115 protein-coding genes, 2 pseudogenes and 2 riboswitches (2 of these 119 cut by a window edge) are annotated in these 115,343 nt (G+C 42.2%); of the genes and pseudogenes, 21 read left to right on the top strand and 96 right to left on the bottom strand.

Going from position 1 to position 115,343, the window contains the following annotated elements:
• The 8 genes from hisF to ACYQ03_RS08185 all read right to left on the bottom strand — a co-directional run.
• Positions 1-571, bottom strand: the 5' portion of a protein-coding gene (hisF, locus tag ACYQ03_RS08220) for an imidazole glycerol phosphate synthase subunit HisF (protein ID WP_459909125.1). 188 nt of this gene lie to the left of the window's left edge; the window shows 571 of its 759 coding nt (coding positions 1-571); the start codon lies at positions 569-571; its stop codon lies off the left edge, out of view.
• Between the two features lie 2 nt (positions 572-573).
• Positions 574-1,305: a 1-(5-phosphoribosyl)-5-[(5-phosphoribosylamino)methylideneamino]imidazole-4-carboxamide isomerase gene (gene hisA, locus ACYQ03_RS08215; RefSeq protein ID WP_459909123.1), complete on the bottom strand. Its 732-nt coding sequence runs from the start codon at positions 1,303-1,305 to the stop codon at positions 574-576.
• Entirely contained in the window at positions 1,302-1,913 is a 612-nt protein-coding gene (gene hisH / locus ACYQ03_RS08210; RefSeq protein ID WP_459909122.1) for an imidazole glycerol phosphate synthase subunit HisH, read from the bottom strand. Before hisH ends, hisA begins: the two co-directional genes overlap by 4 nt.
• A 1-nt stretch (position 1,914) precedes the next feature.
• On the bottom strand, positions 1,915-2,505 hold the full coding sequence (gene hisB, locus ACYQ03_RS08205; RefSeq protein WP_459909121.1) for an imidazoleglycerol-phosphate dehydratase HisB: 591 nt from the start codon (positions 2,503-2,505) through the stop codon (positions 1,915-1,917).
• Entirely contained in the window at positions 2,495-3,595 is a 1,101-nt protein-coding gene (gene hisC / locus ACYQ03_RS08200; RefSeq protein ID WP_459909119.1) for a histidinol-phosphate transaminase, read from the bottom strand. The genes hisB and hisC overlap by 11 nt, the downstream gene beginning before the upstream one ends.
• Positions 3,596-3,622: 27 nt before the next feature.
• Positions 3,623-4,918: a histidinol dehydrogenase gene (gene hisD / locus ACYQ03_RS08195; RefSeq protein WP_459909117.1), complete on the bottom strand. Its 1,296-nt coding sequence runs from the start codon at positions 4,916-4,918 to the stop codon at positions 3,623-3,625.
• Complete coding sequence (gene hisG / locus ACYQ03_RS08190; protein ID WP_459909115.1) at positions 4,905-5,573, bottom strand: ATP phosphoribosyltransferase; 669 nt, start codon at positions 5,571-5,573, stop codon at positions 4,905-4,907. The genes hisD and hisG overlap by 14 nt, the downstream gene beginning before the upstream one ends.
• 230 nt (positions 5,574-5,803) lie before the next feature.
• A complete protein-coding gene (locus tag ACYQ03_RS08185) occupies positions 5,804-9,118 on the bottom strand; it encodes an S-layer homology domain-containing protein (RefSeq protein WP_459909113.1) in 3,315 nt (1,104 codons plus the stop codon).
• 726 nt (positions 9,119-9,844) lie between these two features.
• On the opposite strand from ACYQ03_RS08185, the gene ACYQ03_RS08180 reads away from it, so the two are divergent.
• Positions 9,845-10,864 (top strand): LuxR C-terminal-related transcriptional regulator, encoded by a 1,020-nt coding sequence (locus tag ACYQ03_RS08180; RefSeq protein WP_459909112.1) that lies wholly within the window; start codon positions 9,845-9,847, stop codon positions 10,862-10,864.
• Positions 10,865-11,029: 165 nt separating this feature from the next.
• On the opposite strand, the gene hisZ is transcribed toward ACYQ03_RS08180, so the two are convergent.
• Positions 11,030-12,235 carry an ATP phosphoribosyltransferase regulatory subunit gene (gene hisZ, locus ACYQ03_RS08175; protein ID WP_459909110.1) on the bottom strand — a complete coding sequence of 402 codons (1,206 nt, stop codon included), beginning with the start codon at positions 12,233-12,235 and terminating at the stop codon, positions 11,030-11,032.
• A 16-nt stretch (positions 12,236-12,251) separates the two neighbouring features.
• Positions 12,252-12,578 carry a YerC/YecD family TrpR-related protein gene (locus ACYQ03_RS08170; protein WP_459909109.1) on the bottom strand — a complete coding sequence of 109 codons (327 nt, stop codon included), beginning with the start codon at positions 12,576-12,578 and terminating at the stop codon, positions 12,252-12,254.
• Between the two features lie 270 nt (positions 12,579-12,848).
• On the opposite strand from ACYQ03_RS08170, the gene ACYQ03_RS08165 reads away from it, so the two are divergent.
• Positions 12,849-13,949, top strand: a complete 1,101-nt coding sequence (locus tag ACYQ03_RS08165; protein WP_459909107.1) for a mechanosensitive ion channel family protein — start codon at positions 12,849-12,851, stop codon at positions 13,947-13,949.
• Positions 13,950-14,131: 182 nt separating this feature from the next.
• Here the strand turns inward: ACYQ03_RS08165 and purD are convergent, their stop codons facing one another.
• The 14 genes from purD to ACYQ03_RS08095 form a co-directional block, all read right to left on the bottom strand.
• Positions 14,132-15,400, bottom strand: coding sequence for a phosphoribosylamine--glycine ligase (purD, locus tag ACYQ03_RS08160; protein WP_459909105.1), 1,269 nt, complete (start codon positions 15,398-15,400; stop codon positions 14,132-14,134).
• Between the two features lie 44 nt (positions 15,401-15,444).
• Positions 15,445-16,986 (bottom strand): bifunctional phosphoribosylaminoimidazolecarboxamide formyltransferase/IMP cyclohydrolase, encoded by a 1,542-nt coding sequence (gene purH, locus ACYQ03_RS08155; protein ID WP_459909103.1) that lies wholly within the window; start codon positions 16,984-16,986, stop codon positions 15,445-15,447.
• Between the two features lie 223 nt (positions 16,987-17,209).
• Positions 17,210-17,818 (bottom strand): phosphoribosylglycinamide formyltransferase, encoded by a 609-nt coding sequence (gene purN / locus ACYQ03_RS08150; RefSeq protein ID WP_459909101.1) that lies wholly within the window; start codon positions 17,816-17,818, stop codon positions 17,210-17,212.
• A 3-nt stretch (positions 17,819-17,821) separates the two neighbouring features.
• Positions 17,822-18,892, bottom strand: a complete 1,071-nt coding sequence (gene purM / locus ACYQ03_RS08145) for a phosphoribosylformylglycinamidine cyclo-ligase (RefSeq protein WP_459909099.1) — start codon at positions 18,890-18,892, stop codon at positions 17,822-17,824.
• A gap of 11 nt (positions 18,893-18,903) precedes the next feature.
• On the bottom strand, positions 18,904-20,328 hold the full coding sequence (gene purF, locus ACYQ03_RS08140) for an amidophosphoribosyltransferase (protein ID WP_459909097.1): 1,425 nt from the start codon (positions 20,326-20,328) through the stop codon (positions 18,904-18,906).
• Positions 20,313-22,538 (bottom strand): phosphoribosylformylglycinamidine synthase subunit PurL, encoded by a 2,226-nt coding sequence (gene purL / locus ACYQ03_RS08135; protein ID WP_459909095.1) that lies wholly within the window; start codon positions 22,536-22,538, stop codon positions 20,313-20,315. The genes purF and purL overlap by 16 nt, the downstream gene beginning before the upstream one ends.
• On the bottom strand, positions 22,538-23,239 hold the full coding sequence (purQ, locus tag ACYQ03_RS08130) for a phosphoribosylformylglycinamidine synthase subunit PurQ (protein WP_459909093.1): 702 nt from the start codon (positions 23,237-23,239) through the stop codon (positions 22,538-22,540). The genes purL and purQ overlap by 1 nt, the downstream gene beginning before the upstream one ends.
• A gap of 3 nt (positions 23,240-23,242) precedes the next feature.
• Positions 23,243-23,491, bottom strand: a complete 249-nt coding sequence (gene purS, locus ACYQ03_RS08125) for a phosphoribosylformylglycinamidine synthase subunit PurS (RefSeq protein WP_459909091.1) — start codon at positions 23,489-23,491, stop codon at positions 23,243-23,245.
• A 188-nt stretch (positions 23,492-23,679) separates the two neighbouring features.
• Complete coding sequence (gene purC / locus ACYQ03_RS08120; RefSeq protein ID WP_459909089.1) at positions 23,680-24,390, bottom strand: phosphoribosylaminoimidazolesuccinocarboxamide synthase; 711 nt, start codon at positions 24,388-24,390, stop codon at positions 23,680-23,682.
• Positions 24,391-24,552: 162 nt separating this feature from the next.
• A complete protein-coding gene (gene purB / locus ACYQ03_RS08115; RefSeq protein WP_459909087.1) occupies positions 24,553-25,845 on the bottom strand; it encodes an adenylosuccinate lyase in 1,293 nt (430 codons plus the stop codon).
• A 27-nt stretch (positions 25,846-25,872) separates the two neighbouring features.
• Entirely contained in the window at positions 25,873-26,388 is a 516-nt protein-coding gene (gene purE, locus ACYQ03_RS08110) for a 5-(carboxyamino)imidazole ribonucleotide mutase (RefSeq protein WP_459909086.1), read from the bottom strand.
• Between the two features lie 19 nt (positions 26,389-26,407).
• Positions 26,408-27,781 carry an NCS2 family permease gene (locus ACYQ03_RS08105; RefSeq protein WP_459909084.1) on the bottom strand — a complete coding sequence of 458 codons (1,374 nt, stop codon included), beginning with the start codon at positions 27,779-27,781 and terminating at the stop codon, positions 26,408-26,410.
• Positions 27,782-28,021: 240 nt separating this feature from the next.
• A riboswitch (purine riboswitch) is annotated at positions 28,022-28,121 on the bottom strand.
• Positions 28,122-28,445: 324 nt separating this feature from the next.
• The gene (ade, locus tag ACYQ03_RS08100; protein WP_459910779.1) at positions 28,446-30,194 is read right to left on the bottom strand and encodes an adenine deaminase; all 1,749 of its coding nucleotides are present in this window, start codon (positions 30,192-30,194) and stop codon (positions 28,446-28,448) included.
• Between the two features lie 233 nt (positions 30,195-30,427).
• Positions 30,428-30,529: riboswitch (purine riboswitch) on the bottom strand.
• 66 nt (positions 30,530-30,595) lie between these two features.
• Positions 30,596-31,192: a PilZ domain-containing protein gene (locus tag ACYQ03_RS08095; RefSeq protein ID WP_459909082.1), complete on the bottom strand. Its 597-nt coding sequence runs from the start codon at positions 31,190-31,192 to the stop codon at positions 30,596-30,598.
• 209 nt (positions 31,193-31,401) lie between these two features.
• On the opposite strand from ACYQ03_RS08095, the gene ACYQ03_RS08090 reads away from it, so the two are divergent.
• On the top strand, positions 31,402-31,710 hold the full coding sequence (locus ACYQ03_RS08090; protein ID WP_459909080.1) for a carbohydrate-binding protein: 309 nt from the start codon (positions 31,402-31,404) through the stop codon (positions 31,708-31,710).
• 40 nt (positions 31,711-31,750) lie between these two features.
• Here ACYQ03_RS08090 and ACYQ03_RS08085 read toward each other — a convergent pair whose 3' ends face one another.
• The 4 genes from ACYQ03_RS08085 to ACYQ03_RS08070 all read right to left on the bottom strand — a co-directional run bounded on the left by ACYQ03_RS08085 (position 31,751) and on the right by ACYQ03_RS08070 (position 35,354).
• Entirely contained in the window at positions 31,751-31,999 is a 249-nt protein-coding gene (locus tag ACYQ03_RS08085) for a hypothetical protein (RefSeq protein WP_459909078.1), read from the bottom strand.
• 43 nt (positions 32,000-32,042) lie between these two features.
• Positions 32,043-33,584, bottom strand: coding sequence for a glutamine-hydrolyzing GMP synthase (gene guaA / locus ACYQ03_RS08080; protein WP_459909076.1), 1,542 nt, complete (start codon positions 33,582-33,584; stop codon positions 32,043-32,045).
• A gap of 128 nt (positions 33,585-33,712) precedes the next feature.
• Positions 33,713-34,258, bottom strand: a complete 546-nt coding sequence (gene hpt, locus ACYQ03_RS08075; protein WP_459909075.1) for a hypoxanthine phosphoribosyltransferase — start codon at positions 34,256-34,258, stop codon at positions 33,713-33,715.
• A gap of 391 nt (positions 34,259-34,649) precedes the next feature.
• On the bottom strand, positions 34,650-35,354 hold the full coding sequence (locus ACYQ03_RS08070) for a hypothetical protein (RefSeq protein WP_459909073.1): 705 nt from the start codon (positions 35,352-35,354) through the stop codon (positions 34,650-34,652).
• 154 nt (positions 35,355-35,508) lie between these two features.
• Here ACYQ03_RS08070 and ACYQ03_RS08065 point away from each other — a divergent pair, with 154 nt between their 5' ends.
• Together ACYQ03_RS08065 and ACYQ03_RS08060 are read left to right on the top strand one after the other, a co-directional pair.
• Positions 35,509-35,838 (top strand): nucleotide pyrophosphohydrolase, encoded by a 330-nt coding sequence (locus tag ACYQ03_RS08065; RefSeq protein WP_459909072.1) that lies wholly within the window; start codon positions 35,509-35,511, stop codon positions 35,836-35,838.
• 140 nt (positions 35,839-35,978) lie between these two features.
• On the top strand, positions 35,979-36,401 hold the full coding sequence (locus ACYQ03_RS08060; protein WP_459909071.1) for a hypothetical protein: 423 nt from the start codon (positions 35,979-35,981) through the stop codon (positions 36,399-36,401).
• 220 nt (positions 36,402-36,621) lie between these two features.
• On the opposite strand, the gene fliY is transcribed toward ACYQ03_RS08060, so the two are convergent.
• The 36 genes from fliY to fliS all read right to left on the bottom strand — a co-directional run bounded on the left by fliY (position 36,622) and on the right by fliS (position 67,284).
• Positions 36,622-37,917: a flagellar motor switch phosphatase FliY gene (gene fliY, locus ACYQ03_RS08055; protein ID WP_459909069.1), complete on the bottom strand. Its 1,296-nt coding sequence runs from the start codon at positions 37,915-37,917 to the stop codon at positions 36,622-36,624.
• The gene (gene fliM, locus ACYQ03_RS08050; protein WP_459909067.1) at positions 37,910-38,902 is read right to left on the bottom strand and encodes a flagellar motor switch protein FliM; all 993 of its coding nucleotides are present in this window, start codon (positions 38,900-38,902) and stop codon (positions 37,910-37,912) included. Before fliM ends, fliY begins: the two co-directional genes overlap by 8 nt.
• 30 nt (positions 38,903-38,932) lie before the next feature.
• On the bottom strand, positions 38,933-39,301 hold the full coding sequence (locus tag ACYQ03_RS08045; protein ID WP_459909065.1) for a response regulator: 369 nt from the start codon (positions 39,299-39,301) through the stop codon (positions 38,933-38,935).
• A gap of 19 nt (positions 39,302-39,320) precedes the next feature.
• The gene (locus tag ACYQ03_RS08040; protein WP_459909064.1) at positions 39,321-39,938 is read right to left on the bottom strand and encodes a chemotaxis protein CheC; all 618 of its coding nucleotides are present in this window, start codon (positions 39,936-39,938) and stop codon (positions 39,321-39,323) included.
• A 33-nt stretch (positions 39,939-39,971) separates the two neighbouring features.
• Positions 39,972-40,742: a CheR family methyltransferase gene (locus tag ACYQ03_RS08035; protein WP_459909062.1), complete on the bottom strand. Its 771-nt coding sequence runs from the start codon at positions 40,740-40,742 to the stop codon at positions 39,972-39,974.
• Entirely contained in the window at positions 40,743-41,243 is a 501-nt protein-coding gene (locus ACYQ03_RS08030) for a chemotaxis protein CheD (RefSeq protein WP_459909060.1), read from the bottom strand.
• A gap of 24 nt (positions 41,244-41,267) precedes the next feature.
• Positions 41,268-42,065 (bottom strand): flagellar hook-basal body protein, encoded by a 798-nt coding sequence (locus ACYQ03_RS08025; RefSeq protein ID WP_459909059.1) that lies wholly within the window; start codon positions 42,063-42,065, stop codon positions 41,268-41,270.
• Between the two features lie 44 nt (positions 42,066-42,109).
• On the bottom strand, positions 42,110-42,883 hold the full coding sequence (flgF, locus tag ACYQ03_RS08020) for a flagellar basal-body rod protein FlgF (protein ID WP_459909058.1): 774 nt from the start codon (positions 42,881-42,883) through the stop codon (positions 42,110-42,112).
• A gap of 14 nt (positions 42,884-42,897) precedes the next feature.
• Positions 42,898-43,653 carry a sigma-70 family RNA polymerase sigma factor gene (locus ACYQ03_RS08015; RefSeq protein WP_459909056.1) on the bottom strand — a complete coding sequence of 252 codons (756 nt, stop codon included), beginning with the start codon at positions 43,651-43,653 and terminating at the stop codon, positions 42,898-42,900.
• Positions 43,654-43,668: 15 nt separating this feature from the next.
• Positions 43,669-44,334, bottom strand: a complete 666-nt coding sequence (locus tag ACYQ03_RS08010; RefSeq protein ID WP_459909054.1) for a flagellar brake protein — start codon at positions 44,332-44,334, stop codon at positions 43,669-43,671.
• Between the two features lie 13 nt (positions 44,335-44,347).
• Entirely contained in the window at positions 44,348-45,169 is an 822-nt protein-coding gene (locus tag ACYQ03_RS08005; RefSeq protein WP_459909053.1) for a MinD/ParA family protein, read from the bottom strand.
• Positions 45,156-46,370, bottom strand: a complete 1,215-nt coding sequence (flhF, locus tag ACYQ03_RS08000) for a flagellar biosynthesis GTPase FlhF (protein WP_459909051.1) — start codon at positions 46,368-46,370, stop codon at positions 45,156-45,158. The genes ACYQ03_RS08005 and flhF overlap by 14 nt, the downstream gene beginning before the upstream one ends.
• A complete protein-coding gene (gene flhA, locus ACYQ03_RS07995; protein WP_459910778.1) occupies positions 46,367-48,424 on the bottom strand; it encodes a flagellar biosynthesis protein FlhA in 2,058 nt (685 codons plus the stop codon). The genes flhF and flhA overlap by 4 nt, the downstream gene beginning before the upstream one ends.
• A 43-nt stretch (positions 48,425-48,467) precedes the next feature.
• Entirely contained in the window at positions 48,468-49,532 is a 1,065-nt protein-coding gene (gene flhB, locus ACYQ03_RS07990; RefSeq protein WP_459909049.1) for a flagellar biosynthesis protein FlhB, read from the bottom strand.
• Positions 49,532-50,299: a flagellar biosynthetic protein FliR gene (gene fliR, locus ACYQ03_RS07985; protein ID WP_459909047.1), complete on the bottom strand. Its 768-nt coding sequence runs from the start codon at positions 50,297-50,299 to the stop codon at positions 49,532-49,534. Before fliR ends, flhB begins: the two co-directional genes overlap by 1 nt.
• A gap of 11 nt (positions 50,300-50,310) precedes the next feature.
• On the bottom strand, positions 50,311-50,580 hold the full coding sequence (gene fliQ / locus ACYQ03_RS07980; RefSeq protein WP_459909045.1) for a flagellar biosynthesis protein FliQ: 270 nt from the start codon (positions 50,578-50,580) through the stop codon (positions 50,311-50,313).
• 12 nt (positions 50,581-50,592) lie between these two features.
• Positions 50,593-51,366: a flagellar type III secretion system pore protein FliP gene (gene fliP / locus ACYQ03_RS07975; RefSeq protein ID WP_459909044.1), complete on the bottom strand. Its 774-nt coding sequence runs from the start codon at positions 51,364-51,366 to the stop codon at positions 50,593-50,595.
• The gene (gene fliO / locus ACYQ03_RS07970; RefSeq protein WP_459909042.1) at positions 51,344-51,766 is read right to left on the bottom strand and encodes a flagellar biosynthetic protein FliO; all 423 of its coding nucleotides are present in this window, start codon (positions 51,764-51,766) and stop codon (positions 51,344-51,346) included. Before fliO ends, fliP begins: the two co-directional genes overlap by 23 nt.
• A complete protein-coding gene (locus ACYQ03_RS07965; protein WP_459909041.1) occupies positions 51,766-52,152 on the bottom strand; it encodes a FliM/FliN family flagellar motor switch protein in 387 nt (128 codons plus the stop codon). The genes fliO and ACYQ03_RS07965 overlap by 1 nt, the downstream gene beginning before the upstream one ends.
• 12 nt (positions 52,153-52,164) lie before the next feature.
• Positions 52,165-52,644, bottom strand: a complete 480-nt coding sequence (locus ACYQ03_RS07960) for a flagellar basal body-associated FliL family protein (protein WP_459909040.1) — start codon at positions 52,642-52,644, stop codon at positions 52,165-52,167.
• Between the two features lie 42 nt (positions 52,645-52,686).
• Entirely contained in the window at positions 52,687-54,744 is a 2,058-nt protein-coding gene (locus ACYQ03_RS07955) for a flagellar hook-basal body complex protein (protein ID WP_459909039.1), read from the bottom strand.
• A gap of 71 nt (positions 54,745-54,815) precedes the next feature.
• On the bottom strand, positions 54,816-55,187 hold the full coding sequence (locus tag ACYQ03_RS07950; protein WP_459909037.1) for a TIGR02530 family flagellar biosynthesis protein: 372 nt from the start codon (positions 55,185-55,187) through the stop codon (positions 54,816-54,818).
• On the bottom strand, positions 55,117-55,656 hold the full coding sequence (locus ACYQ03_RS07945) for a flagellar hook capping FlgD N-terminal domain-containing protein (protein WP_459909035.1): 540 nt from the start codon (positions 55,654-55,656) through the stop codon (positions 55,117-55,119). The genes ACYQ03_RS07950 and ACYQ03_RS07945 overlap by 71 nt, the downstream gene beginning before the upstream one ends.
• A gap of 12 nt (positions 55,657-55,668) precedes the next feature.
• Positions 55,669-58,152 (bottom strand): flagellar hook-length control protein FliK, encoded by a 2,484-nt coding sequence (locus tag ACYQ03_RS07940; protein ID WP_459909034.1) that lies wholly within the window; start codon positions 58,150-58,152, stop codon positions 55,669-55,671.
• Positions 58,153-58,266: 114 nt separating this feature from the next.
• Complete coding sequence (gene fliJ, locus ACYQ03_RS07935; protein ID WP_459909032.1) at positions 58,267-58,701, bottom strand: flagellar export protein FliJ; 435 nt, start codon at positions 58,699-58,701, stop codon at positions 58,267-58,269.
• 1 nt (position 58,702) lies between these two features.
• Entirely contained in the window at positions 58,703-60,031 is a 1,329-nt protein-coding gene (gene fliI / locus ACYQ03_RS07930) for a flagellar protein export ATPase FliI (protein ID WP_459909030.1), read from the bottom strand.
• 4 nt (positions 60,032-60,035) lie between these two features.
• On the bottom strand, positions 60,036-60,755 hold the full coding sequence (locus ACYQ03_RS07925) for a FliH/SctL family protein (RefSeq protein WP_459909029.1): 720 nt from the start codon (positions 60,753-60,755) through the stop codon (positions 60,036-60,038).
• Positions 60,739-61,752, bottom strand: a complete 1,014-nt coding sequence (fliG, locus tag ACYQ03_RS07920; protein WP_459909027.1) for a flagellar motor switch protein FliG — start codon at positions 61,750-61,752, stop codon at positions 60,739-60,741. Before fliG ends, ACYQ03_RS07925 begins: the two co-directional genes overlap by 17 nt.
• Before the next feature lie 13 nt (positions 61,753-61,765).
• A complete protein-coding gene (fliF, locus tag ACYQ03_RS07915; protein WP_459909025.1) occupies positions 61,766-63,331 on the bottom strand; it encodes a flagellar basal-body MS-ring/collar protein FliF in 1,566 nt (521 codons plus the stop codon).
• Between the two features lie 11 nt (positions 63,332-63,342).
• The gene (gene fliE / locus ACYQ03_RS07910) at positions 63,343-63,633 is read right to left on the bottom strand and encodes a flagellar hook-basal body complex protein FliE (protein WP_459909024.1); all 291 of its coding nucleotides are present in this window, start codon (positions 63,631-63,633) and stop codon (positions 63,343-63,345) included.
• A gap of 15 nt (positions 63,634-63,648) precedes the next feature.
• On the bottom strand, positions 63,649-64,086 hold the full coding sequence (flgC, locus tag ACYQ03_RS07905) for a flagellar basal body rod protein FlgC (RefSeq protein ID WP_459909023.1): 438 nt from the start codon (positions 64,084-64,086) through the stop codon (positions 63,649-63,651).
• 5 nt (positions 64,087-64,091) lie between these two features.
• A complete protein-coding gene (gene flgB / locus ACYQ03_RS07900) occupies positions 64,092-64,490 on the bottom strand; it encodes a flagellar basal body rod protein FlgB (protein WP_459909021.1) in 399 nt (132 codons plus the stop codon).
• A gap of 412 nt (positions 64,491-64,902) precedes the next feature.
• The gene (locus tag ACYQ03_RS07895; RefSeq protein ID WP_459910777.1) at positions 64,903-66,012 is read right to left on the bottom strand and encodes a DegT/DnrJ/EryC1/StrS family aminotransferase; all 1,110 of its coding nucleotides are present in this window, start codon (positions 66,010-66,012) and stop codon (positions 64,903-64,905) included.
• Positions 66,013-66,080: 68 nt separating this feature from the next.
• Positions 66,081-66,464: a flagellar protein FlaG gene (locus ACYQ03_RS07890; RefSeq protein WP_459909020.1), complete on the bottom strand. Its 384-nt coding sequence runs from the start codon at positions 66,462-66,464 to the stop codon at positions 66,081-66,083.
• Positions 66,465-66,485: 21 nt separating this feature from the next.
• The gene (locus ACYQ03_RS07885) at positions 66,486-66,902 is read right to left on the bottom strand and encodes a flagellar protein FliT (protein ID WP_459909019.1); all 417 of its coding nucleotides are present in this window, start codon (positions 66,900-66,902) and stop codon (positions 66,486-66,488) included.
• Positions 66,895-67,284 carry a flagellar export chaperone FliS gene (gene fliS / locus ACYQ03_RS07880; RefSeq protein WP_459909018.1) on the bottom strand — a complete coding sequence of 130 codons (390 nt, stop codon included), beginning with the start codon at positions 67,282-67,284 and terminating at the stop codon, positions 66,895-66,897. Before fliS ends, ACYQ03_RS07885 begins: the two co-directional genes overlap by 8 nt.
• 158 nt (positions 67,285-67,442) lie before the next feature.
• On the opposite strand from fliS, the gene ACYQ03_RS07875 reads away from it, so the two are divergent.
• Both ACYQ03_RS07875 and csrA read left to right on the top strand, forming a co-directional pair.
• Entirely contained in the window at positions 67,443-67,853 is a 411-nt protein-coding gene (locus tag ACYQ03_RS07875) for a flagellar assembly protein FliW (RefSeq protein ID WP_459909017.1), read from the top strand.
• The gene (gene csrA, locus ACYQ03_RS07870; RefSeq protein WP_459909016.1) at positions 67,853-68,080 is read left to right on the top strand and encodes a carbon storage regulator CsrA; all 228 of its coding nucleotides are present in this window, start codon (positions 67,853-67,855) and stop codon (positions 68,078-68,080) included. The genes ACYQ03_RS07875 and csrA overlap by 1 nt, the downstream gene beginning before the upstream one ends.
• A 131-nt stretch (positions 68,081-68,211) precedes the next feature.
• Here csrA and fliD read toward each other — a convergent pair whose 3' ends face one another.
• From fliD to ACYQ03_RS07855, 3 genes are read right to left on the bottom strand one after another with little or no spacing between them, the layout of a single operon-like run.
• Positions 68,212-70,098 (bottom strand): flagellar filament capping protein FliD, encoded by a 1,887-nt coding sequence (fliD, locus tag ACYQ03_RS07865; RefSeq protein ID WP_459909014.1) that lies wholly within the window; start codon positions 70,096-70,098, stop codon positions 68,212-68,214.
• A 57-nt stretch (positions 70,099-70,155) separates the two neighbouring features.
• A complete protein-coding gene (locus ACYQ03_RS07860) occupies positions 70,156-70,353 on the bottom strand; it encodes a YjfB family protein (protein WP_459909012.1) in 198 nt (65 codons plus the stop codon).
• Positions 70,354-70,389: 36 nt separating this feature from the next.
• Entirely contained in the window at positions 70,390-70,620 is a 231-nt protein-coding gene (locus tag ACYQ03_RS07855) for a hypothetical protein (RefSeq protein WP_459909010.1), read from the bottom strand.
• A gap of 191 nt (positions 70,621-70,811) precedes the next feature.
• On the opposite strand from ACYQ03_RS07855, the gene ACYQ03_RS07850 reads away from it, so the two are divergent.
• From ACYQ03_RS07850 to ACYQ03_RS07820, 7 genes are all read left to right on the top strand, one after another.
• Complete coding sequence (locus tag ACYQ03_RS07850) at positions 70,812-71,258, top strand: C-GCAxxG-C-C family protein (protein ID WP_459909008.1); 447 nt, start codon at positions 70,812-70,814, stop codon at positions 71,256-71,258.
• Between the two features lie 1,316 nt (positions 71,259-72,574).
• Complete coding sequence (locus ACYQ03_RS07845; protein ID WP_459909007.1) at positions 72,575-73,213, top strand: GGDEF domain-containing protein; 639 nt, start codon at positions 72,575-72,577, stop codon at positions 73,211-73,213.
• A gap of 752 nt (positions 73,214-73,965) precedes the next feature.
• Positions 73,966-74,931, top strand: a complete 966-nt coding sequence (locus ACYQ03_RS07840; protein WP_459910776.1) for an MBL fold metallo-hydrolase — start codon at positions 73,966-73,968, stop codon at positions 74,929-74,931.
• A gap of 222 nt (positions 74,932-75,153) precedes the next feature.
• Positions 75,154-75,555, top strand: coding sequence for a type VII toxin-antitoxin system MntA family adenylyltransferase antitoxin (mntA, locus tag ACYQ03_RS07835; protein WP_459909005.1), 402 nt, complete (start codon positions 75,154-75,156; stop codon positions 75,553-75,555).
• The gene (hepT, locus tag ACYQ03_RS07830) at positions 75,552-75,977 is read left to right on the top strand and encodes a type VII toxin-antitoxin system HepT family RNase toxin (protein WP_459909003.1); all 426 of its coding nucleotides are present in this window, start codon (positions 75,552-75,554) and stop codon (positions 75,975-75,977) included. Before mntA ends, hepT begins: the two co-directional genes overlap by 4 nt.
• The gene (locus ACYQ03_RS07825) at positions 75,952-76,305 is read left to right on the top strand and encodes a nucleotidyltransferase domain-containing protein (protein ID WP_459909002.1); all 354 of its coding nucleotides are present in this window, start codon (positions 75,952-75,954) and stop codon (positions 76,303-76,305) included. The genes hepT and ACYQ03_RS07825 overlap by 26 nt, the downstream gene beginning before the upstream one ends.
• Entirely contained in the window at positions 76,302-76,691 is a 390-nt protein-coding gene (locus tag ACYQ03_RS07820; RefSeq protein ID WP_459909001.1) for a HEPN domain-containing protein, read from the top strand. Before ACYQ03_RS07825 ends, ACYQ03_RS07820 begins: the two co-directional genes overlap by 4 nt.
• A gap of 376 nt (positions 76,692-77,067) precedes the next feature.
• On the opposite strand, the gene ACYQ03_RS07815 is transcribed toward ACYQ03_RS07820, so the two are convergent.
• The 4 genes from ACYQ03_RS07815 to ACYQ03_RS07800 all read right to left on the bottom strand — a co-directional run bounded on the left by ACYQ03_RS07815 (position 77,068) and on the right by ACYQ03_RS07800 (position 80,518).
• On the bottom strand, positions 77,068-77,628 hold the full coding sequence (locus tag ACYQ03_RS07815) for a transposase (RefSeq protein WP_459908999.1): 561 nt from the start codon (positions 77,626-77,628) through the stop codon (positions 77,068-77,070).
• 229 nt (positions 77,629-77,857) lie between these two features.
• A complete protein-coding gene (locus ACYQ03_RS07810; RefSeq protein ID WP_459908997.1) occupies positions 77,858-79,960 on the bottom strand; it encodes a virulence-associated E family protein in 2,103 nt (700 codons plus the stop codon).
• Between the two features lie 77 nt (positions 79,961-80,037).
• Positions 80,038-80,292 carry a hypothetical protein gene (locus ACYQ03_RS07805; RefSeq protein ID WP_459908995.1) on the bottom strand — a complete coding sequence of 85 codons (255 nt, stop codon included), beginning with the start codon at positions 80,290-80,292 and terminating at the stop codon, positions 80,038-80,040.
• Between the two features lie 19 nt (positions 80,293-80,311).
• Positions 80,312-80,518, bottom strand: coding sequence for a helix-turn-helix transcriptional regulator (locus ACYQ03_RS07800; RefSeq protein WP_459908993.1), 207 nt, complete (start codon positions 80,516-80,518; stop codon positions 80,312-80,314).
• 186 nt (positions 80,519-80,704) lie between these two features.
• Here ACYQ03_RS07800 and ACYQ03_RS07795 point away from each other — a divergent pair, with 186 nt between their 5' ends.
• The 3 genes from ACYQ03_RS07795 (at position 80,705) to ACYQ03_RS07785 (ending at position 84,553) form a co-directional block, all read left to right on the top strand.
• Positions 80,705-81,289 (top strand): helix-turn-helix domain-containing protein, encoded by a 585-nt coding sequence (locus tag ACYQ03_RS07795; protein WP_459908992.1) that lies wholly within the window; start codon positions 80,705-80,707, stop codon positions 81,287-81,289.
• A gap of 172 nt (positions 81,290-81,461) precedes the next feature.
• Positions 81,462-83,300, top strand: coding sequence for a hypothetical protein (locus ACYQ03_RS07790; RefSeq protein WP_459908990.1), 1,839 nt, complete (start codon positions 81,462-81,464; stop codon positions 83,298-83,300).
• 83 nt (positions 83,301-83,383) lie between these two features.
• Positions 83,384-84,553 (top strand): competence protein CoiA family protein, encoded by a 1,170-nt coding sequence (locus tag ACYQ03_RS07785; protein ID WP_459908988.1) that lies wholly within the window; start codon positions 83,384-83,386, stop codon positions 84,551-84,553.
• A gap of 668 nt (positions 84,554-85,221) precedes the next feature.
• Here ACYQ03_RS07785 and ACYQ03_RS07780 read toward each other — a convergent pair.
• Positions 85,222-85,833 carry a hypothetical protein gene (locus ACYQ03_RS07780; protein ID WP_459908987.1) on the bottom strand — a complete coding sequence of 204 codons (612 nt, stop codon included), beginning with the start codon at positions 85,831-85,833 and terminating at the stop codon, positions 85,222-85,224.
• Between the two features lie 202 nt (positions 85,834-86,035).
• On the opposite strand from ACYQ03_RS07780, the gene istA reads away from it, so the two are divergent.
• The gene (gene istA, locus ACYQ03_RS07775; RefSeq protein ID WP_459908985.1) at positions 86,036-87,505 is read left to right on the top strand and encodes an IS21 family transposase; all 1,470 of its coding nucleotides are present in this window, start codon (positions 86,036-86,038) and stop codon (positions 87,503-87,505) included.
• Positions 87,502-88,275 (top strand): IS21-like element helper ATPase IstB, encoded by a 774-nt coding sequence (gene istB, locus ACYQ03_RS07770; RefSeq protein WP_459908983.1) that lies wholly within the window; start codon positions 87,502-87,504, stop codon positions 88,273-88,275. The genes istA and istB overlap by 4 nt, the downstream gene beginning before the upstream one ends.
• Here istB and ACYQ03_RS07765 read toward each other — a convergent pair.
• From ACYQ03_RS07765 to ACYQ03_RS07690, 16 genes and pseudogenes are all read right to left on the bottom strand, one after another.
• Positions 88,252-90,132 carry a P-loop NTPase family protein gene (locus tag ACYQ03_RS07765; RefSeq protein WP_459908981.1) on the bottom strand — a complete coding sequence of 627 codons (1,881 nt, stop codon included), beginning with the start codon at positions 90,130-90,132 and terminating at the stop codon, positions 88,252-88,254. The genes istB and ACYQ03_RS07765 overlap by 24 nt on opposite strands.
• An 843-nt stretch (positions 90,133-90,975) precedes the next feature.
• Positions 90,976-91,134 (bottom strand): hypothetical protein, encoded by a 159-nt coding sequence (locus ACYQ03_RS07760; RefSeq protein WP_459908979.1) that lies wholly within the window; start codon positions 91,132-91,134, stop codon positions 90,976-90,978.
• Positions 91,135-91,335: 201 nt separating this feature from the next.
• The gene (locus tag ACYQ03_RS07755; RefSeq protein WP_459908977.1) at positions 91,336-91,539 is read right to left on the bottom strand and encodes a hypothetical protein; all 204 of its coding nucleotides are present in this window, start codon (positions 91,537-91,539) and stop codon (positions 91,336-91,338) included.
• Between the two features lie 764 nt (positions 91,540-92,303).
• The gene (locus ACYQ03_RS07750) at positions 92,304-92,939 is read right to left on the bottom strand and encodes a restriction endonuclease PLD domain-containing protein (RefSeq protein WP_459908975.1); all 636 of its coding nucleotides are present in this window, start codon (positions 92,937-92,939) and stop codon (positions 92,304-92,306) included.
• A gap of 218 nt (positions 92,940-93,157) precedes the next feature.
• Positions 93,158-93,433: pseudogene (locus ACYQ03_RS07745) on the bottom strand (flagellin); the annotation flags it as partial.
• A gap of 1,776 nt (positions 93,434-95,209) precedes the next feature.
• Positions 95,210-95,623: pseudogene (locus tag ACYQ03_RS07740) on the bottom strand (flagellin N-terminal helical domain-containing protein); the annotation flags it as partial.
• 220 nt (positions 95,624-95,843) lie between these two features.
• Positions 95,844-96,197, bottom strand: coding sequence for a flagellar protein FlaG (locus ACYQ03_RS07735; RefSeq protein ID WP_459908974.1), 354 nt, complete (start codon positions 96,195-96,197; stop codon positions 95,844-95,846).
• Positions 96,198-96,329: 132 nt separating this feature from the next.
• On the bottom strand, positions 96,330-97,691 hold the full coding sequence (flgL, locus tag ACYQ03_RS07730; RefSeq protein ID WP_459908973.1) for a flagellar hook-associated protein FlgL: 1,362 nt from the start codon (positions 97,689-97,691) through the stop codon (positions 96,330-96,332).
• Positions 97,692-97,706: 15 nt separating this feature from the next.
• A complete protein-coding gene (gene flgK, locus ACYQ03_RS07725) occupies positions 97,707-99,497 on the bottom strand; it encodes a flagellar hook-associated protein FlgK (protein ID WP_459908971.1) in 1,791 nt (596 codons plus the stop codon).
• A gap of 113 nt (positions 99,498-99,610) precedes the next feature.
• Entirely contained in the window at positions 99,611-100,102 is a 492-nt protein-coding gene (locus ACYQ03_RS07720; RefSeq protein WP_459908970.1) for a flagellar protein FlgN, read from the bottom strand.
• A gap of 12 nt (positions 100,103-100,114) precedes the next feature.
• Complete coding sequence (flgM, locus tag ACYQ03_RS07715; protein ID WP_459908968.1) at positions 100,115-100,417, bottom strand: flagellar biosynthesis anti-sigma factor FlgM; 303 nt, start codon at positions 100,415-100,417, stop codon at positions 100,115-100,117.
• A gap of 68 nt (positions 100,418-100,485) precedes the next feature.
• Entirely contained in the window at positions 100,486-101,565 is a 1,080-nt protein-coding gene (locus ACYQ03_RS07710) for a protein-glutamate methylesterase/protein-glutamine glutaminase (protein ID WP_459908966.1), read from the bottom strand.
• Complete coding sequence (locus ACYQ03_RS07705) at positions 101,552-103,648, bottom strand: chemotaxis protein CheW (RefSeq protein WP_459908965.1); 2,097 nt, start codon at positions 103,646-103,648, stop codon at positions 101,552-101,554. The genes ACYQ03_RS07710 and ACYQ03_RS07705 overlap by 14 nt, the downstream gene beginning before the upstream one ends.
• A gap of 11 nt (positions 103,649-103,659) precedes the next feature.
• Positions 103,660-104,151, bottom strand: coding sequence for a chemotaxis protein CheW (locus ACYQ03_RS07700; protein ID WP_459908963.1), 492 nt, complete (start codon positions 104,149-104,151; stop codon positions 103,660-103,662).
• A 5-nt stretch (positions 104,152-104,156) separates the two neighbouring features.
• Positions 104,157-104,942, bottom strand: coding sequence for a flagellar motor protein MotB (locus ACYQ03_RS07695; RefSeq protein ID WP_459908961.1), 786 nt, complete (start codon positions 104,940-104,942; stop codon positions 104,157-104,159).
• Positions 104,942-105,721: a flagellar motor protein gene (locus ACYQ03_RS07690; protein WP_459908960.1), complete on the bottom strand. Its 780-nt coding sequence runs from the start codon at positions 105,719-105,721 to the stop codon at positions 104,942-104,944. The genes ACYQ03_RS07695 and ACYQ03_RS07690 overlap by 1 nt, the downstream gene beginning before the upstream one ends.
• Positions 105,722-106,142: 421 nt before the next feature.
• Between ACYQ03_RS07690 and ACYQ03_RS07685 the strand changes: the two genes are divergently transcribed.
• Together ACYQ03_RS07685 and ACYQ03_RS07680 are read left to right on the top strand one after the other, a co-directional pair.
• Positions 106,143-106,958 carry a 2-phosphosulfolactate phosphatase gene (locus tag ACYQ03_RS07685; RefSeq protein WP_459908959.1) on the top strand — a complete coding sequence of 272 codons (816 nt, stop codon included), beginning with the start codon at positions 106,143-106,145 and terminating at the stop codon, positions 106,956-106,958.
• A gap of 426 nt (positions 106,959-107,384) precedes the next feature.
• The gene (locus ACYQ03_RS07680; RefSeq protein WP_459908958.1) at positions 107,385-108,245 is read left to right on the top strand and encodes a hypothetical protein; all 861 of its coding nucleotides are present in this window, start codon (positions 107,385-107,387) and stop codon (positions 108,243-108,245) included.
• A 240-nt stretch (positions 108,246-108,485) separates the two neighbouring features.
• Here ACYQ03_RS07680 and ACYQ03_RS07675 read toward each other — a convergent pair whose 3' ends face one another.
• The 8 genes from ACYQ03_RS07675 to nikC all read right to left on the bottom strand — a co-directional run.
• Positions 108,486-108,989, bottom strand: a complete 504-nt coding sequence (locus tag ACYQ03_RS07675) for a hypothetical protein (RefSeq protein ID WP_459908956.1) — start codon at positions 108,987-108,989, stop codon at positions 108,486-108,488.
• A 229-nt stretch (positions 108,990-109,218) separates the two neighbouring features.
• Positions 109,219-109,611 (bottom strand): 8-oxo-dGTP diphosphatase MutT, encoded by a 393-nt coding sequence (gene mutT / locus ACYQ03_RS07670; RefSeq protein WP_459908955.1) that lies wholly within the window; start codon positions 109,609-109,611, stop codon positions 109,219-109,221.
• Between the two features lie 739 nt (positions 109,612-110,350).
• Positions 110,351-111,109, bottom strand: coding sequence for a hypothetical protein (locus ACYQ03_RS07665; RefSeq protein WP_459908954.1), 759 nt, complete (start codon positions 111,107-111,109; stop codon positions 110,351-110,353).
• Between the two features lie 116 nt (positions 111,110-111,225).
• Entirely contained in the window at positions 111,226-111,876 is a 651-nt protein-coding gene (locus ACYQ03_RS07660) for a YczE/YyaS/YitT family protein (protein WP_459908953.1), read from the bottom strand.
• A 171-nt stretch (positions 111,877-112,047) separates the two neighbouring features.
• A complete protein-coding gene (locus ACYQ03_RS07655) occupies positions 112,048-112,692 on the bottom strand; it encodes an HAD-IA family hydrolase (RefSeq protein WP_459908951.1) in 645 nt (214 codons plus the stop codon).
• A 381-nt stretch (positions 112,693-113,073) separates the two neighbouring features.
• Complete coding sequence (locus ACYQ03_RS07650) at positions 113,074-114,051, bottom strand: ABC transporter ATP-binding protein (RefSeq protein ID WP_459908950.1); 978 nt, start codon at positions 114,049-114,051, stop codon at positions 113,074-113,076.
• On the bottom strand, positions 114,051-115,031 hold the full coding sequence (locus ACYQ03_RS07645; protein ID WP_459908949.1) for an ABC transporter ATP-binding protein: 981 nt from the start codon (positions 115,029-115,031) through the stop codon (positions 114,051-114,053). Before ACYQ03_RS07645 ends, ACYQ03_RS07650 begins: the two co-directional genes overlap by 1 nt.
• A gap of 12 nt (positions 115,032-115,043) precedes the next feature.
• Positions 115,044-115,343, bottom strand: the 3' portion of a protein-coding gene (gene nikC, locus ACYQ03_RS07640) for a nickel transporter permease (RefSeq protein ID WP_459908948.1). The gene runs 591 nt beyond the window's last position; only the last 300 of its 891 coding nucleotides appear in the window; the start codon falls outside the window, past its right edge; it ends in the stop codon at positions 115,044-115,046.

The raw sequence follows: 115,343 nt of genomic DNA, 5'->3' as shown, positions 1-115,343 counted from the left end.
TGGTTCGGGTCAGGGCCAAATCAAAGCCCTCCTTGGTGCCATCCCGGTCCATACTGGTTAGTAGAATTTCCCCAGCACCCAATTTCTCCGCCTGAACTGCCCACTCCACCGCATCTAAACCAGTGGATGTGCGTCCACCGTGAATAAAAACTTCCCATTTTTCCGGTGCCACTTGGCGGGCATCGATGGCCACAACGATACACTGGCTGCCGAATTTAATGGCCCCCTCAGAAATTAGCTGGGGATTTTTTATGGCAGCAGTATTGATCCCAATCTTATCAGCTCCGGCCTTTAGCATCAGCCGCATATCTTCCACAGTCCTTATCCCACCACCCACCGTAAATGGGATAAAAACTTCCTCTGCGGTACGGCGAACCACATCCACCATGGTGGCACGTCCATCCGAGGAAGCTGTAATATCCAGAAACACCAGTTCATCAGCACCTGCCTGATCATATAAGGCCGCCAATTCCACCGGATCTCCGGCATCCCTTAAATTAACAAAGTTAGTACCCTTCACCACCCTGCCAGCGGTGACATCCAGACAGGGAATAATTCTTTTCATCAACATGCTTATCCCTCCCCCCGGGCAATGGCTAGGGCCTCTGGAAGTTTAATTGCTCCTGTGTAGAGGGCCTTTCCCATTATGGCCCCCTCCACTCCCTGTGGCTCCAGTTTTTTCAACTGTCGAATATCTTCCAGAGAAGAAACACCACCTGAGGCAATTACTCTTAGACCGCTGTCCCTGGCCAATTCGCCGGTGGCTGCCAGATTTGGTCCGGTAAGTTTTCCGTCACGCCTGATATCCGTAAAGACAATTCTCTGTATACCCACTTCTTTCATCTCTAAGGCCAGTTCTAAGGCTGTTTTCTCTACGGTTTCCCCCCAACCTTGGATGGCTACTAAACCATCCTTGGCATCAATACCCACCAGTACCCTCTCGCCATATTTTTGACAGGCTTTTGCGATTAGACTTGGGTTTAAAATGGCTGCACTGCCAAGGATTACTCGGTTGACTCCCAGAGATAATAAATCTGTAATGGTATCCAGATCGCGGATACCGCCTCCCACTTGAACCGGCACCTGAACACTTTGCACAATCTGTATAATGGATTGTCTATTACGGGGTTGCCCGGCAAAGGCACCGTCTAAGTCCACCACATGGATAAATTGTGCCCCTTGATCCTGCCACAGCTTAGCCATACTGCCAGGATCATTGGAATAGACAGTGGCACTGTCCATACGCCCTTCTATGAGACGCACACATTGTCCATCCTTTAGATCGATGGCTGGAAATAGTATCATGCCTTCACCAGCTTTCCAAAGTTCTCTAAGATACGAATACCAAGATTACTGCTTTTTTCTGGATGAAATTGAATGCCAAAAACATTGTCCCGTCCAACAACCGATGAAAATTTGATCCCGTATTCTGTCAGGCATAGGGTCAGTTGCTCCTCTTTGGGTTCCACATAATAGGAATGCACGAAATAAAAAGCATCCCCTTGAGAAATCCCCTCTAACAATGGACTTTCGCTTTTTATCTCCACCTGATTCCAACCCATATGCGGTACTTTTAAGGAACCAGCAGGAAAACGCTTTACCGTTCCCGGAAAAATACCCAGCCCTTTGGTGCTACCAAATTCCTCGCTGGATTCAAACAATAATTGCTGTCCCAAACAAATACCTAAAAAGGGCTTATGGGCTTGTAACGCTCCGTAAATGGCGTCTACCATGCCGCTGCTTTTTAGATTATCCATTGCATCAGCAAAGGCACCCACACCGGGTAAAACCACCGCCGCTGCTGCAGCTATTTGTTCAGGTCTTTGCACTATTTCTGCCTGGTAACCGGCTTGGGCAAAGCCCCTTTGCACACTGCGCAGGTTTCCCATACCGTAATCGATAATGGCAATCATATTACAACACTCCCTTGGTAGAAGGAATCCCGGTCAAACGTTGGTCCCTGGCTATAGCCTGGCGCAAAGCCCGGCCCAGGGCCTTAAAGGCCCCTTCGATAATATGATGGGTATTGCGGCCACTAAACATCCGTACATGTAGTGTCAGGCCACAGTTGAGGGCAAAGGCCCTAAAAAATTCTTCTACCAACTCCGTATCAAAACTTCCTACTTTGGCTGTTGGTAAAGATAAATCAAATTCCAGGTGACCCCTGCCGCTGATGTCCAAAGCCACCAGTACTAATGCCTCATCCATTGGTACCAGAGCATGACCATAGCGGGCAATACCCATTTTATCTCCCAAGGCCTGCTTTATGGTCTGACCCAGAACAATGCCTACATCTTCAACGGTATGGTGATCATCAATAAAAGTATCACCTGCTGCTTTAACTGTCAGGTTTAGTGCTCCATGTTTAGCAAATAAACAAAGCATATGATCAAAAAAACCCACTCCAGTGGCAATTTGATATTGACCGTTACCATCCAGGGACATTTCTACGATGATGTTTGTTTCAGAGGTTATCCGTTCAATTTTGGCCTCTCTATTTTGCATCCTGACCCGACCTCCTGAGCTGCTCAAGAACGGTTGTCAGAGCTTCCGTAAAGGTTTTATTTTCCTCCTGGGTTCCCACGGACACACGTAGGAATCCGGGCAGTTCTGGTCCGCCTAGCTTACGGATCAAGACACCCTTTTCTAAAAGTTCCTTGTAAATAACTTTACTGCTGTAATTAGTTCTGAACAGAATATAGTTGGTTACTGAGGGGTAGGGTGTTACACCTTCAATCTCCAGTAACTGTCGGTAAACTTGATCCCTTTGTCTTTTGATTTCTTTAATTTGTTCCTCAAAAAGCCCTCTATTTTTTAGTACTACTCTTGCCGCTGCCTGGGAGAAAGAATTTAAATTAAAGGGTTGTTTCACCTTTTTAATCTGGCGCAATACGTCTGGATGTGCCAACATATATCCCACTCTCAATCCTGCCAGAGCAAAGGCCTTGGAGAAGGTCCGAAGGATAATCAGATTAGGGTACTTATTTAACAAAGGCGTACAATCTGCTCCGCCAAATTCTAGATAGGCCTGATCCACCACCACTAAGGAGTTCACTTGATGTAAAACACTCTCTATTTCTTCCAGGGTGGAACTGTTGCCTGTAGGGTTATTGGGAGAACAAATAAATATCACCCTGGTTTCAGGTTTATTAGCGTAACTTACCAATGCTGGTACATCTATGGAAAAATCACTGCGCCTAGGTGATGGAATGGGTCTAGCACCAGCGATCATGGCATGGATTCTATACATCGAAAAGGTTGGATTGGTAATAATCACCCGTCCACCAGTACCAAAGGTTAACAAAATATTAAGTATAAGTTCATCGGACCCATTGCCTGCCATAACCTGTTCAGGGGAAACCCCACAATATTGAGCGATGGCTTGACGCAATTCCTTGGCGTCGCTATCTGGATATCGGGTCACCAATTCACCAGCCGCAAGATTTCCTATTTCTCTTGCTATCTCCTCTGGAAAGTTAAATGGGTTTTCATTGGCATCTAGTCTGATTGCTCCTGGATATAAGTAAGCATCATAGGGGATCAATTTTTCTAAATCAGAGCGAATCAGATTGGCAACGTTAAAAATATCACTCATCTTTTCACATCCTTCACGAACTGGTGTTTATTTCTTACCTAAACGTACCTTGACTGCATTGGCGTGGGCCTGCAACCCCTCCACCTCAGCCAGACGAATAATATCAGTTCCCAGCCTTTGCAAGCTTTCCTCGGTAAAGGCAATGACACTGGATTTTTTCATAAAGGTATCAACATTTAGTGGCGAGTAAAAACGAGCCGTACCGCTGGTGGGCAGCACATGGTTTGGACCCGCCAGATAATCACCCACTGGCTCAGGAGAATAGTGTCCCAAGAAAATTGCACCGGCGTGTTTTACTTTTCCCAGGTATTTAAATGGGTCATCCACTAAGACTTCCAAATGTTCGGGAGCAAAGCGATTGGCCCACTGCAAAGATTCTTCAATGCTTTCAGTCAGAATAATGGCACTATGCTTGGCCAGTGCTTGGCGGGCAATTTCCTGACGTGGCAGTTCCGCTAACTGCCTTTCCAACTCAAGGCTTACTGACTCAGCCAAGGAAACATCATGGGTTAATAAAATGGCCGAAGCCATAGCATCGTGTTCCGCTTGAGAAAGCATGTCGGCAGCTGCACAGACTGGTTTAGCAGTGGCATCAGCTACCAGTAAAACCTCACTGGGACCGGCCAGCATATCAATTCCAACCATTCCATAAACCAACCGTTTAGCCAAGGTTACGTAGATATTACCAGGGCCTGTAATTTTGTCCACCGGGGCAATTGTTTCTGTGCCATAGGCCAGAGCTGCCACAGCCTGAGCACCACCCACCTTATAGATTTCATCCACTCCCGCTTCCGCCGCAGCCACCAGAGTGTAAGGATTGATTTTGCCATCAGACATGGGTGGCGTAACCATTACAATTTGTGATACCCCAGCTACTTTAGCAGGAACTGCATTCATTAACACAGATGAAGGATAAGAGGCAGTACCACCGGGAACGTAAATACCAACCCGCTCCAAGGGTATAATTAACTGACCCAGGACCGTACCCTCAGGATCCGGCTGAAACCAGGACCGTGAAAGCTGTTTTTGATGGAAGCTTTCAATCCTTTGTTTGGCCAATCGAAGGGAGGCCAAGACCTCAGGGTCCACCAGTTGGTAGGCATCTTCGATTTCCTCGGGACAGATTTTTAAGTCCTTTGGTTCTAAGTTGGCTTTATCAAAACGTCGAGCAAAAAAGCATAGAGCTTGATCACCCTGTTCCCTGACTTCCTGGATAATGGAAGCAACTCGCTGGGCAATTTCCCCCTGATCATTAGTTCGATTACTTAATAAGCCATTAATCTCTGATGGATCGGTTGATTTTATGATTCTAATGACCCCCATTAAGCTTCCCCCCCTCCACCACTTGTCTCATTCTTTCTACCAATGGATTAATTCTTTCACTCTTCAAACGATGGCTAACCCGGTTGGCAATCAAACGAGTAGTGGAACTCAATACATCTGCCACCGGTACCAAGTTGTTCTCACGCAGAGTTCTTCCTGTGGATACTAAATCTACGATCACTTCTGCCAAACCTACAATAGGAGCCAGTTCAATGTTGCCGTGCAGCTTAACAAATTCCATTTGCATGCCCTGCTGGCGGAAAAACTCCTCTGCAATGCGGGGAAATTTAGTGGCTACCCGGGTTTGATTCCAAAACTGAAGTTCTTGCTCTTTTCCTTTGGGAACTGCTACCACAAAGCCACAGCCGCCATATTTTAGGTCTAATAGCTCGTATACATCCTTATGTTGTTCCACAATGGTATCCTTTCCCACCAGACCCAGATCCGCTGCACCGTATTCAACATAGGTGGGAATATCCGTGGGACGACAGATAATAAAACGTACCGCTTCCTGTTCGGATTGAAGCAGCAATTGACGCCCGGGATCCTTCATAAACTCTATATCTAAACCAGCCAACCCCAGGAGTTTTACGGTTTCCTTGTACAAAGTCCCCTTGGGTATAGCAATGGTCAATAAATCCTTTGCTGCAACCACAGGATCACCCCTTTAACTTGTTAAATTATTAATATAATAGTATGTTAAATGCATAATCAGTGGGTGTCAAGATAAAGTTTTTCTATGTAGAATAATTAATTGCAATTTATACTATTCCTTTTAATTTGTAAATTAATCCTCTTAACAAAGGAGGAGACCCCTTTGCATCTCTGCCTAGGGACCTCCACCTTTCAGATATTAGTTTTATAAAAGATTCAGCGGTAACAAGATCAAAAATTACCCTCTATTGTTGTGTCAATTACATCTAGGTTATCTGGAGTAGTTTCACCATTAGTATTTTCTAGAGGTTCTGTTATATCTGCATCGGCATCTTCTAGTGTTAAAGAATTTGTAAGATCATCCGAAACAGGATCAGCTATAGGTACATCTGTTATTGTATTGATTTCCTCTACCTCTAGATCATTGGTCATAGTTTCATCATCGGTATTCTCTAAGGTCATTAATAAATCTGCATTGTTTTCTTCCAAGGGAAAAGAAAAATCAAGACTTGTGATAACATACCCTGTTTTGTTCAAAGTTAATTTGTACTCACCCTGCATTGGTCTATAATCATCTGTAGGGTAGATGACATAGTGTCCTTCATTTTCTTCATCATTTGCTTCATTATGAAAGACCATTCGTAGAGGAATATCTATACCACCCTTTTCCAAATAAAAATTAAACACTAGATTGGGGTTCTCTTCCAGATCCCCAGCAACAAGATTTGTTATTGGAGCACCAGTCGCTGCATTCTTTACCATCACACCTAGATGATATGGACAAGACATTTCCGTACTCTCTAAGGTAACTGCTATATCTGCAGCAGGATCCGTTGGTACTCCACGGGTAATCCTCAAACCTTCCATCATGTGACCATGTTGTCCGCCTTGTACCGACACAAGTCTCCAAAAATCTGAAGTGTTATGAAGATACAGTTCAGACACACCCTGGGGAATAGCTGCAGCAATCTCAAATACTGCATTATTGTCATGGGGTGTAATGGAGTCGATGGGTACAATTACTTCGTTATTATCAGCATCATAATAGGAAAGTTTTATATCTTCGGTTCCGAGCTCTGCTACGCTTTTGTGCAGATTGAGTGTAAATCCATCATTAGTAACATTATTTACATAGGCTTTATTAGCAATGATAGGTGACCAATGAGACAAGATCTGGATAAATCCACCCACATTGGTACCATCGCCAGTGGCACGGCATAGAATCAAGTATCCTGCATCGGCTTCAGTTGTTGTATAGGTCAGATCTGTTGCTCCTTCTATGGCTGTCATGGCAAAGGTAGCTGGATTTACCCTATACCACTGGTACGTTAGATATTGATTCAGATCAGTTCCATCATGATCTGGAAGCTTTTCTACGTTAAAGGAGGCTTCCTTACCACTACCAACATAGGGTGCAATAACACCAGTAATTGACATACTTTCATCCAATCCCCAGCCGGTAAATACTGTAGTAATAGCAGATAGAGGGACCTCCACCTCGTTGGAGGTATAGCCGTTCTTAGCACCACCATTAACCAACAGACGGTAATTATAACTTCCGGCAGGGCTGTTTAGGCTGAAATTATCCTGTTCATTATTTGAGGTCGTAAGATCCTCACCGTAATGCTGATAATTCCTCCATGTGGAGCCATCATCAGAATACTGCAAAGTATAACTATTGGCACCATATTTTGAGGGTGGGTCAAATTCAAGGTCTACTACAGCATAGTTACCCACTTCTCCTCCTCCGAAGACAAAGCCCTGATTTACCCTATGGGTTCTATCTACATACAGTCCACCAATTTTTCCTGGTTCACTGCTAAAGGGTATAAAATCAGGTAGAGACCCTCCCTCTCCCGGTGTAAAGGGACTCGGTTCAACGGGATCTGTTGGTATAAAATTAGCCACCAGTATTCTGGCTGCTGTACCCATAGTGAAGGAGTAGTTAGCGCTGGTACTTATCTGTGATCCATTCTCTGTCCAGTCGACAAATTTGTAGCCTGCCTTTGCTGTTGCTATTACTGTTACTGCAGCTCCCTGAGTATAGCTACCCCCGCCAAGTACGGTTCCTCCTGCTTCGGGATTAGTCGATACTGCTACTTCATATTTTGGTGTAGTGCTGCTGCCACCACCACCGCCACCGGAGGATGAAGTTCCGCCAGAAACAGTCTGCCCTCCAATATTGGAAGTTACACCGCTGGCCACCTCTCGTTTAGTGGGTGTTTGGGCAATACTCACATTAGCTGCATTTACTTTGGCTGTTTCAATTTTACCATCTCCAGTAACCCGGGCCGCTGCATTTGCCGTTAGAGTATTTACCGTTGCATCCTTGGCCACATTAACCGTGGCACCAACTGCTTCCTTGGCCACTTCTAAGGTTTCGATTTGACCAGACATAACTTCAACTTTTACTTCTTTGGCTGCCACTGTGACAGCTGCAAAATTACCTGTCAGACTGACCTTAGCAGTTGCGGGAATAACCTCTGATAGGGTTACAGTTTCAAAGCCTGGGCCCATTGTGGTGGTTTCAACCAGTGTGGCTCCGGACTCCAGTTGCACAACCTTAACTGTTGTATTACCCGAGGCAACTACCCTTACCCCTTCTTTAGTTACCGTTATACTGGGCAATGAGCAATCCTCTAGGGTAATGCTATTTGCCCCACCACCTTTGATTATTGTTTTACCACTAACCTTTACGTTCTTAAGTTTGACATCACCATCTCCGACACCCTCAGCTAACAACAAATCTCCGGTAATGGTAGTGTTTTGTAAAGTTACATCTGCTACACTAATTATTACATTGCCCTTAATGGTTTCAGTACCTGTGGCAGGTCCATAGATGCCGGGTTGTGTATAGGATATGGTTTTCCCTGCGGCAGTTGCTTTCTCTCCTGTGACCCGATCCAGTGAAACTATGGCTTCAGCCCGTGTAATAGGCTTTATAGGTTTAAAGGTTTGGTCTGCATAACCACCCATATAACCATTTGCAGTCACTGCTCCTATGGCATTCCTACTCCATTGGGGCATATCCTTGGCATCCTTGAAGTTATTGATATTTATGTTTGTACTAGCGTCCAGCTGTAAAAGTCTGGCTATTATTGAGGCAACTTCTTGTCTAGTTATCTGATTATTTGGCTTCATTGTTCCATCTTGATATCCACCAATATACCCCGCAGCCATTGCTTTTGCGATATCACCAGCAAACCAATCATTTGCATTAACATCTAAAAAATTAACTTCTATTGCTTTTGTAAAACCAAATGATCTGTTAACAAGTGCCATAAATTCAGCCCTTGTGATATTGTTTTCTGGTTTAAATTTGCCATCCTCATAACCTTTGGCCAAACCACTTTGCACCCAATCACTTATTTGTTTTTCGGCCCAGTGTCCTTTAATATCTGAGTCTTGCGCAATGGCGGATACTGGGAAAAAGGTTAACATCAAAAAAATCATAAGTAAGTTAATAAAAAAAATATTTTTTATTGTTCTAAAACCCACACTTTTACCTCCCTTTTCATAAATTAATACTTTGGTTTTATCACCCACCTTTCTTCTCCTCATTGAACCGTCCAATATGAGGTAAGTCTATTTTTTATTAGCCGTTCCAATACGAAAAGAACTGTTAAGTAAGCTTAACAGTTAAGGAACAACTTTATTGTGCTATTTTTTTTTACTGTAGACTACTACCCTTAAAGGCTGTTTATTGATATTTCTACCCCCAAATGATATCCTACCCCTAAACCTACCCCGACTTATGTAAATTTGGTCAAACAAAAACCACCCTTTCAGGCGGTTGAAATCTTAAGAAAATTATGTTTTTGGGGTAGGAGAAATTTTAAATAAAAAGAATCTATTTAAATTATGATAAATAAATTAATAGCAAATTTATATATACCGCCCTGGGCGGGTCAATCTTCCGCCCTTATCTTAATATTTGGCTGGATTTTAATTTACCCAATGCACGGTCTTTTGTTGCATTTTATATTTGGACCCAAAGCTTACGTTTTAGGTCATATTTTTACTGCAAGTCACGGCCTAGGACTGGTGGTATTAGGGCTACTACCCACCTGTGTGTTCCAAAATACCCTATCCGTAAAACTTGCAGGTTTTGTTGTTTTCATTTTTACATTTATTTGGTCTATATTTCCAGTTCATAGTTATATACAGTATGGGATATGTGCTTTACTGGGATTTATCTCTGCCTACCTAGTACTGATCTGGGCTGGTGGCTTCAGGTTTAATAAATCCCCCGAGCTTACTGTAGGTTTTGCAATGGCATTTACTAATATATTACTGGGCTTGATGTTATTCGATTATCCTAAACTGGAAACATTGTATAAGGTTACCGCCTCAATAACAGGACTGGGACCTCTGTTAGGTGCATATTATTTAACCCGCACCAAACCATTAATTGAAACACAGCAAAGCAAGGCAGAACCAGAAAATAATAAAAATATTATGTACACTTTTTTAGGAATAGCAATGTTATCATCTTTTGCCTACTTTTCTGGAGGTTTATGGTATCGAGCGGTACTACCCCTTTTCTACTCAAAAATACCTGGCTTAATGGGTATTGAGTTGTTCGTATATGCATTGACCGTTCTAATTCTAGCGTTTTTTTCCAAAAAATACTCCTTCTACTGGGTAGGAACCATCAGCCTTAGTATGCTCGGGATTGGCCTGGCTACTTCAATATCGGGGCTAGAAAATTTGCTCGAGGTTACAATAACTTTCTCCTTTTTGGCCATAGGCCTTGCAGCTATGGACTTGTTTTACTGGCTTATACTTGGTAAACTGTCAATTTTTTTAGGATACCAGAAGGCCTTTGGACTGGGTTTGGGGTTATCTTTGTTATTTATAACAGCCCCTGGCATAGCTATAGATTCAGGTATCCTTGAAAACCCACTTTTAAACCCAGCCTTATCTGTAATAGGTGCCTGCCTTTTATTACTGATTAACCCCCTGCTGGTATTTTTGCTTCGATCATCGACACTATCTTCAACCAAAATAATAACAACCATTCCCACTGCCACTAATGAGCTGGTCGCCACCAAGGATGATCAATTGTCTGCCATTAATTTACCAGAGTATTATCACAACTTAACCAACGCAGAGAAAAAAGTTTACGAGCTTATCTGCAAAGGTCATACTGATGCGGAAATTGCAATCACTCTATGTATATCACGTCACACGGTAAAGTTTCATGCAAGAAACATTTTAAGAAAGGCCGGTTTCTCCAACCGTAAGGAGCTACTGGCTAACCTATCTGGAAACAGAGATAAAGATAAATAATATCAAAGGTTAACCAAATTTGCTTGCAATAATTAAACTCTTGCCATTGCTATACCAGAATGGAGAGTTAGAACCTATCATAACATTCTATTAAATAACCCCTCCGGAAAAGCGTTAATACTTCTGCTTTTTCGGAGGGGTATCTTTTTTCAAAAAATAAACAGATTAAAGGCTTATCTCCTCACTATTACCTTCTTTATCAACGTAAATCACCTTGGCAACTCCCAGACTTCTGGCTTCTGCCTTGGCTTTGGCTGGTTGGTATTCGAAGAGAGCTGTAACTACATTTTGGCCTTGGGACCTTAACTCTCTGGCCACCTGCAAGGCCTCAGCCAAACTGTCATTATCCCAGGCCACCAATACATCCGGTGCTGGTTCTCTGGGGGGACCCTGGAGGCGCTCCAAGGCTACTAATACACGCTCTAGGTTTACTGCAAAGCCAGTGGCAGGCATAGGATAGCCGAAGTTGGCCAGCAGTTGGTTGTAGCGTCCACCACCACAAATTGGGAAGCCCATGGCAACGGTATAGCCTTCAAAGACCAGACCGGTATAATAATCCAGACCCCTTAGAAGACCTAGGTCCAGTGTAATATTTCTTTCTACACCATAACAAGTGAGACCCCGATATAACTTTCGAAGATTATCGATGGCATCCGTAGCTGGTCCTGGTTGAGCCAACTCAATGGCTTGGTCTAAAATTTCCGGTCCACCCCGCAATTCAATAAGATCCAAGGCTCGGCGTGCTTCCTCGGGAGTGGCAGCATGGCATGCCAGGATTTCCTCCACTTTAACATAGTCCTTATTGCCCAGAGCTTCTTTAAGGTCCTGAGCCACTTCCCTGGGTAATCCTAGTTGTTTTACCAATCCATGAAATATCCCGACATTACCAATACTAATTTGAAAATCGCCTAACCCTGTCTGCCTAAGATACTCTGCCACTAAGGCGACAACTTCGGCATCAGACTCAGGGGAAGAGGGACCCATAAGTTCTACCCCAGCCTGATAAAATTCTCTTTGGCGCCCTACCTGGGGCAGTTCATAGTTAAAAACATTGGCCAAATAAAATAATCGCAAAGGCGGTGTAATGCCTTTCATGCGAGTGGCAACTAGACGAGCCATCGGTCTGGTCATATCTGGACGCAAGGCCATGAGATGTCCTTGACGATCTAAAAATTTAAAAAACTTTTCTTCCTGCAGTTCCTCGGAGGAAAGATTCTCCATATATTCAAAAGTTGGAGTTACAACTTCTTTATAACCCCAGGTTTCAACCAACTTTGTGAATTTTTCCTTCAAACCGCGCATTAAGTGAGCTTCTGCAGGTAGCACATCCCGGACACCAGGTGCCAGGCGACCAAATCTGCTTGATGTCATAAAGTCACACCCTTTTTTATTCTTTTGTTTTGTCATTTTGCATTGGGCTTTGTTCCGCTAGCCGTCTTAACACTAGCTTATAACCGTCGGCCCCATAATTTAAACAGCGTTTTACCCTACTGATGGTGGCAGTACTAGCCCCTGTTTTTGTGGCAATATCCCCGTAGGTTCGGTTTGCTTCTAGCATTTTAGCCACTTCCAGTCTTTGGGCCAAGGAGCGAAGTTCTGAAACAGTACATATATCTTCAAAAAAATGATAGCATTCATCAATATTCCTCAGCGACAAAATCGCTTCAAAAAGGCTGTCATTGAGTTTATCCTTTAACTTACCCTGATACTTCAAGGAAATCCCTCCCGTGCTATCTATTATTATGGCCAAGATAAGTTTTTCCCATCTGTTCCCTTTAACCCTTTTCGACGTTAGAGAATTAAATCCTTTATGATTTTATTAATTTAAAGTAACAAATTATTTTTTCAAGCCCAAGTCCCATGGATGATGGCTGAAAGCAAAGATTAGAAAAAGGGAGTCAAGCTTGAATAATTGAATAATGCAAGCCTGACACCTGTATGTTATGATTATTAAATGACAATAAATAAGAAAGGAGTACTAAAAATGTTAGCAGGACTCACTATTCCCTATGATACCCTTGAAAACTTAGGAATTTCAATTGGCATTTTGTTGCTCTTCCTTATATTTAGAAAACTTTTTACCAAATATGTTTTCCGCCTTATTCTATTAATTAGTAAAAAATCACCTACTGAATTTTTTTCTTATCTATGTCTCTCATTCGAACATCCTGTTCGCTGGCTCTTTCTAATTATTGGTATTTATGTTGCTGCGGGTTATTTCCCTTATATCGAACAAACAAATCCTGTATTTTTAAAAGTCATCCGATCCTCTGTCATCGTTATAATTGCCTGGGGATTATATAATCTCTCTTCTCATTCTTCACTTTTATTTCATAAAATAAATGAAAGAATGAATATAGAAATAGACCAAATACTAATCCCTTTTATTTCAAAGGCTATCCGCTTTATTATTGTGGCTATCAGCTTTAGCATCATTGCTCAAGAGTTTGAATATGATGTAAATGGCTTTGTAGCTGGACTTGGTTTAGGCGGTCTGGCCTTTGCATTGGCAGCAAAGGATGCTATTGGTAATTTATTCGGTGGAGTAGTGATTATTACTGAAAAACCCTTTTCCATCGGTGATTGGATTATGACCCCTAGTGTTGAGGGTACCGTCGAGGATATTACTTTTCGTAGTACAAAGATACGAACCTTTGCCCAAGCAGTAGTAACAGTACCTAATGCAACCTTGGCTAACGAAAGTATTACAAATTGGAGTAAAATGGGTAAAAGACGTATTACGTTCAATTTAGGACTTACCTATGATACACCAAAGACAAAAATAGAAAGTACAGTAAATAAACTAAAGGATATGTTGAAAAACCACCCGGATATTCACCCGGATACAATCTTTGTAACCTTTGATCGTTTTAATGAAAATAGCTTAGATATTTTCCTCTATTTCTTTACCAAGACAACTGTTTGGGAACAATTTTTGAAAGTAAAAGAGGAAATTAATTTTAGTATTATGCAAATAATTGAAGAAGAAGGGGTCTCCATTGCCTTCCCCAGTAGAACCATCTACCTTAGTCCCCAAGAAGAAACTCTTTCTAGAGTTGAAGTGGAATTTGAACGTGGGAGATAAACAACTGGCCCTTGGCCTTGAGCCATGGGCCATGAGCTATATTTGATTGTTGTCCTTTTGGATCTTTTCTATAAGTAAAAACTCTCCGCTAAAATTACCAAAGGCCAAACCGTCAGATTATGTTTGACGGTTTGGCCTTTTTCAATATCATAGCCTATGGCCATTTTACTTAAGACTAATGTCTAATCTCTATTCAACGCCCTATGGGCAATATCTGTTCTATAATGCGCTCCATCAAAATGGATAACCTTTACTCCCTGGTAAGCCCGCTCAATGGCTGTCTGGATATTTGGTCCAATGGCTGTTACTCCCAGTACACGGCCACCAGACACCACAACCTTGCCGTCCTTCAGGCTTGTGCCGGCATGAAACACTTCGACCCCTGCTGGGGTTTGATCGCAACCTGATATGGCCATGCCCTTTTCATATTTTCCTGGATAGCCTTGGGCAGACATCACCACACAGACAGCAGCCTGCTCCTTCCACTGCACTGGCTGTTGGGCCAAGCGTCCTAGCAAAATAGCTTCCATAATATCTACCAGATCAGTTTCCAGCAAGCACAGAACAGGTTGAGTTTCCGGGTCTCCAAAGCGGGCATTAAATTCTAACACCTTAGGTCCCTCAGAGGTAACCATTAACCCAGCATATAGTACACCCCGGTAAGGCCGTCCCTCTGCAGCTAGGGCCTTAACGGTGGGGTAGAGTATGTCTTGTTCTACAATTTTAGCCAGTTCCGAAGTATAGACTGGTGCCGGGGCATAGGCACCCATTCCCCCGGTATTGGGACCACTATCCTGATCGCCCACCCTCTTATGATCCTGGGAAGCCACCATAGGTACAATTGTATCCCCATCCACAAAGGCAAGGATACTTACTTCTTCTCCCTGTAAAAATTCTTCAATCACCACGCGATCCCCGGCTGTGCCAAAGGCTCGTTCGGCCATAATAATATCCACTGCCGCCAAAGCTGTTTCATCGTCCATGGCCACGATTACACCTTTACCTGCAGCTAACCCATCTGCCTTGATTACACAGGGTGCTCCGTATTTCTTGACATAGGCTCTGGCTTCCTCTGCGTCCTCGAAAGTGGCATAACGGGCTGTGGGAATATTGTATTTGGCCATAATATCCTTAGCCAAAGCTTTGCTGCCCTCAATTTCTGCTGCTGCTTTGGAAGGACCAAAGATTTTAAGTCCTTCTTGCTGGAACAAATCTACGATACCATTGGTTAAAGGAATTTCCGGCCCAACCACGGTGAGATCAATTTGTTCTCTTTTCGCAAAGTTCAGCAGTCCTTGATTGTCTTCTGCAGCAATCTGAATACAGGTGGCAATCTGATTGATACCTGCATTACCCGGAGCACAGTAGATTTGCTTTACCCGGGGACTTTGCTTGAGTTTCCATACCAGGGCATGTTCACGTCCGCCACCGCCAACCACTAAAATTTTCATTAAAAGACCACTCCTGCTAAGCTATTTTATCCATGATAAAACTCTTAATGTTTAAAATGCCTCATACCGGTAAAGACCATGGCTATGCCGTGTTCATTGCAGGCTTGAATGGACTCTTCATCCCTGATGGAACCACCTGGCTGAATAATCGCCCTAATCCCCATCTTAGCTGCTTCATCCACTGTATCCCTGAACGGAAAGAAAGCATCACTGGCTAAAACAGCTCCCCTGGCCTTTTCCCCAGCTTGTTCAAAAGCAATGCGAGCAGAACCGACCCGGTTCATTTGACCTGCACCAACACCTATTATTTGTCCAGCTTTGCCTAATACAATGGCGTTGGACTTTACATGCTTAACCACTGTCATGGCAAAGATTAGTTCCTTTAATTCTTCCTGAGAAGGCTGTCTTTCGGTGACAACTTTCACCTCGTCCATATTTAGAACTAATCGATCAGCCTGCTGCACCAGCAAGCCACCATTTACCTTACGAACCTCTAAAACATCCTTGGTTTGCTCAGTAAGTTCCCCTGTGGCCAACAGTCGGAGATTTGCTTTCTTAGTCAAAATTTCTAAGGCCTCGGACGTAAAATCTGGTGCAATAATGGCTTCCAGGAAAATCTTAGACATTTGAGCAGCAGTTTCTCCATCTAATATTCGGTTTACTGCCACAATTCCCCCATAGGCCGAAACAGCATCGGCCTCAAGGGCACACTGATAAGCCACTACTAAATTGTCAGCGGTGGCTGTACCACAGGGATTGTTGTGTTTGATAATTACCACACTGGGCGTAGTGAATTCCCGTACCAGTTCTAGGGCACTGTTGGCATCTAATATATTATTATAGGAAAGCTCTTTACCATGCAGTTGTCGGGCATTGGCAATGCATGGCCCGCTAACCGAGGGGTCTCTATAAAAGGCGGCCTTTTGATGGGGGTTTTCACCATAGCGCAGATCCTGGGCCTTGACCAAGGAAAGGTTAAATTCCGGGCGGAATATTTCATCATCGGTTACCTGCCCTAAGTAATTGGCAATGGCTGTATCGTAACTTGCGGTATGGGCAAAGGCTTCACGAGCTAAAGCCAACCGCAGTTTGTCTGGTAATTCTCCCTGCTCCTGCAGGACAGCCAACACATCCCCATACCTTTGAGGATTGACCACGATGCCCACGTAGGCATGGTTTTTAGCCGCTGACCGTACCATCGTAGGCCCACCAATGTCGATATTCTCGATGGCTTCTTCTAGGGTAACATTGGGCTTAGCAATTGTCTCACGGAAGGGATAAAGATTGACTACTACCAAATCAATGGGTGTAATATTGTGTTCCTGAAGTTGGTTTAGATGTTCCTCGGTACGCATGGCCAGAATGCCGCCGTGCACATTGGGGTGTAGAGTCTTAACCCGGCCATCTAATATTTCCGGAAAACCAGTAACATCCGATATATAAACCACTGGTACACCAGCCCCCCGCAGGGTTTTTGCTGTACCTCCAGTGGAGACAATCTCTACACCCAGTTCTGCCAAGCCCCGGGCAAAATCCACCAGACCAGTTTTATTCGAAACACTGATTAAAGCGCGTTTTACTTTCATCAAACCTCACGCCTTTCTTCATTTGTTGGGGGCGATTCGTCAGGTTAAAGCTGATAATTTAAACCCTCACGCCCCAGCTTAGTATCTTTGGAAAGGGCCTTGGGCCGTGAGCCATGGACCTTGGGCTTTTTGTGCATGATTTTACTTAAAGGTCTTTAGCTCATGGCCCACGGCACATGGCCCAGTATATTATTCGGCAGACAACAGAACCGTTCCCTTGTCATTACTTTATATATACACGTCTGCCCTTGACTTCTAAGCGTCCCTCAGCATAGAGTTGGATGGCCTCGGGGTACAATCGGTGTTCCTGCTCTAAAATACGGGCAGATAGACTCTCTTCGGTGTCTTCGGATAATACAGGCACCGCCGCCTGTAAAATGATTGGTCCAGTGTCCATGCCTTCGTCAATAAAATGAACGGTACAACCGGATATTTTAACCCCGTACTGTAATGCATCCCTTTGTCCATGCAGACCAGGGAAGGACGGCAGCAGTGCTGGGTGGATATTCATTATTTTATTGGGGAAAGCCTGTAATAATGCTTCCCCCACCAGTCTCATATAGCCAGCCAGGCATACCAGTTCCACATCAGCCTGCTGCAAAAGCTTAACTACGGCCTGTTCATACTCCCCTTTGCTAGGAAAGGCTGCTATCTCTAGGCCAAAGGCCGCAATGCCTGCTTGCCGAGCCCGCTCCAAGGCATAGGCTGACGGTTTGTCACTGATCACCACAACTACTTCAGCTGCAAGGGAGCCCCTTTGACAGCAATCCATAATAGATTGCAAATTAGATCCCCGACCCGAAGCCAGTACACCTAATCGTAATTTTTTCATAAATTATCTCCCTAAAGACTCTTTAACTGATTCATACTTAACCTGTGGGGAACCATCCTCTACTCGACCGATAAGATATGCCCTCTCATTGCACTTAACCAAATCTTGCATTACAGTTGCTGCTTCGGCTGCAGGTACTATTAAGACCATACCAATCCCCATATTAAAGGTCCGAAGCATTTCCTCCTGTGCCACTTGACCTATCTGTTGAATCAAATTAAACACCGGCAACACCGGCCAAGATGAAGGTTCCAGCACCACCTGAACCCCTGGGGGCAGGATACGTGGTATGTTTTCTGTTAAGCCACCACCAGTGATATGGGCCATCCCCTTGATAGTATATTTATCTAACATGGCTTGTACAGTTTTAACATAGATCCGGGTGGGCATGAGTAGTTCTTCCCCCACTGTCCGACCTAGCTCTGGAACAAAATCAGATACACTGTAACCTGCCACTTCTAACAAAGCCTTGCGGGCCAGAGAGTAACCATTACTGTGCAAACCAGAGGAGCCAAGACCTATGACCACATCCCCCGCTGCAATATGTGCTCCATTAATTAATCGGCTGCGATCCACCACCCCAACAGCAAAACCAGCTATATCATATTCCTCTTCCGCATAAAAACCTGGCATTTCTGCAGTTTCTCCACCAATCAGGGCACAGCCAGCTTGGCGGCAACCTTCGGCCACCCCTTCCACGATCTCGGCCACCCTTTCTGGTTGGAGCTTGCCCACAGCTAAATAATCCAAGAAAAACAATGGTTCTGCCCCTTGGACTAAAATATCATTGACACACATGGCCACAGCATCAATACCAATGGTATGGTGAACACCAGTCAGTTGAGCCAAACGAAGTTTGGTGCCCACACCATCGGTTCCGGAAACCAATACAGGCTCTTTGTATTTATCTGTGTTGAGGGCAAAAAGCCCACCGAAACCACCAATCTCAGTTAGAACTTCCGGTCGAAGGGTGCTGCGTACAGCTTTTTTCATCAAGCCAACGGCACGGTTTCCTGCTTCGATATCAACCCCGGCACCAGCATAGGTAAGGGGCCTTGCTTTCTGCTCGGTCATAGATACACTCCTTATTCCAGACTGAACTTAGCGTTTTTATTTGACTTAGGTATTTCCACCGGATAATTCCCATTAAAACATGCCGTACAAAATTGCTCTTCTTTGGGTGTGAAAATCTGTAGTAGTCCCTCTAGGCTCAGGTAATGTAAACCATCGGCTTCGATACACTTACGAATCTCTTCCTGGGGCATTTTAGCGGCAATTAATTCATTTTCATCAGAGGTATCAATTCCGTAATAACAGGACCGCAAAACCGGAGGTGAACTGATAACCATGTGAACTTCTTTGGCTCCGGCCTCCCTAAGCATGGATACTAGCTTTTGACTGGTGGTGCCCCGGACAATGGAATCATCGACCATCACCACACGTTTGCCCTCCAACACCTCCCGGATGGGGTTTAATTTGATTTGTACTCCCAGTTCACGCATTTGTTGGGTAGGTTGGATAAAGGTCCGGCCAATGTAGCGATTTTTCATAAGTCCCTCTTCAAAGGGAATGCCAGCTTCTTCAGCATAGCCCCTGGCCGCTGCCGTACCAGAATCTGGTACTGGAATGACGATATCAGCATCTACCAGGTATTCCCTGGCCAACTGGCGTCCCATCTCTCGGCGCACCTTGTTAACATTATAGCCATCCATTGTGCTATCGGGTCGGGCAAAGTAAATATATTCAAAAATACAGTGGGCCGGGCAAGGCGCTTTAAAACCTGGGGTGGAGGTTACCCCACTACGGTCAATGCGAAGAATTTCGCCCGGTTCCAAATCCCGGATAAAGGTGGCACCCACTGTTGTCAAGGCACAGGATTCCGAAGCCACCACATATCCTTCACCCAAGCGACCTAGACAGAGAGGGCGAAAACCGTGGGGATCCCGGGCTGCATAAAGGGTATCCTCGCTCATGATCAGTAAAGAATAAGCTCCTTTAACATCAATCATGCACTTCATTAAAGCATCTTCTACACTATTGGCATTGTAACGGGCAATTATATTTACTAAGACTTCACTGTCTGTAGAAGACTGAAAAACTGACCCAGTGGAAGCCAATTGCATACTTAGCTCCGTTACATTGGTAAGATTTCCGTTGTGAGCCAAACCTAGCATGCCTTTAGCATATCTAAAGACTAATGGCTGAGCATTAAGTGGATGACTGGACCCGGTGGTACCATAACGTACATGACCAATGGCAGCAAAACCGGAAAACTTGTCCAGACTGTGACCAGCGAAAACTTCTGGTACCAAACCCATTCCCTTATGCAGCTCAATACTACTTCCATCAGCCACTGCTATCCCCGCACTCTCTTGACCACGATGCTGCAAGGCATATAGACCGTAATAAGTTATTCGGGCCACATCCAAGCCTGGTGCATATATACCAAAAACACCACACTCTTCCACTGGCTTATCCGGGTAAAGAATGGGATCTATTTCATTAAACATTCGATCGCCCCCCGCCAGGTTTCTTCTAGCTTACTTAGAGGTAGATTGATCAAGTTGCCACCACAGCCGCTGCAGCCAGGGTTGACAATATTGATTAGCAATGATGAGCCAGCCACGTTGCCCAGCTGAGTATAGGGTAGATCAGCTTCCACCAGTTTTTTCACCAATTCTACACTTTTGTTACGGGGAATGGTGATAATAATTCTAGATTGACTTTCGCCAAAGAGCAGAGCATCCCCCCGGAACCGACGTACCATTGTAATATCCGCTCCCAGACCACCGGTGATGCAACACTCAGCCAAGGCCACTGCTAGACCACCTTCAGAACAATCATGGGCAGATTTAATCAGACCACTTTTTATTTCATTCAGCACAAATTGCTGTACATTTTTCTCTAAGGTTAAATTTAGCAGAGGTGCCTTGCCTTTTTCCAAGCCAAAATGCACCTTTAGGTATTCACTGCCACCCAGTTCAGGCAGGTTTTCACCGATGAGGAAGATAGCATCCCCTTCCTCCTTAAATCCCTGGGTACATACTTTATCAAGATCCTCCACCAGACCCACCATACCTATGGTGGGAGTAGGATAAACTGCACTACCCTTGGTTTCGTTATATAAGCTTACATTACCACCAGTCACCGGAGTTTCTAAAGCCCGGCAAGCCTCTCCCATACCCTCAATACAACGCCAGAAGGTCCACATAACCTCTGGTTTTTCTGGGTTACCGAAGTTTAGGCAATTAGTCACAGCTAAGGGTTTGGCCCCGGAACATACGAGGTTGCGAGCTGCCTCAGCCACTGCAATGGCTGCCCCAGTCTTGGGATCCAAATAGCAAAAACGTCCATTACAGTCTGTAGTCATAGCTATACCTTTACTAGTACCCTTGACCCTCAACACAGCGGCATCAGAACCAGGCAGTACCACTGTATTAAGTCCTACCATATGGTCATACTGCCGGTAAACATATTCCTTACTGGCAATGTTGGGGGAAGCCAGTAATTTTAGCAGCACTTCATTATAATCATCGGGCATGTTTAGTTGATCCAGCGGGTAATTTTGTACCTCAGCCAGGTAGGCAGGAACCTCTGTGGGCCGCTGGTACAAGGGGGCTTCATCGGTGAGAGCTTTGGCGGGCATTTCTGCCACCACCGTTTCTCCTTCCTTAAGTCGGAGCAGTCCATCAGCGGTCACTTGTCCCACCACAACACAATCAAGATCCCACTTGGCAAATATTTCCTTTACTTTGTCCTCACTGCCTTTTTTCACAACCAACAGCATGCGTTCCTGGGATTCTGAAAGCATTAATTCATAAGGGGTCATGCCCGCTTCCCGTCTGGGTACTAAAGCTAAATCCATTTCTAAACCAGTACCAGCACGGCTGGCCATTTCACAGGAGGAACTGGTCAGTCCTGCAGCACCCATATCCTGAATACCCACTACATAGTCGGTTTTTATAACCTCCAGACAGGCCTCCAGCAGTAGTTTTTCCATAAAGGGGTCTCCAACCTGCACTGCAGGACGCCTTTCTGCGGCTTCTTCGGACAGTTCCTCCGAGGCAAAGGTAGCCCCATGGATACCATCTCGACCGGTTTTGGCACCTACCACCATCACCGGGTTACCTATACCAGAAGCAATACCCTTTTTAATATCCTTTTGCTCAATTAAACCTACACACATTACATTAACCAGACAGTTTTCTTCATAACTGTCTGAAAAATAAACTTCGCCGCCCACTGTAGGTACACCGATACAGTTACCGTAACCACTGATACCAGCCACTACACCATCAAAAAGATAACGTACCCGGGGATCCTTGAGTTCTCCAAAACGCAAGCTATCTAAAACAGCTATGGGTCTGGCCCCCATGGTAAAGATATCCCGTAAGATACCCCCCACCCCAGTAGCCGCACCCTGATAGGGTTCAATGGCCGAAGGGTGGTTATGACTTTCGATCTTAAATACCACAGCCTGTCCATCACCAATGTCAACAATTCCAGCATTTTCACCGGGTCCTTGTAATATAGCTGGACCCTCAGTGGGCAATGTTTTTAGGGCCGGCTTGGAAGTTTTGTAGCTGCAGTGTTCTGACCACATCACAGCAAAGATACCAATCTCTACATAATTAGGCTGACGACCTAAAATTTCTACAATGCGCCCGTACTCCACATCCGTCAGACCCATGTCACGCCAAACCTTTGCTTCTACTGTCATTAGCCACACCTCCTCTGCCAGGTATCCAGCAGGGACTTAAATATCATTTGTCCATCAGTATTACCCAGTATTTCCTCGGCGCAGCGTTCTGGATGGGGCATCATGCCAAGGACATTACCCTGCTTATTGCAAATCCCGGCAATGTTGTTAACGGAACCATTGGGATTGGCCTCCGGAGTAATTTCGCCATCTTTGGTACAATAACGGAAAACCACTTGGTTATTTTCCTCTAATTGCTGAAGGGTATCAGAATTGACATAATAGTTTCCTTCTCCATGGGCAATGGGAACCTTTATAACACTGCCTAGATTTCCAGATGTTGTAAAGGGAGAAGTATTGTTCTCAAGTCTTAAAAAAGTATCGTGACATAAAAAGGACAAATTTTTATTTCGATGCAAGGCGCCAGGCAACAACCCTGCCTCAGTCAAAACTTGAAATCCATTGCAAATTCCCAGCACCAGCCCACCCTTTTGGGCAAATTCAACCACCGGTGCCATTACCGGTGAGAACCTGGCAATGGCACCACAGCGTAAATAATCTCCGTAGGAAAAGCCCCCTGGTAACACAATGCAGTCATAGCCCTCTACGCTGCCGGATTTGTGCCAAATGTATTCCGCCGGCTGTCCGGTTACAACTTTGATCGCATGCAGGCAGTCGGCGTCACAATTGGAGCCGGGGAATACCACCACTCCAAATTTCACGCGTTACACCTCCACCAATTCAAATGTATAGTCTTCAATTACCGGGTTGACCAGCAGCTTATCACACATATCACGAACTTGTTTTTCTGCTGCAGCCCTATCGACGGCTTCAATATCAACAACCATATAACGTCCAATGCGAACTTCAGGAACATTGTCATAGCCTAGGGCAAATAGAGACTTACGAACCACACTGCCCTGCGGATCTAATACACTTTTCCTAAGGGTAACGTAAATCTTAGCTTGAAACACGCTAATCCCCCTCTATTTTATTATTATCAAAAAAATATCTTGATTTTTTTATGCATGATTTATTATGATATGATAGGATAATTGTCAAACCTTAGCCATAAACCGCCAGCTCCCAACTTTTAGCTTAATGACGGCTAATATATAATAACTTGTTGCTCAGAGCTAATGACTAATGGCTAACGGCTAGACTACTCCTCACCAGTTAATCTACGCAGTACTTCTTGATAAGCTCCTTCCACATTGCCAAGGTCTCTGCGGAAGCGATCTTTATCTAATTTTTCGCCGGTGGTTTTATCCCAGAAACGGCAGGTGTCTGGGGATATCTCATCACCTAAGATAACTTGACCCTTATGAAGACCAAATTCCAGTTTGAAATCTATAAGGTCAATATTTACTGGGGCTAAAAATTCACGCATAATATCATTTACCTTAAGGGCTATATCTTTGATGTAGTTCATTTGCTCAGGGGTGGCTAGTTCTAGTGCGGCAATGTGTGAAGCATTAATTAAGGGGTCACCCAAATCGTCATCTTTATAATAATATTCAAGAACTGTTTTCGGCAGAATGGTTCCTTCTGGCAGTCCGACTCTTTTTGCCAGCGTTCCAGCCACAATATTGCGAACCACCACTTCTACTTTAATAATTTGCAAAGCCTTGACGATCATTTCCCGATCATTAACCAACTCAACAAAGTGGGTTGGGATGCCTTTACTTTCCATAAGTTTAAAGAAAACAGAGGAAACTTTGTTGTTTACGATGCCTTTATTATCAATAGTACCTTTTTTTTGCCCATTAAAGGCAGTGGCATCATCTTTGTATTCTACCCAGTAACAGTCAGGGCTATCTGTTTTATAAACCTTTTTGGCCTTACCTTCATACATCATTTCCAACTTTTCCAATTGATTCTTCCCCCTCTTCTTTTAACTAGCTTGTAAGCTTAACAGGGTAGAAGTGTCACAAAACTACCTATTTGTAGGCAGTAACACTTCTTTCTTCATTCAATTGTAGGGACGACATGGGGGTCGTTCCCTACAATATGTCTGCAACAATTTCCTTTAGTCTTATAGACCAAACCGAGCGTAAATATCGTCGATATGGGATAAATGATAGCTGTAATCGAATAGTCCGGTTAATTCTTCGGAAGTTAAATGGGCTTTGATATCCGCATCTGCATCCAAAAGCTCAATAAACTTAGTACCAGTGCGCCAAGCTTCCATGGCGTTGCGCTGTACCAGTTCATAGGCCATTTCCCTGGTTAAACCCTTATCCACAAGGGCCAGCAATACCCGCTGGGAAAATACTAGACCCAGAGTTTTTTCCAGGTTCTTTTTCATGTTTTCTGGGTAAACCAGTAGTTTTTCCATAATGCCGGTAAACCGATATAATATAAAGTCCAAAGCTGTGGTACTGTCAGGTATTATTACCCGCTCTGCGGAGGAATGGGTAATATCCCGTTCATGCCATAGGGTAACATTATCTAAAGCAGCCATGGCATTGGACTTAACAACCCGAGATAGACCAGATACATTTTCAGCTGTAATAGGGTTCCGCTTATGAGGCATTGCCGAGGAGCCCTTTTGACCCTTGTTAAAGAACTCTTCCACTTCCAGTATATCGGTACGTTGCAGATTGCGAATCTCCGTCGCAAACTTATCTAGGGAAGCAGCGACGATAGCCATTGTGCAAAGGTATTCAGCATGACGGTCACGCTGTAAAATCTGGGTAGATACCCGGGCTGGCTTTAGTCCCAGCTTGTTGCAGACATAGGCTTCGATTTTTGGATCAATATTTGCATAGGTTCCCACAGCACCTGATATGGCTCCTACACTTACGATCTTAATTGCCTTCTGCAATCTTTCAATATTGCGCTCAGTTTCAGCTACCCATAGCAACATCTTCAGACCAAAGGTCATGGGTTCAGCATGAATACCATGGGTTCTGCCAATCATCAGGGTTTGCCGATGTTCTTTGGCCTTCTCCAGCAGTACCAAACGCAGTTTTTCTAATTTTTTTAGAATTACTTCACCAGCCTCTTTCATGCGTACACATTGGGCCGTATCAACCACATCCGAGGATGTTAAACCCATATGGATATATTTAGAATCTTCACCCACATTTTCGGCAACACAAGTTAAGAAGGCAATCACATCATGACGGGTAATCTCTTCTATTTCCAGAACCCGTTCTACAGAAAAACTTGCCCGAGCTCTAATGTTTTCCAGAGCTTCCACAGGAATCTGTCCCAGTTCAGCCATCGCCTCGCAGGCAGCAATTTCTACATCTAGCCATTTTTGAAATTTATTTTCATCGGACCAGATCTGCTTCATTTCAGGCAAGGTATAACGTTCAATCATAGATTCGGTTCCTCCGTTTCCTTTAGGTTACTTATTATTAAGGTAACCCTCTACACCCAGCTCTTTCAGTTTACTGTCCTTGGCCTCCACTTCCCTGGCCAACTCTTCCTTCATCCGGTACAACTTTTTACTCAGTGTGTCATCAGCCAAGGCAATCATTTGGGCTGCCAAGATGGCAGCATTCTTAGCACCATTGATGGCCACCGAGGCCACTGGAATCCCCGGCGGCATTTGTGCGATGGAATAAAGGGCATCTACCCCATCCAAAGCACCTGATTTTACCGGTACACCAATTACAGGTAATACAGTATGTGCTGCGATGACACCTGGTAGGTGGGCTGCCAAGCCGGCTGCAGCTATAATAACTTTTAATCCTCTGACCTCAGCCATACGGGCATACTCAGCAGTTTTGTCCGGGGCTCGATGGGCCGAGGAAATAGTTAACTCATAGGGAATTTTCAGTTGTTCTAGTATTTTTACTGCATCCTTCATTAGCGGCAGATCCGAATCGCTGCCTAAAACTATTCCAACCAAAGCTGTCATCACAGTACCTCCTTTAGGTTTACTCACCGCCCAGGAACATGTAGCGGGCAACAATAATTGCGAACAGTAGGTACATCATCCAATGAACCTCTTTGATGCGGCCGGATGCTACCTTTAAGGCAGTGTAGAAAACAATACCGGCAGCGATACCATTGGCGATGTTATAGGTAAAGGGCATTAAGACAATGGTCAAGAAGGCGGGAAAGCCCTCTGTAAAATCATTAAAGTCAATTTCACCAATGGCGGAAACCATCAATAAACCTACAATAATTAAAGCAGGTGCAGTGGCTGCGTTGGGAATCAGACCAGCCAACGGAGCAATAACCAGTGCCAGCAGGAACATAACACCTGTAGTCACTGCAGTTAAGCCGGTTCGTCCACCTTCACCAACACCAGCGGCACTTTCTACATAGGCGGTTACGGTACTGGTGCCCATGAAGGAACCAAAGGAAACACCCAAGGCATCCACCAGCATGGCTTTACCAATTTTGGGGGACTGGCCTTTTTCGTCCAACAAACCAGCCTTACCAGCAGTTCCCACCAGGGTACCGAAGGTATCAAAAAGTTCCACGAAGGTGAAGGTAAAGACTACGGTCCAGATACCCATCTCAAGGGCACCCATGATATCCATTTTACCCACGTATACATTACTCAGATCAGGTAAAGCAAAGGGACTAAAATTTTCTGGAATTACGGTAACACCCAGAGGTATACCAATAATGGTAGATAAGATAATACCTATTAATAGAGAACCCTTAACCCGTCTGGCCATTAAGATACCGGTAATAACAAGACCAATAACAGTAACGATCACAGATGGATTATGGAAGGATCCCATGAATGAATTCCATTCAAAAAACTTTAGGGTAGCTACACCGCCCTTTTCCAGTTCTTCTAAGGTAGGGGGTATCACGGGACCTGCCTTAATAATGGCGACTTCCGAAAGTTTTAAACCAATGATGGTGATGAATAAACCAATACCAACTGTAATGGCCCGCTTCATGGAGGCAGGGATAGCAACCATCAGGATTTGACGAATCTGAGTTACGGTTAGAATAAGAAAAATAATACCGGAAATAAAAACAGCACCCAGAGCGGTTTCCCAAGGCATTCCTTGTCCTTGGGCAGCAATGGTAGCGAAGTAAGCATTCAGTCCCATACCAGGGGCCAGTGCAATGGGGAAGTTGACATAGAGACCCATCGCAATGGTAACTACAGCAGCTGCCATGGCAGTGCCAAAAAATACAGCATTCTTATCCATGCCAGCTCCGGCCAGGATATTGGGGTTTAGGAACAGGATATAAGCCATTGTCATAAACGTTGTTAGACCGGCTACCACCTCTGTTCTAACGGTGGTTTTATTCTCCTTGAGCCTGAATAACTGTTCCAGCACTTTGAATTTCCTCCCTTAGTTGTCTGTTCCGAGAGTATTGACCTTAGCTATGTTTCTTAGGTATTATTTACTACGGAAAAATAATCATACAGAGAGAGACCCCAACCAAAGCAAAAAAAGCCCAGCACGATAGGTCTCCTCACATAGAGTGAAACCTACCGCCTGGGCTTTTATCCCTATCGGTGTAGCGCGCTAACGCCTGTACCGCTCGGTCCGAACCAACCAAAGGTTGTGGAACCCTAGGTACACTTTCCCTCCCGTAGTCGGGCAATTACGGTCGCCCGGTAGAAACACTTGAGCCAATTCCCAAGCATATACGGAACACTTAATTTGTACAACCTCATAGTAACAAGAGCTAGCTTCTTTGTCAACGAGCTAAGGACAAATTTATACAAAAAAATATATTAGCCATCAGCCTTCACAGCCAGGGGATGTCGCACAATGACTAATCGTTCTTATATAGATATAGTTACTATGTATCATCATAGCTAGATGTATTTAAGACGCTGTAATTTACATTGCGGTAAATTTAAAATAACCCCGTTGTAATGTGGTGTGGAACAACACAAGGGTCGTTCCCTACACTCTGGGTGACTCAAGAGAACCGTCCCCTTGAGTCATGGGTGACTCAAGAGAACCGTCCCCTTGAGTCATGGGCTAATAGCTATGCTTCCTCGCCAACAATCAAGTCCACAAACTTAAAATTCACCGTATCTACTAAGCCCCTGTTGGTTAGGCGCAGTTCAGGGAGCACTGCCAGGGCCAGTAAGGCCATGGTCATAAAGGGTGATACCATATGGCAGCCTAATTCTTGCCAAGCTTCATCCAGTTTCTCCACTGCTTCGGCCACTGCTTCCACTGGTTGGTCGGACATAAGACCAGCGATGGGCAGGGGTAATAATGCAATGACCTTGCCATCCTTAACAGCAATCATACCACCACCAACCTCGGCCAGTTTATTACCGGCCAGTGCCATATCGGCATCGTTAGTTCCCACAATTAATAAGTTATGGCTATCATGGGCCACGGTTGAGGCCACCGCACCAGCTTGCAGGCTGAGTCCCTTGACAAAGCCTTTACCCATGGTACCACTGGCCCGATGTCGCTCGATAACCACCACTTTAATTATATCCTGCTCAGGATCATTTTGTACCAAACCAGCTCGGACAGGAAGTATACATTGTCGGGCCAGGGTTCCAACCTTGGCTTCAATCACTTCCATAACACGGACAGTGGCCTGGGTGGCCTGCGGGTTTGCTGTGGCTATGGCAAAGTCCTCTTCTCTTAAGGGCGTCGCTAGGTGCACAGAGTTCCGGGCAAATTCAGGATAGGTTACAGCTCCAATATCCACCAGCATTTGACCTTGCTCAGCCACCAGTTCCCCATTGACTAAAACTTTTTCCACAGTGACTTTGGTGAGGTCAGTGATTAATAAAATATCTGCCCAGCGACCTGGTGCAATACTACCTAGATCTTTGTCCATAGCAAAACATTGAGCTACGTTGATGGTGACCATTTGAATAGCTGTAATAGGCTTAACCCCTTCTTCTATGGCCCGCTTAACAATATGATCCAAATGCCCTAGGGTTAACAGAGTGTTGGGGTGGGTATCATCACTGATCAAGGTAGCATAACGGGTATCTATATTATGTTCAGTAATGCTTTTAATGGTCTCCTTAACATCATGCCAGGCGGAACCTTCCCTCAGTTGAGCATACATACCTAAGCGCATCTTAGCCAAGGCATCTTCGGCCCGAACCGACTCATGGCAGCAGCGAACCCCTGTAGAAATGTAGGCATTAAGTCCCTGCCCTGTTTCCGGTATGGAATAGTGGCCTGTTATAGTTTTGCCTGCCTCCAAGGTAGCATGCAATTCCGCATGAATACTGGGATCTCCATAAATTACACCGGGGAAATTCATCATTTCACCTAGACCAGCCACTTCTTCCCAGGCCATGGCCTGCTGAATCTCCTTAGGTCCTAATATAGCCCCTGCATCCTCAAAATCTGGTGTGGCTGGTACGCAGGATGGCATGGCCACATAGACCCGCAGTGGTACTTCTTTACTGTCATCAATCATCAGACGAATCCCATCCATGCCCAGGACATTGGCAATTTCATGGGGATCCATATAAATGGTGGTTGTCCCACGGGGCAAAACAGTTTTTGCGTATTCCCGGACAGACAGCATGCTGCTTTCCACATGAATATGGCCATCCATAAAACCAGGCGTTATATAATAACCCTGACAATCAATAACCTGAGTACCTTCACCAATGGTATGGGAAGCATCACCCACTAAGGCAATTCGTCCATGGGTAATGGCTACATCCATGTTTGGCAAAATCTCTCCAGTATTTACATTAACCAATTTACCACCCTTGAGCACAATTTCAGCAGGCTTTCTGCCCATGGCAACGGCCACTAATTCCTGGCTAACTTCAGAAATTTTGTACCTTTTGTTCAAGAAAGCTCCCCCTTTGATGAATATTTAGCTATAAAAACAAAAAGCCCAAGCGGTAGATTTCTCCCTTAGAATAGTCCTAGAAGTGAAACCTACCGCCTGGGCTTTTAACCCTTCGGTGTAGTGCAAAGCAGCACCAGTACCACTCGGACCAAACCAGCCTTCCACAGGCTGTGGAACCCTAGGTACACTTTCCCTTCCGTAGTCGGGCAATTCACTGTCGCCCGGTAGAGACACTTAAGCCTAATTCCTAAGCATATACGGAATATATTTTTTTATAAACCCATACTAGCAGGATATTTAAATCTCTGTCAACGACAAAGGTTTACATAACTATCTTACCATTATTATTAAGGTGTTTCTTCTTCGATACGTTTCAGTAAAGATTGACGATATAAATAGGCAGCCAATAAATGTATCTTTTCCATCTCCTCATGAAACTCCACGCTGGCGGCATTTTGCATGGTACGAAGAACCCTGGCACCAATGGTGATGGTATTCTCTGGTAGAAATAAATCCAGTTCGATATCTTGACCTGAAACAAGACTCCTCGGGGTAAAAAAATACATGCCTCCGGCAGATATATTAATGGTTTTTGTACAGATTTCTTGTCCATCAATCCGATAAACCATTGTCAGCTCAATAGCTAAACGTAAATATTTACGTTTCTTTTTTTGATCAAGGTTTGAAGGAACATAGATACAAAATTGCTTATTTAATTTCTGATCCTGAAAGCAAATATAACTATCAAAAACCAAGGGCTTATTAGACTGGATTATACCTACAGTAACTTGCTGACCAGGATTTATGTGAGTATATTGCTCCGGATTTATAACTAGATAGGTGCCATAATTTGCTACAATTTCTCCCTTATGCTCCTGCTCGGAAGAAATATCTTTGATAGTAACTAAACTGCCCTCTGCAAAGTAACATTGGTTGCTATTCATTGATTTCTCTCCTTAGGTTTCAACACGTAGATACTATTTATTTCGGTTTTTTCTAACCAATTCTTAAATATTCTATTGATTTTCTTTCCTAATGGGAGTAATGCATGTAAATAAACAACCTTACAACACTGCATACTATATTAAACAAAACTTTGACTAATAATTCAAATACTAAAGCTGAGGCTAAATATTAAATCTGGAGGGATATCATGATACAGCAATGGACTGATACCTATACAGGAGTTTCCGTAAAAAGAACTGATTTCGTTAATGAAGTGACAATATATTATAACGGGTTACTGTCCCAGGCAGGGGCAACACAAATTTATTTACACTGTGGCTTCGGTGACCCCAATCAGTGGGACAGGGTCAGCACAGAAAAAATGAATCCTTCCCCCATCGGCGGTTGGCAATCCACCATAAGGATGAAGGAAAGCAATTGTCACTTTTGTTTCCGAGACTCTGCTGACAACTGGGATAATAACAGCGGCTTAAACTGGAATGTCCGTTATGAATAGACATATAAAGACCACCTTTGACAAGGCGGTCTTTATATTCTTATATGAATGTTAAATGCTTGCGATAATTATCTGCTTCATCATAGTCCTTAAACAGAGGTGTATTTTTTAACTCAAGCAAGCCGTATTCTTCTGTTTCCATAACTATGCTATTATCCTTTTGTTCAGCAACTGTTCCTTTAAGTACTTCATAGTTACTCAGGTTAAATTCTCCCCCTGGAAACTTTGGACTGGGGCAATAATAAATAAAATATGCTACTTTGCCTATTGCTACATCTTTGCTGTTCAAGATCTATCTCCTTATTTCGACAAATATTACTGGGGTCTGACCCCTATTCCCACTCGATGGTGCCTGGGGGCTTGGAGGTAATGTCATAGACAACACGATTAATCTCTTTTACTTCATTCACCAAGCGGGTGGAGATATTACCTAATACATCATGGGGTATCTTCGCCCAGTCAGCTGTCATGCCATCATGGCTATAAACAGCCCTAACCACAATGGCGTAGGCATAGGTACGACCATCACCCATAACACCCACACTGCGCATGTCTGGTAACACTGCAAAGTATTGCCAAATTTCTCTATGTAAACCTGCATTTCTTATCTCATCCGTAACCACAAAATCAGCTTCCCGTAGAATATCCAGCTTTGCTTTGGTAATCTCCCCCAGAATGCGTACAGCTAATCCAGGGCCTGGGAAGGGCTGGCGCCAAACAATCTCTTCGGGTATGCCCAATTCCTCCCCTAAACGTCGAACTTCGTCTTTAAAGAGCCAACGCAGAGGTTCCACCAACTCAAACTTCATATCTTCCGGCAAACCACCTACATTGTGATGGGACTTGATCACCTCTGCGGTGGCAGTACCACTTTCCACAACGTCGGGATACAGGGTTCCCTGCACCAGAAAATCAATTTCACCAAGTTTTCTAGCTTCTTCTTCAAAGACCCGAATAAACTCCGTACCAATGATTTTACGCTTTTGTTCTGGGTCCGTTATGCCCTTAAGTTTACCTAGAAAACGTTCTGAAGCATCCACATGGATGAGCTTAATATTAAACTCATCCCGGAAGGTTTTGACCACTTGTTCTGCTTCATTCTTCCGCATTAGACCGTGATCAACAAATACGCAGGTTAAATTATCCCCCACAGCACGGTGTACCAGAACCGCAGCCACTGAGGAATCTACACCGCCACTGAGGGCGCAGAGAACCTGACGATCACCAACCCTTTGTTTGATCTCCTGCACGGCTTCATCTAAGAAGGAACCCATGCTCCAAGAACCACTGCAACTGCAGATATCAAAAAGGAAACTCTTTAATATTTCCATGCCCTTGGGGGTATGCACCACCTCTGGATGGAATTGAACGGCAAAGAGTTTCTTCTCTAAGTTTGCCATGGCAGCAACCGGTGCTTTTTCAGTATGAGCAATAACCTGAAAACCCGGGGGTACTTCCTCAACCCTATCCCCATGACTCATCCAACATTCCTCATCGGCAGTGAGGTTCTTCATAAGATTATCACACTGCATCACTTTAAGGCTGGTCCTGCCGTATTCATGCATCTCTGCAGGCACCACTTTCCCTTTTAGCTGGTGGGTCATCAGCTGCATACCATAACAAATGCCCAGTACCGGAATACCTAATTTATATACTGTCGGGTCAATGGCAGGAGCCTTTTCCCCGTAAACACTGGAGGGACCACCGGAGAAAATAATGCCCTTAGGGTTTTTAGCCTTTATTTTTTCAATAGCTATGTTGTAAGGTTCAATTTCACAGTACACATTACAGTCACGAATGCGACGGGCAATAAGTTGCGTATATTGGCCACCAAAATCAAGAACCAGAATTAATTCCTGTTCAGCCAGAGACATGAACAAACCTCCGTTCGATCTATATATTTACGTTTTTTGTAATTGAAAAAGTTATAGAGAAAAGGTAAAGGGAACATAATCAGTCAGGCGGCAGCTTTTAGCTTTTAGCTTTAGTCTTCGACTAAAGGCTAATGGCTAACACTGTAAATCTCCGGTTTTAACACTGCAATGTAAGGTAAATTGCGATAACGCTCATTATAATCCAAGCCAAAACCTACTACAAATTCATCTGGAATCTGGAACCCGTTATAATCTATGGGAACTTCAACTTTACGTCGATCGGGCTTGTCCAATAAGGTGCAGACCTTTACACTGGCAGGTCCCCGGGATTTTATATTTTCTACCATATATTGTAGAGTAAGCCCGGTATCGACAATGTCTTCAACAATAATCACATGTTTGCCCTCAATGCTTTTATCCAGATCCTTTAAGATCCTGACTACCCCGGATGAAACAGTGCCAGCTCCATAACTGGATACAGCCATGAAATCAAAATATGTAGGTACCTCTATGTTTCTCACTAAATCAGCCAGGAAAATTGTGGCACCTTTAAGGATCCCTACCATTAAGATACTTTTCCCTTCATAATCCTGGGTAATTTGTTGTCCTAACTGTTGAATTCGTTCTTTAATTTGGCTCTCGTCCAATAGTATCTTTTCCACGTGGGGATGCATAATTTTCACTCCTTACCAGTCATTACCTACCAAATGAGCATAACAAATATAGTCAATTTTCGTCAATAGCCCAATGAGAAGATTATATGAGTAGATTTTCCTTTTAACGCATAAAAAATGCTGTCTTCGAAAAAACAGCAGTAATTTATTTAGCCATCAGCTTTTTAATTTTTCTGTTGTTTTAATAGCTGACAGGTACTGCTAAACCTAAAGGATCGACAGGATCAGACCTCGTAGTTTTTCAATACTGCCAAAAAAGCTGAGGGCTGACGTCTAAATTCACCGGGGAGTCAGGTCCCTCAAGACGGTCGGGCTTTGGGGGCGGAGTCAGACCCCCCTAGGTTAGCTTTCCACTTTTCAACTATCCAGCCTTCTAACTTTCCTCTAACAGCTAACTAACTGGTGTATCAATTTGCAACTCACGGTCATAATCCCAAAACCTTATTTTTATATCTAGACCGTTATTATCATTTTCTGGTTGGTTAGCCTTAATAATAGCTTGACGAATATTCACGTCATTTTTATCAACCCAAACTTTATAGTGAAAGTCTGTAAACTGCTCTTCCAGAAATACATTCTCAATATTAGGCTTTAATTCATAGACAAAACAATCATCACCATCCAGACTCTCTTCTCCTATCATCTCAATTTCTGGAATATCTTTGAAGTTGAAATTCGCCAAAGGGTTCAACTCTGTTATAAAAAGTTCAGATTGTGATAGTTTAATATCCTTTAAAGTAAGCCACTTGCCAGAGAAGGGATCTTTCATATAGGTATTATCACTGACTTGAGTAAACTCCACTGGTGTTTTTAATACAGTTCCCTTAATATGTACCTTATCCGGCATAACCCGTTCACCCTCCACCTTGCTGTAAAATCCATTTTCCCCTAATAGTTTAGATTCTACATCAAAGCGAAAACTTTTACTGACAAAGGTGTTTTGTAAAGCAGTCTCAAAGGTTTTTTGGTTATCTAACTGACTTGGCCCTGAAAATAAAGTTTGAAGCAAAATACCCCCCAACACAATAACTATAGCCACTGCAATTATGGGACCCAATTTTCGCTTATTTAATAATATCCATCTTGGTGTAAGCACAAAAATCCCCCCAGGCTTTTTCTTCCTAAGTATTAATACTGTGGATTGTGCTACTTTATTCCATCAACACATGAAAAATACACCAGGGGTAACAATAATCGGTAGTGGGTGGTATAATATACCTGTGAATTTTTTCAAATGCGGGAGTGATAATGTGAGCCTGAAAGACATGCAAAAGGATGTACATGCTTGGATCAGTCAATTTGAAGAGGGTTATTGGCATCCTCTGTCTATGCTTGCTCGTTTAACCGAGGAAGTAGGTGAATTGGCCCGGGAGGTTAATCACCTTTATGGTCAAAAACCGAAAAAAGAAGGAGAACCGGAAAACAACCTGGAACTTGAATTGGCAGATATATTATTTATTATTGGGTGTTTTGCTAACTCCATGAATATTGATTTAGACAAAGCCTTTGCTAATATGATGGAAAAGTACCGGCAGCGAGACAGTGATCGCTGGACCCGTATTGATACAAAACAACAATAGTCTTTAGTATTTAGCTTTTAGCCATTAGCTTATTGAAAATAACTCCCCCGGGTGCCGGACTTGGGGGGTGGGGATCAGACCCCCTAGGTTTTGTGTGCTAACGGCTAATAGCTAACGGCTAATCTAAGGGAGGTATATACATGTCAAAGGTATTATTAATAAAAAAAGCTACTTTACATCCCCTTTCCCTGCTGGATCGTTTAACTCGGGACTTTATTCAGGAAGATTATATCCTCACCCAGGAGGTTAATAACCTGGATATCTTATTAAACCGGATGACCACCCTAAGCCAACAAGGTGGGATTTATAGACCTGTTTTCACCATCTACCCAGGTGGAGACTGTTCCTTTATTAATACCATGAAAGAAAACAGTGCATTTATGAACTCGGACAAAACACATTCTGCTGATCATATTCTTACTTTTCTGCTGGAGAATATATTAGAACCTCTTCTAGGCTTAAAGCAGGAGGAACAAAATGATAATGTTAGTTTAATGAAGGATATACCCACTGCCCTCAAGTCAGTTGATGAAGGAGAATATGCCTTGGGGTTTATTTTTTAGACATAAGCCATCAGCTTTCGGATTTAGTATCTAGTCGTTCGCTTAGTAATAAACAATAATTAGTTAAGGCCAATGGACCTAAACCATTGGCCTTAATGTATTACTTAAGTTACTACTTCCCATCTTTTTTATGCCCAAGGCAAGTTGTTGCCTTTAATTCACCGGGGAGTCAGACCCCTCAGGCTTTGTGAGCTAACGGCTAACAGCTAACGACTAACAGCTAGTTATACTTCCCCAGCCGTTTAACCCTTTCCATCGGACTGATGATGTTAGTGATGCGGACACCAAAGTTTTCGTTAACTACCACCACTTCCCCAGTAGCCACTAAGGTTCCATTGACCAGGATATCTACTGGTTCATCGGCCAGGGAATCTAGTTCAACCACAGAGCCTGGGGCTATTTTCAAAACATCCTTAATGGGTCGTTTGGTTCTGCCTAAAATGACACTGACCTTCAGCGGAATATCCAAGATTAAGTCTAGGTTTCTCTGCTCCAGGGAACCTAATGATAAGTTCGGTAATGCCTCCGTTTCTGCAGCGGGTACTTCAGGTGGATGGATCGGTAAAGTATCCCCGTTAAAGGTAGCTGACAACTGATCTGAACCAGTTTCGGTGGGTAGGTTAGCATCTGTTGAAGGCGTAGTTTTAGTCTGGTCCTGCGGCTCTTCAATGGTCATTCCCATGATATCTTTTAGAAGAAGATTGGCTTCTTCCTTGGCTGTCTGTACAGACATGATCTGCATGATCTCTGTATCCACTAGTTCCCCAATTTTCATATCGAAAGAGACCACGACAATAGTGTCTTCTATATCATTTGGCGGTTGGGTCAATGGATCTCCCTTTGTTTGTAGCAAATTAGTTATCGGTGGGGATATATTAATGGTCCGCTGAAACATTTGAGACAGGGATGTTGCTGCGGTACCGATCATCATATTCATGGCCTCTGATGCTGCACTAATTTCCATTTCCGAAATTTCTTCGTACATTGGGGTACCGTCTCCCCCCATCATCAAGCTTGCCATGATTGCGGCATCGTTCAACTTAATTATCAGTACGTTATAACCGTTTAATCCTTCATTAAAGTCAACCTTAATGACTAAATAAGGTACTTCAAAGGAATTAAATAATTCATCCTTTGATATTATTCTGACCTTTGGGCTGGTTATGTTTACCTTTTGGTTTAATATCTCGGACAAGGTTGTTGAAGCTGAGCCCATCGAGATATTCCCTATCTCCCCCAGTGCATCTAACTCTTCCGGCGTTATCAGGCTGCTATAATCTGAATTTTTATCCGGTGCAGCCGAGCCTTGATTATCCGGCATTTGCCCACGCAGCATGGCATCAATGGCTGCTTGATCCAATAGTCCAGAACTCTCTGTTGACCCCTGTTGTTCATCCGAGCCCATATCAGCATTGGTATTTCCGGTATTTTGCTCTGGAGTCTCCGTTTCATCATCGCTTAACATTTGCCCTCGCATTAAGGCATCAATTTCTTCCTGAGTCAATAGTTTAGACATTTTCCCACGCCTCCTCGGCCAGTGAAGTCACCTGAACTGCCAAACTCTGGCCGACCGTACCCACTTGTACCTTATACTTTAATTCATCATCAATTAGCATATCTAAATCTTGGGTAAATCCCCTGTTTAGAGGCAAAACATCTCCTACCTGCAGCTGCAGAAAATCTTTAACTGAAATATCTGCATCTCCTGCAATAACGCTGATAGCCACATCCGATTCACCTAACCAAAATTCCAAGGCAGTCAATTCTGATTGTTCCTGTTCTGTTGGTTTAATAAACTGGTTCGCCATCGAAAACTTAGATAATATCGGATCTAACAAACTATAGGGTAGGCATAAATTTATTAAGCCCCTCACTTCTCCACCAACCCCAGTGGAAAAAGTAATCACTACAACAATATCATTGGGGGACATAAGTTGATGCAAATGGGGATTGGCATCAATAGATTCCACCTTCGGCGTTACTGACATGGTATCTTTCCAACTGATAGTTAGATGATCCAACAATTGTTTAATGATCTTGTTGGAAACTGACAACTCAATATCCGTAAGTTCTCTTATTTTTAATGGCATTTCCCCAGGACCCCCAAATTGGAGGTCAATAATAGGAAAAAGGAACTGTAGATTCGTCTCTAACAAGGCAGATCCTTTAAGGGGAGCCAAGCTAAAAATGGTTATAACCGTGGGGCTGGGCACAGAATTAATGAATTCCTCATAGGTAAATTGACCGATGGAAGCAATTTCTATGGTAATGGGTGTCCTTAAATAGCCAGATAAAAAATTAGAAAGCAGCCGGGCATAACCCTCATGTAACACTTGAAGGGTGCGAAGCTGTTCCTTGGTAAATTTATTGGGCCGTCGGAAATCGTAATGCTTATATTTCTTTTCTTCCTTATATTCAATGGCCTCCTGGGCTACTTCACCAGATAACATTGCTGCCAAAAGTGAATCAATTTCCCCCTGGCTTAAAACTTCCTTGGACAACCTTTCACCCCCTCACTGAAAAAGTTGAAGTTAGGCACGGGAAAGAACACGTTCAATTGCTTGTAAAATACGATCTTGCTGAAAGGGTTTAACAATAAAATCCTTAGCTCCAGCTTGAATAGCTTCCATAACCATGGCTTGCTGTCCCATAGCACTGCACATAATAATGTTAGCACTGGCATCAAGGGCACGAATAGCCTTAACTCCCTGGATACCGTCCATCTCTGGCATAGTAATATCCATCGTCACTAAATCGGGTTGCAACTCTTTATACATTTGCAGGGCTATGGCACCATTCTCTGCCTCTCCCACAACTTCATAACCATTCTTAATTAATATATTTTTAATCATCATACGCATAAATGCTGCATCATCAACAATAAGAATACGTTTACTCATGTTCCTTACTCCTCCTATATTATATTGATAACCCTAATGAGGTAAATAATTTTTGCAAGGAACCTTGCTCGGTTATCAAAAAGAAATGTCCCTTAATCTGTTCATGATCTTCAAATAGCACTGTCTCGATCATTAAAATGTGATCCTCAACGTATCCGCCGGCAATCATTGATGTACTTATTACAGCACCTAGCATATCCGTCGCAAACATGGGGACAGTAGGAGTCATGTTTAAGCCAGTTAAGGTAGAAATGGCACTTAAAAAAGAACCTGTCAAAACGTTACCGATTTCCTTTACTACCGACTCTCCCATCTCATCTAATGCTTGGATGGTGCCTTGTTCCATCCCCATCAACATATCTACAAGCTTAAAGGTACTCTCTAAGTTAAAAAGAAAAAGAATCTGCCCTGGAACATCCCCTTCTAACCGTAGGCTAACACAACAAACAACTTCTTCCAGGCCGCCCATTAATGTCATAAGATCATCCAGCATCAGAAATTTGCTCTGGGGTACGGCCATATCAATACGTTTATTTACCATCGTAGCCAGAGCAGTAGCTGCATTACCTAGCCCTATATTCCCTATTTCTTTTAAAACGTCCAGATGACTATCTGATAAAGTCTGCCTTTCAGTCATTTTATCCCATCCCTTCAGCCATCCGCTAGTTTGTTATTTTTTTCGATAAAAGCAGGGGGAAACCTTCTCAAAACCCAATTCCGCATAATTAAAAATGGTTTCACTGCCACCAATAAACAAATAACCCCCGGTGTTTAGAGATTGAGCAAAACGTGCATTTACTTTATCCTGGGCTTCCCGAGTAAAATAGATCGTAACATTCCGACAAGCGATTAAATCATAGCCCTTGGGATAAGGGTCCGCCAAAAGATTATGTTGTTTAAAGGTTACCTTTGCTTTTATTTTACTAACTAGCAAATATTTACCCTGCTCATTTGTAAAATACTTGGCTAACCGGTTCGTTGGAACATTTCTTACCGAATCTGCTGCATAACTACCGATAGCAGCGGCCTGTAAAATAGTATTATCAATGTCTGTACCATCAATTTGGTACCGATTACCGTTGGCTATCTCTTCTAAAATAATAGCAATGGTATAAGGTTCACAACCATTGGAACAGGCTGCACTCCAAATCTTTAGGTTCGCTCTTCTTTGCAGCAGCTCCGGCAGTATCTTGGTCTCCAGGGTCTGAAACATTTTAACATCCCGAAAGAATTCTGAAACATTGATGGTCAGGTAATCTAAAAACTCATGCCAGGCTTTTTTATTACTTGTTAAATACTGATAGAAACTTTGGTAATCTGAATATTGTTTGCGGCTTAGCAAATTATCTAATCGTCTTTTTAATTGATTTTCCTTATAACTATTTAATTCTAAACCAAAGGTCTGGTGAATTCGCTCTTTAAAGCGATCAAAATCTAACATTTATATCACCTTCAATGGCGTACCAATGGTTCGTATAGTTACCTGACCGTTGGTTGTATCAAAGATCATGGTTCTACCACGATTGCCGCCCAGTTCTTCTGCCAGAATGCGGATACCTAACTGCCTCAGGATATTTTTGGCCATCGCCGCATTACGCTGGCCAATATTTAAGACAAATTTTTCATCCAGACCAGAGAACATTTGGGCACCGCCGGCCAATTTAGCAGTTAACCGACTGGTATTACCACCCTTTCTCTTGATTTCACTAATCATCAAGGGAATTCCCGTATCTGCAAACTTAGCCGGTTTAGTAACATTATTAAATTGTTTACTGTCAGGGAGCATAATGTGCAAAAGCCCTCCGACTTTTGTAATAGGATCGTAAAGTGCTACACCAACGCAAGAACCCAACCCTAGGGTTATCAGCCGATAGGGGGAAGCTGTAACCTTATAATCAGCTATACCAACCTGTATTTCAGCGTTTCCCTTTGACAGCTCCATGTATACCCCCCTTAGGTCTTTATTTTATTTTCTAAGATTGTTCGCCCTATCCCACATTTCATCGGCGGTCTGAATAGTCCGTGAGTTAGCAGCGTAAGCCCTTTGGGCTTCGATCAAACCAATCATTTCTGAGGCCAAATCTACATTTGAACGTTCCAGATAGCCAGAACGAATGATACCGAAGTTATCTTCACCGGGCACCCCAGATGTTTCCTCGCCGCTGGCCTCTGTTGCTAAATAAAGGTTGCTGCCTTTGCTGGCTAAATTAGATGGTGCAGGGAAGGTGAATAACTCTATATTGCCAACATCTCTCCACTGGCCATCAGATTCTTTTCCCCAAACTATTCCTTTTTCATCAACGGTATAGGAGTCATAGGTTTCGGGATCCAGTTCGCCATCCCAAACTAATTTATAACCACTGGAATTAACCAGTACCGTTTCATCATCAATGTTCTTGATAGACAAGGATCCATCCCGCGTATAGTATTCTTGATCGTCATCAGCATTAGGTGAGATTACCTTAAAGAAACCTTGACCAGCAATGGCCAGATCTAAATCACGACCAGTGTTCATTAGATCACCTTGATCAATAATTCGATCCATTGAAATGATTCTGACACCAGAACCACTCTCTGGTCTGGGATTATCGGCAGCAGGTATTCCCTCTTCACCTAGGGCCTGGCGAACAATTTCCCCAAAATTTGGTTTGCTTTTCTTAAAGGAAGTGGTATTGATATTAGCAATATTATTACCAATGGTGTCTAACTTCAGTTGGTGGGCCCTCATACCAGATGCTCCGCTGGCCAATGTTTTTATTAACAATTAAACCACCCACTTATTAAAAATTAATTTCATATATCTTACTTTTATTTCACTCGACCCACTTGGTTGATGGCTTTATCTAAAAGCTCGTCATTAATCTGCACCAGCTTTTGGCTTGATTCGTATATCCGTGCCACAGGAATGATATTGATCATTTCTTGTACTGGATCCACATTGGACTTCTCCAACCATCCCTGTACTACTGTTGTGGCAAGTGCCGATTCTGCCGTTTCTTCTGGATCCTGAAAATAATTACCATCAGTTTTATGTAATAGGTTGGGGTCAGCGAATTCAGCAATTTGTAGTTTATCTAGTTCTTCCGTTTCTTCACCTTGTCCCACCAAGATAGTGCCATCTCCCGTTATGATTAGATGTTCCGTATCCTCCAGGGTGATGGGTCCCCCTTCTCCTAAAACAAGATAACCATCACTGGTAACCAAAGTACCTTCAGCATTGACCCGAAAGGAACCATCTCGGGTATAAAACAGTTCTCCGTTTTCATTTTCCACCACAAAAAAACCATTTCCTTCTAAGGCCAACTCAGTGGGTCCGCCGGTTTCGGTCAAGGGACCCTGTACGTAGTCGATATAGGTCTGAGCAATCATGTTACCCAAGTTACCCTGTCCGATGGGTTGGCGCCTTGCTTCTGGACCCTTATTTTCCAGGGCCAATTGCAGAGATTGTGCAAATTGACTGTCTACCAAGGTATTCTTTTTGTACCCGGCTGTGGATTGATTGGCCAGGTTATTGGAAACATTGTTTAACTTAGCCTGTTGAACATCCAGACTATTCATGGTGATATATAAGCCACGCAGCATTCTATACCCTCCAACTAAATATTTATTACATTTTCCAGGGTTACTCGTAATTTTTTCATCACCTGTGAGTGAAGTTGACATACTCTAGACTCAGAAACTTCTAATACTTGTCCTATTTCCTTTAGGGTTAAGCCTTCGTTGTAATAAAGGGATAAAATGATTTTTTCCCTGTCAACTAGTTTATCCACGGCCTCCGCCAGCAATCTTTTCATGTCTTTTTCTTCCACATAATCTAACGGATCCTGGCTGTTGGTGTCCTCCAGAAGTTCCAGTTTACTTATTAGACTACCATCATGACCGTAGATCTCTTCATCCAAGGACTGTAAATACATTTTATTAGCCTGAAAAACTAATTGATGAACTTCTTCCTTTGGTATCCCCAGTTCCTTGGCCAACAGTTCATCTGTAACTGCCGCACCCTTTTCCCTTTCCAAGCGTTCCCGGGTGCTTCTTAATAACTGTAGCTTTTGCCAAGCTGTTCTTGGTAACCAATTTTGTCGCCTAACTTCATCTAACATGGCCCCTCGAATACGATGATAGGCATAGGAATCAAAGCTATATCCCATGTCTGGGTCATATTTATCCAGGGCCTCCATTAAGCCAATAACCCCATAGCCCTCCAAATCTTCTTTTGGAATAAAGGCAGGTAGTTTTACGGCAACTCTCCCTGCCAGTTGTTTAACCAGTGGCAAATGATGCAGGATTAATTTCTGCCTGGCTTCTAAATCGCGAAAATTTATGTATTTTTCCCATAATATATTAATTGACATGCTCTCCACATCCAATTACTGCCTGTGTTTTATTTGGATCATCCGCTCAAAGACAAAGGCCATAATCATATCCTGCTGCTGGGATCTAATATCTGTAAACTTTAGACTAACATGGTATACTTTAGCTTCCTCATCAACCAATTGACAGCGCATCACCCTAGCCGACAGTGTAAAATCTTGGGGTTTCTTTTTAGCCTTTACTTTTAGAGTAAACCGTAAAAGTAAACTGGTACCGCGATCAATAGACTCCTTTGACGCAAACTTTAAGCCCCCACCACTGAGATCTACTGTACGGACTTTTTCATACTTCGGTTGCTCGTTATCAGCCACTTGCTCAGCATATTCAATATCGAACATCACTGGTACTCGGGCAAACTCCCGTAGCTGCACCCTAGTAATCTCAGAATCCTTCGGATGTTTCAAAATATACATGGGCAATTTATCTTGTTCTGCTCTTCTACCTATAGCCTCAGTAATAAACAAATAGGCACTACCTTCTCCCATATATTTCACACGAACCTGCTGTCCATGAGCTAAAATTAGCGGGTGACTATTGGCATAGGGAATAGGTACATATATACCTCTAGTATCCATGTCATATACTGAACTAAAATATTGTTCATTAGTGTCCATAGGAAATATGGTAATCTTTTGACCTACCTTAAGTTTTTCTTGTGTCACACCATCAGCTCCTCTAACGAAACAAACGCATTAATTTCCCAAAGAAACTCTGTACTCCCGAAGACTGCTCCTCTGGTCTCGAAACTAAACGATTGACTATCTGCGATAAGTTTTTAGCCGCAGGTGCAGAGGGGGAATTTGTGATATAGGGTTTCTGAGCTTTTACACCCTTAACCACTGCTTTATCTTCTAAGATAAAACCCAAATTTTTTAAGCGAACCTGTAAAAATTGATCAGTGGTAGACTCCATAGATCGAAAGGTTCGTTGGGCTTCTCTCTCGTTGGTTGCCTTGTTAACAACTAACATAATCTCATGATGAACATTATATTTACTTAGAACCTTAATCAGACCATAACCATCGGTTAGAGAAGTTGGTTCCGGTGTAAGCACCACAATAACTTCATTGGCCGCTGCCACAAAACCCAAAACCGTCTTTGAGATGCCTGCCCCGGTATCAACCAGAACAAAGTCAAATTTTTGATCCAGCTTCTCCAAACCAATTCCCAAGCGTTTTCTGGCTTCCACATCCAGATTGGCCAATTCCACAAAGCCAGAACCACCGGAAATCACCGCAAGTCCCTGGGGGGAAGCCGTAAGGATTTCTTCTATTTCCTTACCGTTAAATAGATAATCATAAAGAGTATATTCCGGCACAATACCCAGTAAAACCTCAACATTGGCCATACCTAAATCTGCATCAAAAATCGCCACTCGGTAGCCTCGGCGAGTTAATTCTATGGCTAGATTAACCACCAAATTTGATTTACCTACACCACCTTTGCCACTGGTAACTGCAATTACCCTAGCCCCCGAGTGACTGTTAACAATCCTCATAACCTTCGGCACTCCTAAACAACATATTAGCTAATTTTTTCGGATAGGCCCTTTGGATGTCGTCCGGAATACCCTGTCCATCTGTATAATAGGCAATAGGCAGTCCTGTGCGAGTTACAACATTTAACATGGACCCTAAGGTTGCCGTTTCATCAATTTTGGTAAAAATGTAATTATTAAAGTTCGCTATGCGAAAATCTTGGATGGTACGGAATAAATCACGATCCTTTGTACTGGCATTCAATACTAGAAAAATATCATGTACTGGTGGAACAACCTCCAAAAAGCCCTTTAGTTCCAAAATCTGTCCGGTGTTATTGGAGGACCTACCTACTGTATCAATTAAAATATGTTCTTTGTCTTGGTGCTTTTCAATGGCTTGACTTAATTCGGCCGGCGTCATTACTACTTCTACGGGAAGATCCAAGGATTCACCGTATATTTTTAGTTGGTCTGTGGTACCAAAGCGATAAGAATAAATTGTAATAAGGGCTATATTTTTTTTCTCTAAAACCTTTAATTTTGTTGTCATTTTCATGATCGTTGTGGTTTTACCTACACCTGGTTGACCAATAAAGGTCATAAAGCGGGCATTCTTTTCCTCTCTATAAGCTGACTTTAATATTTCTGCCGTCTTGTTCATTAATATGAGTTCAACCATATCATCTACTTCATCATCTTTAATCTTAGGTAGAGCAGCATCCAAGAGGGTCTGGGCCACTGCCGGTTGAATGTCCATAATTGTCAGTTGCTCCAGCCACCTTTGATAACTGTTGCTGTTTACCACTGGCTTGCTCACCTTTACTCGGTCAGGTACTGTCCCTTCGGCCATTTGCAACAGTGCTTCGTCCAGCAAAGGCTGAAAACTGGTTTCTTGCATGGTTATTTTGGCAATCTGAGTATTTATCGGATCCTTCGTACTTTGACTTCTTAATATGGGATGGTTTAAATATTTTATATCCTGTGGTTTTTTTTCTAAGGCTTTTTCCTTTGACGGTTCTATGGTTTTAAGGGTTTGGGCTGGTAGGATCGGGGCATCATCCAGTACTGCTGTAACCTCGAGGGATCTGTTAAACCAGCCCAACCAACCCTTGCCATTAACCCTTTGGCTGCTAACAATGACCGCCTCGGGACCCAAATCCTGTTTAATCAATTGGATAGCTTCTCGCATTTCTTTGACGGTATATTTTTTTATTTTCAATCAATGCTCACCGTCCCAATGGCTTCTACCTCTACATTTGCCGGTATTTCATTTAATGACAGCACCGCGAGATTTGGTAAATATCTTTCAATTAATCTTCTAAAGGGTAGCCGAACCCGTGGTGAACAAAGAAGTACTGGATTAGCACCTCGCATGGTGACATCCTCTATCACGGTATTTAATTTTTCCAGCAGCTTCCTTACTATTTGTGGGTCAAGCACTGGATAGGCCCCAAATTGAGTTTGTTGAATAGCCTCCTGAATATTCTGCTCCAATCTGGGATGTAGTGTCACCACAGTTAGTTTTCCTTGCTCTTCAACATACCGTTGGCAAATGCTCCGGGATAGACTTTGCCGGACATTATCTGTTAAATAATCTGGATCCTTATTAATTCTAACTCCATCTGCCATGGCTTCTAATATTGTTACTAAATCCCTAATGGGCACCCTTTCCTTCAAAAGATTTTGCAATACCTTCTGTATTTCACCTAGGGAAAGCATGTCCGGTAATAATTCTTCTACCACCGCCGGGTGCTTCTCCTTCACCACTTCAACCAATTCCTTTACTTCCTGTCGACCCATAAGTTCATGGGCATACAGTCGAATAATCTCAGTGAGGTGAGTTACCAGTACGGTGGAGCAATCCACCACAGTAAAACCGTTAAGTTCTACGAATTCCCTATCCTCACCAGTAACCCACCAGGCTGGTAAGTTAAAGGTAGGTTCTGTGGTGGGAATACCGTTAAATTGCAAATCCTGCCCCATGGGATCCATGGCCAGATGATGACCCGGCATTAGATCTCCACTGGCCACTTCGACCCCCCTAATTTTTATGACATAGGCATTGTAAGGAAGTTGCATATTGTCCCGGATACGGATGGGTCGAACCAAAATGCCCATGTCTGAGGCACACTGGCGACGTACCGCTGCTAACCTTTGCAGCAAATCACCACCCTGGGACTCGTCAGTTAGAGAAATTAAATTGTAGCCAATTTCTATTTCCAGAGGATCCACCTGAAAATAGTTAAAAACATTTTCAGGCTCTCGTTTTTGTTGTTGTTGAGTTTGTGCCACCTCAGCCTGCTGTTCTGCAATTTCCTTTTGCTTTCGTTCTTGGGTCAGGATTCTAGCTGAAAAAAGCAGGACGCCGGCCATGGATAAAATCAACAGGTTGGGCATAGCTGGGATTAGACCAATAACACCAAGAATCATCCCTGCCAACAGCAAAACCTTGGGGAAATTTAAAAATTGTTTAGATATGTCACTACCAAAGGAGCCATCGGAGGAGGCCCTAGTCACCAGAATACCGGCAGCAGTGGAAATCAATAGGGCGGGAATTTGGGCCACCAAACCATCACCGATTGTTAGAATGGTAAATTTCCTTAGGGCCTCGGTCATGGGCATATCCATCTGTACAACCCCAATGACAAAACCACCTAAAATGTTAATTAACAAAATAACAATACCGGCAATGGCATCACCACGCACAAATTTACTGGCACCATCCATTGCACCAAAGAAATCTGCTTCCTTCTGCAGCCTTATCCGTTTAGCCCTTGCTTCATCTTCGGTAATCAAACCAGAGTTAAGGTCCGCATCAATACTCATTTGCTTCCCTGGCATGGCATCCAAGGTAAAACGGGCACCCACTTCAGCCACACGGCCAGAACCGTTGGTAATAACTACAAACTGAATAATCGTGATAATGATAAAAACCACTGCACCCACAACATAATTACCACCCACCACAAATTGGCCAAAGGCTTCGATTACCTTTCCTGCGGCCCCATCTCCCAAAATCAAGCGGGTAGAGGAGATATTTAAGGAGAGTCTGAATAATGTGGTTACCAGTAATAGCGAAGGGAAAATGGAAAACTGCAGCGGTTCAGTGGTAAACATGGTAATAAGCATAATTACCAAGCCCAGAGACATGCTTAAGATCAAGAAAAAGTCCAGCATACCCGGTGGCAAAGGGATAATAATTAGCAGCACAATGCCGATAACTAAAGCAGCGATAATTAAATCATTATATTGTTTTATTTTCCCAACCATCATTGTCTGTGCTGCCACGAATTTTTGTACCTCCAAAATATACTACTTATTTAAAACCTTTGTTTTTCATGCGGTAAACCATGGCTAAAATTTCAGCCACAGCTTGAAACATTTCTGCAGGAATGGCCTGACCCACCTCCACATGGGCGTAGAGAAAACGTGCCACTTCAACATTTTCGATAATAGGTACCTGATGTTCTTTAGCAATTTCGCGAATTTGCCGGGCCATATGGTCCATACCCTTGGCCACCACCTGGGGTGCCTCCATGGGTTGTTCATATTTTAATGCCACTGCATAATGGGTAGGGTTAGTCACCACCACGGTGGCCTGGGGCACCTCTTTGCGGGCCAAATTGGTTAATAGTTGACGCTGTCTCCGCCGCAGCCAGCCCTTGATTTGCGGATCCCCTTCGGTCTGTTTATATTCCTCTTTAACTTCCTGCTTAGACATGCGCATCTGCTTTTGAAAAGCATAACGCTGATAAATTAAATCTAGCAAAGCAATCCCCAGATAGACCACAGCACCCCATAAAATCACTTTCAAGGCAATGGTTAAAACCTGATTTAACAGGGCCCGCGGGGGTAAATGGAAAATTGCCAACAAATTGGCCATTTCACCCCTAATCGCTGCATAAACGACCCAACCAACAATGGTAATTTTTAATAGGGATTTAACCAACTCAAACATGGCCCTGCCACTAAACATATTTTTCAGGCCATTAATGGGGTTTAATTTATCGAACTTTGGTTTGATGGCCTCAGGGGCTAACATAAAGCCAACTTGGGCAATATTTACTCCTAATGCCACCAACAACATAAGAATAAAAAAGGGTGTAAGAACTGCAAATATATTAATCGTAAAATCAATTAATAGCTGTACCAGATAATAATCCGGCTGTGGGTTTTTGATGAAGTTATTAAAATAACTATAAAAATACGACTGCATACGGGTAATGATATTATCCTTAAAAAGGAGTGCAAAGAGAGCTGTTATTAAAAGTAATAGTGCCCCGTTGAGGTCAGCACTCTTGGCTACCTGACCTTTACGTCTGGCTTCCTGCAACCGTCGGGGCGTCGCCTGTTCTGTTTTTTCCTGAGAACCTTCTGGCATCAGGCCAACCCCTTCAATAAAAGTAATAAATCCCTATGCAGGGTATCAAATAAGTATTTAAAGACGGAGGTTAAGGCTGGCAACAGAATAGCCAGTGTTGAAACCCCCACCGCTATTTTCAAAGGAAAACCCAGTTGAAAAATATTCAACTGCGGTGCCGTTTTACCAATTAGCCCCATGGCCAAGTCGGTAATAACTAATACAGCCACAACCGGAGCACAAATTTGTACTGCCAGAGCAAAGGTATCGGTAAAAATACGAATGATCAGTAAGGTTATTTCACCATTGATACCCGCTGCTGTAAGGGGAACAAGTTCATAGCTTCTCACTAGGGCCCAGATCAGGGCATGATGACCGTCAAGGTTCAGATACAATAACAAAGTCATAAGGAAAAGAAATCTGGAAATCAATGTGTTCATGCTACCGCTCAAAGGGTCCATCACAGCAGACATGGCAAAGCCGATTTGGAAATCCAACAATTGTCCTGCTATGCGAATCACATTAAAAACAAAGGTACATACCAGACCTAAGGCCAATCCTACACCAACTTCACTGAAAACAACCAGGGCAAAACCCCACATTCCACCAGGAAAATTTGTTGCTGCTGGTTCCACCATGGGAGTTACTAAGGCAGCCAAAACAAAGGATAAGCCCGCTTTAACCAAAGGTGGAATACCTGGGATAGCATACAAGGGGCAAGAAAAAACAAAAGAAAGCATGCGAATAAAAATCAAAAAAAATGTTGTTATTAAAACAAGATTAAGCACTTCCTGCACCCCTAGCGGATAAGGTTTGGAATTTGTTCATATAAGCCTGTGGTAAACCGGATGGCGATATTTAATAACCAACCAGCAGCAACTATTAAGGTCACAAAAACCGCCACCATTTTCGGCACAAAGGATAGTGTTTGTTCTTGAATTTGGGTGGTGGCCTGTAGAATACCAATAATTAGACCAACCAGCATAGCTACCCCCAGAGTTGGAATGGAAAGAATTACCACCATCATTAAAGCTTCCCGGGCTAAGTGCAATACATAGGTTTGTGTCATAGCCTAGCCCCCCTATCTAAAACTTTCCACTAAAGATTTTACTACCAAATACCAACCATCCACCATGACAAAAAGCAGTAATTTAAAGGGCAGTGAAACCATTACCGGCGGCAGCATAAACATCCCCATGGACATCAGGGTACTGGCCACCACCATATCAATGACCAGAAAGGGCACAAAGAGAATAAAACCGATTTGAAAGGCTGTTTTTAGTTCACTAATTACAAAGGCTGGTACCAGAACTGACATAGGTACTTCAGCGGCGTTTTGGGGTTTGTCCAGCTTGGCAATGTTTAAAAATAAGCCTAAATCCTTTTCCCTGGTCTGGCGGACCATAAAATCCCTTAAGGGTTTAGCCGCCTCATCTGTGGCTTGTTCATAAGTTAGTTGATTGGCTAAATAAGGTTGAATAGCCTCCCTATTAATGTCTTGATAAACTGGCTGCATAATAAAAATTGTTAAAAACAAAGCCAAGCCAATTAATACCTGATTGGGCGGTGTTTGCTGGGTACCCAGTGCATTTCGTAAAAAGGAAAGAACCACAATAATCCGAGTGAAGGAGGTTAACATCATAAGAAAAGCCGGCACCATTGACAGCAGGGTTAAAAAAATCAGTAACTTAACACTGTCCACCACCTGCTGGGGTTCAGTGGCTGTTTCTATATTTAAGTTGATGTTGGGTATCGGAATCAGGGGTTCAGCAGCTGCTCCATTGGGTTGTAGGAACAGTATCAAGGTTATAATTATGACGAAGATGCATGCTTTACTTTTTATCCTGTTGATCACTTTCCTGACACCCACTCCCGCCTTTTCCTTGCCGGCGTCTACCGGTGAGGTATTGCTGTGTTTGTTTCATCTGCTGTGACAAAATATCTTTAAAATTGGCAACTGAATCAGTGGCTAAGACAGATGTGCTGAGCGGTTCTGGCAATGAGTCAAATTCCTTAATTAAAGAAATATGATTCTCCTGAAAAGCCACTAGGTAATACCTGCCTCCTACCTCCACCAGGGCCAGGCCAGCCTTAGGCCCCAGGGGTAAATGATCCACTCTTCTCATATACCTGGTTCCCATGGCAAAACCCCTTGTACGGGCCAAGCCATATTTAATGGATAAGTAGGCCAAAACAAGTATTAAGGGCAGTAGTGTCATAACTTTTATAAACAGCCAAATGGTTTCGTTGTCCATTATTCACTCTCTCGCCTGGGTTTTTTTGGGGGGATTATGGTGTTTATTCTTACGGCAAATTTATCATTGACAACAATTATTTCCCCCTGAGCAGCTTTCTTATCATTGACAAAAATACCGATAGCATCTCCGGCAGATTTCTCCAAATCCAGTATTGTTCCCACATCCAGACTTAAAACCTCACGGAATTTGAGAGACCTCTCTCCCAGTTCTGCGCTAATGGTTACTTTAACGTCTTCTATGTGATTTAGACTGGTCTTGATGGTTCTTTCCTGCCGTAAAGAATCCAGAGGAGGGAAGCGAACCTTTTTAACGGCCGCTTCCTCCTTGGTTTCTGCACCATCCAACTCACCCAGAAACAGTTCTATTTCTTTTTCTGTCATCATCATGCATCACCCTTACTGAGTGAGATATTCAGAGAAGTAAACCCGAAGAATTTTTCCCTTTTGAAGATTTTTATTAATCTCCGTCTTTAACTCTTCAGCCACTTTGTCGATACTTTCCGGGGGCTGTACATCGGTCAATTTCTTTTTTCGAATAACACGGATGATACAGTCCTGTAAAACCACTTTGTTCTTCGTAAGTTCTTCAGCTAATTTCTTATTCTCTTTATTGGTTTCGTATTCCAGTACCGGAGTGAGTCTCATAAAATTGTTACCACCAGGGTCAGCAAGATTTACCAGCAAACTGCCCATATTAAAGGTAATCAATTTCTCCGGATCCGGGCCAGTTTCTTTGGGGCTGGCGGTGCTATTCAGGTAAAAATATCCACCTAAACCTATGCCCGTTATAAGGATAATTATAAAAATAATAAGCAAGGTTTTAATGGAAAAAAAACTTTTTTTAGGCACCTGCGGTGCTGCTTCCTGTGGTGGCAAACTTCTCACCCTTTACACAATAATTCTATACTTACTAATAGACTACCGTTTTAGTTGAATTAGTTCCTCCAGCAGGCTGTCAGATACTGTAATGACCCTGGCATTGGCCTGATAGCCCCGTTGAGTGGTAATGATGTTGGTGAATTCTTCTGCCAGGTCTACGTTGGACATTTCAAGGTAGCCGGATTTGATGTCGCCAAAGCCCTCTGTATTACCGGTCCCATAGGTAACTTTTCCAGATGCTGGAGATATTTGAAATAAATTGCCACCTGCTTTAATTAGTCCTTCAGGATTTTGAAAGGCAGCAAGACGAATTTGGTTGAAAGGTTCTTGGGAAGGTGCTGGTGGTTGTTCACTGGCTTTTCCTTCCTTTACCTCCGGGTTATTTCCCACAAAAAATCCTGCATCTATTCCACCAACGGTTACAGTTGGCTTAACACCAATTCCTGTAGTACCCGTTGTTTTAAATTCTAAATGATCTGTACTCCACTTTACATCTACCTTTTCAGATCCAATTTTAGTATTAATTAATTTTTTAACAGCGGCAGCAAGGGCATCTCCGTCGCTCACACAATCCAGCCCGGCTGCTTTCTTTTCGTATTCTGTAAATGAATAGGTAGCACCATTGTAGGAAATGGTTAAATCTTTAGTTGACCAATTCATGCTATTTTCTGTAGCATTGCTTGCTTTGCCTAAGAGTTCTGTTACATCTTGACCACCCAAGATAACTGTTTTGGAGGAATCCGCAGGGTTTGGTCTAAATACTAGATGGTCATTATCCCAGGTAACAGAGATTATTGATGATTTCTCAACTGCAGGAGTAGCTGTATTGTCACCCGCCAAAATATCAAAAACTTTTTGTAATTTGTCTGCTAAATCTTCCCCACTGGTTACTCTATCTAATCCAGTAGAATAATTATTACCACCAACATCTGTAATAGTACTCGCCAAAGTAATTTCCTGCCAACCGTTACCTATATCAATATTAAAAATTCTTTCAGGATCAGTCCAATCCTTAGGATCCACTGCCGTACCTTTAATATTAGTATAATCCGCAGCAGCAATTGAACCCATATATTTTGCTACCCCTGCGCCACCAAGCGTTATCTCTGGTGTAATAGGGCTACCAGGAGCAGGACCTACCATACTGTCAGGGTCGGTAATTGTTTCAAAGCTTAACCCCCCATAAGGACTATTATCATATGAAACTTTAACCAGACCCTTGATAGGACTAGTAGGATCATCAATGGCTGCTTGCAATTGAGTGACCAAATCTGGCCAACCCCTTACATCTGTTAAGTTTGTGTTTAGTGTATAAGCTGGTATAGCTGTAACCCCATCGCTATAAGCAAGTGTTAACCCATAGATGGTTGGGTCAGACATGTCAGTTAATTCAGCTGTAGCAAGTTGTGGTTCGACACTATTAGGATCGTTATTGCCCGTTATTTTGGCTTCAACTAGCAAATTATCCACAGCACTTATCGGATCCCCCTGCAAAGAACCAGTTCCCTTAATGATAGGCTTAATTTCCCCTATTACTCCCCCTACTAACCTCGCCTCTTCAATCTCTGTAGCATCTGGAATTATAAGTGCCGATGAGGAAAACTGAAGGGGTTCACCGGCTGAATTGGTTCCAGTAAGTGCACCGTTCGGAGCAATACTGATCGTAGAAACCGGGCCATTAAATACCCTTATATCACCCTGACTAGACTGAACCTTTAGACCATCACCATTTACAAGATAACCGTTATCGTCAATAAAAAGAACGCCATCCCTGCTATAGAACTCATTATTTGCTTTATCTTTCACCACAAAAAAACCATTTCCCTGGATTGCCAAGTCCAAAGTCCTGCCAGTGTTTTGGGTCGGACCTTGAATAAAGTTATTAGATACAGATGATACAGCGGATCCTAATCCAACTTGCACTGGGTTTGTTCCATCTCCTCCAAAGCTCGTTGTCTGGCTTAAGGTATCCTGAAAATTTACCCGTCCCGCTTTGTAACCTGTGGTATTTACGTTAGCAATGTTGTTACCTACGACATCCATACGGGTCTGGTGGTTTTTCATCCCCGAAATACCTGAATAAAGTGAACGAAGCATCTATTATCCTCCTTTATTATACCCACCTCAGTCGGTCGGTGGGTGAAGGCAGCTTCCTTGCGGGCCAGCTGCTATTTAATGATTACCGCGCTATCAATATTAGTAAACACATGATCTTGCATGTTTTTCCCATCAACAGCAGTAACAACAGTTCGGTTGGTTATGCTGGTAACCAAGGCCATATCCCGGTAAAGAATAAGACTATCTCTGGAACCCTTGGCTGCTGCCTGCTGAACTGCGTTGTTAATCTTTAGGTAATCCTCATGTGACAGTGAAATATTTCTTTCCTTTAGCCTTTTCTCAGCATGGGCCGATAATTTAACCTCCTGCTGCTTTACTAACTCCCGATGCAGGAGATCATCAAAGGTAACATTATTCCACTGGTTCGCTTGGTTCGTCTGTGCTGTTTTCTTCGTCTGGGCTGGGTTCAGCTTCTGAGGCATCACCGGTTGGCTGCTCGGAGACATCGTTTGGTACTTCGGGTAATTCTTCAGGTTCATTGGTTCCCCCCCTCTCCACTGCCATAACCTGATCTAGGCTATAGGGTTGGCCTGAAACCCAGATATTTACACTATTTTGCCCCATAGTCACCCTTTCAACTTCACCTACAAGCTGTTCTTCACCATCAATTAAGTTCACTTGCTTGCCTATTAACGAGGAAGCATGGTTTAATTCCTGAAGATGATAAAGTTTTTCCATATTGCTGTTCAAGTTCGTCATTTGCTCCAAAGTGGTGAACATGGCCATTTGATTGATAAACTGTGTACTATCCATCGGACTGGTGGGATCCTGATTTCTTAGCTGAGCAATCATTATCTGGAGAAAAGCATCTTTGTCCAGTGTTTTTGATGGTTCCCGTTGTTTTTGATCCGATAGGTAGTAGCTGTTACTTCCTGCCTGGCTGACTTCCATACTACACCTCCTTTAGACAGTGATGTTTACTCCACTGTTATTACTGATTTCACTTGAAGTAGCTGGAATATCTCCCCGTTCATAACTCCTCGGGTAGCCACCCTTTAACTTGTTCTGGTTTCTGGTCTGCCACTGTTGTCCTTGCCCGGATTGCTGCTGTCCTAGGCCACTTTGCTGATTCATAAATACTGCTGCTTCATTTAAACGAATATTTTGTTGAGCTAGCAGTTCCCTCAATTGGGGGAAAGAAGCCTCTAAGGCGTCCTTGGCATAACCTGAAGCTGTTACGAAATGAGCTGATAGCTCTCCCTTGGACCAGGTTAGGGTTACCGTAACCTCACCCAGTTGCTCCGGTTGCAGCTTCATTTTGATGGTTGTGCTGCCAGGATTTTGCCGCAGCATCATCGTCTGTACCATTTCTGCTAACCTTGCCGGAACCTGAGACATCGGAACGTCACGAAAAGGTGTTGGGATGTTGTTATGCTCAGGTGCTTTAACAGTTAGTTGACCAATTTCGGAGCGAATTGGCAACTGGCTATCTTGTTGTTGTGGTGATTGCTCCCTCATTTTTATGGGCTGGTTATCATGGGTTAGGTCTGATGAAGAAACTTTAGTCTGGTCTATGGTGTTAACCCTGTTTTGCATTTTTGCCCGAGTATGCTGTTTGTTGTCCCGAAAAGGATTTTCTTGTTCTGAACCCTGCCCTTGTTGGAAGCTTGGGTTATTGGAAGTCTTTGCCTTTGCCAGGGGGGATGCGTCTTTCTCAGGTTCCCCTACAATTTCCTGCTGCATGACTTTCACTTCACCTGAAATAACATTATCTAAGCTTCTTCTGTCAGCAGGTTGATGTGATCCCGATATCTGCTGAACAGGTAGGGTTGTTTCCAGAACTTCTGGTTGTGTCAACACTCCTTCCACCTGTGGTGGAAATTGTGCTACCTTTACCGGTATCCTTTGTTCCATTGGACCATGTTGTGTTAGCAGTCTTTCCATCTGTGTTACGACTTGTTCTCCCTTTACGGATATACCTTGCACCACTGTTTTTGTCTCATTTAGCAGACTAGCTTTTACCTGTATTTGGTTATTAGTGGGCTGTTCCGGCAACTCAAGCTCAATTTCATTGGCAGATAATGGGCCGGAATTGGTTTCTGCCTTAGTAACCGGGCTTGGCATGGGTATTACCGCTGGTTTTGTTGTTGGTATCGGCTTTGTTGTTGATTCAGGCAGGGTTTCTGCTAATACCTCAGATTTTACAGGCATCGACATACCTAGGTCTTGACCATTGCCCCTGTGTTGTACCGTCTGGTCTACCTTCTGCTGAACAGGTGGGGTTGTTTCCAGAACTTCTGGTTGTGCCAACACTCTTTCCCCTTGTTGTGGAACCTGTTCTATCCTTTCCGGTATTCTTTGCTCCATTGGGCTAGGTTGTGTAATCTCTTTTGCCATTTGTAACGGAATCTGTGCTGACTTTATCGGTATACCTTGCACCACTGGTTTTGTCTCGTTTGGCATGGTTTCTGCTAATACCTCAGGTTTTACGGGCACTGCCATATCTAGGTCTTGACCATGACCCCTGTGTTGTACCGTCTGGTCTACCTTCTGCTGAACAGGTGGGGTTGTTTCCAGAACTTTTGGTTGTGCCAACACTCTTTCCCCTTGTTGTGGAACCTGTTCTATCCTTTCCGGCATCCTTTGCTCCATTGGGCTAGGTTGTGTAATCTCTCTTGCCATTTGTAACGGAATCTGTGCTGACTTTATCGGTATACCTTGCACCACTGGTTCTGGCAGGGGGTCTGCTATCACCCCTGAGCTTTTTGACAACGGCCCTAGGTCTTGCATATGGCCCCTCTGCGGCCCCGACTGTTCTGGTTCCTGCTGAACAGATTTGATTGTTTCTGAAGTTTCTGGTTGTGTCAATACTGGCTCCACCGGTCTTGCCTCATTTGTCAGGCTAGCTTTTACCTGCGCTTGGTTATTATTTGGTTGTTCCGGTAACTCAGGCTCAGTCCCATTCATAGGCGGTAGATCGGGATTGTTTTCTGCATTAGTAACTGTCCTTGGCATTGCTACCGGTTTTGTTGTTAGTTCTGGCAGTTCGCCTGCTATTAGCTTAAATTTTTTTGGCACCGGCATTCCTGTAGGTGGAAGGTTGTTAAGATACAAAAGATTTTCCAAAGCCGTATAGGATTCAAGCTGGTTTGGCAAAACATCCTGTTTTTCATCAGAGGAATCCTGTTGATCGGGTTCTCTGGGTGCTAACCCATTAGAATCTAGTCCATCATCCTTCTTTCCAGTTAAAACCTCTGTAAAAGCTTTAGAAGGAGCTTCCTTTCCTACAGTCTGAAGTGTCTCCAGCTCGGTCTGAGAAGCCAATAGATTCAGTACCATTTCAAAGGGGTTTGCAGAGTTAGGTCCAGCCGTTTTGCCCTTAGTGGCATTGCCCCCCATAGGTAATTGATTCTGTGTGATTTTACCGAGTTGCTCTACTTTTTTCACCTCCTTTCATTTAGCTTTTAGCTGTTAGCCATAAGTCCATGTCATCCTAAGCGATAGCAAAGGATGAAGGATCAACTTTGAACAAACCAACTTTCCAATTTCGGTTGGTTTATATTAAAATGCGTCTCTACCAAATCCCAGAGTAGCCATTTCATCAATCTCTTTCTGTTCAAGGGCTGCCAGCAGTTCATTGTACTGGATCAACTTTTTTTCTTTAAGTTTTTCCAAAATCATACGTTCCTGACAGGCCTTCATCGTTTCCCTTTGTTTAACAGTAAGAATATCCTGGGCCCTTTGCAGTTGTCTTTTCTGACGGTCCATAAGGATCTGAAGCTGATCCCTATACATGAGAGTTCTCACAGTTTCGTCAGGCCTTAAAGCAGTCTCGGAGAATTGTAAAACATCTTCATACCTCTGCTTGGTACCATCCAATTGCCTTTGGTAAACATCACATTCTTGTTGGGCCTTAGACTGTTCCAGCAGGGCCTGTTCTTCCTTTTTAATCCGCTGTTGAAGTAATTGTTCTAGCTTAAATTGAAATTTCTTCAACTTACCTTCCTCCGATCAAAAAGGTTAGTGCATTTAGGGTTTCTTCATAGCTACTGTAATCAGACGGGGGTTGTTTTAAGAAGTTTATGATTTCATCATATTTCGCCAAGGAATGATCGATTTTCGGATTTGAACCCTTTACATAAGCCCCAATATTGATCAAATCCTCCGCCTCCCGGTAGGTGGCCAGCAAATCCTTGAGCATTCCAGCCTGGGCTTTATGTTCCTCTGAAGCAATATCCGGCATTAACCGGCTGACGCTTTGCAATACGTCGATGGCCGGGTAATGGTTGGCTGAAGCCAGTTTCCTGGTTAAAACAATGTGGCCATCCAAAATCCCCCGCACAGCATCAGCTATGGGCTCGTTTAAGTCATCGCCATCTACCAACACTGTGTAAAAGGCTGTGATGGACCCACGTTGACCCATGCCGGAACGTTCCAGTAGTTTGGGCAGCAAGGCAAAAACCGATGGGGTATAGCCCTTGGTGGCTGGCGGTTCACCCACTGCTAGTCCCACTTCCCGCTGGGCCATGGCAAAACGAGTTACAGAATCCATCATTAACATTACGTCTAGACCTTGATCCCGAAAATATTCAGCGATGGCAGTGGCCACAAAGGCTCCTTTTAGTCTAACTAGGGCTGGCTGATCGGAGGTGGCAGCCACAATGATGGATCTAACCATACCCTCAGGCCCCAAGTCTTCCTCCAGAAATTCCAAAACTTCACGGCCCCGCTCACCAATTAGGGCAATGACGTTGACATCTGCACTGCCATGTCGTGCAATCATCCCCAGTAGGGTGCTTTTTCCCACCCCACTGCCGGCAAAGATACCAATACGCTGGCCCTTACCACAGGTGAGCAAGGCATCAACGGCCCGGACACCGGTAGGTAGGACTGTATCTATACGTTTTCTTGTTAGTGGATTGGGTGGCTTGTTATCCACAGAGAACTCTTCTCCCCGGGCCGAGCCTATTGCGTCTGCAATGGGTCGACCCAGACCATCCAGCACCTTCCCCTGTAGGTGTTGCCCCACCTTAATGGTTAGATTTCGTCCACTGGGTATCACAGCACAGCCGGGGTAGATACCCCTTAATTCTCCTAGAGGCATGAGCAGGGAAAATTGATCCCGAAAGCCCACCACCTCTGATCTTACAGGCTCAGCTTCGCCCTCAACTACAATGTCGCAAACTTCACCTATCCGGGCACAAATCCCCTGCACTTCGATCATTAGACCAACGACCCTAGTTACCTTGCCAATGGGCTTAATAACCCGGACTCGATTTATTCTTTCTTTGTAGGGATTTAGGTTAATGCTTACATTACACGTCATCCCTTCACTCCTCTTTCCCGTACAGTGCCTTGAGCACTTCCTGCCAGCGAGTTTCCAAAGTGGCGTCCACCTGGCCTTGGTCAGTCTCAATTCTGCACCCTCCGGGAGTTATGGCATTATCGGCCAAAATATTCATTGCCACTTGGCCTGGCAATCCCTGTAAAAGTTCATTTTTTTCCTCTTGGACCATCTGAAAATCTGCCTGGTTTACGTAAACATTAACAAGAGGTCGATTTTTAACAAGATTCATGCATTCCCTGGCAATTTCCATAATGGTGTGGGGTTCCACCGCCAATTGAGTCATAACCACCCGTTCTGCCATATCCACTGCAAGGTCGATGATTTCTGTTTCCATCCTGTCGAGGGTTTGATTGTATACCTCCCGGGACTGACGTAAAACATCACTGGCCTGCTGACGGATCTTTGCGGCCTCTGTCTGGGAGGCTGTGATCCCTTCCTGACGACCAGTTTGTTTGGCCTGCTCCTTTAATTGTTGGGCCATAGACTCTGCTTCTGCCCGGGTCTGCCGTAGTAATTGATCTGCTTCTTGCTTTGCTCGGGCTATAATTTCTTCTGCCTCTTTTCTGGCAATGGCAAGAAGTTCTTCCGAAGATACCTGATTTGTATCATCAGAAGGTGGTGGTGGGGCAAATACCTTAAGTGGCAGTAATTGACCTTGCTCTTCTATGGCTGCTCCTTTAATAACTTTAAACAAGGATAGCATCCTCCCCACCCCGGGAAATCACGATCTCGCCTGCTTCTTCCAAACGTCGAATTACATTTACGATACGCTGCTGGGCCTCTTCCACATCTTTCAAACGGACTGGACCCATATAATCAATTTCTTCCTTAAGCATTTCTGATGCACGTTTAGACATGTTTTTGTAAATACGGTTGTTGACTTCTTGATTAGAGCCCTTCATGGCCAAGGCAAGGTCTTTATTATCCACTTCACGCAATACCTTTTGAATAGAGATATCGTGTAGTTTAACAATATCTTCAAAGATAAACATCAAGCGGCGCACCTCTTCACTGAGGTTCGGATCAGCCTGTTCCAAATCTTCAAAAATGGTTTTCTCCGTGGCCCGGTCTACCCGGTTTAAGATATTCACCAGACACTGAACACCACCCACAACTGTCTCTTCATGTTGAGCCACAGCAGCAAGTTTCTTTTCTAGAACCTTCTCTACCTCTTTGGCCACATCCGGAGATATTCTATCCAAAATAGCTACTCTGCGGGCCACTTCACTTTGCAACTGAGAATCTAGTTCTGCTAAAATAACCGCTGCCTGATCCGGTTTTAAATAGGAGAGTACAAAGGCAATGGTTTGTGGATGTTCCTCCCGCAGAAAGCCTAAAATATGCCTGGGGTCTGTTTTTCTTAAGGAACCAAAGGGAACCGATTGCATGGTGGAACTAATTCTTTCCAGTATTTCTGCTCCCTTATCATAGCCATAGGTCTTTTCGAGAAGTTCCTTGGCATAGTCTACACCACCATTAAGCAAGTAATCCCGGGCTTGAATTAACTGAATAAACTCCTCCACCACTTGTTTTTGAATTTCATTGGGAACTCGATCCATCTCCGCAATGGCCGCGGTTATTTTCTCAACTTCATCCTCGGGAAATTCATGTTTTAGTATTTTAGAAGAGATGTCTGCCCCCAGGGAAATAAGTAAGATTGCAGCCTTTTGTTCCCCAGATAGTTTTTCATATTGACTCATGACTTTTCATCACCTATTCCCTAAGCCATACTTTCAGCACAGCGGCAATGTCACTGGGTCTTTCCTGGGCCAGTTCCTTTAACTGTTTTTGTTTATCCTTCGGCGGCGGAAGTTCCCACTTGGTTTCATCCTCTTCCTCTGGTATTATCTCCTCAACTGGCATCACAGGAGGAGTTTCTATTATTGGTACTTCTGCTAGAGCTTTCTTTCTGCGACGGCGGCGCAACCAATAGGCAATCAGAAGCAGTAAGATCAGCAGGCCGCCCGCAGCCGCTGCAATGGTCATATATAAAAGTTCTTTTTCCTGTTGGGCATTATCAGGCAGTTCCTCGGCCATTTCATACTGACTGCGGTCAAAGGTCATGGCAGAAACCGTAATTTGATCTCCACGTTGTTGGTCAAAACCGATGGCTGCAGTGACAAGTTGTTGAACCTTTTCTTGATCCAAATTGGTTACTGTCTCATCCAGTACCACTGCGGTGGAAAGCCTAATCACCTTACCCGGGGAATGAACCACCGATTGTGTTCTGGACCCATGCTGGTAATTTTTTATGTCATCGGTTTTGGTATAGCTGTCCTGGCCAGTGGCATTCTCTCCAGGAATACTCTGCCCGGGCATTTGCGTTGTTGAACCGGGGACACCACCTGTACTGCTGCCGGTACCTTCCTCATTGGTGCTTCGTTCACTAACAACAGGTCCAGGAAGAACCTCGGTGGTATTGGTTTGTTGTTGGTTAAAGTCCATTTCAGCAGTAACCATAGCCACTGCCTTGTTCGGTCCTAATACCTTCGCCAGCATATTTTGTACCCGATTTTCCAGTTCCTTTTCATAGGCCCGGCGGATCTGCTGCTGCCTTTCTAGCATTGTCCCAGAATAACCAGTACCTGCCAAATCAGAAGCATCTTTGATAAATTCGTTTAATACATTCCCCTCAGTATCAATAATATGTACATTTTCCGCTTGCAGACCTTCTACACTGCCGATAATTAAATCATTTAGCCCCTTCACCTGTTCGGGTTTCAATTTTGCACCTGGCTTTAATTTAATTACCACCGAAGCCGAAGCTGTTCCCTCATCGTCAATAAAAACACTTTTTTGCGGTAGCACCAGATGAACCCGGGCCTGTTCAACACCCTCTACCTTAGTAATGGTGCGCCTTAATTCTTCTTGTAAAGCCCTTTGGTATGATATCTGCTGTTCAAAGTCTGTTTCCCCAAATTTGCTCTCGTCAAACAATTCAAAGCCATTTCCCACACCCGTTAGGACACCATCACTGGCCAACTTCACCCTTATTTCATCCACTTGTTCCTGGGGAACTAGGATGGTTGTACCTTGATTAGTTAACTGGTACGGAATCTTTTCGCTTTCCAGTTGGGCAACTATATTTCCAGCATCTTTTGCTTCCAGATCACCTAGTAAAAGTGCATAATTGGGCCGCGCCAAGGTTGTTATTAAATATACCAAACCCGCTAGGATTACTGCACTGACCAGGATGATCAATACTTTTCTGTTTTGACTTGTTTCCTGCCAATGCTGTTTGAGTTTATCTAGCAGGTCCTTAAAGTTCAACAAAACCACCTCAAAAGAAATTACAATTGTATTCTAGATATTTCTTGATAGGCTTCCACTAACTTATTTCTTACCTCGACTGCGAGCTGCATGGTCAGCTTTGCTTCCTGCATTGCCACAGTTACTTGGTGGATATCCTGAACTTCTCCCACCATGAAGTTTTGCATTACAGCATCGGCCTTGATTTGACTATTATTTAGTTTTTCGATGGCTTTGTTAAGTACCTCCCCAAAACCGGTGTCCCCTGCGTATTTATTATTAGAGACTGTTTCAGACACTGGCAAAAGCATAGGTACAGGTAGAATATTCATGTCTTAGTCCCCCTCTTAACCTCGGGAAATTTCCAATGCCTTGAGTGCCATGCTTTTGGCAGCATTTAAAGCAGTGACGTTTGCTTCATAGGTTCGACTGGCTGTTATCATATCAACCATTTCATTAACAACGTTAATATTAGGATAAGCTACATTGCCCTGTTCATCTGCCAGCGGGTGACTAGGATCATTGACAATTCGCGGTGGAGCAACATCCTCAACAATAGCTTGCACCTTGACCCCTGCGCCCTTGGGTTCTAGCCCATTAACCTGCAAGGTTTGCCTTAGTTGTTCAGCAAATAAAGGAACCTTTCGGCGGTAAACCATACCGTTTGGGTCGTTGGGTCGGCTGGCCGTATTCATATTGGCAATATTATTAGAAATCAAATCCAGCCTCAGTCGCTCAGAAGTCATCCCCGATGCACTGATGCTAAAGGTATCAAATAAGCCCATAGTTCCTACCTCCTACCTCCAATAACATTACCCAGTATATTAAAGTGATCAATGATTCCCTGGGAAATGACGTCATATTGGATGGTGGTGGCAGCCAGATTGACCATTTCCTCATCAATGTCCACATTATTACCATCAAAACGCATGGTTGTTTCGCTCACCTGCTTTACCTCTGGCTTTATTTCTGGTCCAGTAACACCAATATGCCAGGGATGTGTCCCCTTAAGCGAGTCGCTGCTTTTTCCCATGGCTATCTTAAGCTGATCCTCAAAACTGACATAGGATTTTTTAAAACCAGGAGTATTAATATTGGCAACATTATTGGCAATGACCCTCTGGCGCAGGGCAGTTGCATCCAACCCGGTTTGCAGTAGATTAAATATTGGAGTATCAAACATATTCATTAAATCATCCCTTATTTATTAAAAGTTAAAAAGTTGTGTTAAAGATATTAATTTAAGTTACGATAATATAATTAGAAGGCTACAAATTTGCGGATTTACTAAATTTAGTAAATTATGTAACCTTAAGTAAAGGTTCTACAATTTACAACAAATACCTTTTTTTCATGAGTTTTTGTAATGTTTTTTTAATTTATTTTATCAAATCAACCATAAAAAACGTCCGTACCAACGTACCGACGTATTTTTTTGTCAGCTTTCAAATTCAAAATATATTTTGTTACTTCTTGATTTATGTTATCGAAACATTCCATTGCATCATTGTATTTGACAACTAGGTACCTTGTCCATGATATTTACTATGACTCTAGTCCAAAAATTCATAGGACTAGAGTCTAATTATTTCATTATTTTCCTATAAACTGTTAATTATTTCAACAATTTTATTAATGCTTTCTTCGTCAAATTCCGATAAAACAGGTAAGTTTATAACTCGACTGTAAAAATCTTCTGCCTTAGGACAAAGGGGACCCTCAATGGTACAAACATCCGGGTGCCCCTGCCATAGGTATATGGGATGTAAATAAATAGGGTAATAGTAAACACAGGCTGGAATACCCTGATTAATTAACCTTTCTACAATTTGCCGTCGTCTGGCGATAAGTTTTTCTCCCTTTAAGAGGACAGGGAAAGAATACCAAGCTGCATCACACTGTTCGGTCTTGTTGGGCAATTCCAAATCTGGGACCTTTGCCAGACAAGCAAAGTACCTCTCCGCAGTCTCCCTTCGTTGGTCTTGCAGTTTTGCTAAGTTCTGAAGCTGCTTTAAACCCATGGCGGCCTGCATGCTGGTCATCCGATAATTAAAGCCAATTTCCTGGGCTTCATAGTACCAAGGTCCTTCATTTTTTATCAAATCCTCTGGGTTAAACATCAAACCGGTGTCACGAAATAAGGTAAGCCATCGATAGTACTCCTGGGAATTTGTTGTCACCATACCTCCCAGTTCGGTATAAATTCCCTGGCTATGGGAAAAGTCAAACACCGTTAAATCACTGACTGTTCCAATTTTCTTGCCACGATAGGTTGCACCCAGAGCTTGGCTAGCATCCTCTATGATGACAATTTCTTTGTCCTTGATGACACTTTTCAGTTCATCCATAGCACAGGGTTGTCCCGCATAGTGGGTAGCAATGATTACTTTGGTGTTAGAGGAAATACGCCAACGAACTGCTTCGGGATCCAGCAACCCTGTTTGGGGATTGACATCGGTGTAGATAGGAACAGCGTCTAAATAGCGAATGGCATGGGCCACTTCGGGATGGGCATTGGGAGATAGAATAACCTCATCCTTATGGCTAACTCCAGCAGCATAGAGTGCCGCATGTAGGGCTGCAGTACTATTGGCAACTGCCACTGCATATTTCGCCCCTATAATTTGGGCAAAGGCCTCTTCAAACTCTTTTACTATTTTTAGTCCCTTTTCCATTCTCTGACCCCTTTGCATAGTTTTAGCAAATTTTATTATACGTCGTTTGTTATAAAATAAACAACTAAGAAAAATAAAAAACCAGTCAAAGTGACTGGTTATGACTAGGCAAATTTATCAACAACGATACCGAGTATTTCTCTAAAATAGGCTACCATATTTAAGACCCTTTCCGGGGGTATTTCCCGAATAACGGTATCATCCTTGGGGTTAATTATTTTTACAATATATTCCCCGCTCTTCTCATGTAATTTAAAGCGGAGTTCAGTATTGTAGGTTTCCATTGTTTTGTTCAGTTTATCTATGGCCTGTTCAGCTTGACCTTTGTTAAATTTACTTGCGATGTTTTCCTTCTCTGCAGGATTATCTAAGCTGTTAGTTACACCCTCAGTTTTATCAGTCTTCTTTAAAGGGTCCTGTTCTCTTAAAGAAGATTGTTGTGAATAATCAACTGCTATACCTGGCACCCCGCCCAAACCTTCAATCATTTTTCTCCACCCTTCATAATTCTATTTTTTATTATCAATAAAGTAGCCATTGTTTTGGTTTTGTCTGGGGTAATATGCTTGTTTGACTTGCTTACGTTTGGTTACATCTTTTATTTTCCCTTTCACAAAGACCTGCGCCTTTGATAAATCTTCTTTATATTGGGCATCAAGATCAATTATCTCTTTGATTAGATCTTTAATCTCCACCTTTATGTCCTGAATCTGTTTGGTTTGAGAAGTATCAAATAGAGCAATTTGTTTATCAAGCTCATCTACTTGACTCATCAGTTCCTGACGCTTGGCCAAAAAGTCTATTAACTCATTTTCATGCACTTGCTCAGTACCGATAGTCTTTGACATTTCAGTGGTAAGCTTTAACAACTCTATTACTGCATTTTTTTTACATTGGTAGAGCATCTCCAGAGTCTCTTTACCCAAGGGAAACACCTGTTTTTACTTGTTTAACGGCCTGCACCCAGGTATCTCTAATTTCTTCGGCAAAACCGGTAACTTCCTGCAGGATTAGGTTATCTTTTTTTAGGTTTCCTTCCACCAGTCTGCGGTTCATATAATCATACATTTGTTCCAGGTTTTTTCCCACCTCTACGCTGGTGTCAAGGGTGTTTAAAAGATGATTCAAGATATCTTGGGCATGGGTAATGCAATTATGGGCTAACTGTATTTCTTTATTGGTTATATGTCCCTGGGCCAGTTTTAGGTCTTTCACCAGTCTGTTATAAAGCATTGTGGTTAGCTCCTCAGGACCGGCACTCATGATGGCATTTTGCTGGTAATTTTTATAAGGGTCCTTGGCAATCATTGCTTTTCCTCCATCCTCTTCAATCTAATTATCTCAGGGATGTTCTTTACACCACTGGGCTTCTATAGTTTTTTTCGGATATTTCTCGGGTTTCTTGAGTCTATTTATGGTACATTAGAAAGAAAACCTTTAGTATACTTCACAAGGAGGCCATCATAGTGGAGCAAACGCTTGAGATCTTTTTTGCCCAAGGTCTGCCGGGTTTTGAAAACCTGCATCATTTCAACTTAAGTCATGCCTTTGAGGGAACAGAGCTTTACTACTTACAATCCACTGAAGAAGCAGACATCTGTTTTCTTTGTATCAACCCTTTTCAATATACCAAGAATTATGAATTTGTTTTAACTGAAACTACCCAGGAAGAGCTGGAGATTAAAGGGTTGGAGGAGGTTGCAGTATTTAACATTGTTAACATCAACGGCAGTCTGGAACAGGCCACTGTCAATTTACAAGCACCGGTTATCATAAACATTGCCTTGGGCAAAGGTACACAACTGATCTTAAATGATGCCGCTTTAAGTATAAGGGAGTCCCTCAAAAGTTTATTACAAGGGACGGTGGCAAAATAATGCTGATCTTATCCAGAAAAAAGAATGAATCTATCTGCATTGGCGATAACATCACCATAACGGTGGTGGATATTAGTGGGGATAACATTAAAATTGGCATTGATGCTCCGAAAAACATACAAATTTTTCGCAAAGAACTATTAAAGGCCATTGAGCAGGAAAATAAAAATGCTGCTTCACCTAAGTCCGTGATTGAAGGCCTGGCTCAATTAATTAAAGGTGAGTAAATAAAAAGGGAGTGTCACAACACCTGGTTAGTGGGTAAATGACACTTCCTTTTAAGCATAGTAGGGAACGCCAACTGTGGCGTTCCGCACCGCATAGGAACCACCACATTTTGGAATTTATCAAACAATATTTAGGCCCCACTGCCAAATTGCTGCATGAGCCAGGCACTTTGTTGATTTAGCTGATTTAGTGCTTGTTCCATGGCGGAAAATTGCCGCCAATAGCGGTCTTCAATTTGTGTTAGACGGTCTTCCCAACTGTCGATATCATCATTAACATTATCAATTCGTTTGCCCAAATAGCTTTCATCATCGGTTTTATTGCCGGTCATGCCTGCTTTATCTATAATGGTGGTAATGGTAGAACCAATGCTATCGGACAACTTCTGGGCTATGCCCTGGGAGCTGTCGGTAAACAAATCTACGATACCATCAAGGTCATTGGCAATGGCCTCTCGCAATTTCTTTTCCCCTTGTTCGGTGATTTCCAGCTTACCGGTGGTATAATCTGCCGTGGTTGTAATGCCAATTTTGGAGAGGCTGGCAACTGTCAGGCGCATTTTGTCCCTGATCTGTCTTAAAGTATCATCACCACGCAACAGGCCACTGCGTGCCCGTTCCTTCCACTGGTCAATCTGATCATCGGTAAGTTTCTCTCTTTGTTCATCTGTTAAAGGCCAGGTATAATCCTTGTAGCGCTTTTCATTAAGTTTGCCTTCAATTAATTCCAGGGTCTTATTGTACTCATCCACAAAGGATTTAATGGTATTGTATACACCTTCAGCATCTTGACTAATAGTTACCTGCACTGCTGTCTCAGTGGTATTGTAGATATTGTAGGTAATACCGTTAAGGGAGATGTTGTTAGTAGTATAAACATCATTAATAACCAAATCATCAATTACAACATTGGCATTAAGGCCTTCTTTGTAGGTTACGCCAGTAGGAACAGTGCTGTTTACTATATCGCTGGTATATAATTTTTTACCCGCCTCAGTGAGCTTAAGTGCATCTGATAAAGCAGTGCTGTCCAAATTGATCTGGTGCTCCTTACCAGTTTTGCTGGTTGTCAGAAAGAAACGGTCTAAGGTTTCATCGTAAGAGGCCCGAACTGTCCATTCTTTGCCTCCGGATACAGTGGCAGTCACTGCCTTAGCGATACCCACTTCCTTAGAAGTGATAGTTAACTCTCTCGTGTTGGCCGGATCAATGGTGAGCTCAACATTATCGGCAGCTAAGTCTGTTTTAAGTTTTTCTACTAATGAAGCAACCTTATCCGGTCCGGCCAAATCTTCAATTTTATAGGCGTAGTCAACACCCATGGCCAATTTTGCCTCGGACTCAATGCCATAGCCATTGGCATCGTAAAGTCCTACGGATTTATTACCAATTTTAATGACTAAACCATTCACCAGAGCATTTTCGGAGAATTCCAAGGTTTGAACTTGCTTTTCACCGACAATATTTTTTTCAGGATCAGCATCAACGGCAGCCTTAATAATGTGGGAAGCAACACCTTCAACCCTCTGATTATTTATCCGCCTGACCACATCATAAATACTTTCCTTATTGGGATCAAATTTAAATACAGTCCCGTTGATAAGAAGTTTTTCTTGATCACCAAGGCTAGAAATTTGGTTTTTCAACGTTGTTTTATTATCACTTGAGCCAATTTCAGCACCCGTAATGGCTGCCCCCTGTGCCAATCTCGTAACCTTTATGGAATGGGTACCTTCGGCAGCACTGGCACTGGCTGATACTGCCACAGCATCTTTATTGGAGGAAGTGGCCAATTTGGTTTGAAAAGTCGAGGTAAGCCTCATTTTAAAAACATGATTATCCCGAAAACTGCGAAAAGTAGAGTTGATTGTTCTAAAATCTTCCTGCTGCCACTCTAAGGTCTGTTTTTCCTGCTCCAGTTTATCTACTTTCATGCGTTCGACTTTCATTAAGTCCATGACCAATTGATCAATATCCATACCGGAGGCTAAGCCACCAATTCTCATATTAGAGGACATAAAATACCACCTTCCCGTGGAACTCTACTTTATTTATCGGTGGTTATGGTATTTTCTTTAGACATACAAATCTATTCTGTTACCTAGATGATCTGCTTTAGCCTGGGGAATCGAATGTCCTCCTTTTCCCAACATCTCAGTTAAGAAATTGCCATTTTCTTCAGCTGTATTCATTACTTTCTTTAAAACAGCAACACCAACATTCTGTTGTAATTTAACTTGATTCTTCATAATGGATAAAGCTGCAATATCCAATTACAACCCCCCTTAAATAACTTTTATTAGTTATGCCTAATTATAGACCTCAGGCTCCACAACATTTTCCAAGGTGCGAATTTCACTGGCTAGCTCATAAACACGAGATTGAATATTGGCAATCTCCTCCTGCCCAAGTTCTTTTCCCGCAACCTGTTCAGCCAGTGCTTTCATTTCTCTAAGCTTTTCTTCTATTATATTGAGTATCTGAATTCTGAACTTTACCTTTTTTAATTCCTCCTGCAGTAAAGCTTCTTCATTTATCAACAACATCAATCCCATCTACTGTAACTGGGGCAATAATTTTTTATATTATTCTACCACATTATTGAGTGTTGCTCCTATTCATCCGCAGGCGAATCTTCTTATGATTGATATACAAGATCCAACACAAAAGTTAGTAGGAAATTTTATCTTTTTAGAGAAGTATACATCATTTAATACAAGGAGGTTTTAGCATGGATAACAATATATCAACTGAGGCACGTAACAAGGCAGGCGGTTACTATAAGCAAGGATATAACTGCGCAGAAGCGATCTTCTTAGCTTTTCGGGAGTATTTGGCACCAGAAATGAATCCAGAACAAGTAAAGCTCATAACTTGTTTTGGTAGTGGTTTGGGACATGCTGGGTGTATGTGTGGGGCTTTATCGGGGTCTGTTATGGCCATAAGTATGCTTAAGGGTAGAACCACTAATCAAGTCTCCCGCGACGAAGCCTATGCTGTAGTTAGTCAGTTTCATGACCGCTTTGAAGCAAAGTTTGGCTCCACCTATTGCAAAGTATTAAATCAACATCCCTTTGAATCAGCAGAACAACTGAAAAACTGCTTAAAAATTACTGGTGGAACCGCCAAGCTGTTAATGGAATTTCTACAGGAAAAAGGTTTGTATAAAGCAGAATAATCGGCAAATCTCACGTTCAAAAAACAAGGGTAAAGTATGGCTAACATTTGTGCAAGTACTATGAATAGATCTTATAAGGAAAAAGATATAACTAGCTACAGAGTCGAGTGAGAAGGGGGATTGCATGGAATTAGGGTTATTGTTAAAAAATATAGCTTTAGAAATCATCGCTGGCCTAAGCGCCTCTTATTTGTTTTTCTTTATATATTCCAGGTTTAACCCAAATGTAAAGATAACCAAAACGAAAGTTCTTCTATTGGCAATGTTATGGGTTACATTACGATTAATTCAGTGGTTTACCAATAATTAGTAGAATAAGCAGGGAAAAGCATTAGCCTTTAAATTACTCCTTCAGAATAATACTCGTTTAATACTTTTCCCTTGTTCAACGGGCTAGCTTCCCCTTATCCATATCTAACCTCACCTTTCCCCAACAACTAGTAAATCTATTGTTAATGAAAATCTATTGTTAGTTTAAGATAAAACATAATGAACCATACCATAGTTAAAGACATAACAGTAAAATGGCCGCATCCTCCTGAAAGAGAGATAAGGCCATTTTTTTTTACAAAATAACTTGGTATTTAGCACCGGTCAAAAATAAGTAAAATCTAGTTTCAGTAGTTGAGACGCACATCTATTGCATGTTTACTTAGATAGATAATCGTTGTTATAATATAGCAAAATGCGACAAAAAATAATATCGAATAAGTTTTAAATAGTATTATACCAATATGTTGCATTAGATATGTAATATAGGTATATTGTTGTTTTTTAAAGGAAGTGGATGAACAATTAATACAATACTTGCGGTACAGATTAATATTTTTATGGTTATATTATTGTCAAGCATTACAGCTCATGCTTGGTTTAAATTGAATAGGAAAGAAAACGTCCATAAGTTTTTTTTGGTATTAATACAGCTAACTATATTAATATTGGTATTAGAAATTTTGAGTGTCTTGCTAAATTCCAGTAATTATATTAATTTAATTAATTCACATAGGTTGGTTGATACATTAGGGTTCACATTGGCACCCTTGGTGCCGATTTGTGCAACACTATATACATATGAAAGAACGAGCAGATTCAAAAAAATAAATAGTAATAAGGTTCTATGCCTCAGTTTGCCATTTTTAGTAAATGCTATTATATCACTGGGAAGTTATAGCTTTAATTGGATATTTACGATAACCGATGAGAATATTTATGTACGGGGTCCATTGTTTTTTATTTCGCCGCTAACAAGTTACTGTTATTACTTTTTAAATTTACTTGTTTTATATCAAGCTCGTAAGAAACTCAGTAGGGAAGAATTGATTATACTTAGTTTGTTTGCAATATTTCCTTCCTTGCTCTCTATTTTTCAACTGTATTACTTTATATATTTAACAATTTGGAACAGTTTAGCCATTGCAATTGTAATTAACTATATTTATATTATACACAGTCAGACTAAGCTTGACCCGTTAACACGAATAGGTAATCGTATTGCCTATGATGAACACCTTACAATTTTGAGCAGGAAAAAGAACATTGTTTTAGCCGTTCTATATATTGATTTAGACGATTTCAAAACTATCAATGATGTCTATGGTCATGATGAAGGAGATAAGGTGTTGCGCATATTTGCTAGACAATTGGAAGAAGCATTCGAGTGGAAAGGGGTTTCCATTCGTTTAGGTGGTGATGAATTTATTGTCTTGATCAACGAAAACCGAACGAAAGTTTTAAAAGGGTATATAGAACAACTAAATAATAATATTTATAACTATAATGTAAGCAGTAACAAGCCTTATAGTATTAAATATAGCTATGGAATGGCTATATTTAATAGTTCATATAAGAATATACATGAACTTATTCAGTATTGTGATAAGCTCATGTATGAGAAAAAAAATAAAAAACATAAAGGAATCTCTAAAGCTAATAGATTAGTTAATCTTCAAAAATAATGGAACGATAAAGTAGGCGTACCTTAGTCGGAGAGGGGAAGAAGTTATGTTTGGAGTAAATCCAATCTGCTCTTAAGTGTCCTTTATTCTTTCCTCATACCGTTCTCTTCCATACTTCTCCCCTTAAGTTCCACACCCAGAGAGTCATAAACTAACAAGGAAACTCCTCTATATAAACCAGCCTTAATAAGAACTCTTTTTCTCTCCTGCATAGAAAAGGTTAAGTTGATATACAGGACCAATTAATGTAAGTAGGATCAGTTTTCGCTAAATTTGGAAGAGACGGGAGGCCTGCCGGAATTACAGCGAAGAATCACTTGAGTAATTAAAATTTTAATGGTAAAATTAGTAAAATTATGTTAAAAAAACTTTTTAGTTAATAAATAAGTGATGATAGTGAAACAAATTAACTTAGATTAAATGTTAAGTCCAGATAAAAACGTCCAAATTTTCAATTCCAACTAAGGTTTTATGCAAATTTACCTAAAAAAGAACGAATAAACCGAAAGGAACGAGTTTTCGAATAGAGCAATTTTATCCAAGCTGGAGTGCTCTCAAAGGGAAGGGGTTCTTGTAAAGAATGGTAGGAAGTGGAGATTTTATATCTGAAGTAGATATTCAGCTAATTAAAAAGAAGCTTATCGATGTTTAAGAACAGCCCATCCACAAGAACCAAGGAACCATTCCTTGGTTCTTGCAGTATGATTAAAGTGCCTGGCACTTTAGCAAACTAAAGCGTAGAGGTGAAAATGATGTTGTCTGAAGTTTTCCCCAATATTTATCTCAATGAAATTCCTCTCCCAAACAATCCTCTAAAATCACTAAATAGTTACATATTTGTATCTGACAAAAGAAATCTTATCATTGATACTGGCTTTAACCTCCAGGCCTGCCAGAATGCTTTTATGAAGGGGGTAAAGGAACTTAATATTGATCTTTCCAAGACTGATTTGGTCTTAACCCATATGCATGTTGACCATTCTGGGTTAGCTGACGACTTAAGGAAATCAGGCTGCAGGGTTTTTATCAGTAAATTGGATGGGGACATACTCAATTCTTTTCGGGCTTCAACCTATACTGTAATTAAGAAAATGAACAATGCACTTGATCTAGACCAGAAAGGCCTTACAGTTAATAACAAGGAATTTGGCAATACCAGTACTGAAATGCTTGATTATTGTCCAATCTGTGAAGGGAACATATTTGAGGTCGGTTCTTATGTACTGGAAGTGACAGATATTCCAGGACATACACCTGGTCACATTGCTTTATATGAACGGAAGCATAAGTTACTGTTTTCCGGTGATCATATTCTAAACGAGATTACACCAAATATTACCTTTTGGGGTTATGAGATAGATAGCTTAGGAAATTATATCGATAGCCTCAAGAGGATATATGAGTTTAATATTGACTTGGTCTTCCCTGCACATCGTAGCATTATCAAAGATTATCGCAAAAGGATTAAAGAACTTATTGTCCATCATGAGGATAGATTGGAGGAAATATTACAGATACTCCGAGAAGGGAAAAAAACAGCCAGCCAGACTGCAGCAAAAATGCATTGGGATCTGAGTTATGATAGTTGGGAGGATTTTCCCGGAGCACAGAAATGGTTTGCCTCAGGTGAAGCTATGTCACATCTGGAACACCTAGTCTATAAAGGTACTGCCCAAAGGATAATGGACAATGAGACTGTTTATTACCAATTGCTATAAAAATGCTGGCAACTCTATTTACCGTTGTCGAAACTTGTAGGTACCAGGTACCTTCGTACCTTCGTGAACGTGCATTCATGCGCTATAATTAGTTTAAGTGGTAAGGCAAGTGAGGCTGACTCCCCCACCCTTACATAATAAATTAACGTACAATTCTTTTAGAGAAATTATATTGGTATTAAGGTTTAGTAATTATATAATGGTAATAATTGGGGTGTTTTCATGAAAACGATTAGTGAAAAAGATATACTCCTAATTAATAGGTATCTACTCGAAAAGGTTTCACCCTATTTGATTATGCTTTTTGGTTCTGCGGTCAAAGGTACTTTTAATGAAACAAGTGATATTGACATTGCCTTCCTCAGCGATATTACTCACAATGACTATGACTTATTTATAATTGGACAAGGGCTTGCCGATATGATTGGCAAAGAGGTTGATTTAGTTGATCTTAAGAACGCCTCTACCGTATTTCAAGCACAAATCTTCTTTACAGGGAGAGAAATCTTTTGTAATGATATAAATAAAAAAAGACTCTTTCAAGTTTTGACTTATAAAAAATATGCTAAATTAAACGAAGAAAGAAAGCCTATCTTATTAAAAGCAGAAAGAGGACTCCTATGATGGACGACGTCGTTCTCAATAAAAGCCAAATTATTCATCGCTGTATACAGAGAATTAACCAAGAATATGCTAGTAACCCTGATAATCTTTACAACTTCACTAAACAGGACTCAATTATTCTTAATCTACAAAGGGCCTGTGAAGCTTCCATAGATTTAGCCATGCATGTAGTTGCTGAAAAAAATTTAGGCCTGCCTCAATCTAGTCGGCAAAGCTTTGAATTACTCTTTCAGAATGGTATTATTGGCAAAGAAATAGCTGATCGCCTTAAAGCCATGGTAGGATTCAGAAATATTGCTGTCCATGATTATCAATCCCTTAATCTTAATATATTGCAAAAAATCATTGAACTCCACCTTAATGACTTCTTGGATTTTTCCAGGACAATTAATAAATATGTCAGAGCTGACGAAAAAAACTAAAGGATCCCTTAGCGAAAACCAACATAAGACACTTCAACGATGTAAGGAGATTATTCTTGAAGTCGTTCCTAATGCTCAGTTAATACTCTATGGTTCAAGAGCCCGGGGAGAGGCAATGGAAGATTCAAACTATGATTTATTGGTCATAATTGATGGTCCTATTAATTGGCAACTAGAACGATTAATTGGCGATAGAATATACGAACTTGAATTGGAAACTGATAATGTTCTTAGTATTCAGGTCATATCTTCGGAGGCCTGGAACTCCCACTCCTATCAATCGCTACCTTTCCATCAAAACGTAATTAGGAATGGGATAACCATATGAATGAAGAGATTCTCCAGTTAATAAACTACAGATTAAGTAGGGCTGAAGAGTCCATAGAAGAGGCTGCTCTCCTTTTTAATTCCGGTCATTTTAATACTTCCGTAAATAGGCTTTATTATGCATGTTTCTATGCTGTCTCAGCATTACTACCAACAGAAGGCATGAGTTCCCCAAAACATAGCGGTATAAGATCACTGTTTAATCAATACTGGGTTAAGCCTGGGCGAATTAGTATAGAGTTAGGTAAATTCTACAGAACTATATTTGATTACAGACAGAAGGGCGATTACACAGATTTTGTATGTTTTGATATTGAACAAGTAGATCTTTTAATTGAAGAAACTAAAGCCTTTGTACAAATAATCAAAGGTAGGTTGTCCATTTAGAAGAGACAAAAGAAACCTCTTCTATTTTACTTTAAGAATTATATGCAGCTATCGAAATTTATCCTTAACTATCAATTGTCTAATTTTGTAGGTACCGGGTACCTTCGCGAACGAGGCCTGCTCTGCAGGGAATCCTGTTCGCCGAGTATGCCTATCCTGACACCAAAAGCGGCCTCCTGCTTGAATTTTGAAGCATGAGACGGCTTTTCCGCATTTGTTGTCGTTTTTTCCTGCCTATTATATACTTTTTATCCCTGCCACTGGCATAATTTCTTTACCGCTATTCTGCGCGGGTGGTAACACTTAAAGAACCGGCCCTTGGTTCCTTTGCAGTATGACTAAAGTGCGCCACTTTAGCAAAGTAACGCGACATACACTATTTTTCTATTAATGGACTTCTTTCCGCCTCAACATATTTCTTATATTTTTCTTGTGAGTTATCTCCGAAAATGTTTAATATTTTCTCTGGCTTCAATAAATCATCCTTTTCCTTGATAATGAAATATTGGTAGCTACTCCAAGGATATTGGGTAATATCTTCACAGAGCGGTACTTTTGTATTAACTGGGTTTAGGTGGATATATCTGCTATTTTCTAGTAACTGTTTATCATCAGTAATTAATTTTGCAATAAACCTGTCTTGATATAGTCTTCCAACAAACTGGTACTTTTTATTGAAGTATTTTACATAACGCCAATTAAACTTGGTCATTATCTGTGTGATACTATGTTCTAAAGTCTCAACGATCATATGAAAGTGATTGGTCATCAGACAATAACAAAGAACATGATAGGAATACTCTTTGCGCAGTTCACTAAGAATTGATAAAAAAATAATCCTGTCCTCATCATCTCTAAAAATATTTAGCCTATGATTTCCCCGGCAAATCACGTGGTATATTGCTCCCGGATACCATACCCTTGGTTTTCTACCCATACTTCCTACCCCCATCAATATTTTAAAAAATTTATACATTTTATTCTAGGAGTAGTTCATTTTTCCTGCATTGTACAAACCAAGTGCCCGGGGGCGGTGCCTGGTTCCGTCCGCTGGTAACCTTTCATGCTCGTTTATCATCCTCATGCGAAGACGGTACCTGGCACCGCCTAGTAACCTTTCATTGAAACCACCTGACCCAAAAGAAAACATGCAAAAAGCCAATTCTTTAGTTAACTGAAGTGCCATGCTCGACAAAGTAAAGCGACGCCAGGAGCTTTACTTTGTCGAGCATGGCTTCTTGCTGGTATTTTAATGCTAGAGTTGCTGATTCACCCTTTAAGATTAACTCTTCACTTTGCTTATATCTAAAAATAGCTTCAGCCCAAATCTGGTCCACTTCTTTCTTGGTTAACATATCCCACATGTTTTTCTCGCCTTTCCTTACATAAACTGGCCAGTACCTTCTGTTCCCGGTTACGTCTCTTAGGATTCCTTTTTCTGAATTGGTGGTGCCAACGATAATACACTGCCTTGGATGGCTCTCCACGTAAACGCCATAACTATGTCTGAACTTATCATCTAGCCTTGTGATGAAAGCCTTCACCAGTTCAAGATCCATCTTGCGTAGCCCAGCAAGTTCACCCAACTCTAATATCCAGTAACCTTGAAGTTTTTCAGCTGATGCCTTGTCCCTCATATCTGAAAGAGTTAGGCTGTCTGAAAACCACTCCATTGCCAGCTTTGAAAAGAGGGTAGATTTACCAATACCCTGTTCTCCGATTAAGATTAAAACATTATCAAATTTAATGCCGGGTTCATAGATCCTCGCTACTGCAGCCACTAAGGTTTTTCTCATCACATCCCGTGTATAGCAATTATCCTCGGCACCAAAATAGTCGATAAGTAACCTATCTACTCTTTTCTTTCCGTCCCAAACTGGTAGGGAATTGAAATAATCTTTAATAGGATGAAAGGCCCTTTCTGATGCAGTTGTAATGAGAGCATCTTTGAACTTTGATGGTGAATAGATACCATACTTCTTGTCCATTAGAACCTTGGCATTGCACAAATCTGAATCGTTCCAGCCAGGCTTTACCTGTTTCCAAGGCGGCTCACCTTTTATATCCAGCCGGTGCGACAATTCGTTATAGGCAATGGAGGTAAATAGCTCATCATGGCGAAGAATTTCAGTAATGTTACTTAAGGTATCTTTTACCCCACCATTTTTATTGACTTCAAGCTTTACCTGCCATGAGTCATTATTATCTTCTGGGCTAAAGTCCTCATTAAGTTGCGCCATACGATCATTTGCTAGCTGCATTCTTACCTTTTCGTCTTCTGCCGAAAATTCTAGCATCGCTTTGTAGGATGGAAGCTTGGTAGAGGACATATCTTCTTTCATGTTTTCGTCAAGATCGATAAATTTATGTATTCTTACAAGGTCAAAGGCGTTTAATAATTTGCCACAAGCAGGATCTGTTGCGTGGTGAGAATAGACGTATTTATCATCATAAATAATCACCCCTGCTGATGAATCTGCTGGGATATAATCATAACGTTCTTCTACGACACTCGGTGCATAAACATCAGCTAGAAAATTTTTAATCACAGCAGTGATGCTGTAGCACCTGCAAAAGGCACCCACCAGTCCAGCTTTGGTTAATGGGTCCTTTTGTTTTCCTAAATTCCTTTCAATGATTGTTGTCTGCCTCGATGATACCGGCCATGACGATGAGTCTCGCCAGTTCTCATAAAGCCCTAAGATATTATCTGGGTTTAAAAATTCACCCTCAATAACTTTAAAATAGTACTCACCATCCGAAGATGTGCTAGGCCAGTACATAAGCCGGTTTGGTTCATAGGTGGTGTCATCAAAGATTTCAATACCGATTTGCTTAGCAACCATCCTGCTGATGGCCTGGTACTCATCTGCTGACACTGGCCTGGATAAGGGAATGATGATCCTTAACCTTGGCTTTTCAGATGTGTGTTTGTGAGTGGAATAGATGCAGCAGGCGTAGTCATAGAGCATTTCAATATTGGATGTAATGAGTTCAGCATCATCAGCATAATCCATGTCCAATGTCAACATCGAGCGGCAGATGACGTTTTCTTTTTTCCGTCTTCCGTCCTTTAGTTCCCCAGCCACAAAGCCACCTACGTCTTTTACGTTGTCTTGTTGATACTTTTTCATTTTCAGGTATTCTTTTTGAGTTTCGCTAGTAATGGTGGTGCGGGAGAGCCGTTTTACGAACTCATCCCAAGGCACCGTTTTATGCTTCAAGAGCTTGTCCCTTCGGCTGTTGCCAGTTGATATAATGAAATTCATAGCGCCCTCCTGTTCTAGTATTTAGAGTTATAATGTAGCTGATATGGTACACATCGTTATCAGCTGCATTTATATTTTTAAAGCTCCTTTGCGCTATTCCATGGTTCATCTGTAATCTGGATTGTGTCTGAAACATATGTAGCCAGATTGGTGTATTCACAAAGAGTATAGATATATTCCGTATCACAACCTGTCTCTGATAAAAGGGTCTTCACCACATCTATAACCTCCTGATTTTTACTTTGAGCTAGCAATCTTAACTGTTCTAGTATCCTCGCGATAATAACTTCTGCACCATACTTTTCGATAAGCATTTCTAATGTGTTATTCATTTAAATTCCTCCTGAGTTATTATTTAATTGAGCCAGTGTAAGTCGGAAAAATTTCTTCAATATCTACCTGCAACGCATCAGCAATCTTACGAGCGTTAACAAGACTGGGAACTGAATTATTAGCAAGAACAGCATAAATATAAGATTTTGATAAACCTGTTTCCCTAATCACATCAGTTATTTTGATATTTTTTGCTTCAATGACTTCTCGTATCTTGTTTTCCATGTATCTCACCTCTCTTCTTGAAAATTACTGTACCATTTCACCGGACATTTGTAAAGAAAAACATTCTCATAAACCGGACAAGATTGTTTAACAAGCTACTTTTACGCATAAATTAAGAAATAACGGTTTACTTTATCGGACAAATGATTATAATAGATGTAAGATGTATTCGAGAGGAGAGTCCCAATGCTAAGTGAAAATTTGAAAAGACTACGCAAAGAAAAGAAGTTAAGCCTAAGGGCTTTATCTGAAAAAGCAGAGGTATCAAAAAGTACACTGAATGATATTGAGAATAATAATGTTAAAAGCACAACCATAAATACTTTGGAAAAAATAGCTGATGCATTAGGTGTGTCCGTTAGTTATTTAATCTGTGAGTCTATTGATTACATTTTGGAAACAAGACTTGAAGATCTAGGTATAACCTTTGAAGATTTGGCTAAACAAACCGGTTTATCTGTTCAATATTTAGAAGGATTAGGCAGTATTGTTCCAAATGAATGGGATTATCAAAAAGTAAAACGTATAGCCAACATTCTTAAGCTCAATCCAGAATATTTAATAACTGCATTAGCAAAACTAGAACCGCCCATTATTGACGATCCTTTCTCAAGTACCGCAGAAGAAGATTTTGTGACAGAAGATCCATCCCTGTCAGAAACGGAGTTATTTACATTAGCTGCCCGCATCGTTGACTACGAAGAACCTTTAACCGAACTAGATATTGAAAAAATGAAGTTGGCATTAAAGGTTGCTTTAGGACAAAAATGAAATGATACAAAAACGACATGATTTTTGAAAGTAGGCCTTCTTTTATGGTGTATTGTTGGTGCAAGTTTAAACAGGTTGTTATTATGTTCCCTCAGAAGTATATTTTGAGGGAACTTTTTTATTGGGGGTGTCAAGGCATGAACTAAATCTTGTTTGGCGAAGATTGTCTTAATTGCAGGATTTTGGAACTTTTAGGAGAAAAATAAAAAATATTCTTTTCAGACAATGTATGGGAAAGGAGAAGAATATGCTGGAATTTATTTTTCCTAGTGGCATAATTCTTGGTTATTTCTATTTACGTCACAAAAGAATTGAACACGTAAAAGAAAGGGCTTCATCAAAGGTTCCAAAGGAAAATAATCTTACTTGGACTTTTGACCGAGATATTGAAGATTGGAATAAAAAACATCATAACGGAAACTATCCTGTCTCTAATACCAATAATCACGAAGTTAGTAAGGTTGGTTCGTACAAAGAGGCTGCTATATTGGGAACTTTGGGCTCAGCCCCGTCCTTCTTTTATTACTCTAACATCGATGATAATGTTATGGAGGCTATAGACTTTTCTTTTGAAAAAGATCTGTCTAATTTTAATGACCTACACGATTACATACAAGAAAAATACTTTGATGTTATTGGAACGCCTTCGGCTGATGGTTGGATGAACAGACTAGAGGGTTATGTTACGGAACAATACGCCTTTGATGTGTTAACCAAACTAGGACATGATGTAAAGCTCCCAAGTGATTCAAACCAAGAGGGATGGGATCTATTAGTAGATGGCCAACCTTGGCAAGTTAAAGGGGGTACTGACCCAGGTAAAATCACTGAGCACTTTGAAAAACATCCCGACATACCGATAATAACCAGTTCAGATTTAAAACAACATTTTCCTGATAATGAAATGGTTGTGGGTTACGATGAACTAGATCCAGCACTCTTGGAAAATGCAACTGTTCAATCATTAGAGGGGATAAATGGCCTTAATGATACTATGGGATTGGGAATTCCCGTTATTACTTTAGCAGTTTCTTCATTTAAAGAGTTTAATCTTTTAATTGATGATAAGACAGAGCTTATGGATTCTTTTAAGAATGTTGCTTTGGATGTGGCTGGAACAGGTGGTGGTGGGTTTGTAGGTGCTCAAGTAGGTGCAACCGCGGGTGCTATTGCAGGACCTCCAGGTGCACTTATAGGTGGTTTTTTGGGCGGACTTGCCGGAGCAGTTGCCGGTCGTATGCTAACTAATTCCATTAAAACCCATGAATTGGAAAAGGCAAAAGACCATTATATTAATCAGGTAGAAAAAAGTAAAACATTCTTAGATGACCTACAAGAAAACCAAAGAAGATCTTTAAAGAATCAGTTTCAGATAATAAATAAGGTATTAAATGTGAGCAAGGATAAGTTAATTAAAGATTATGAAGCTAACAAGATAGATTTCAATCAAGGGGTTTTGGATAACCAGAAAAAAATTGTAGAGGAAACACCTAATATATTGAAGTCAATTAAGGTAGAGTTAAACAAATCCGAGAAACAGATTTTGAGTAACCTTAAACCAAACCCAATTAGAAAATTGCTTTTCCCTTCAGAAGACGATTTTCTATTTGATATGACTAAGCAATGGTTTGAAAAAAGGTATGGAATTATAGATGAGGCGATATTAAGGTTCGAAATGGTTCCTCTAACCGAAGAAGGTATTTCAAAAAGATATTTGGAAATCACAGAATTTTTTGCTACATATCAAGCTAATAATGAAGACTTACATGGATTGTTTTTAAATATAGACAGAGAGGTAGCGAATTTTAGGCAGAAACAACTAACTACTAAAAGGAAAATGTTTAGTTTTATCGACAAGGCTGAACGTTCGGTGCGTTCAAAGGTTGAACTATCCTTTACAAAAATTCATGATGGTTGTAAAAGGGAACAAGAAAAGATAAATAAGTGCAAAGAAAAACTAAGAACAGAGGCTGATAAACTTGGAATAGAAATTCCGGGACTAACTGATTAATATAAATACAAGTGCCTCAAAAATAAAATTGTTATGCCAATTGGGGTGTTGGTGTAACAATACAAGTAAAGAGGTATAGTGAATTGGAAAAATGTATTTTTAAAAACAAAACTGTATATGCAAATAATGTTACAAAACATTTCATTGATGAGAAGTTAATTAGAGAAGCTGGTGGGAAAAATCAGCTTTTATGTTATGGGTGTGGCCAACCGGTTACTTATAATAGAGGTGAAATAAGAAAAGCCTATTTCTCTCACAAAAAGGACCATGAAAAATGCGACTATGATAAGTATTCAAAGCTATGCCAGAACCGCTCAGAGGGATGGCATAAAATTAAAGAGATGCTTTATCAGCATTTTGTGCATAGATATCCAAATGCAGAGATTGAAAAAAGTGATAAACTGATTCCTAATCACTGGACAGATATATCAATTACGTTAGGAACAGATAAAAAATACGCTATAGAAATAGCTGATAAAAGAATAAGTTCAAAAAAGCTTACGGATATATGCACTGTCTATAAAAATAACAGTATAATATTTGACTGGATAGTGCTAGATAAGGTTACTGATTTGCAGACTGACATGGATGCTTATTATATTAAAAGAGCTCGTCTAAACGAGTCTGCTAATAATACGTTGATTGTTGTAGACATAGATGATCTATCATTAGCAATGTACAAAATGGATATAAATAAATATATCTATACCCACACTACTATAGAGCATTCATTCGAAGGAAATATCTTTTGTTATAAGACCACTGTGGGAAATTTAATTTTAAAAGACGATAGCTTATCAACCGAAGGTTTTGACGAAAAATATGCCGATTGGTTAAATTGTAGAAAAAGTGAGTTTGAAGCTGAGAATGGTATACGCCAAGAGAGAAGTTTACGAAGACGGGAAAAATCAAAAAATAATAACACCTCAGTAAAATCGGGCGTACTTCAAAATAACCACTTTAAAAACCCCTCAAGGCTTAACCCGAGATACCATGGAAGGGTATATACTGAGTGGTCAGAAGTTGATTTTAGAAATATAGTTGTAAGTATTGCTAAAGGACAATCTTCTTATTTGCTTAAGCAGGTTGAAGGCAGACTAAAACAAGCTGGATCATCTGAGTTTTTTGCTTTTATAAGTCTTTATGAAAAAGCTAAAGAAGCTGTTAAAGAAAAACCTTATGCCCAACAATATGTAGATGTTTTTGAACAAATACTCATAAATATTGGACGGGACTCTTACCTTATTAGATAACCCTATGTCTTTCATTACTATTAGCTAGTTGCCGCTGCCATTAAACGGGAGTATAAATAGTTTGTTGTGAATAGGTTCTTTACCGTTTTAAATTTTATTACTACTTAGTTGCCAATAATTGTTATTAATATTCATGGTTCTTACCCATCAAAAGGATAGGGCAATGCAAGAGCAACCCGAGCGTTTGATGGAGTTCTGCCGAGGATAGGGGTGGCATTATTTGCAGGCCCTATCCTTGGGGGAATTGTCCATCATCCAGTCCCTAATGGGCGTAGTAAAAGTTTTTTAAGACTGCCTCAATGGCTTTCTCCGCTGGGGTTCCTTCTATTTTGCTTGGGGAGGAGGTTTGCCTCCCTTAGGGCTTGTAAAAATTAAACACACCTTCAATTAGCAGCCTACTTTATTCCAATTAGCTAAGGATTTCCTCGAGCAATTGCTTTTTAACCGCTATCTTGCTGTCTACGCTTAAACGTTGAAGTTTCCCGCAACGCTCCAAGACTCGCTACAAGAGGTTGGCTAACCTTACTGGACAGGTTCACACCCGCTATATGATACGACCTTGCTCGACCGCACTGCCAGGCACCTTTTGGAAATAACTGTAAAACCATAGAGGCCACCTCCTACTGGCAGCCTTCGTTTACTCTCCTGCTTTGAAATCGTTCTTGGCTTTAGCCGCTCGCAAGAAACCTTTCTGCCTGTTTCTTCATATCACGAAAGCTAAGCCATTCATGGTCCCTTTCTATCGTTTGTATCGCTTCTTGCTCGCCTAGGAACATATAAATTACCAGAGGAAGATACCGATACACGTTGATCTCTTCCAGCAAATCAATCACTTGTTCTTTTAATTCTCTGACCCGACTTTCATTCCCTTGAACCATCTCTCCCCATACTTGTGACATGAGGGAAAAAAGCACACCGGATCGGTACCCTGTTCCTTCTTGGATGGAAAAGGCGCGGTTGGCGTAATTCTTTGCAGTCGGATGCCTACCCGAACGAGCGGACAATATTTCCGCAATGGCCATGGCGGAATAGGCTTTACCGATTTCAATGGGAGAGTCAAGGCTTTCATTCAAGCGCAGAGCTTTTTCTCCATATTCCAAAGCTTTCATGGGTAGAATCCAGCAATAAGTTTCCGTTAAGTTAACGTAGATTTTTGCAACAAGTCCCAATGAATCCAGCTCAGTGGCCCATTCCAGCGACTGATAGTAATATGTGAGCGCAGTATCAAACATCATATTGAAACGGTAGATATGCCCGATAATGCGAAGGGTTTCGGCCAACTCCAATCTCTCCGACTGGTCCATCTCCAGGATCGATTCTAGAGCACGCAAGGCCTGCTTGAATTTTCCCTTCAAAAATTAGTAGTGCTAACATAATAGTTGACCACCTTGGTGGCCAGTGATAATAAAAAAATTGACCACCTAGAGAGCCCAATCCTGTATGATGAAGTTGCTGAGACTAAAACATACAGGAGGAAAGGACATGCTCAAGATGGTCGATATAGAGTATATCAGAAAAAAACATTTTATTGAAGGTTGGTCAATACGTAAAATCAGCCGCAACCTTAACGTTGCGCGTCAGACCGTTCGTAAAGCTCTTCAAAGCTCAGACATACCAAAATACAACCTATCTCAAAACAAACCCTGTCCAGTTATGGACCCATATAAAAATATTATCAGGGAATGGCTAGAATCTGATAAAAACCAGCCCCCTAAACAACGACATACTGCCCGGCGTATTTTTAACCGACTCTGCGAGGAATATGGCTTTACTGGCAGTGAATCCTCTGTTAGACGTTTCATCCAAATTGAAAGAAACACCGTTAAAGAAGTATTTGTCCCACTTTCGGCCGATTGGGGTGAGCAAGCCCAGGTAGACTGGGGCAGAGCAAAGGTCTACATTAATGACCGCTTAACTGAGGTTTGTCTTTTCTGTCTAAGACTTAAAGCTAGTCTAGTTCCATTTGTTTGGGCCTCTCCTACTGAAAAATTAGAAGCGTTTCTAGAAGGTCATAGACTTGCTTTTGAGTGGCTGGGTGGAGTACCCGAGAATATTGTGTATGATAACCCGAAGACAGCAGTTACTAAGATTTTAAAAGGGCCATATAGGGTAGAGCACACAATGCTATCTAGCCTAAGAGCCCATTACCTCTTTGACAGTGAGTTTTGTAACCCTAGTAGAGGTAACGAAAAAGGTACAGTTGAGAATCTTGTTAAATATGTTAGGCGTAATGCCATGGTTCCCATACCCCGAGTCAATTCTCTTGAAGAACTAAACCAAAAATTAATAAGCTGGTGTGAAAATCAACGCCGGGTTCACGCTAAAGATTGGGAACAGGAACGCCCGGAATTGAGACCTTTGCCAGCAAGTCCTTTTAGATGTTGTAAAACCAACGTAGTTAAAGCTAACAGTTTACTTCTGTTCCAGTTTGACCGCAATTACTACTCTGTTCCCATGGATTGCGGACATAAAAAACTCCGGGCAGAAGCATTTGTGGATAAGATAGAAGTCTATGACAATAACAAATTAGTAGCTGTGCATAACCGTTCCTATAAACGTGGCGAAAAAGTCATGGAACTGGAACACTACTTGCCTGTAATTGCTCGGAAGCCAAGGGCTGTCAAGAATGCCCTGGTGGTTAGAAGGCTTCCTGACGTTTACCAAAAACTAAGGATTATGTTGTGTAAACGCTCTCCAGAAGGATATAGAGAGTATGCTAAGATTCTTCTCCTGAACATGGAGTATGATTTCCAAGATGTATTAACTGCCGTAGAGGGTAGTCTAAAGTCAGGATACATAGGGCTCGAGCATATACGACAGTTGTTAATAACTAAAGGATTAAGAATAAACCATACAGTCAAAAGAGTCCCCGCCAATACACTTCCCAAACTGGACATTCCCGTTGATAGCCCTGCTAAGTTTAATTATCTCATAGGGGGTGCTACAACATGAGTGAGCATTTAGATCCACGGGAGGCCATGGTGGATATCTACTGCAAGCAACTGAAGCTTCCAGGTTTGAAAGCTTCTTTCCGAGAACTGGCCCGGGATGCCATGGAACAAAACCAGACACCCACTGCATTTTTAGCTGCTTGTCTAGCTAAGGAAGTTGAGATGCGAGTTCAAAAAAGATTATCCACAAGACTGAAACAAGCTAAATTCAGTGAAATTAAAACTCTAGAAAGCTTTGATTTCATCAGTATTCCTAAACTTCCCAAGACAAAGGTTATCTCCTTGGCAGAATGTAAATTTATCAAAGAACGTGAAAATATCATTTGTATCGGCCAATCTGGCACTGGGAAGTCGCATATTGCCACAGCCATTGGGATTACAGCCATTCAGTTGGGATACAGGGTAAGATTCATAAAGGTTTACGACCTTATCCAAGAACTTTTAAAGGCTGAGAGCGAGTACCGCCTTCCTAGGTACCTAAAGCTCTGGAATAAATATGATCTTGTAATTCTAGATGAACTCGGGTACATAAACCTTGGTACCGGTAGCCCCCTTCTATTTCAATTCTGCTCTGAGCGTTATGAACGAGGAAGCCTGATCATAACAACAAACTTAGATTTTTCACGTTGGGAGGAGGTGTTTGGGGATAACGCACTAACCATCGCTCTTTTAGATCGGTTAACGCACCATGCCCATGTACTTCCATTTGTGGGTGAATCTTACCGTTTTAAAGAGAGTAAGGAAAAACTAGACCCAGATCAAAATCAATAAACCGCCTCGGGGGTGGTCAATTTTTTGGTTGTCACGGTGGTCAACTTTTTGATTGACATTACTAAAAAATAGCAAATCCGCATACTGCCTGCTGACTTTGATGTAAAACTTATCTTTTTTTCCCTGATTATTAAGTGATTCAATCACTTGCTTATAAAGTTTCTCCGCTTCATCATATTCTCCGCTAAGACGGACAATATTGGCTTCGGTGAATCGATAGAGAACCTCATAACGGCCAATGCTCTCTTTGCCTTCTTTAATTTTAGCTACTTCGGCCTTTGCTTCAGAAAGACACCCTTTCCTTCGTAAATAAACCGCATTAAGCAAATGATAGGCCTCTTTAAAAGCACTATTAACTAAAGATGAATGGTTGCGGAGTAAATCACCCACGTCATTCCAGTAGCCGTTGTCCATCAGATGAAAGCCAATTGTTAAAATGCCTTCAGTATTTTTTATATCGTTATAATCGATCTCATGAAGCATGGAAAGAATATAAGCAAAATATTTTTTCTTCAACTCGAAGGAGCGGCTAAGGTTTTTACTTCCTTCAGCTACGATTTCTAAAGATTTATCCCAAACTTCCTTTTTTAGCTTCAAATCGGTGGACTCCATAATGTATTCCCGTATACTGTCGTGAACTTTAAATAGACCAAGCTTAGTATCCAACACATAAATAAATGACTTATTAGTAAAGAGATCGAAAAGTGTAAGCGGAAAGCCAATATTGAAGAGTTGTATGAAATATTTAAAAAGCTCATAGTCAAAAAAGTTGATTAGACCAAGGATCTTAACAACTTCTCTTTCCTCCAATGACAGATGCCTCAAGAATCTTTCAATCACCTGGTTTAAAGGCAAGCGAAAATCATCGGAAAGGATGCTCTCCCCCCAGGATTTCTTATTTTCATAGATTGTAACACACAAATCCAGATAAAGTGGGATTCCATTTGCCGTTTCAATGATCGCTTCCCTTATCTCCTGTTCTAGGATGGGAACGGATTGCAAGTAATAATCGGCATCCTTATTAATAAGAACACCTAAAATATGCTGTTCCAGCACGGTTTCCCACTCTTTGTCATAGTCTGCCCATTTAACAAATTCGCGGCTACCTAAAACAAACAACGCCACTTCGCTGGATCCGATCAGGTCCATGATCCACTGTTCCTTCGAGTGAGTGACCACTTTGTTTTCCAGCTTCCTCAACATGGCCTCATAGGTGTCAAGAAAAATAATATGCTTAATATTCTTCCTTTCATACGCATCAGCCAGGCTTAAGCCTAAATAATAAGGGAGCCGCTCCCACAACTCCATCTCATCAAACGAATTAATCTCCAGGATTGTCTCTTTATATCTGCTGAAGGTTTTATGATACTTGTTCTGAAGGATTTCAAATCCCTTTTTTACTAATTTATATGGGGCAGATCCATCCGCAACCATATCGATGACTTCCCACGCAATGCTATCATCGGGAAGCATCTTTTTTTTCATATCCAATACCGAATGACCAGTTACAGACCAGTATTTTAATAGGGCATAGTCAAATAGAACTGAAGAAACCTCTAATTGGTTGCGAATCGCAATCAGGATATCCGTAGGAGAATTGAATTCAAATGCTTCCAAGCTGATAAAAACTACCTTATAGTTTTTCAGCTCATCCCGTTGCTTTCGATCCCTCAATTCATCCCGCAGGGATTTTAATAGCGTGGTTTTGCCAATTCCTCCAAAGCCATAATAAACAAGTACTTTTAAAGGAAATGTCTCATCATTCAACAGCTTCCAAAAGGACTCTCTTGGCTTCTCACGATCTGTAAATTTGCGAGTGGCTTCAAAGGTTTTCTTTTTAAATCGGTTGAGTGACATCCTCTTTATCCCCTCCTTGTCCATAGGGCGCCAACAACAATCGGTGCAAAGGCCAGGCCTTCTTCAAATCCCCCTCCGCCCGATGACAGCTTAGTGCATAATCTCCAAATTATTCCGCTATGTGCTAGACATGGCCAAACCCTACAATTGCCAATCTCTCCCTTTTTTCTATTTATTCTTCCCCTCCAAAAAACAATTTTGAAGGTAATAAAAAGTCCTCTTAATTTAGATCTTAGATATTAAAAATCCATCCTCTGTTCAATATTATCCGCACTCAGTTTCTTGCCTCTTATTAGACCATTCTGTTTATAACTTATAAATCCTACTGGCTGTATGGTTTATATGTAAAAAAACTGTCAAGGCGAACCCATCCAAACCTAAGGACAATTAACATTACCACCGTGATGTAGTTCACACCCACAAAAGTTATCAATGTATATAAAAAGCCATCACCGGGAACGTAAACGGCACCTTTAAAAACCTCATAGTAGCCCTTAGTTAAAGCTATCGTTTTACCCCTTCCCAAATAATGACGTCTTCCGAAACATGCAATTTTCTATTAGAACTTAAACAAGTACGCTAAGACCTTGTTACTAGTGCGTATTTGTTTTATTTCAGCGTCAAAGTGGTACCCCCCTTATCAACAAAAAATTCCCTCAAACTCTTAGTCGAGGGAATATAAAACACTCTTCAATTTTCACTTAAAAATTTTCCAAGCCATTGACACCAGCCTATTCCCACTCTATCAATACGACACACTCCACGTGGTTTTTGATAAAATGAAGCACGGAAATATTTTTTTTGCGTAAAAGTTAAGCCCCCTTATGGGCTTATATTTTCGCATTACATTGCCTGATGCTTTAAGAATACCTCGTCCGGAATCACCCGAGTAGGTATAGAATATTCAACAGCTGGCACTTGATAGCCATAGGCAACAATATCATATTGTAGGCCTGATTTCCACTGACTTAGCTTACTCACCTTGTTCATAGGTAGCAACAACTAGGTGCCTTCCTCAACTTGGTTGACTGTTGCTGCAGGTGGTCAGCTTGCACATGCTCCAGTACTTCTTTCCATGACATAACATGAATTTAACGTAAAAAGAACCCTCACCTTGCAGCCTTCCTTTTCACTACTTTGTTGTTCCGGTTAGCTAGGGATTTCCTCGAGCAAAAGGATAAAGGCAATAACATTGATGTGCTTTTAAACATACACATCCAGGTTATTGCCCAAGTGTGGTGGGTTGTACTTAAATCTATCTTCTATATCATTTAAAAATTGATTAAAATAAAAATCCGTATTCACTGCTGATGCCATTATCTGTTTAACAGACGCATCCTCCTCAGTGCGGTGGTTCTCCATCACTTTATCTAATATCATTAACGCACCAATGTTTGTAATATCCAATAGGTAACACTCCTCCCCTACCCGCCGCTAATTACATACATTGCAATATATAAAAACGAGATAAATAGCTAAATTCGGAGTGTTAAATTTGGTTAGTATTCCATATTAACTTATACAAATAAATAACAATAAGACCTTAAACGTATACAGCGTGTAAAGTTACCCTAGTCTGGCGGTTGCGCATTATTTGAATCTTTGGAGCTTATAATTAATACGAAACATCCTCCTTTCTTATCCTTTCTGTTTATTAATAAAAATTTCATATTCTATTTATAGTACCATAATTTGTTAATAAATTTTGTTGAACATTGTTGGAGATAAAGAAACTTTCTCATATCGGGTAGCCTTTACAAGATTACCTACCGCAAGAACCGTCCCCTTGGTCTTTGCTTTAGCTACTGAATAAAACTACTCTGCAGTGAGAGGGGTAGTGCAGTGTTTAAATCAAAAGAATATTCCCGCGTCTATTACAAACCCTAAATAATTGAAGTGTTGTTTGTTAAAAAATTACTAAAAGTGGGGGGCGGTGCCTGATTCAATCCGCTGGTAACCTCCGATGCTTAGTAAACAATTTTGCGCGAGATTGTGTCTGGCACCGCCTAAGTAGCTGTTGCTAGAAGAACAAATAAAGTAACCTTTGGGTTAGGGGTATAATTTACTTTAGTACGCTAAAGTGCCAGGCACCGGTTGGAAATCCCTGTAAGAACGATAAAACTACCTACAGAGGTAGCCTTCCTTTGTACCTTCTATTATAAGTATTCCGGTTAATTAGGATTTCCTATACGGCTAACTTTATAGTTATTAATATAATTTTTAATATTGTTATAATGTTTTATCAACAAGTCTTTTTCTTGACCTTCATAGTACGCTGAAACTCTAAATCCTTCTGACTCGGGTATATCATAAATATTAGAAAGTTCACATGAAATTTCTTCATCCCAAATGAATACATCGCACTCTCTTCTTGACCCAGCGGTATATGCTGGCCATGTTAAATTACTACTCCCTATAATCATGGCAATTGGCCTATTTTCTCTTACTTTTATATAAACCTTTGCATGCCACTCACCTTGGTCATCAATATAAAATTTCTTTATAGAGGCATTAGATTTACTTAGGTAATGCACAAACTTTATATATTTATGATAATGACAATTGCAATTAGTTTTATAATTATTATTAGCACACCTATTTCCAAAGTTACCTGCTAAGGTAATTAATATTGATTGTTCATAATCTTTAAACCCAGAATCTATTGCTGCAATTAGTTTTTTACATTCTAAAGTTGCATAACCAGAGGTTAGAATTAGTTCCTCTCCAGCTAAAGATACTAAACATCTTAGATTCTTTCCAAACGGATCGGTCCCCCTACTATTTTTAAATAAGATTGCGATACCCATATATATTCCTCCACTTAGTATTCACCCTTTAAAAATATTAAATATGGGAGAAGAGCCGAAGGTAAAATTCCCCGGCTCTTGTTATGATGATAATTAACGCAGTAGTTGTAATACACCATGTGATTATTTGTAGCCTGTGCTTTGTCGGCCCATTGGCTTCTTTATTGTTTAGAGAGGCCTCTAAGTTAGCTTGAGACCTCTCTTGTCAGTTAGGTAGATTATCTGAGCAACTGCAGTACTTGCTGGGGTTGCTGATTGGCTTGAGCCAGCATTGATTGAGCTGCTTGAGCTAGAATGTTGTTCTTGGTGAATTCCATCATTTCCTTAGCCATATCTACGTCACGTATACGTGATTCGGCAGCGGTTAAGTTCTCTGATGATGTTCCTAAGTTGTTAATTGTATGTTCTAAACGGTTTTGATAAGCTCCTAGCTCAGAGCGTTGGGATGATACGCTCTCTATAGCATTGTTGATTACTTTAATAGCAGCTGTTGCTTTTTCATGAGTAGATACGTCAAGGGCATACTCTACTTTATCATTGTTAGTGCCGTCAGTTACAGTTGATGTAGCGGTATAGTATGCACCTTCAACATTGCCTGCCTGGGCAGACGCCGCTGTACCAGAGATTTGCAATGCTTCTGCCCTCATATCTGCAATATCTATTTGGACACTTTGTCCGGTATTGGAACCAATCTGTAGTTTAGCAGTAAATTTGCCGCCTGAAACTTCTGTACCTGAACTACTTGTAGTAACAAAGTTTATTTGAGTATAAGCTCCAACTTCTAGGTCTTTAGATATGTCACCAACATCAAAGGTTACGCTACCTATTCCGTCACTAGCATGCAATGTAACATTTTTCTGGCCTGATTCAACAGTGACATATGGGCCCCATGTTGTGCTCTTATCATTAGCTTCCTGAAGAGCAGCTGTGTAACCTTGTTTTTGAATAGTGAACTGGAATGCATCTGTATTAGCAGCTGCCGCTGTAAAATTCGCAGCAGTAACACCAGTAAATGTTAAATCACCAATCTTGTTTGCACCATCTGTCATTGTTATATCTTCATAACCTGCAACAATTGACCATGTGGTCCCATCCGAATTTAATTTTTCTAACTGAGCATGAGTAGCCGTAGAAGCTGCCTTAGTTGAATTTGTTAGTCTATAGGTACCTGACTCAAAATTTGTTGTTGTTCCAGCTGAAACAGAAACCCCAGATACTGCACCCTTCACTGCCCCTGATTGTGCATTTGCAGCACTATAGGTAACTTTAATTGTATGCATTCCGTCTTCCAAACCCTTAGCTGAAACAATTCCCTCACCAGAAAGCATGGGACTATCTACAGTACTAGTAACTGTCAGGGCCGCGTCAAACTCAACAGTGATCTTGTTACCATCTGAACCTGATGCAATTAATTTACCATCCGCTTCATCTACACCTGCATGTAGTACCAGTACATTACTATTACCTGAGTCTTTAAAAAAGTCTACATCTTTCATGTAACTCTCATTTGCTGCAGCCTGATACCCACCCTTTGTATCGTTAGCACCCGTCTTATTAAACATTTCATTTACTATACGATCAACCAGTGCTTCCGCTGTAGTAGCTCCATTTACGTTCACTTTAAAAGCTGCACTACCAGTGTAGTCTCCTTTAGAGCTATCATAGAAAGCAATTTCTTTTCCGGAAACCCATAGACTTGTTCCAACCAAATCTGCTCCGGTTTTCCCGGAAAAGTCAATTTTGGCAGTAGCATAGTTACCTACAGCTGGCGTTGTTACTGCTGAGGTGTGAGCTATATCAGTTTCGATGCTAATATTTCCACTCAAACCAGTCTCTAAGCCAGTCGCTCTACCACCAGAAAATGAATAGGCTTTTGCAGCAATAACAATATCGGCATCAGAACCTGTAGTTAGCGCATAATTCTCAGAAAGGTAGCTATCTTGTTCAAACGCTTTTTTAAGTGATGCTTCAATGGCATCTGCGATATTTGTTGCAGTTGTAGCACCATGTATACCTACCTGAGTTGCTGTAGAATTAGCAGCAGTTAGTCCATCGTTTAATGTAAGGGTTATCTCTTTTTCACCTATTGTAAATTTAATTTCTCTGCCATCTGCAGCAGCTGTAGCAACATCGTCAGCAAAGGTTTCTGTTATGGTATAAGTAGTTTTTAAGTCTGTTGTTAGTGTATCTGCTGCACCTACACCACCTGATAACGTTTTAGGTACACTGATAATAGAACCCTTCTTAGCTACTGTAGGATCAACTCCCCCGCCATTGAGAAGTTTCTGGGTGTTAAACTCGGTAGTATTGCCTATCCTGTTAATCTCAGATGTTAGTTGGTTAAGTTCCTTTTGAATTTCATCACGGTCAACGCCAACGTTAGTGTCACTGGCTGCTTGGTTAGCAAGTTCGCGCATACGCTGCAAAATACTGTGGGTCTCGTTTAGTGCACCTTCAGCGGTTTGAATCATAGAAATACCATCTTGAGCATTACGTGAAGCTTGCTCCAAGCCACGTACTTGAGCACGCATTTTTTCACTGATGGCAAGACCTGCAGCGTCATCACCAGCACGGTTAATACGCAGGCCAGATGACAGTTTCTCCAATGCCTTATTGGTGTTGGTACCGTTGTTACTCAACTGACGATATGTGTTAAGCGCAGCAATATTGTGGTTAATTCTCATCCTTCATTCCTCCATGAAAAATATTTTACCGCATCCTTGCGGTAAAAGCTTGATCCGGTCGGCCGCCCGGATTTGCTTTCTGTTATTTATTTCGGCAGATATCCAGATAAGTTTAGGATTATTAACCGGTTTTTATGCTTGTACAGAAAAATAAACCAGCCTAGTTTAGTCCAGGCTGGTTTTAGTATCTTCATAAGACGGGAGTTTCATATACAAGATATTAAGCATAGCCATCCACCTGAACCCCTTTGGCATCTTCCAAGTGTGCAGCTAGTTTATCCAATTCATCATATTCTATTTCCCTCTCCTGGCCGGTTCGCTTATCCTTTAGTACCACCTTAAGCCTCGGTGGCGGTTCCTTGACTACTATTTGTATAGGATAATTTAATGCTTCGGCTAAGTGGTTGAGTCGCTCTACGGCGCGGTTTAGTTCTTTCTTGAGTTGGTTTTGGTCTCGGCCCTGGGCTTGGAGGAGGGTTTCTTCTACTCCGGCTTTTGGCTTTAGTGTTTGGTCTAGGGAGCGCATCATATCGCTCATGATGATGGATTGGAGGCCGCCGGCGCCTATTTTCATTGGTTATCACCTCGGTTTGATGGTGTTTACTAAATTCGTCGGTGTCAGGCACCTAGGGTTGTATATTGCCTAGTTAATAAAAACAACGTTCAGGGCAACTGCTTTTCTGAGTGCCTGAACGTTGTGGGTTGGTTATTTTAGATAATTTAACAAGGTTGTGTTGAGCAGGTTGGAGGCTGTCATTAGGGAAGCCTGATGAATGAGTTGGTTTTGGGCAACTTCGATGGTAAGTTTAGCTATATCGGCCCCTTGTATGTCTACGAGGATGCCCTTTAGTTTAACCTCCTGATCAGCTAATTGGTCCTGCACTGCCTCCAGGTGGCGGGTGCGAGCTCCTACGCCAACACGGTGCTTGAGGATTTCGTCATGGGCTACTTCCAATTGATCTAGGGAATCCTGGATGCCCTGGGCATTTCCTTCCTTGAGGTTTTTGGAAAGGTTTCTTAAAACTTCAAAGGGCCCACCGACGACTTTGACCATGGGTTGGCTGCTGTTCATTTTATCTTCCAGTTGATTGTCTTTATTATCCGGGTCTGCCAGTTTACCGAATACCCCATTGCTGACGCTGCGGTCTCCTCCAAAGAGGGTTAAATGACCATTACCGGTGGGGTATAATTCAGCATCTGGTGCATAAAGCTTGAAATCCTGGGTAACGGTATTTGCCTGCAATTTGATATGTCCTTGACCGTCATCTAATACTGTTATTTGTTTCTTGGCAGGTGTTGTGGATGTATCCGGTGGAAATTTTTCATCTATGGCTGCTTGCAGGGCATCCTTAATCTCACTAAAGGAATAATAGTTAGCTGGTGCTCCGGGTGTATTGCTTTGAATATGATTTTTTAGGTTAATTTGCTCAGCATGATCCTCATCTAATTGTAGGGTAAATACCATGTCATCATCGGTTAGTTTTGTACCTTCACTCAAGTTAGTACTGCTTTTTATAAAGTTATCTGTAACCCCAGCAGCAACCACCTCATAGCTATAGCCAAAAATAATCTCTCGACTGATCAAGTTTGTATCGCCACGATAATATATATCCCCAGAATCAGGATCACGGTAAAATGGGGGCTGGCCGTTTTTTCTACCTGCAAAGAGGTACTTACCACCCAGGGCACTGTTGCTCAGATCCAACAGTGCTTCTACTTGACGGTCAATTTGTTCAGCAATGGCGTTCATATCTTCCTGTGTTAAGGAGTTGGCACCTTGCAAGGCGAGAACTTTCGCATCCTGAAGAACTTTACCGATGGTGTCTAGGGCAGAATCACTCTGGTTCAGGTAGGCCAGACCATCTTCGATGTTGCGGCTGTATTGCTCATTGCTGATGAGACTGGAGTTGACGGACATTAGATAACTGATTTGGCTGGGGTCGTCCGAGGGCCTGTTGATGGTTTTACCTGTGGCAGTTTGTTCTTGATATTTTGCAGCCTTCTGTAAATTGTTCTGGATATAATTACGTAGGTTATTACCCAAAAGGTTAGTGGAAACTCTTAGCAATTCTTGTCACCCCTTTTACTGACCAATACGGTTGATAAGGTAATCTAACATTTCGTCCTGAATAGATATCATGCGAGCGCAGGCTTGGTAACCATATTGATATTGAATTACTTTGGTAAGTTCTTCGTCCAGGGACACACCGGAGACAGATTGTCTGAGGGCTTCCACTTGCTGTCCGATGGCCTGCTGGTTTTCCAGCATATTGTCGTGGTGGTCCACCAGAGCACCCACCTGGCCCACAATGCCCTGGTAGTAATTTTCAAAGGTGGTGTCAAGGACGGTGGTACTTAGGGTTTTCAAGCCGGGATTTTCATTGGTTTTGAGGTCGTAGAATAATATGTCGCTTTCTGTATCTATCTCAAGTTTAAAGGAACCATCTCCGTTATTAGCTGTAAGCACCAGTTGGCCCATGCCGTTGTCCCCCACGGTAACTTCCCCTTGACCAAACCTTTTATCTAAAACAGTTTGTAGTTTATCCTTAATTTCGGTAAAGGTGAGAAAGCCATCGCTGATACCGGCATCTCTAGCAAAGTTAATATATTGCTTTACACCGTTGGGTAGTTCGAGGGTAAACTTTGTTTTAGAAAGGTTGGTGCTGTTAAAGCTGATACCATTTCTCAAATCGGCTGTGGCAGTCAGGGTGCGTATGGGTGTACTGCGTAATTGCGTCACAGCTAGGGCATTTTCGCCGATGATCACTTCGGGATTGCTTTTGATTTCCTCACCCAGGGAGATATTGGCGGCCCCAGTGCCAGTAAAGAAGTTAAAGGGTTTTTGTACGTCAGCAGGGCCAGGAAGCCCTGATTTTTCATTGACTCTCTCAATGATGGCTTTGGCCAAGGTATCAAGCTTATTGGATACTGAGAGGTTTTCCAGTCTGGCTGATTCCTGTCCAAGAATGCTACCCTTGCCAGCTCCTTCTGGTCCCTGGGGATAATAATCAGCCAGTGCTGTCAGGTTCACTACATCTTGGTTATTGATGGCCAGATGATATTCATTTTTTTCTAAGCCCGCATCGGTGACCAGGGTAAGTTTGGCAGCTTCAACGTGATTGTTGCCTGTATTGCAAACTAAAATTGCAGCAGATTCGATAAATCTTATTTCAATAGAACCATTATCTTCGGTGGTTACATTTAGATGTCCGTATTTACTTAGTTGATCCAAAAGGTTATCACGTTCATCTAAAAGGTCATTGGGCTGGGCACCATTATATTTAACATTCATAATGGTATTGGTGAGTTCTGCAATTTGGGTGGTCAGTCGGTTAACTTCATTCACTTGGTATTCCAAGGAACCATTGACACTATCGTTGATATTGGCTAGCTGACTATTCATTTGTCTAAAGATGGTAGCCAGTTCGTCACCAGATTCCTTGACGGCCTTTTTAACACCGAGATCCTGGGGGTTGTTGTTGAGATCCTGCCAGTCGTTAAAAAAGTTAAGCAGGGTGGTTTGGAGCCCCCGACCGTCTGGTTCCAGGAATACGGTTTCCATCCTTTTGGCCATGTCTAGCTTTTTCTCCCAGTAACCTTCGTAGCTGCCGGATTGACGAGACTGGACATCCAAATATTGGTCCCGGATGCGCCGAACTTCAACTACCTCGGAGCCTGTACCTAACTGACCTGGGGTCATTTGGGTAGAAAAATCCGGGCGAGTCCAGGGATCGGTGGGTTTGATCACCGCTTCCTGTCTGGAGTAGCCGGGTGTATTTGCATTGGTAATATTGTGGCCGGTGACATCCATGGCTTTGCGATAGACCTGGGTGCCCCGTCTTGCAATTTCTAAGCCGAACCATGTTCCGGGCATTGTAAAAACCACCTTCGGTTAGCCTTTAGCTGTTAGCTATTGGCTGTTAGTCTTTAGTTTAGTGCTTTGTTCGACGGTGCCTGACACCTCATTTAAATTTTAGTCTTTGGGCGTTAGATCGTTTTGTTTAGGATTGAGGTTGGGGTATTGCTGCTGCCGGCTGTTTGTCCTGTGGGGTTGTAGGTTGCTTTTGTAGGTTTTATGGATTTTAGTAGGACTGTGTTGAAATTTAGGGCTTGCTTGGTTAGGATGTTGTTTATTTCTACTACTTTCTGAATGGCTGTGGTTGTTTCCCTTAGGCTGTGGGCAGCTTTATTTAAATCCTGCACTAGGTGTTGGGGTGCATGGGCTATGGTCTTGGTTAGTATTGTTCCCTTGGGTAACTTTAGCTCTTCCTCCAGGGAGGTTTGGATTGATTCCCTTTGGGCCTCTAGGTTCTTGACTCGTCTGGATAACAAATCCAGTTCCTTGAGGACCTCTTTGATGGCCTCCAGATCATTGTCCTTGAGAGCTTGGTTGTGTTGTTTCGTTGTCTCAAGCATCTTATTCAATTCATTATTTAATTCTATTAGAGCGTCTTTAAGGTTAAAAAATAAAGACTCCATCTGCACCATCCTTTAGATCTCTTTGTCCAGGAGCCTCTCTCGTAAAATTCCATCTGCAATTTTTTGGGCATCGGGCTTATAGGTACCGTCCTGAATTTCATTTTTTAGCTTGTTGACCAACTCCTGCCTTACTTCTGGCAGCTCTTTGAGGGCACTCTCTATTTCCTTTTTAAACTTGGCCTCTTGGGAAAGCTGCACGGAATCACCTGCAGGCTGGTTTACCCTATTGGCCTTATTCTTTTCCAATTTATTTTGTTGATAGGCCTGGAATATTTGACTGGTCGGTTTAAAACCGTTGATTTTCACTTCAATCACCCTGTTTCTTCCTCAAACTCTTGTATTTTATTATTCGGCAGAACAAGGCCTTAACTTTATATTAAATACTAAAAAACAGCTTGAATTTCCTGAACAATTTGTGGTAAGGGTACCATTTTCCCGGCTGCTCCTATATCTGCGGCGGCTTTGGGCATACCATAGACCACGCAGGTGCTTTGGTGTTCGGCAATGGTAGGCCCACCCCGTTCTTTGATGGCCAGCATACCTTGGGCCCCGTCTCGACCCATGCCTGTGAGCAGCACACCCATTGTTCGACAGCCATAAACCTCAGCAGCGGATTTCATGACCCAGTCCACTGAAGGACGAAAACCACCTGGTTTCAGACTGGCACCAAAATTAGTAAGGCTTACAGTGGCACCATTGCCTTTGGCTTTAAAGTTCAAGTCAAAGCCTGCCGGAGCTACCAACACCTGACCGGCTTTTATTTCATCGCCTTCTTCGGCGTGACGTACTGAGATGGCACTTTTTTTATCCAAATGCTCCGCCATGGATTTGGAGAAGCCCACGGGAATATGTTGCACAATCACCACCCCAGCTGGCAGATGAGCTGGTAAGTAAGGGATGATTTGCTGCAGGGCAGCGGGGCCACCGGTGGAACAACCGATTACCACCAAGTCTATCTTGCCACAGCGAAACTGCCTAGGTGTCTGAGCTACTGGTCGAACCGGAGGGGGTGCTGTTGGTTTTGGCTTTGCTGAGGTTTGTGACAGGGTGGTACGCACCCGTCCCAGGGATACCCTGGCTGCCACCTTTACTTTAGTTTTTAGATCTTCCACCATCTTAGGCAGCTCTGCTGAAGTGCTGGGTTTTGCCACAAAGTCTACCGCTCCGGCGGATAGGGCATCCATTGTTGCTCTAGCCCCTTCGTGGGTGTGGGCACTGAGCATGATTGCTGGTGTAGGACATTCCCGCATCAGGCGTCGTAGAGTAGCTATACCATCTAATTTAGGCATTTCTACGTCTAGGGTAACTACATCTGGCCGCAGTACCTTAATCTGCTGCAGGGCCTCTAAGCCATCTGCAGCACTGCCAATGACCTGTATTTCTTTGTCTTCCTCCAGCAGGCGGCTAATCAGCCGCCGCATCAAGGAGGAATCATCCACCACAAGTACTTTAACCGGCAGCATAGGCTAACTCCTCAGTTCTGAGGGATTTTACCAGACCCCTTACATCCACAATAAGGGCTACTTTACCGTCGCCTAAGATACAAGCACCGGAAAGTCCTGGGACCTGACCTAAGTAATCACCCAAAGACTTAATGACAATTTCCTGTTCTCCCAATAGTTTATCCACAACCATGGCTACCCGCCTATCTCCAGAACCTAAAATTACTACATACATCTTGCTGGATTCTTCATAGTCTGCGGCATTAAAGATACGACCCAGGCGAGCTAAAGGCAGAATTTTATCTCGTACCACAATGACTTCGTTGTTGCCGATACGGCGGATTTCTTCCTCATTAACACGAATGGTCTCCGAAACGTTGGTTAAGGGGAAGGCGTAAACCTGCTGTCCTAGGGTTACCATCAGGGCCCTAATGATGGCCAGGGTTAGGGGTAAACGGATGGTAATGGTGGTACCGGCACCCAGTTTTGTATCCAGTTCCACTGTACCATTGATCTGTTCAATGGAAGTGTTTACCACATCCATACCCACACCACGACCGGATAGGTCACTGATCTCATTATTTTTAGTGGAAAGACCTGCTCTAAAAATCAATTGCAAAGCCTCCCGATCGCTCATACGATCGGCAGTCTCTCGATCTACAAAGTCCATTTCCACTGCCTTGTTACGAATCTTGTTGGCATCCATGCCCCGACCATCATCCTTAACGGTGATGACAATGTGACTTTCGGCATAGGAAGCTTTTAAGAGGAGAGTACCCATGTCTGGCTTACCCGCGGCCTGCCGTTCAACTGGGGATTCAATACCGTGGTCAATGGAATTGCGAATTAGGTGGATCAAGGGGTCACCGATGACCTCGATAACGTTACGGTCCAACTCGGTTTCTTTACCTTCCATGACAAAGTTGATTTCTTTACCAAGTTTCTGGGCAGTATCCCTAACCATACGGGGAAAGCGGTTGAATAACTGTTCCACTGGCAGCATACGGGCTTTCATAATTTGTTCTTGCAAATCACCTGTAACCTGGCCTAGGTGATTGGATATTTCGTTAATGACCTCCACCATTTCATCAGAGCCAAACCGGGACTCAAAAATCTCTGCAAAACGGTTAAGGCGGGTCCGATCAATAACCAGCTCACCCACCAAGTTCATTAAGTTATCCAGTTTGGTTACATCCACCCGTACAGTTTTAATAGCTTTTTTCTCCATGTATTCAGGTCTAACTATATTACCTTCCTGCTTGGCGTCTTGGTTAGTTAAATGTTTTTCTATCACTTGGGTTTGTTCCATAGGAGCCCCAATACCATTTAACACCACTGGCTCAACTTCCACTAGGGTTACTTCGGAAATGGTCATGATAATATTTTTTATATGATCGGCATCTTCCTTGGCAATTAACAGTATTTGGAACCCAATGTCGTATTTGCCCTCTTGAATGTCTTCTGCAGAGGGTTCGCTTTTAATTATTTCCCCCTCCTGCTGCAGAGTTTCAAAGACAAGAAAGGCCCGTACATTTTTCATTTGACAATCCCGATCGATATTAATAGCTACTTTATAGCACTGAAAGCCCCTTAGCTCTGCTTCCCTAATTACATTTTCTTCGACATCTTCAATCTCTAGCCATTGCCTGTCTGTACCAACTGGGGCTGGCTGTATAGAGGCTGCATTTTGATTGTCATTGAATACACCAGACTGGGATGCAGTACTACTAACCTCTACAAAGGCTTTAATTTTCTCCACCACGGCTGTGGTATCTACCGCAGGGCCATCTCCGGTGACTTCATCCTTGAGGGCCTTGAGGGTATCCAGGGCTTCAAAGAGTACATTGACCATTTCAGAGGTGACATGAATTTCCCCATGACGAATCTTATCAAATAGGTTTTCCATTTCATGAGTCAAATTAGTCATATTCTGGTAACCCATAATTCCAGAGGAACCCTTAATGGTATGGGCGGCTCGGAAAATTTCCTGGATAATCTCCGGGTTGCTTTCATCCCGTTCCAAAACTAGTAAGCCGTCGTTGATGACTTGTATTTTTTCTTCCAGTTCATCGATAAATACACCGATTTCGAGATCTGAAAACACGCCTACACCTCCTATACCTGACTTTCATCCATATTGGCCTGTAGCAGTAGGTTCTTTTCTTCTTCCATGAGAATTTTATTTTGATCCAGAAGTATGATTAGTTTCTCTTCCAAAATGGCAATACCTCTGATGTAGGCTGATTCAATGCCATCGATCACCGGCGGGGGTGGTTCGACATTGTTAATGGGTATACGAAGTACTTCCTGCACCGAATCCACAATGACACCAATGGTTTGGCCAGAAACTTCCAAGATGATAATGCGACTATCTTGGGATTGCTCATTTTGCCCTAGACCAAAACGTTTGGCCAAATCGATCACTGGGATAATATGTCCTCGTAGGTTGATAACTCCTTCAACAAAGTGAGGTGAATGGGGGATTTTGGTTATACTCTCCATGCGAATAATTTCAAATACTGAGTTTATATCCACACCGTATACCTGCCCCATTAACTGAAAAACAACCGTCTGTTCTTCTTGAAGAATTTGGTTAAGATTAGTCACATGGATCACTCCTTATTTTCGGTGGGAGGAAGGGTATCTGCGACGTTAACGGCCTCTGGTTCCACTTCCTGATATTTAGTCCGAATCACAATAATATCTACCCTGCGGTTCTGCTGTCGATTAGCATCTGAATCATTAGGTTGTCTTGGTCGGTATTCCCCATAGCCGGTGGCTGATAGCCGTTCCGGGGGAATTTGATTATTATTAATCAGATGGTGCACCACACTGGCAGAACGCACCAGAGAGAGTTCCCAGTTGGAAGGAAACTTACTGGTTCTAATGGGTAAATTATCTGTATGCCCTTCTACTCGGATGTAGTTTGTAGTTTGGCTAAGAATAGCGCCCACTTTATCCACAATGTCTCTGGAGTTGCTAGTTAGCTCGGCACTGCCCAATGGAAACAGCACCACATCCTGAAAACTGATGACAACCCCTCTTTCCTCAATGGCCACGGTAACTTTGCCCGCTAAGCCATTGGCATTGACATATTCTTCAATTTGTTTTCTAATCTTTTCCATTTTCTGTTGTTCAATTTGCTCAATAGCTGTAGTAAGTTCCTTATTTTCGCTGGCCCCAGGGACCATGGAGGGGCCACCGCTTTCCATAATGCTAGAACTACCACCCATGGTTTTGGCTAGGGAGGAGGCAATGGCATGGTATTTATTGGCATCTATTTTACTGAGAGTATACATGACAATAAAAAAAATTAACAGCAGGGTAATTAGATCTGAGTAGGTAATCAGCCAGCGTTCATTATTTTCCTTTTCTGGTTCTTGACCCCTTCTTTTCATTATGCTTCACCCTCATCCTGCAACTTCTTGCTTTCTCCGGGTTTGATAAAGGCATTGAGTCTTTCACGGATAATGGTGGGGTTGTAGCCTGCTTGGAGGGCCAAGATGCCCTCAATAACCATTTCTCTCAGTACCAATTCCTTTTTGCTCAGGTTTTTTAGTTTAGACCCGATGGGCAACCAAAAGATGTTAGCGGAGCCAACCCCATAGAGGGTGGCGATAAAGGCCATGGCTATGGCCGGACCCAAGCTGTCTGGATCGGATAGGTTTCCTAACACGTGGACCAAGCCCATAACAGTACCAATAATGCCCATGGTAGGAGCATAACCACCGGCCGCTTCAAAGATATGTACACCTACTTGATGTCTATCATAGGATGAATAGATCTCGGTTTCTAAAATGCTGCGCACCATTTCCGGGTCTGTACCATCTACCACCAATTGCATGGCCTTGCGGAGAAAGGGATCGTCGAGGGTATCCAACTGACTATCGAGGTAAAGTAAACCTTCCCGGCGAGCCTTTTCCGAAAGTTCAACGATTAGGTTGATGGTTTCCGTAAAGTCTGGAACTTTTTTGGTTATGGCTGTTTTAATTAATATGGGTATGGAAAGAACTTCTTTGGTGGAAAAGGCAACTACTGTTGCCCCAATGGTTCCACCCACCACAATGATAAAAGCCGTTGGTGCAACCAAAGCACCAATATGGCCACCTTCTAAAAGAAAGCCAGTTATCAGGCATACAGCGGCAAATATAATCCCCAATGGGGTCATTATTTCCAAAAATTTCACATCCCCTATATATATTGAATAATTACCTAAGTTTACGACTAATGTCTACTAAAATCCTGCCTTAAATGGTTAGTTAAGGAATTTGTTGTAGTATTTTTTAGTTATTAGTCGTTAGCGTTTAGCTATTGGCCACTATGGCCGCTGGGAATTATTTCCTTAACACAACGGTGCCAAGCACTTGCTCGCTTATAGTTGTTGGCTTGTGTTAAGAGATTTCCTGCGGCAAGAGCCAGGCACCTAGGTTTCCTTTCTGCTGGTGTTTAGACCCGTTTTTAGCTAAGACTAATAGCTAACTGCTAACAGTTAACAGCTAAAGACTAAAAACTAATAACTAATGGCTACCTCCTTTGTTAGTATAATATAATAATAATATTAATCATTGGTTCAAATTAGATAGAAAAGAGATGATTTTGTGAGAATTTATCTAGTACCCACCGTAAAGGACATAGAAAAGGACATCCTTCTAAATAAATCGGCTGTTATGTTTGATATCTTAAGGGCCAGCAGTACGATTTCGACAGCTTTAGCCAATGGCTGTACAAGTGTTATTCCCGTGTCAGAGGTTACAGAGGCCTTTGAACTGGCCAAACGGTTACCGGAAGGCACCTTTTTGTTAGGCGGCGAAAGAGGTGCGGTAAAACTTCCCGGTTTTCATTTAGGTAATTCACCACTGGAATACCAGCCAGAAACTGTTAAACAGAAAACTGTCATTTTAACCACCACCAATGGTACCCAAACTGTTTGTAGGGTAGCAGAGGGTTGCGGTAACGTAATGATTGGCAGTTTGCTCAATGCTTCGGCTGTGGCTCACAGTCTTTTGGCTAAACAGCAGGATGTAGTTTTGGTCTGTGCCGGCACCCGGGGGAAATTTTCCCTAGAGGACACTCTGGCTGCGGGCATGGTGATAAGGGAAATTGTTAAGAAATTAGGTAAAAGGAAGTCTGCCAACCAAGCCAGGATAGCCCCAGCCCAGAAAGTATATCTAGATGAGATACCTCTAATGGACAAGGGTGAGTTGATAATGGAAGATGCTGCAACGGCTGCCCTGAGATTGGCTGAGTACTATGCAAATCAGCCGCTGCAGGCCTTATACGACTCCTTACATGGGCAAAAGCTAGTTCAAATGGGTTTGGTGGCAGATTTGGCCTACTGTGCCCAGGTGGATTTATTTAATGTAGTGCCGGTGTATCGGGAAGGTGTGATTGGACTGGAAGCTGTTAGCTTTTAGACTTTAGCCTTTAGCTGTTAGCTATTCTGAAGGTGGCTTAAGTTTCAACGGTGCCAGGCAGTTGCTCGCTTGTAGTGCTAGCTTAGTTTATAGGTTTTATATTCGGCAATAACTAGGCACTTCACACCTGAGTTGCATTCTGCACGGGGGTCAGACCCCTTATGTTTCGCTAATGACAGGGAAAATGGTTCCCCTTAGCTGAGCTGAGGTGCTGGCCAAAAGTCAGTGCCTCCTTATGAAATGTTCAGGCCCTAGGCCTTGGCTTTCTGCTTTCCAACTTTTTGCTTTCTGCTATCGGCTAATGACTAAAGGCTAAGGTGGCATTGAATATTCTTCAATAATTCGCTATTATATAGGTAATGGCTCAGAATTTTGGGGCAGGCTTCGGTATCAACCGTAAGCCTGTTTTTATTGGCTACGAATGAGGTGATAACCTTGAAAACCTGGTATGTTGAGGATGCTGGTGGCGGTTGCCAGGCCTTTGGTGAAGTGGTTGTTTTGGTGTGTGAGGAAACGGGGGAGATTTTTTCCGCCCGGGTTCCTGTTACCTGGACCAATAAAATGGGTTGGGAAGAACTGGTCTGCAATTTGCTGCTTGAATTGATGGAAAAGGCCGGGGCCACTAAAGATGATGAATATTTGGTCTGTTCTGGAAATATTTTTCATACCTATCACAAGTGGCTGACCGAGCAAGAATATAAATGGCAAACCCACAAGATGGATGGACTAGCCCACGATGCAGCAGAAAATGAATTTCACCGAATGGTGGTGGAAACTGGCTTTCCAATAGATATCAAACTGGAGAACCGAGACTACCGGACCTATTATAATGCCATTGAAAAGTGGATTTCCAGTAACCCTGAAAGGAAAAAAAGGTACTGGAAAGATCGGGAGGTTCGTAAAAAACCTGCTGTGCCGAGGTATGTATTAAAAAGCACCATGAATCGAGCCCGTACCTGCCAGCACTGTAATAAGCCCATCCCCCCCTTTAGTCCGGCAGTGGAGTTAAAGCATCGGATCGAAGGACGCAAGATACGTTATTTTTACCATCCAGCATGCAGTCCAGTGGAACCTCTGAAGTCTCAACTGAATCAACTGGAGGTATCCTGGCGCGGAGGTAAACTAACAGGAATACTGGTTCCCTGTCCAGAAGCTGTTCACTGCAGCATCTGTGGTCAACCGGTAGAACCTGGTCAGCGTACCTTTTATGCCTATGACAATGACCAATTAGTCTGCTGTCACCCTACTTGTTTTGACAAACCCTGTTCAAACGGAGATATTTGTTAAGTTCCTTGGTCGTAGGCTACTTAGCAGTAAGGTGTTAGCGGAAAGTTGGGAAATTGGAAAGTTGGAAAGCTAAAAGACGGTATCAGTAAAAGATGACAAAGGTATATGTTAACCGTGGTGCTTCAGATCGCTACAGGCTAAAAGCTAAGGGCTAATAGCTAAAAGCTGACGGCTGATGGCTGAAAAGCAAATTGATGACAAAATGCAAAACGACACCGGCTCAGGTGTCGTTTTTTGTTCTTAGTGGTAGGTTATATTTTTCTTAACTGCGGTTCCCTCTAAAATCAACTGCAATTTTGCTAATTCTTCTATGTCTTGGTTTACCTCCACCAATTCCTTCACATGATAATAGAGCTTTTCCAACCCACTGGCAACGTTCCGAACCAGTAAAGCAAAGGGTTTATATTCTTCCGTAAAGATTAACGAGGCTCCCTCTTCTAGTTCGCTAATATCTCCCAAAATAACCACATTACCTTTCTCGGCAATGAGGTAAATAAATTCCCACATTTCCATGGCAAAGGCTAGGATTAAACCTTCACCCTGATCCCAATTAATTTCTAACACTACTAAATATTCTGCTGTGTTAGTCATAACCAAGTCCCAGGAAAACCAATAATCAATTTCTTCTCCTGAGTGAAACCGTTCAAACAGTTGGGCCATATCCTCCTTTAGCGAAGGGATTATGACAACCACCGCTATTTCAGATTCCCCGATAAACTCAGGGAATACTACTTGTTTTAGCAAATCCAATCTCCCCTTTTAGGCACACTACATAAAAGTAAACAGGTACAAAGACATATATATCATAATCCTATTGTATTGTATAGGAAATATAACAAAAAAATAATTTCAAACCTATATAGATAAGTTTGACTTATTGCCTTAATTTAGTAACTATGGTATCTTGTATACATTATACTCGCCGTCTCCAATTTTATATTTTTTTAAAGCCTGCTCACGTGAGCAGGCAATTTTATATATCAATACTTTGTAGTTTTTTTATAACTGGTACATCGGCAGCGGTAAATTCGTAAAGGTCCATTTCCTTGGTAGTGACCCAATGAAAATCCTGGCAATCCCGGGTAGTTGGCTTTTGCCCCAGGTAGTGGCAAGAGTAACACAAAAGTAAAATATGCCTTTCTCCATAGCAGTGGGAAATCACTTCAAAAATATCTCCCACTTCTATTTCCATATCCAGTTCTTCTATAATCTCCCTACGGAGGCCATCTTTGGGATCTTCACCATAGTTAAGTTTACCGCCGGGAAACTCCCATTTTAGACCATGATCAGCATTACTTTTTCGCTGTGTAATTAAGATTTTATTTTCTCGCTGAATAATGGCAGCGGTGACAACAAGAGTGTGCATGGCTTCTCCTCTGATTCATTGGCTTTCTTATCTTATTTTACCACTTTAAGACTTATCTTACCCCATGGAATATTGACCAAAGACTATAGTCCTAAAGAAAAATAGACCATTCTTCCCATTATAAACATTCCTGGTGTCTGCTATAAATAACATATAGAGGTTATAAGCTATCACACATACTAGCAAATCTGATATTCTATTTTGTAAGCCACAAAGAACAGGATGACCATTCTGTTCTTTGTTTTTATAATAAATGAAAGTAGGATTAATTATGAGATATTGCTCTTATATGGGTACCCAAAAGTTGAGGTGCTCTATATTTAAAACTGCAGGTTTTGCCACTAAAAATATGAGTGTCTCACAAAACTGGTGGGATAAATATTGCACTTCAGGGGCTCAATTTCAATGTCCAAATTATAAAAAGCTTCGCCAAATGCAAGAAGAACAGCGAAGGAGTAAAGGATCTAAACTAAGTTCTCACTCAGTCTCTGATAATAATGTTTATCAACATAGTGTAAAAAGTAAACAAAACCTAAATCCCCAAACGCAAAAACAAACCAAAAAAGTTATCTATAACCCTGTTCACGCCCATGGGGGTGTGGCACCTCATTACTGTGAAAAGCCTTGGCGTTCATCTGATTTACGTTTTCGGGTGATAAAATCTTTATTTTACTTAAAGCCCTGGAAGTAGCTAGCTAGGGCAACAAAGGTCTGAAATAACTATAGTTTGAAAGTTTTGCTACTGGCGCCAATTCTTTGTTATGGTTGAAGCTAGCAAGGATAAGGCTTCAGGATCATTAAAATATGCCAAGTGTCCCTTTATCGGGTTGAATTTTTCTAAATCCCATTGAATATTGCTGTCAGCACCACAGGTGCTGTAACTAACCAAATGGGGACAGGCCACATCAACTATGCCAGCCAAGTTAGTCCAGTGGGCCGCCGTGGGTCGTTCAGACAAATTAGCCCTAATGGCTAACCACTTACGAAACCAAAAGATGGGACTACCCAGGGTGATGAAGTGATTGACTTGGTAAACTAACTCCGGTCTCTGTTGTAGGGCACAGTAGGAAATCATGGATCCCAGGCTGTAGGCAATTAGTGTGATCGGGGGTATTACTTGTTCTATTGATGCATAAAAACGATTATTTACCCTCTTATAGGTCGAATCATTCAACATATAGGAAAAAATATCGCCAAAGTTATCTGCTACTAGATTAACCAATGTTTTTATGGGCCCCCGACCTAGAAGTTGAGTCAATTTATCCCCACGAACCAATTGTTCTCGGAAATCCTGCTGCAATTGTTCCAATACATCCCTTTTAAATATGGAAGAAAGTTTGTTCCAGCCATCCCCAGGTTGAGGCACAAGATCATAATAATAAATGCCATTAAAATTTATCTGGGCCGGGTCTAGGCCCTTTTTAATTAAATAGGGTTGCAGCTTTTTGCCCCAATGCTGCCAATATTTCTTGTTTGGGTTGTGACCCATACCGTGCATAAAAAGTATAGTACCTATGATTCACACCTACCTTCCGTGCTTATCATAGGTTATGTTTTGGTATTTCTTAAAGTTACTTTAGTTAATTCACTAATAACTATAAACTTGTTATATCCTTAAACATTATTTGTTCTCAGCAAATCTATCCTACTAGTAAACCATTCTTGTTTACCACATAAAGTAAAAAAGTTGAGAAACACTTCGGTGGTCCAGCCAATGGTCAGGCAAAAGGCCAGTGTGCCTGCTCCCACCGGTCCACCTAGGAAAAAGCCGATAATAACTACAGATATTTCTAGTATGGTACGTACAACACTGATACGCCAGCCAGTTACTTTATAAATTCCCATCATTAAACTATCCCTTGGCCCTGTTCCCATATTAGCAGTTATATATATACCTGTACCTAAGCCACATCCTATAATTCCTGCCAGCAAATACAAGCAGCGCATCAGGTAGGTTTCCTGATGTGGTACCCAACCTGCGGCCATTATTATATCGGTAAAAACACCAATAAAGATCATATTTAAAATTGTAGCCAGTCTGGGCTTAACACCTAAGGGATATGATACTATAACACAAATTATACCTGCGCCAATCATAACCTGACCAAAGGTAAAGGGTAAATAGTTGGTTAATCCCAGGTGTAGTACATCCCAAGGACTTACTCCCAAACGGGCCTCCACTAAAAAAGTAATGGCAAGGCCAAAATTAAAAAGGCCTAGCATTAACCAGGACAATTGTAGAAGGTGGAATATTAACTTTTTCATTTTATAAACTCCTGTTTGGCTATTTAGCTTTTAGCTGTTAGCAAATTACGCAGTGTTATTAATAGCTAATTGCTAATGGCTGACCCCAAAGTCTATCCCTTAAGCCTAAATAAATTCTAGTACTGTAGTGACAAAAAGTAAATAGACAACGGCCTGAAAATGGACCGTTTTCTATTTATCTTGATCCAGAATATCTAATAAATCCGCCCACTGATATAGCATAAAATCAGGTTCAAACTGCAGTAGCTCAGTTGCCTCCGCCATACCCCAGCTAACAGCAATGGAAGTCACTGCAGCAGCTTTGGCAGACATAATATCAAAGGGGCTGTCACCTATGTAAGCAGCATCCTCCACAGGAACCTGCATTTGTTGCAGAGCTGTCAAGATGGGATCCGGCTGGGGCTTATGGCGGCTCACATCTTCCACCCCGATCATTACATCCATATATTTATCAATGCCTAAAAAGCTTGTGCTTCGCAAAGCTACATGACGGGATTTGGAAGTAACGACTCCCATTCTCAGACCCCTTTGGCGCAAGTTTTCCAGCATCTCCAATGTATCGGGGTAGGCCCTTGTCTGAGCATCATGTTCAATGGCATAATGATGCTGGTATAAGCTGAAGAAATCCTTATGTCTTTCCGCCCCGGCAAATTTCCTCCCAATATCAACGAGCGGTAGCCCGATACATTTCATAACTTCGCCATTACACCAGGGTAGCTTCATTTCTTCAAAAACCTTCTTATAGGTACTCCTAATTAAGGGTAGTGAGTCAAGGAGAGTACCATCCAAATCGAATAGTATAGTTTTTATCTTCATTAAGGAAGCCTCCATTCTTATTCTGGTATTGTACTACGAAAAGAGGTAAAAACAAAGCCCTCAGCCCTTTTTGCCATTAGCTATTAGCCTTTAGCTTTTTATTTTTGTCTTAGCTGATTTTCAACGGTGCCAGGCACTTGCTCGCTGTAGCGTTAGCTCGATTTAAAAGTTTTTTCTGCGGCAAGAGCCAGGCATCTGGGTTACCATTCTGCGTGGGAAAACTCCCCCGTCAGCTTAGCTGCCCCCCTCTAAGAGGGAGATTGTAAGAATCATTTAGTTTTTTCTAATAGCTAACAGCTAAAAGCTAATGGCTAATGGCTAAAGCTAAAGGATAAAAAAACGGTTACAAACAAACCTAAGTCTGTTTGTAACCACTTTTCATTACTTCTCTTCCTGAACCATATGGCAAGCAACCCAGTGACCTGGTTTAATGCGTTTGAAGGCTGGTTCATGTTGCTTGCAAATGTCTTCACACATAAAACAGCGAGTATGAAAGGAACAACCCTTGGGTGGGTTTAGCGGGCTGGGAACATCTCCGGTGAGAATAATCCGTTCCTTTTTAGCCCTGGGATCAGGTACAGGTACTGCGGAGAGAAGGGCCTTAGTATAGGGATGTAGGGGATTACCGTACAATTCATCATCCTTAGCCAATTCTACCATTTTACCCAAATACATAACCCCAATGCGATCACTAACGTGTTTTACTACGTTAAGGCCGTGGGCAATGAAAAGGTAGGTCAGACCAAACTCTTGCTGCAAATCCTTTAATAGATTTAGTACCTGTGATTGAATGGATACATCCAGTGCTGATACAGGTTCATCGCAAATAATTAATTTAGGATTAAGTGCCAATGCCCTGGCGATACCCACCCTCTGACGCTGACCACCACTAAACTCATGGGGATAACGACGGGCGTGGTAGGAAGCTAGTCCTACGCAAGAGAGTAAGTACTCTACTTTTTTTTGAACTTCCGACCCAGAGGCCAATTTATATAGCTTAAGGGGCTCAGCAATAATATCTCCCACCGACATACGAGGATTTAAGGAAGCGTAGGGGTCCTGGAAGATAATTTGCATATCTTTCCGAAGGGCGCGCATTTCTGAGGGACTTGCTGCAAAGACATCCTTCCCCTCAAACTCAACCCGACCTCCAGTGGGTTCCAACAGGCGGAGAATTAGACGACCAGTGGTGGATTTCCCACAGCCACTTTCGCCAACTAAGCCCAGGGTTTCCCCTTTATGAATATCAAAGGTTAAACCATCCACGGCCTTGACCTGTCCAGCATCTTTACCAAACATCCCGGATTTGATGGGGAAGTACTTAGTTAGGTTAGCCACATGCACCAATACTTCTGACATTATCTGGCACCCCCTTCATGCAGCCAGCAGCTTACCAGTCTCCCCTGAGAAACCTGTGTAAGACTAGGGCGTTCGACATGGCAACGGGGCTGGGCCTCTGGGCAACGGGGGGCAAAGGCACATCCCTTTGGTAAGTTGGTTAATGGTGGAACCATTCCATCGATCATATAAAGTCTTTCTCGATTGTCATTGATATGGGGAATAGATCTCAAAAGGCCCTGGGTGTAAGGATGCAGCGGCTTATCAAACAATTCTAGCACCGGGGCCTCTTCTACCAGCTTACCACAGTACATAACTACGGCTCGGTCGGCCATTTCGGCAACCACTGCCAAGTCGTGGGTAATCATAATAATGGCAGTCCCTAACTGCTCCTTCAATTCCAGCATTAATTCTAAAATCTGGGCTTGGATAGTCACATCCAGAGCCGTTGTTGGTTCATCGGCTATTAACAGTTCCGGTCGGCAACACAGGGCCATGGCAATCATAACCCGCTGCCTCATCCCCCCACTCATCTGGTGGGGAAAATCATGTACTCTCTTTTCCGGCGAGGGAATCCCAGTTAGTCGTAACATTTCTATACTTTTTTCCAAGGCTTCGGCTTTATTTAATCCCTGGTGAACAATTAAAGACTCTGAAATTTGATGGCCCACCCGGAAAACTGGGTTTAAAGATGTCATGGGCTCTTGAAAAATCATGGAAATACGGTTACCCCGGATATCTCTCATCTCTTTTTCACTTTTCTTTAACAGGTCTTCACCATTATAAAGGATTTCCCCTCCCACAATGCGACCGGGAGGATTAGGAATTAGCCGCATAATTGATGTGGCGGTAATGCTCTTACCGCTGCCTGACTCCCCTACCACTGCCAGCGTCTCGCCGCGATTCAAATGGAAGCTGACACCGTCAACGGCCGGGACCACTCCATCCTCCAGGAAAAAGTGGGTTTTTAGGTCTTTTACTTCTAATAATGTCTGTGTCATCTGACCCACCTCCTAGCGACGTAGCCTTGGATCCAGTGCATCCCGTAAGCCATCTCCGAATAGATTAAAGGCCATTACTGTGAGGGTAATTGCGATACCCGGGAAAAACACCAGATGCGGCGCGTTAAACATGTAACCTCGACCACTGCCCAACATGGTTCCCCACTCAGCAAAGGGTGGCACAACACCCAGTCCTAAAAAGCCCAAGGCCGATGTCTCCAAAATAGCAGTAGAGATACCAAGGGTGGCCCGTACTATTACCGGTGCCATAACGTTGGGTAAGATATGTTTAAAAATAATTTGTGCATCATT

The organism is Desulfotomaculum defluvii, assembly GCF_054657375.1.
This window is presented reverse-complemented; position numbering and strand designations above follow the sequence as displayed.

Bases quoted from the DNA above. Each gene is read 5' to 3' on its own strand.
- hisA (WP_459909123.1), bottom strand. From the start codon at position 1,305: ATGATACTATTTCCAGCCATCGATCTAAAGGATGGACAATGTGTGCGT.
- hisH (WP_459909122.1), bottom strand. From the start codon at position 1,913: ATGATTGCCATTATCGATTACGGTATGGGAAACCTGCGCAGTGTGCAA.
- hisB (WP_459909121.1), bottom strand. From the start codon at position 2,505: ATGCAAAATAGAGAGGCCAAAATTGAACGGATAACCTCTGAAACAAAC.
- hisC (WP_459909119.1), bottom strand. From the start codon at position 3,595: ATGAGTGATATTTTTAACGTTGCCAATCTGATTCGCTCTGATTTAGAA.
- hisD (WP_459909117.1), bottom strand. From the start codon at position 4,918: ATGGGGGTCATTAGAATCATAAAATCAACCGATCCATCAGAGATTAAT.
- ACYQ03_RS08180 (WP_459909112.1), top strand. From the start codon at position 9,845: ATGGCATTTACTAATATATTACTGGGCTTGATGTTATTCGATTATCCT.
- hisZ (WP_459909110.1), bottom strand. From the start codon at position 12,235: ATGACATCAAGCAGATTTGGTCGCCTGGCACCTGGTGTCCGGGATGTG.
- ACYQ03_RS08165 (WP_459909107.1), top strand. From the start codon at position 12,849: ATGTTAGCAGGACTCACTATTCCCTATGATACCCTTGAAAACTTAGGA.
- purD (WP_459909105.1), bottom strand. From the start codon at position 15,400: ATGAAAATTTTAGTGGTTGGCGGTGGCGGACGTGAACATGCCCTGGTA.
- purH (WP_459909103.1), bottom strand. From the start codon at position 16,986: ATGAAAGTAAAACGCGCTTTAATCAGTGTTTCGAATAAAACTGGTCTG.
- purN (WP_459909101.1), bottom strand. From the start codon at position 17,818: ATGAAAAAATTACGATTAGGTGTACTGGCTTCGGGTCGGGGATCTAAT.
- purM (WP_459909099.1), bottom strand. From the start codon at position 18,892: ATGACCGAGCAGAAAGCAAGGCCCCTTACCTATGCTGGTGCCGGGGTT.
- purF (WP_459909097.1), bottom strand. From the start codon at position 20,328: ATGTTTAATGAAATAGATCCCATTCTTTACCCGGATAAGCCAGTGGAA.
- purL (WP_459909095.1), bottom strand. From the start codon at position 22,538: ATGACAGTAGAAGCAAAGGTTTGGCGTGACATGGGTCTGACGGATGTG.
- purB (WP_459909087.1), bottom strand. From the start codon at position 25,845: ATGATTGAACGTTATACCTTGCCTGAAATGAAGCAGATCTGGTCCGAT.
- purE (WP_459909086.1), bottom strand. From the start codon at position 26,388: ATGACAGCTTTGGTTGGAATAGTTTTAGGCAGCGATTCGGATCTGCCG.
- ade (WP_459910779.1), bottom strand. From the start codon at position 30,194: ATGGGCAGAAAGCCTGCTGAAATTGTGCTCAAGGGTGGTAAATTGGTT.
- ACYQ03_RS08095 (WP_459909082.1), bottom strand. From the start codon at position 31,192: ATGAATAGCAACCAATGTTACTTTGCAGAGGGCAGTTTAGTTACTATC.
- ACYQ03_RS08090 (WP_459909080.1), top strand. From the start codon at position 31,402: ATGATACAGCAATGGACTGATACCTATACAGGAGTTTCCGTAAAAAGA.
- guaA (WP_459909076.1), bottom strand. From the start codon at position 33,584: ATGTCTCTGGCTGAACAGGAATTAATTCTGGTTCTTGATTTTGGTGGC.
- hpt (WP_459909075.1), bottom strand. From the start codon at position 34,258: ATGCATCCCCACGTGGAAAAGATACTATTGGACGAGAGCCAAATTAAA.
- ACYQ03_RS08060 (WP_459909071.1), top strand. From the start codon at position 35,979: ATGTCAAAGGTATTATTAATAAAAAAAGCTACTTTACATCCCCTTTCC.
- fliY (WP_459909069.1), bottom strand. From the start codon at position 37,917: ATGTCTAAACTATTGACTCAGGAAGAAATTGATGCCTTAATGCGAGGG.
- ACYQ03_RS08045 (WP_459909065.1), bottom strand. From the start codon at position 39,301: ATGAGTAAACGTATTCTTATTGTTGATGATGCAGCATTTATGCGTATG.
- ACYQ03_RS08040 (WP_459909064.1), bottom strand. From the start codon at position 39,938: ATGACTGAAAGGCAGACTTTATCAGATAGTCATCTGGACGTTTTAAAA.
- ACYQ03_RS08035 (WP_459909062.1), bottom strand. From the start codon at position 40,742: ATGTTAGATTTTGATCGCTTTAAAGAGCGAATTCACCAGACCTTTGGT.
- ACYQ03_RS08030 (WP_459909060.1), bottom strand. From the start codon at position 41,243: ATGGAGCTGTCAAAGGGAAACGCTGAAATACAGGTTGGTATAGCTGAT.
- flgF (WP_459909058.1), bottom strand. From the start codon at position 42,883: ATGCTGCGTGGCTTATATATCACCATGAATAGTCTGGATGTTCAACAG.
- ACYQ03_RS08015 (WP_459909056.1), bottom strand. From the start codon at position 43,653: ATGTCAATTAATATATTATGGGAAAAATACATAAATTTTCGCGATTTA.
- ACYQ03_RS08005 (WP_459909053.1), bottom strand. From the start codon at position 45,169: ATGAGGATTGTTAACAGTCACTCGGGGGCTAGGGTAATTGCAGTTACC.
- flhA (WP_459910778.1), bottom strand. From the start codon at position 48,424: ATGATGGTTGGGAAAATAAAACAATATAATGATTTAATTATCGCTGCT.
- flhB (WP_459909049.1), bottom strand. From the start codon at position 49,532: ATGCCAGAAGGTTCTCAGGAAAAAACAGAACAGGCGACGCCCCGACGG.
- fliQ (WP_459909045.1), bottom strand. From the start codon at position 50,580: ATGACACAAACCTATGTATTGCACTTAGCCCGGGAAGCTTTAATGATG.
- fliO (WP_459909042.1), bottom strand. From the start codon at position 51,766: ATGGACAACGAAACCATTTGGCTGTTTATAAAAGTTATGACACTACTG.
- ACYQ03_RS07965 (WP_459909041.1), bottom strand. From the start codon at position 52,152: ATGATGACAGAAAAAGAAATAGAACTGTTTCTGGGTGAGTTGGATGGT.
- ACYQ03_RS07955 (WP_459909039.1), bottom strand. From the start codon at position 54,744: ATGCTTCGTTCACTTTATTCAGGTATTTCGGGGATGAAAAACCACCAG.
- ACYQ03_RS07950 (WP_459909037.1), bottom strand. From the start codon at position 55,187: ATGCCTCAGAAGCTGAACCCAGCCCAGACGAAGAAAACAGCACAGACG.
- ACYQ03_RS07945 (WP_459909035.1), bottom strand. From the start codon at position 55,656: ATGGAAGTCAGCCAGGCAGGAAGTAACAGCTACTACCTATCGGATCAA.
- fliI (WP_459909030.1), bottom strand. From the start codon at position 60,031: ATGACGTGTAATGTAAGCATTAACCTAAATCCCTACAAAGAAAGAATA.
- ACYQ03_RS07925 (WP_459909029.1), bottom strand. From the start codon at position 60,755: ATGCTATCCTTGTTTAAAGTTATTAAAGGAGCAGCCATAGAAGAGCAA.
- fliG (WP_459909027.1), bottom strand. From the start codon at position 61,752: ATGAGTCAATATGAAAAACTATCTGGGGAACAAAAGGCTGCAATCTTA.
- fliE (WP_459909024.1), bottom strand. From the start codon at position 63,633: ATGAATATTCTACCTGTACCTATGCTTTTGCCAGTGTCTGAAACAGTC.
- flgC (WP_459909023.1), bottom strand. From the start codon at position 64,086: ATGGGCTTATTTGATACCTTTAGCATCAGTGCATCGGGGATGACTTCT.
- flgB (WP_459909021.1), bottom strand. From the start codon at position 64,490: ATGAATATGTTTGATACTCCAATATTTAATCTACTGCAAACCGGGTTG.
- ACYQ03_RS07890 (WP_459909020.1), bottom strand. From the start codon at position 66,464: ATGATTGAAGGTTTGGGCGGGGTGCCAGGTATAGCAGTTGATTATTCA.
- fliS (WP_459909018.1), bottom strand. From the start codon at position 67,284: ATGATTGCCAAGGACCCTTATAAAAATTACCAGCAAAATGCCATCATG.
- csrA (WP_459909016.1), top strand. From the start codon at position 67,853: ATGCTGATCTTATCCAGAAAAAAGAATGAATCTATCTGCATTGGCGAT.
- fliD (WP_459909014.1), bottom strand. From the start codon at position 70,098: ATGTCCTCTAATATGAGAATTGGTGGCTTAGCCTCCGGTATGGATATT.
- ACYQ03_RS07850 (WP_459909008.1), top strand. From the start codon at position 70,812: ATGGATAACAATATATCAACTGAGGCACGTAACAAGGCAGGCGGTTAC.
- ACYQ03_RS07840 (WP_459910776.1), top strand. From the start codon at position 73,966: ATGTTGTCTGAAGTTTTCCCCAATATTTATCTCAATGAAATTCCTCTC.
- mntA (WP_459909005.1), top strand. From the start codon at position 75,154: ATGAAAACGATTAGTGAAAAAGATATACTCCTAATTAATAGGTATCTA.
- hepT (WP_459909003.1), top strand. From the start codon at position 75,552: ATGATGGACGACGTCGTTCTCAATAAAAGCCAAATTATTCATCGCTGT.
- ACYQ03_RS07825 (WP_459909002.1), top strand. From the start codon at position 75,952: ATGTCAGAGCTGACGAAAAAAACTAAAGGATCCCTTAGCGAAAACCAA.
- ACYQ03_RS07820 (WP_459909001.1), top strand. From the start codon at position 76,302: ATGAATGAAGAGATTCTCCAGTTAATAAACTACAGATTAAGTAGGGCT.
- ACYQ03_RS07815 (WP_459908999.1), bottom strand. From the start codon at position 77,628: ATGGGTAGAAAACCAAGGGTATGGTATCCGGGAGCAATATACCACGTG.
- ACYQ03_RS07810 (WP_459908997.1), bottom strand. From the start codon at position 79,960: ATGAATTTCATTATATCAACTGGCAACAGCCGAAGGGACAAGCTCTTG.
- ACYQ03_RS07805 (WP_459908995.1), bottom strand. From the start codon at position 80,292: ATGAATAACACATTAGAAATGCTTATCGAAAAGTATGGTGCAGAAGTT.
- ACYQ03_RS07800 (WP_459908993.1), bottom strand. From the start codon at position 80,518: ATGGAAAACAAGATACGAGAAGTCATTGAAGCAAAAAATATCAAAATA.
- ACYQ03_RS07795 (WP_459908992.1), top strand. From the start codon at position 80,705: ATGCTAAGTGAAAATTTGAAAAGACTACGCAAAGAAAAGAAGTTAAGC.
- istA (WP_459908985.1), top strand. From the start codon at position 86,036: ATGCTCAAGATGGTCGATATAGAGTATATCAGAAAAAAACATTTTATT.
- istB (WP_459908983.1), top strand. From the start codon at position 87,502: ATGAGTGAGCATTTAGATCCACGGGAGGCCATGGTGGATATCTACTGC.
- ACYQ03_RS07765 (WP_459908981.1), bottom strand. From the start codon at position 90,132: ATGTCACTCAACCGATTTAAAAAGAAAACCTTTGAAGCCACTCGCAAA.
- ACYQ03_RS07750 (WP_459908975.1), bottom strand. From the start codon at position 92,939: ATGGGTATCGCAATCTTATTTAAAAATAGTAGGGGGACCGATCCGTTT.
- ACYQ03_RS07735 (WP_459908974.1), bottom strand. From the start codon at position 96,197: ATGAAAATAGGCGCCGGCGGCCTCCAATCCATCATCATGAGCGATATG.
- flgK (WP_459908971.1), bottom strand. From the start codon at position 99,497: ATGCCCGGAACATGGTTCGGCTTAGAAATTGCAAGACGGGGCACCCAG.
- ACYQ03_RS07720 (WP_459908970.1), bottom strand. From the start codon at position 100,102: ATGGAGTCTTTATTTTTTAACCTTAAAGACGCTCTAATAGAATTAAAT.
- ACYQ03_RS07710 (WP_459908966.1), bottom strand. From the start codon at position 101,565: ATGCTGCCGGTTAAAGTACTTGTGGTGGATGATTCCTCCTTGATGCGG.
- ACYQ03_RS07695 (WP_459908961.1), bottom strand. From the start codon at position 104,942: ATGAAAAGAAGGGGTCAAGAACCAGAAAAGGAAAATAATGAACGCTGG.
- mutT (WP_459908955.1), bottom strand. From the start codon at position 109,611: ATGCACACTCTTGTTGTCACCGCTGCCATTATTCAGCGAGAAAATAAA.
- ACYQ03_RS07665 (WP_459908954.1), bottom strand. From the start codon at position 111,109: ATGCACGGTATGGGTCACAACCCAAACAAGAAATATTGGCAGCATTGG.
- ACYQ03_RS07660 (WP_459908953.1), bottom strand. From the start codon at position 111,876: ATGAAAAAGTTAATATTCCACCTTCTACAATTGTCCTGGTTAATGCTA.
- ACYQ03_RS07655 (WP_459908951.1), bottom strand. From the start codon at position 112,692: ATGAAGATAAAAACTATACTATTCGATTTGGATGGTACTCTCCTTGAC.
- ACYQ03_RS07650 (WP_459908950.1), bottom strand. From the start codon at position 114,051: ATGTCAGAAGTATTGGTGCATGTGGCTAACCTAACTAAGTACTTCCCC.
- ACYQ03_RS07645 (WP_459908949.1), bottom strand. From the start codon at position 115,031: ATGACACAGACATTATTAGAAGTAAAAGACCTAAAAACCCACTTTTTC.